This is a genomic window from Patescibacteria group bacterium (genome assembly GCA_040387855.1).
GTDB lineage: Bacteria > Patescibacteriota > Minisyncoccia > Phycocordibacterales > JAKAEA01 > JAZKCY01.
In genome coordinates this window covers 170,723-286,065 of record JAZKCY010000001.1, presented here as the reverse complement: position 1 = coordinate 286,065, position 115,343 = coordinate 170,723, and the positions used below count along the sequence as shown (strand labels likewise).

The 115,343-nt window shown below is 37.8% G+C and carries 125 protein-coding genes and 8 tRNA genes (2 of these 133 running past the window's edge); 22 read left to right on the top strand and 111 right to left on the bottom strand.

Features of this window, described 5'->3' with window-relative positions:
• Positions 1-352, bottom strand: the beginning of a protein-coding gene (locus tag V4519_01670; GenBank protein MES2436693.1) for a sortase. 428 nt of this gene lie to the left of the window's left edge; only the first 352 of its 780 coding nucleotides appear in the window; the start codon lies at positions 350-352; its stop codon lies off the left edge, out of view.
• A 147-nt stretch (positions 353-499) separates the two neighbouring features.
• Between V4519_01670 and V4519_01665 the strand changes: the two genes are divergently transcribed.
• Positions 500-1,981, top strand: a complete 1,482-nt coding sequence (locus V4519_01665; protein ID MES2436692.1) for a CARDB domain-containing protein — start codon at positions 500-502, stop codon at positions 1,979-1,981.
• Between the two features lie 66 nt (positions 1,982-2,047).
• Here the strand turns inward: V4519_01665 and V4519_01660 are convergent, their stop codons facing one another.
• Entirely contained in the window at positions 2,048-4,147 is a 2,100-nt protein-coding gene (locus tag V4519_01660) for a DNA topoisomerase subunit B (protein ID MES2436691.1), read from the bottom strand.
• Between the two features lie 852 nt (positions 4,148-4,999).
• Positions 5,000-5,560 carry an AAA family ATPase gene (locus V4519_01655; protein ID MES2436690.1) on the bottom strand — a complete coding sequence of 187 codons (561 nt, stop codon included), beginning with the start codon at positions 5,558-5,560 and terminating at the stop codon, positions 5,000-5,002.
• 200 nt (positions 5,561-5,760) lie between these two features.
• Here V4519_01655 and V4519_01650 point away from each other — a divergent pair, with 200 nt between their 5' ends.
• Entirely contained in the window at positions 5,761-5,994 is a 234-nt protein-coding gene (locus V4519_01650) for a hypothetical protein (protein ID MES2436689.1), read from the top strand.
• A 475-nt stretch (positions 5,995-6,469) separates the two neighbouring features.
• On the opposite strand, the gene V4519_01645 is transcribed toward V4519_01650, so the two are convergent.
• Both V4519_01645 and pheS read right to left on the bottom strand, forming a co-directional pair.
• Positions 6,470-8,416, bottom strand: a complete 1,947-nt coding sequence (locus V4519_01645; protein MES2436688.1) for a phenylalanine--tRNA ligase subunit beta — start codon at positions 8,414-8,416, stop codon at positions 6,470-6,472.
• Between the two features lie 3 nt (positions 8,417-8,419).
• Positions 8,420-9,115 carry a phenylalanine--tRNA ligase subunit alpha gene (gene pheS, locus V4519_01640; protein ID MES2436687.1) on the bottom strand — a complete coding sequence of 232 codons (696 nt, stop codon included), beginning with the start codon at positions 9,113-9,115 and terminating at the stop codon, positions 8,420-8,422.
• A 71-nt stretch (positions 9,116-9,186) separates the two neighbouring features.
• Here pheS and V4519_01635 point away from each other — a divergent pair, with 71 nt between their 5' ends.
• From V4519_01635 to V4519_01625, 3 genes are read left to right on the top strand one after another with little or no spacing between them, the layout of a single operon-like run.
• On the top strand, positions 9,187-10,422 hold the full coding sequence (locus V4519_01635; protein MES2436686.1) for a glycosyltransferase family 2 protein: 1,236 nt from the start codon (positions 9,187-9,189) through the stop codon (positions 10,420-10,422).
• Positions 10,422-11,129, top strand: coding sequence for a hypothetical protein (locus V4519_01630; GenBank protein ID MES2436685.1), 708 nt, complete (start codon positions 10,422-10,424; stop codon positions 11,127-11,129). The genes V4519_01635 and V4519_01630 overlap by 1 nt, the downstream gene beginning before the upstream one ends.
• 21 nt (positions 11,130-11,150) lie before the next feature.
• A complete protein-coding gene (locus V4519_01625) occupies positions 11,151-12,542 on the top strand; it encodes a glycosyltransferase family 39 protein (protein ID MES2436684.1) in 1,392 nt (463 codons plus the stop codon).
• A 13-nt stretch (positions 12,543-12,555) separates the two neighbouring features.
• On the opposite strand, the gene V4519_01620 is transcribed toward V4519_01625, so the two are convergent.
• The 14 genes from V4519_01620 to V4519_01555 all read right to left on the bottom strand — a co-directional run bounded on the left by V4519_01620 (position 12,556) and on the right by V4519_01555 (position 21,048).
• Positions 12,556-13,284: a hypothetical protein gene (locus V4519_01620; protein ID MES2436683.1), complete on the bottom strand. Its 729-nt coding sequence runs from the start codon at positions 13,282-13,284 to the stop codon at positions 12,556-12,558.
• A 13-nt stretch (positions 13,285-13,297) separates the two neighbouring features.
• Positions 13,298-13,373: transfer RNA gene (locus V4519_01615), tRNA-Thr, on the bottom strand.
• A gap of 23 nt (positions 13,374-13,396) precedes the next feature.
• On the bottom strand, positions 13,397-13,777 hold the full coding sequence (locus V4519_01610) for a hypothetical protein (protein MES2436682.1): 381 nt from the start codon (positions 13,775-13,777) through the stop codon (positions 13,397-13,399).
• 19 nt (positions 13,778-13,796) lie between these two features.
• Positions 13,797-14,306: an elongation factor Ts gene (tsf, locus tag V4519_01605; protein MES2436681.1), complete on the bottom strand. Its 510-nt coding sequence runs from the start codon at positions 14,304-14,306 to the stop codon at positions 13,797-13,799.
• 12 nt (positions 14,307-14,318) lie between these two features.
• Positions 14,319-15,035: a 30S ribosomal protein S2 gene (gene rpsB / locus V4519_01600; GenBank protein MES2436680.1), complete on the bottom strand. Its 717-nt coding sequence runs from the start codon at positions 15,033-15,035 to the stop codon at positions 14,319-14,321.
• A gap of 53 nt (positions 15,036-15,088) precedes the next feature.
• Positions 15,089-16,078, bottom strand: coding sequence for a PCRF domain-containing protein (locus V4519_01595; protein MES2436679.1), 990 nt, complete (start codon positions 16,076-16,078; stop codon positions 15,089-15,091).
• A 75-nt stretch (positions 16,079-16,153) separates the two neighbouring features.
• A complete protein-coding gene (gene rpmE, locus V4519_01590; protein MES2436678.1) occupies positions 16,154-16,384 on the bottom strand; it encodes a 50S ribosomal protein L31 in 231 nt (76 codons plus the stop codon).
• 41 nt (positions 16,385-16,425) lie between these two features.
• Entirely contained in the window at positions 16,426-17,814 is a 1,389-nt protein-coding gene (locus V4519_01585; protein MES2436677.1) for a lytic murein transglycosylase, read from the bottom strand.
• Between the two features lie 94 nt (positions 17,815-17,908).
• Complete coding sequence (locus tag V4519_01580) at positions 17,909-18,559, bottom strand: 50S ribosomal protein L25 (protein MES2436676.1); 651 nt, start codon at positions 18,557-18,559, stop codon at positions 17,909-17,911.
• Between the two features lie 57 nt (positions 18,560-18,616).
• Positions 18,617-19,399, bottom strand: a complete 783-nt coding sequence (locus V4519_01575; protein ID MES2436675.1) for a type II secretion system protein — start codon at positions 19,397-19,399, stop codon at positions 18,617-18,619.
• Complete coding sequence (locus V4519_01570; protein MES2436674.1) at positions 19,386-19,592, bottom strand: hypothetical protein; 207 nt, start codon at positions 19,590-19,592, stop codon at positions 19,386-19,388. Before V4519_01570 ends, V4519_01575 begins: the two co-directional genes overlap by 14 nt.
• Before the next feature lie 20 nt (positions 19,593-19,612).
• Positions 19,613-19,888 carry a hypothetical protein gene (locus V4519_01565; GenBank protein MES2436673.1) on the bottom strand — a complete coding sequence of 92 codons (276 nt, stop codon included), beginning with the start codon at positions 19,886-19,888 and terminating at the stop codon, positions 19,613-19,615.
• 28 nt (positions 19,889-19,916) lie between these two features.
• Positions 19,917-20,174: a hypothetical protein gene (locus V4519_01560; GenBank protein MES2436672.1), complete on the bottom strand. Its 258-nt coding sequence runs from the start codon at positions 20,172-20,174 to the stop codon at positions 19,917-19,919.
• Between the two features lie 4 nt (positions 20,175-20,178).
• Complete coding sequence (locus V4519_01555) at positions 20,179-21,048, bottom strand: class II fructose-bisphosphate aldolase (protein ID MES2436671.1); 870 nt, start codon at positions 21,046-21,048, stop codon at positions 20,179-20,181.
• Between the two features lie 69 nt (positions 21,049-21,117).
• Between V4519_01555 and V4519_01550 the strand changes: the two genes are divergently transcribed.
• On the top strand, positions 21,118-22,113 hold the full coding sequence (locus V4519_01550; GenBank protein MES2436670.1) for a carbohydrate kinase family protein: 996 nt from the start codon (positions 21,118-21,120) through the stop codon (positions 22,111-22,113).
• Between the two features lie 32 nt (positions 22,114-22,145).
• Here V4519_01550 and V4519_01545 read toward each other — a convergent pair whose 3' ends face one another.
• The 21 genes from V4519_01545 to V4519_01445 all read right to left on the bottom strand — a co-directional run bounded on the left by V4519_01545 (position 22,146) and on the right by V4519_01445 (position 39,585).
• On the bottom strand, positions 22,146-23,021 hold the full coding sequence (locus tag V4519_01545; GenBank protein MES2436669.1) for a hypothetical protein: 876 nt from the start codon (positions 23,019-23,021) through the stop codon (positions 22,146-22,148).
• A 3-nt stretch (positions 23,022-23,024) separates the two neighbouring features.
• Positions 23,025-24,020: a transketolase C-terminal domain-containing protein gene (locus tag V4519_01540; GenBank protein MES2436668.1), complete on the bottom strand. Its 996-nt coding sequence runs from the start codon at positions 24,018-24,020 to the stop codon at positions 23,025-23,027.
• Between the two features lie 126 nt (positions 24,021-24,146).
• On the bottom strand, positions 24,147-25,013 hold the full coding sequence (locus tag V4519_01535; GenBank protein MES2436667.1) for a transketolase: 867 nt from the start codon (positions 25,011-25,013) through the stop codon (positions 24,147-24,149).
• A 6-nt stretch (positions 25,014-25,019) separates the two neighbouring features.
• Complete coding sequence (locus V4519_01530) at positions 25,020-25,724, bottom strand: hypothetical protein (protein MES2436666.1); 705 nt, start codon at positions 25,722-25,724, stop codon at positions 25,020-25,022.
• 10 nt (positions 25,725-25,734) lie between these two features.
• Complete coding sequence (locus tag V4519_01525) at positions 25,735-26,193, bottom strand: RpiB/LacA/LacB family sugar-phosphate isomerase (protein MES2436665.1); 459 nt, start codon at positions 26,191-26,193, stop codon at positions 25,735-25,737.
• 14 nt (positions 26,194-26,207) lie between these two features.
• On the bottom strand, positions 26,208-26,561 hold the full coding sequence (locus V4519_01520; GenBank protein ID MES2436664.1) for a nucleoside triphosphate pyrophosphohydrolase: 354 nt from the start codon (positions 26,559-26,561) through the stop codon (positions 26,208-26,210).
• Between the two features lie 96 nt (positions 26,562-26,657).
• On the bottom strand, positions 26,658-27,689 hold the full coding sequence (gene gap, locus V4519_01515) for a type I glyceraldehyde-3-phosphate dehydrogenase (protein MES2436663.1): 1,032 nt from the start codon (positions 27,687-27,689) through the stop codon (positions 26,658-26,660).
• A gap of 59 nt (positions 27,690-27,748) precedes the next feature.
• Entirely contained in the window at positions 27,749-28,261 is a 513-nt protein-coding gene (locus tag V4519_01510; GenBank protein MES2436662.1) for a DUF192 domain-containing protein, read from the bottom strand.
• A 4-nt stretch (positions 28,262-28,265) separates the two neighbouring features.
• Positions 28,266-28,928, bottom strand: coding sequence for a deoxyribonuclease V (gene nfi, locus V4519_01505; GenBank protein MES2436661.1), 663 nt, complete (start codon positions 28,926-28,928; stop codon positions 28,266-28,268).
• 323 nt (positions 28,929-29,251) lie between these two features.
• Positions 29,252-29,530 (bottom strand): helix-hairpin-helix domain-containing protein, encoded by a 279-nt coding sequence (locus V4519_01500; GenBank protein ID MES2436660.1) that lies wholly within the window; start codon positions 29,528-29,530, stop codon positions 29,252-29,254.
• Positions 29,520-30,158 carry an MBL fold metallo-hydrolase gene (locus V4519_01495; protein ID MES2436659.1) on the bottom strand — a complete coding sequence of 213 codons (639 nt, stop codon included), beginning with the start codon at positions 30,156-30,158 and terminating at the stop codon, positions 29,520-29,522. The genes V4519_01500 and V4519_01495 overlap by 11 nt, the downstream gene beginning before the upstream one ends.
• A 487-nt stretch (positions 30,159-30,645) precedes the next feature.
• A tRNA-Ser gene (locus tag V4519_01490) sits at positions 30,646-30,733 on the bottom strand.
• A 41-nt stretch (positions 30,734-30,774) separates the two neighbouring features.
• Positions 30,775-31,683: a TPM domain-containing protein gene (locus V4519_01485; GenBank protein ID MES2436658.1), complete on the bottom strand. Its 909-nt coding sequence runs from the start codon at positions 31,681-31,683 to the stop codon at positions 30,775-30,777.
• A gap of 27 nt (positions 31,684-31,710) precedes the next feature.
• Positions 31,711-32,307, bottom strand: coding sequence for a LemA family protein (locus V4519_01480; GenBank protein MES2436657.1), 597 nt, complete (start codon positions 32,305-32,307; stop codon positions 31,711-31,713).
• A gap of 20 nt (positions 32,308-32,327) precedes the next feature.
• On the bottom strand, positions 32,328-33,215 hold the full coding sequence (locus V4519_01475; protein ID MES2436656.1) for a zinc metalloprotease HtpX: 888 nt from the start codon (positions 33,213-33,215) through the stop codon (positions 32,328-32,330).
• A gap of 11 nt (positions 33,216-33,226) precedes the next feature.
• Positions 33,227-35,206 carry a DUF2207 domain-containing protein gene (locus V4519_01470; protein MES2436655.1) on the bottom strand — a complete coding sequence of 660 codons (1,980 nt, stop codon included), beginning with the start codon at positions 35,204-35,206 and terminating at the stop codon, positions 33,227-33,229.
• Positions 35,207-35,211: 5 nt separating this feature from the next.
• Complete coding sequence (locus V4519_01465; protein MES2436654.1) at positions 35,212-35,766, bottom strand: LemA family protein; 555 nt, start codon at positions 35,764-35,766, stop codon at positions 35,212-35,214.
• A 45-nt stretch (positions 35,767-35,811) separates the two neighbouring features.
• Positions 35,812-36,897: a GerMN domain-containing protein gene (locus V4519_01460; protein ID MES2436653.1), complete on the bottom strand. Its 1,086-nt coding sequence runs from the start codon at positions 36,895-36,897 to the stop codon at positions 35,812-35,814.
• A 42-nt stretch (positions 36,898-36,939) separates the two neighbouring features.
• Positions 36,940-37,617, bottom strand: coding sequence for a hypothetical protein (locus V4519_01455; GenBank protein MES2436652.1), 678 nt, complete (start codon positions 37,615-37,617; stop codon positions 36,940-36,942).
• 21 nt (positions 37,618-37,638) lie between these two features.
• On the bottom strand, positions 37,639-39,273 hold the full coding sequence (gene groL, locus V4519_01450; GenBank protein ID MES2436651.1) for a chaperonin GroEL: 1,635 nt from the start codon (positions 39,271-39,273) through the stop codon (positions 37,639-37,641).
• Positions 39,274-39,285: 12 nt separating this feature from the next.
• Entirely contained in the window at positions 39,286-39,585 is a 300-nt protein-coding gene (locus V4519_01445; GenBank protein MES2436650.1) for a co-chaperone GroES, read from the bottom strand.
• A gap of 61 nt (positions 39,586-39,646) precedes the next feature.
• Here V4519_01445 and secG point away from each other — a divergent pair, with 61 nt between their 5' ends.
• The 4 genes from secG to V4519_01425 all read left to right on the top strand — a co-directional run bounded on the left by secG (position 39,647) and on the right by V4519_01425 (position 44,888).
• Positions 39,647-39,883 (top strand): preprotein translocase subunit SecG, encoded by a 237-nt coding sequence (gene secG, locus V4519_01440; GenBank protein ID MES2436649.1) that lies wholly within the window; start codon positions 39,647-39,649, stop codon positions 39,881-39,883.
• Between the two features lie 22 nt (positions 39,884-39,905).
• Positions 39,906-41,657 carry a peptide ABC transporter substrate-binding protein gene (locus V4519_01435; GenBank protein MES2436648.1) on the top strand — a complete coding sequence of 584 codons (1,752 nt, stop codon included), beginning with the start codon at positions 39,906-39,908 and terminating at the stop codon, positions 41,655-41,657.
• A gap of 36 nt (positions 41,658-41,693) precedes the next feature.
• Positions 41,694-43,631, top strand: a complete 1,938-nt coding sequence (locus tag V4519_01430) for a ribonuclease J (protein ID MES2436647.1) — start codon at positions 41,694-41,696, stop codon at positions 43,629-43,631.
• A 78-nt stretch (positions 43,632-43,709) separates the two neighbouring features.
• Positions 43,710-44,888 carry an MFS transporter gene (locus V4519_01425; GenBank protein ID MES2436646.1) on the top strand — a complete coding sequence of 393 codons (1,179 nt, stop codon included), beginning with the start codon at positions 43,710-43,712 and terminating at the stop codon, positions 44,886-44,888.
• A gap of 17 nt (positions 44,889-44,905) precedes the next feature.
• Here V4519_01425 and V4519_01420 read toward each other — a convergent pair whose 3' ends face one another.
• The 10 genes from V4519_01420 to V4519_01375 all read right to left on the bottom strand — a co-directional run bounded on the left by V4519_01420 (position 44,906) and on the right by V4519_01375 (position 53,867).
• Positions 44,906-45,133: a hypothetical protein gene (locus tag V4519_01420; GenBank protein MES2436645.1), complete on the bottom strand. Its 228-nt coding sequence runs from the start codon at positions 45,131-45,133 to the stop codon at positions 44,906-44,908.
• Positions 45,134-45,158: 25 nt separating this feature from the next.
• Entirely contained in the window at positions 45,159-45,911 is a 753-nt protein-coding gene (locus V4519_01415) for a class I SAM-dependent methyltransferase (GenBank protein ID MES2436644.1), read from the bottom strand.
• Between the two features lie 254 nt (positions 45,912-46,165).
• On the bottom strand, positions 46,166-46,618 hold the full coding sequence (locus V4519_01410) for a hypothetical protein (GenBank protein MES2436643.1): 453 nt from the start codon (positions 46,616-46,618) through the stop codon (positions 46,166-46,168).
• 20 nt (positions 46,619-46,638) lie between these two features.
• Positions 46,639-46,914: a hypothetical protein gene (locus tag V4519_01405; GenBank protein ID MES2436642.1), complete on the bottom strand. Its 276-nt coding sequence runs from the start codon at positions 46,912-46,914 to the stop codon at positions 46,639-46,641.
• 4 nt (positions 46,915-46,918) lie between these two features.
• Positions 46,919-47,488: a Gmad2 immunoglobulin-like domain-containing protein gene (locus V4519_01400; GenBank protein ID MES2436641.1), complete on the bottom strand. Its 570-nt coding sequence runs from the start codon at positions 47,486-47,488 to the stop codon at positions 46,919-46,921.
• Between the two features lie 43 nt (positions 47,489-47,531).
• Positions 47,532-48,038 (bottom strand): hypothetical protein, encoded by a 507-nt coding sequence (locus V4519_01395; protein MES2436640.1) that lies wholly within the window; start codon positions 48,036-48,038, stop codon positions 47,532-47,534.
• Positions 48,039-48,047: 9 nt separating this feature from the next.
• The gene (locus tag V4519_01390; protein MES2436639.1) at positions 48,048-48,896 is read right to left on the bottom strand and encodes a bifunctional 5,10-methylenetetrahydrofolate dehydrogenase/5,10-methenyltetrahydrofolate cyclohydrolase; all 849 of its coding nucleotides are present in this window, start codon (positions 48,894-48,896) and stop codon (positions 48,048-48,050) included.
• Between the two features lies 1 nt (position 48,897).
• Positions 48,898-49,773 carry an alpha-L-glutamate ligase gene (locus tag V4519_01385; GenBank protein ID MES2436638.1) on the bottom strand — a complete coding sequence of 292 codons (876 nt, stop codon included), beginning with the start codon at positions 49,771-49,773 and terminating at the stop codon, positions 48,898-48,900.
• A 339-nt stretch (positions 49,774-50,112) separates the two neighbouring features.
• Positions 50,113-51,159, bottom strand: a complete 1,047-nt coding sequence (locus tag V4519_01380; protein MES2436637.1) for a ribonucleotide-diphosphate reductase subunit beta — start codon at positions 51,157-51,159, stop codon at positions 50,113-50,115.
• Positions 51,160-51,182: 23 nt separating this feature from the next.
• Positions 51,183-53,867: a ribonucleoside-diphosphate reductase subunit alpha gene (locus tag V4519_01375; protein MES2436636.1), complete on the bottom strand. Its 2,685-nt coding sequence runs from the start codon at positions 53,865-53,867 to the stop codon at positions 51,183-51,185.
• A gap of 316 nt (positions 53,868-54,183) precedes the next feature.
• Here V4519_01375 and V4519_01370 point away from each other — a divergent pair, with 316 nt between their 5' ends.
• Positions 54,184-54,855, top strand: a complete 672-nt coding sequence (locus V4519_01370; protein MES2436635.1) for a response regulator transcription factor — start codon at positions 54,184-54,186, stop codon at positions 54,853-54,855.
• Here the strand turns inward: V4519_01370 and V4519_01365 are convergent, their stop codons facing one another.
• Positions 54,856-55,461: a class F sortase gene (locus V4519_01365; GenBank protein MES2436634.1), complete on the bottom strand. Its 606-nt coding sequence runs from the start codon at positions 55,459-55,461 to the stop codon at positions 54,856-54,858.
• A 60-nt stretch (positions 55,462-55,521) separates the two neighbouring features.
• Complete coding sequence (locus V4519_01360) at positions 55,522-55,818, bottom strand: hypothetical protein (protein MES2436633.1); 297 nt, start codon at positions 55,816-55,818, stop codon at positions 55,522-55,524.
• A gap of 90 nt (positions 55,819-55,908) precedes the next feature.
• On the opposite strand from V4519_01360, the gene V4519_01355 reads away from it, so the two are divergent.
• The gene (locus V4519_01355) at positions 55,909-56,805 is read left to right on the top strand and encodes a HAMP domain-containing sensor histidine kinase (GenBank protein ID MES2436632.1); all 897 of its coding nucleotides are present in this window, start codon (positions 55,909-55,911) and stop codon (positions 56,803-56,805) included.
• Here V4519_01355 and V4519_01350 read toward each other — a convergent pair.
• Entirely contained in the window at positions 56,768-56,962 is a 195-nt protein-coding gene (locus V4519_01350) for a hypothetical protein (GenBank protein MES2436631.1), read from the bottom strand. The two genes, V4519_01355 and V4519_01350, sit on opposite strands and share 38 nt — an antisense overlap.
• 55 nt (positions 56,963-57,017) lie before the next feature.
• Here V4519_01350 and V4519_01345 point away from each other — a divergent pair, with 55 nt between their 5' ends.
• Positions 57,018-57,722, top strand: coding sequence for a pseudouridine synthase (locus V4519_01345; protein MES2436630.1), 705 nt, complete (start codon positions 57,018-57,020; stop codon positions 57,720-57,722).
• Here the strand turns inward: V4519_01345 and V4519_01340 are convergent.
• From V4519_01340 to V4519_01330, 3 genes are read right to left on the bottom strand one after another with little or no spacing between them, the layout of a single operon-like run.
• Positions 57,702-57,956 (bottom strand): GIY-YIG nuclease family protein, encoded by a 255-nt coding sequence (locus V4519_01340; protein MES2436629.1) that lies wholly within the window; start codon positions 57,954-57,956, stop codon positions 57,702-57,704. The genes V4519_01345 and V4519_01340 overlap by 21 nt on opposite strands.
• Before the next feature lie 16 nt (positions 57,957-57,972).
• On the bottom strand, positions 57,973-58,308 hold the full coding sequence (locus tag V4519_01335) for a LapA family protein (GenBank protein MES2436628.1): 336 nt from the start codon (positions 58,306-58,308) through the stop codon (positions 57,973-57,975).
• A gap of 7 nt (positions 58,309-58,315) precedes the next feature.
• A complete protein-coding gene (locus V4519_01330; GenBank protein MES2436627.1) occupies positions 58,316-59,773 on the bottom strand; it encodes an ATP-binding cassette domain-containing protein in 1,458 nt (485 codons plus the stop codon).
• 137 nt (positions 59,774-59,910) lie between these two features.
• Between V4519_01330 and V4519_01325 the strand changes: the two genes are divergently transcribed.
• Positions 59,911-60,504: a hypothetical protein gene (locus V4519_01325; protein MES2436626.1), complete on the top strand. Its 594-nt coding sequence runs from the start codon at positions 59,911-59,913 to the stop codon at positions 60,502-60,504.
• A 31-nt stretch (positions 60,505-60,535) separates the two neighbouring features.
• Here the strand turns inward: V4519_01325 and V4519_01320 are convergent, their stop codons facing one another.
• Both V4519_01320 and V4519_01315 read right to left on the bottom strand, forming a co-directional pair.
• Positions 60,536-61,126 (bottom strand): DUF2585 family protein, encoded by a 591-nt coding sequence (locus tag V4519_01320; protein MES2436625.1) that lies wholly within the window; start codon positions 61,124-61,126, stop codon positions 60,536-60,538.
• Between the two features lie 3 nt (positions 61,127-61,129).
• A complete protein-coding gene (locus V4519_01315) occupies positions 61,130-61,615 on the bottom strand; it encodes a prepilin-type N-terminal cleavage/methylation domain-containing protein (protein MES2436624.1) in 486 nt (161 codons plus the stop codon).
• A gap of 51 nt (positions 61,616-61,666) precedes the next feature.
• Here V4519_01315 and V4519_01310 point away from each other — a divergent pair, with 51 nt between their 5' ends.
• Positions 61,667-62,104: a GtrA family protein gene (locus V4519_01310; GenBank protein MES2436623.1), complete on the top strand. Its 438-nt coding sequence runs from the start codon at positions 61,667-61,669 to the stop codon at positions 62,102-62,104.
• Positions 62,105-62,108: 4 nt separating this feature from the next.
• Here the strand turns inward: V4519_01310 and V4519_01305 are convergent, their stop codons facing one another.
• Genes V4519_01305 through V4519_01295 form a run of 3 tightly spaced genes read right to left on the bottom strand, consistent with a single transcriptional unit; the run spans position 62,109 to position 64,056 of the window.
• Positions 62,109-62,477 carry a hypothetical protein gene (locus V4519_01305; protein ID MES2436622.1) on the bottom strand — a complete coding sequence of 123 codons (369 nt, stop codon included), beginning with the start codon at positions 62,475-62,477 and terminating at the stop codon, positions 62,109-62,111.
• Positions 62,478-62,496: 19 nt separating this feature from the next.
• Entirely contained in the window at positions 62,497-63,513 is a 1,017-nt protein-coding gene (locus tag V4519_01300; protein ID MES2436621.1) for a DUF2157 domain-containing protein, read from the bottom strand.
• Positions 63,514-63,519: 6 nt separating this feature from the next.
• Positions 63,520-64,056, bottom strand: coding sequence for a hypothetical protein (locus V4519_01295; GenBank protein MES2436620.1), 537 nt, complete (start codon positions 64,054-64,056; stop codon positions 63,520-63,522).
• A gap of 166 nt (positions 64,057-64,222) precedes the next feature.
• Between V4519_01295 and V4519_01290 the strand changes: the two genes are divergently transcribed.
• Complete coding sequence (locus V4519_01290; protein MES2436619.1) at positions 64,223-64,954, top strand: hypothetical protein; 732 nt, start codon at positions 64,223-64,225, stop codon at positions 64,952-64,954.
• A 62-nt stretch (positions 64,955-65,016) separates the two neighbouring features.
• On the opposite strand, the gene V4519_01285 is transcribed toward V4519_01290, so the two are convergent.
• The 11 genes from V4519_01285 to V4519_01235 all read right to left on the bottom strand — a co-directional run bounded on the left by V4519_01285 (position 65,017) and on the right by V4519_01235 (position 74,083).
• Entirely contained in the window at positions 65,017-65,847 is an 831-nt protein-coding gene (locus tag V4519_01285) for a VanZ family protein (GenBank protein ID MES2436618.1), read from the bottom strand.
• A gap of 17 nt (positions 65,848-65,864) precedes the next feature.
• Positions 65,865-66,959, bottom strand: coding sequence for a hypothetical protein (locus tag V4519_01280; GenBank protein MES2436617.1), 1,095 nt, complete (start codon positions 66,957-66,959; stop codon positions 65,865-65,867).
• A gap of 118 nt (positions 66,960-67,077) precedes the next feature.
• Positions 67,078-67,148 (bottom strand) — tRNA-Gln (locus tag V4519_01275).
• Positions 67,149-67,203: 55 nt separating this feature from the next.
• Positions 67,204-68,868 carry a CTP synthase gene (locus V4519_01270; protein MES2436616.1) on the bottom strand — a complete coding sequence of 555 codons (1,665 nt, stop codon included), beginning with the start codon at positions 68,866-68,868 and terminating at the stop codon, positions 67,204-67,206.
• A 32-nt stretch (positions 68,869-68,900) separates the two neighbouring features.
• Entirely contained in the window at positions 68,901-69,827 is a 927-nt protein-coding gene (locus tag V4519_01265; GenBank protein MES2436615.1) for a permease-like cell division protein FtsX, read from the bottom strand.
• A gap of 12 nt (positions 69,828-69,839) precedes the next feature.
• Positions 69,840-70,520, bottom strand: a complete 681-nt coding sequence (gene ftsE, locus V4519_01260; GenBank protein ID MES2436614.1) for a cell division ATP-binding protein FtsE — start codon at positions 70,518-70,520, stop codon at positions 69,840-69,842.
• A gap of 58 nt (positions 70,521-70,578) precedes the next feature.
• Positions 70,579-71,454, bottom strand: a complete 876-nt coding sequence (locus V4519_01255) for a PCRF domain-containing protein (GenBank protein MES2436613.1) — start codon at positions 71,452-71,454, stop codon at positions 70,579-70,581.
• Positions 71,455-71,472: 18 nt separating this feature from the next.
• Positions 71,473-71,548: transfer RNA gene (locus V4519_01250), tRNA-Thr, on the bottom strand.
• Between the two features lie 28 nt (positions 71,549-71,576).
• Positions 71,577-72,476, bottom strand: a complete 900-nt coding sequence (locus tag V4519_01245; GenBank protein MES2436612.1) for a hypothetical protein — start codon at positions 72,474-72,476, stop codon at positions 71,577-71,579.
• A gap of 263 nt (positions 72,477-72,739) precedes the next feature.
• The gene (locus tag V4519_01240) at positions 72,740-73,687 is read right to left on the bottom strand and encodes a site-specific integrase (protein ID MES2436611.1); all 948 of its coding nucleotides are present in this window, start codon (positions 73,685-73,687) and stop codon (positions 72,740-72,742) included.
• A gap of 171 nt (positions 73,688-73,858) precedes the next feature.
• Entirely contained in the window at positions 73,859-74,083 is a 225-nt protein-coding gene (locus V4519_01235; protein ID MES2436610.1) for a helix-turn-helix transcriptional regulator, read from the bottom strand.
• Positions 74,084-74,183: 100 nt separating this feature from the next.
• Here V4519_01235 and V4519_01230 point away from each other — a divergent pair, with 100 nt between their 5' ends.
• Both V4519_01230 and V4519_01225 read left to right on the top strand, forming a co-directional pair.
• Complete coding sequence (locus tag V4519_01230; GenBank protein MES2436609.1) at positions 74,184-74,489, top strand: hypothetical protein; 306 nt, start codon at positions 74,184-74,186, stop codon at positions 74,487-74,489.
• Positions 74,490-75,152 carry a hypothetical protein gene (locus tag V4519_01225; GenBank protein MES2436608.1) on the top strand — a complete coding sequence of 221 codons (663 nt, stop codon included), beginning with the start codon at positions 74,490-74,492 and terminating at the stop codon, positions 75,150-75,152.
• Here V4519_01225 and V4519_01220 read toward each other — a convergent pair.
• The 12 genes from V4519_01220 to V4519_01165 form a co-directional block, all read right to left on the bottom strand.
• Positions 75,146-75,664, bottom strand: a complete 519-nt coding sequence (locus tag V4519_01220; protein MES2436607.1) for a hypothetical protein — start codon at positions 75,662-75,664, stop codon at positions 75,146-75,148. The two genes, V4519_01225 and V4519_01220, sit on opposite strands and share 7 nt — an antisense overlap.
• Before the next feature lie 120 nt (positions 75,665-75,784).
• Entirely contained in the window at positions 75,785-76,090 is a 306-nt protein-coding gene (locus V4519_01215; protein ID MES2436606.1) for a hypothetical protein, read from the bottom strand.
• A gap of 115 nt (positions 76,091-76,205) precedes the next feature.
• Positions 76,206-76,775 (bottom strand): hypothetical protein, encoded by a 570-nt coding sequence (locus V4519_01210; GenBank protein MES2436605.1) that lies wholly within the window; start codon positions 76,773-76,775, stop codon positions 76,206-76,208.
• Between the two features lie 3 nt (positions 76,776-76,778).
• Complete coding sequence (locus V4519_01205) at positions 76,779-77,225, bottom strand: hypothetical protein (protein ID MES2436604.1); 447 nt, start codon at positions 77,223-77,225, stop codon at positions 76,779-76,781.
• A 213-nt stretch (positions 77,226-77,438) separates the two neighbouring features.
• Positions 77,439-77,942: a hypothetical protein gene (locus V4519_01200; GenBank protein MES2436603.1), complete on the bottom strand. Its 504-nt coding sequence runs from the start codon at positions 77,940-77,942 to the stop codon at positions 77,439-77,441.
• The gene (locus tag V4519_01195; protein MES2436602.1) at positions 77,929-85,152 is read right to left on the bottom strand and encodes an RHS repeat-associated core domain-containing protein; all 7,224 of its coding nucleotides are present in this window, start codon (positions 85,150-85,152) and stop codon (positions 77,929-77,931) included. Before V4519_01195 ends, V4519_01200 begins: the two co-directional genes overlap by 14 nt.
• Positions 85,153-86,049: 897 nt before the next feature.
• Complete coding sequence (locus V4519_01190; protein MES2436601.1) at positions 86,050-86,745, bottom strand: hypothetical protein; 696 nt, start codon at positions 86,743-86,745, stop codon at positions 86,050-86,052.
• Positions 86,746-87,108, bottom strand: a complete 363-nt coding sequence (locus tag V4519_01185; GenBank protein MES2436600.1) for a hypothetical protein — start codon at positions 87,106-87,108, stop codon at positions 86,746-86,748. It lies immediately after the preceding gene.
• Between the two features lie 178 nt (positions 87,109-87,286).
• Positions 87,287-87,940 carry a Fic family protein gene (locus V4519_01180; protein MES2436599.1) on the bottom strand — a complete coding sequence of 218 codons (654 nt, stop codon included), beginning with the start codon at positions 87,938-87,940 and terminating at the stop codon, positions 87,287-87,289.
• Complete coding sequence (locus V4519_01175; protein MES2436598.1) at positions 87,924-88,163, bottom strand: hypothetical protein; 240 nt, start codon at positions 88,161-88,163, stop codon at positions 87,924-87,926. The genes V4519_01180 and V4519_01175 overlap by 17 nt, the downstream gene beginning before the upstream one ends.
• A gap of 194 nt (positions 88,164-88,357) precedes the next feature.
• On the bottom strand, positions 88,358-89,254 hold the full coding sequence (locus V4519_01170; protein MES2436597.1) for a tyrosine-type recombinase/integrase: 897 nt from the start codon (positions 89,252-89,254) through the stop codon (positions 88,358-88,360).
• A 533-nt stretch (positions 89,255-89,787) separates the two neighbouring features.
• A complete protein-coding gene (locus V4519_01165; protein MES2436596.1) occupies positions 89,788-90,378 on the bottom strand; it encodes a hypothetical protein in 591 nt (196 codons plus the stop codon).
• Positions 90,379-90,423: 45 nt separating this feature from the next.
• Here V4519_01165 and V4519_01160 point away from each other — a divergent pair, with 45 nt between their 5' ends.
• Both V4519_01160 and V4519_01155 read left to right on the top strand, forming a co-directional pair.
• Positions 90,424-91,026, top strand: a complete 603-nt coding sequence (locus V4519_01160; protein MES2436595.1) for a class I SAM-dependent methyltransferase — start codon at positions 90,424-90,426, stop codon at positions 91,024-91,026.
• A gap of 22 nt (positions 91,027-91,048) precedes the next feature.
• A complete protein-coding gene (locus tag V4519_01155) occupies positions 91,049-91,882 on the top strand; it encodes a DUF4105 domain-containing protein (GenBank protein MES2436594.1) in 834 nt (277 codons plus the stop codon).
• A gap of 11 nt (positions 91,883-91,893) precedes the next feature.
• On the opposite strand, the gene V4519_01150 is transcribed toward V4519_01155, so the two are convergent.
• The 24 genes from V4519_01150 to pilM all read right to left on the bottom strand — a co-directional run bounded on the left by V4519_01150 (position 91,894) and on the right by pilM (position 113,394).
• The gene (locus tag V4519_01150) at positions 91,894-92,955 is read right to left on the bottom strand and encodes a hypothetical protein (protein MES2436593.1); all 1,062 of its coding nucleotides are present in this window, start codon (positions 92,953-92,955) and stop codon (positions 91,894-91,896) included.
• A 6-nt stretch (positions 92,956-92,961) separates the two neighbouring features.
• The gene (locus tag V4519_01145) at positions 92,962-93,171 is read right to left on the bottom strand and encodes a hypothetical protein (protein ID MES2436592.1); all 210 of its coding nucleotides are present in this window, start codon (positions 93,169-93,171) and stop codon (positions 92,962-92,964) included.
• Positions 93,172-93,231: 60 nt separating this feature from the next.
• Positions 93,232-93,305, bottom strand: a tRNA-Asp gene (locus V4519_01140).
• Positions 93,306-93,704: 399 nt separating this feature from the next.
• Positions 93,705-93,777: transfer RNA gene (locus V4519_01135), tRNA-Met, on the bottom strand.
• A gap of 182 nt (positions 93,778-93,959) precedes the next feature.
• Entirely contained in the window at positions 93,960-94,670 is a 711-nt protein-coding gene (locus V4519_01130; protein ID MES2436591.1) for a hypothetical protein, read from the bottom strand.
• Positions 94,671-94,675: 5 nt separating this feature from the next.
• The gene (gatA, locus tag V4519_01125) at positions 94,676-96,109 is read right to left on the bottom strand and encodes an Asp-tRNA(Asn)/Glu-tRNA(Gln) amidotransferase subunit GatA (GenBank protein MES2436590.1); all 1,434 of its coding nucleotides are present in this window, start codon (positions 96,107-96,109) and stop codon (positions 94,676-94,678) included.
• A gap of 18 nt (positions 96,110-96,127) precedes the next feature.
• Positions 96,128-96,409: an Asp-tRNA(Asn)/Glu-tRNA(Gln) amidotransferase subunit GatC gene (gene gatC, locus V4519_01120; protein ID MES2436589.1), complete on the bottom strand. Its 282-nt coding sequence runs from the start codon at positions 96,407-96,409 to the stop codon at positions 96,128-96,130.
• A 15-nt stretch (positions 96,410-96,424) separates the two neighbouring features.
• Positions 96,425-98,431, bottom strand: a complete 2,007-nt coding sequence (gene ligA / locus V4519_01115; protein ID MES2436588.1) for an NAD-dependent DNA ligase LigA — start codon at positions 98,429-98,431, stop codon at positions 96,425-96,427.
• Positions 98,432-98,521: 90 nt separating this feature from the next.
• Complete coding sequence (locus V4519_01110; protein ID MES2436587.1) at positions 98,522-101,803, bottom strand: hypothetical protein; 3,282 nt, start codon at positions 101,801-101,803, stop codon at positions 98,522-98,524.
• Positions 101,804-101,888: 85 nt separating this feature from the next.
• Positions 101,889-102,398 carry a hypothetical protein gene (locus V4519_01105; protein MES2436586.1) on the bottom strand — a complete coding sequence of 170 codons (510 nt, stop codon included), beginning with the start codon at positions 102,396-102,398 and terminating at the stop codon, positions 101,889-101,891.
• Between the two features lie 2 nt (positions 102,399-102,400).
• Positions 102,401-102,949, bottom strand: coding sequence for a prepilin-type N-terminal cleavage/methylation domain-containing protein (locus V4519_01100; protein MES2436585.1), 549 nt, complete (start codon positions 102,947-102,949; stop codon positions 102,401-102,403).
• Positions 102,950-102,955: 6 nt separating this feature from the next.
• Positions 102,956-103,489: a type II secretion system protein gene (locus tag V4519_01095; GenBank protein MES2436584.1), complete on the bottom strand. Its 534-nt coding sequence runs from the start codon at positions 103,487-103,489 to the stop codon at positions 102,956-102,958.
• A 14-nt stretch (positions 103,490-103,503) separates the two neighbouring features.
• A complete protein-coding gene (locus tag V4519_01090) occupies positions 103,504-104,145 on the bottom strand; it encodes a prepilin-type N-terminal cleavage/methylation domain-containing protein (GenBank protein ID MES2436583.1) in 642 nt (213 codons plus the stop codon).
• Positions 104,135-104,965, bottom strand: a complete 831-nt coding sequence (locus V4519_01085) for a prepilin peptidase (GenBank protein MES2436582.1) — start codon at positions 104,963-104,965, stop codon at positions 104,135-104,137. Before V4519_01085 ends, V4519_01090 begins: the two co-directional genes overlap by 11 nt.
• Positions 104,965-105,408: a type II secretion system protein gene (locus tag V4519_01080; GenBank protein MES2436581.1), complete on the bottom strand. Its 444-nt coding sequence runs from the start codon at positions 105,406-105,408 to the stop codon at positions 104,965-104,967. Before V4519_01080 ends, V4519_01085 begins: the two co-directional genes overlap by 1 nt.
• A gap of 118 nt (positions 105,409-105,526) precedes the next feature.
• Positions 105,527-105,988 carry a type II secretion system protein gene (locus tag V4519_01075; protein ID MES2436580.1) on the bottom strand — a complete coding sequence of 154 codons (462 nt, stop codon included), beginning with the start codon at positions 105,986-105,988 and terminating at the stop codon, positions 105,527-105,529.
• Positions 105,989-106,171: 183 nt separating this feature from the next.
• The gene (locus V4519_01070; GenBank protein MES2436579.1) at positions 106,172-107,380 is read right to left on the bottom strand and encodes a type II secretion system F family protein; all 1,209 of its coding nucleotides are present in this window, start codon (positions 107,378-107,380) and stop codon (positions 106,172-106,174) included.
• Positions 107,381-107,404: 24 nt separating this feature from the next.
• On the bottom strand, positions 107,405-108,469 hold the full coding sequence (locus tag V4519_01065) for a PilT/PilU family type 4a pilus ATPase (protein ID MES2436578.1): 1,065 nt from the start codon (positions 108,467-108,469) through the stop codon (positions 107,405-107,407).
• A 13-nt stretch (positions 108,470-108,482) separates the two neighbouring features.
• Positions 108,483-108,875 (bottom strand): response regulator, encoded by a 393-nt coding sequence (locus V4519_01060; protein MES2436577.1) that lies wholly within the window; start codon positions 108,873-108,875, stop codon positions 108,483-108,485.
• Between the two features lie 30 nt (positions 108,876-108,905).
• The gene (locus V4519_01055; protein ID MES2436576.1) at positions 108,906-110,651 is read right to left on the bottom strand and encodes a GspE/PulE family protein; all 1,746 of its coding nucleotides are present in this window, start codon (positions 110,649-110,651) and stop codon (positions 108,906-108,908) included.
• Positions 110,652-110,669: 18 nt separating this feature from the next.
• Complete coding sequence (locus V4519_01050; GenBank protein MES2436575.1) at positions 110,670-111,023, bottom strand: hypothetical protein; 354 nt, start codon at positions 111,021-111,023, stop codon at positions 110,670-110,672.
• 4 nt (positions 111,024-111,027) lie between these two features.
• Positions 111,028-111,540: a type 4a pilus biogenesis protein PilO gene (gene pilO / locus V4519_01045; GenBank protein ID MES2436574.1), complete on the bottom strand. Its 513-nt coding sequence runs from the start codon at positions 111,538-111,540 to the stop codon at positions 111,028-111,030.
• Between the two features lies 1 nt (position 111,541).
• Positions 111,542-112,210 (bottom strand): hypothetical protein, encoded by a 669-nt coding sequence (locus V4519_01040; protein ID MES2436573.1) that lies wholly within the window; start codon positions 112,208-112,210, stop codon positions 111,542-111,544.
• Between the two features lie 68 nt (positions 112,211-112,278).
• Complete coding sequence (gene pilM, locus V4519_01035; protein MES2436572.1) at positions 112,279-113,394, bottom strand: type IV pilus assembly protein PilM; 1,116 nt, start codon at positions 113,392-113,394, stop codon at positions 112,279-112,281.
• 87 nt (positions 113,395-113,481) lie between these two features.
• Here pilM and V4519_01030 point away from each other — a divergent pair, with 87 nt between their 5' ends.
• Positions 113,482-114,117, top strand: a complete 636-nt coding sequence (locus V4519_01030; GenBank protein MES2436571.1) for a hypothetical protein — start codon at positions 113,482-113,484, stop codon at positions 114,115-114,117.
• A 5-nt stretch (positions 114,118-114,122) separates the two neighbouring features.
• On the opposite strand, the gene V4519_01025 is transcribed toward V4519_01030, so the two are convergent.
• The 3 genes from V4519_01025 to V4519_01015 all read right to left on the bottom strand — a co-directional run bounded on the left by V4519_01025 (position 114,123) and on the right by V4519_01015 (position 114,796).
• Positions 114,123-114,209: transfer RNA gene (locus V4519_01025), tRNA-Ser, on the bottom strand.
• 42 nt (positions 114,210-114,251) lie between these two features.
• Positions 114,252-114,701, bottom strand: a complete 450-nt coding sequence (locus V4519_01020; GenBank protein MES2436570.1) for an acyltransferase — start codon at positions 114,699-114,701, stop codon at positions 114,252-114,254.
• 6 nt (positions 114,702-114,707) lie between these two features.
• A tRNA-Ser gene (locus V4519_01015) sits at positions 114,708-114,796 on the bottom strand.
• A 463-nt stretch (positions 114,797-115,259) separates the two neighbouring features.
• Between V4519_01015 and V4519_01010 the strand changes: the two genes are divergently transcribed.
• Positions 115,260-115,343 carry the start of a trehalase family glycosidase gene (locus V4519_01010; protein MES2436569.1) on the top strand. It continues 1,416 nt past the right edge of the window, so 84 of the gene's 1,500 nt are visible here — the first part of the coding sequence; the start codon lies at positions 115,260-115,262; the stop codon falls past the right edge of the window.

Sequence of the window (115,343 nt, the reverse complement as noted above, 5' to 3'; positions counted from 1 at the left end):
CACCCTTTGGTGTAGCCACGGTAGTATTTGCAACAGGTTTAGCAGCTGTTGGCTTTGTCGTTGTAGTCTTTGCAGGAGTTACTGGAGTAGGCTTAGGTAGAGGTACAGAATCATCAAATTGAGGACGGTTTCGGAGTTGTACATATTGTCGTGGTGCCTCTTCTACGGCTTCAATTGGGGATTCTTCTGTAGTAGTAAGTACTCGCAATTCCTCAGGAACACCACCAAAGAGATAGAGTCCAATGAATGTTAAAAAAGAGATAACCAAAATGTAGGCTGCTAGACGCAGCTTAAAATGCCAAATTATGTCGAGGAATCCAATATTTTTTTGTGGTGGTAATACTTGACTCATAGAGAAATTTATATACTATAGATACCACAAGATTATCACATATTTGATCAAAAGTCAATAGCAACCCTAGTTTTAATTACACACTAGTATTTGACAAATGACTATATATATGATAATATACCAACACCATTCATTAATAAAAGGCTTATGGAAATGCAAACCCAAAATAACAAAACCCCGGAACAAAAGCGAGAACCAAGCACCGTACTAAAAATAGTCGTGCTAATTGGACTTATCGTCCTTCTCATTATTGGTATTTTATTACCAATCAAATTGGTACCAAACGCGGTATCATCATTTAAGAATACTCTTTCTTCCCTCTTTGGAACGAACCAGACTGTAGACTTAACTGCCGATCGAACTACAATCAACTCAGGTGAACCTTTCACTCTTTCATGGACTGGAAAACATCGAGATAATGGTTCATATGTATTAAGCTACCAGTGTAAAGATGGTGTACGAATTGAAACATCAATTAGTATTCCAAATGAAACTATTACATGTAATAGTCTCTACTATTTCTCAGTAAACGATAATCGAATTGATCTCACTGCATTTTCTGAGGTTCAGCGATATACTGACATATCTTTCACACTCGCATTTCTTGAAAACAACACTTCAGATGTAATTGATCTTGATAGTGTCCTAGTAACAGTTACAAATCCAAACATTGCAGACAGTCGAACAGGTGGAACACCTATTGATATGCCTTCAGGTGAACAACCAGTTACACCTCCAGCATCTACACCAGAACCAACCCCTGCTCCAGTAACTCCAAAGCCAACACCTACTCCAACACCTAAGCCTACTCCAACTAAACCAGCAGTTACTCCTGCATATATCCAATCAAATCCAAATGGAACTGCAGACTTAGCAATTACTATCAATGCAGTAGGATACCTCCATCCAACAACTTCAGCATTCGTTCCATCATATTCTGTAAGTGCTGGTATGCGACCTGCAGTAAAGTTTACTGTTAAGAACAATGGTGATAAGAATTCTGGAACATGGGCATTCACAGCAAATCTTCCAACTCCAAAGAACTCTGTATACAATGCATACGGTCAACAGAATCTTGGACCACAGGATCGAATTGAATATGTTCTTGGTTTTGAACCAATCAACAATGCTCAAAACAATACTGTAACTATTACAGTAGACCCTCAGAACCTTATTGCTGAAACAAATAACAACAATAACGTTGCAACTACAAACATCGTAAACAACGGTGGAACTGTAGGGGGCAATTATGGAACTCAGGCAGATCTAATTGTTCGAATCGTTAGTACTGGAATTGTAGATAAAAATACAAATCAGTTCTATGCAACAAACAATGTTGGATACAACGATCGAGCAGCTATCAAGTTTGAAATTGAAAACGTAGGTGGAACTGCTAGTGGACAATACCGATTCCAAGCATACCTACCAACAAACGATTCAAACTCACTCTATACTTCTGGATACCAGCCATCACTTAATCCTGGTCAGAAGACAATCTTCACTGTTGGTTTCGACAATATTCGCTCACAGGGTAATAACCCAGTAAGTGTGACTGTTGATTACAACAACGAAGTTGCTGAGACAAATAACAACAACAATACAACGTCAACTACTATCTACCGATACTAATTGAATTAAACTAAAACAAAACCCCGCATCTCTGCGGGGTTTTGTTTTGCTTGATATTTAGACTTATTAAATATCGATATTCGCTTTCTGCGCATTCGACTGGATGAAACTCTTTCGTGATGGCACATCTGTACCCATCAAGATATCGAAGACTTTATCAGCTTCAGTAGCATCTCCCACTTCTACTCGCTTAAGCACTCGTCGAGTTGGATCCATTGTTGTTTCCCACAACTCTTCGGCGTTCATTTCTCCAAGACCCTTGTATCGTTGTACATCAGGCTTTCCTTTCTTTTTCACTTCTCGTTCTTCATCGAGCTGTTCATCAGATACGGCTTCGGTAACAAAAACTTCTTCTGATGGAGTGTTGTGTTCTGTCTGGATAATTTCTTCTACTTCTCCCTTGTATCCAAACACATTTTTAATAATATGATCTCGTTCTTCGAGTGAGTATGCATACTCAATCTGCTTTCCTCGTTTAATCTTAAAGAGTGGTGGTTGTGCGATGTAGATATTGCCCGCATCAATAAGTGGTCGGAAGTATCGGAAGAAAAGGGTTAGCAACAATGTTCGAATGTGAGCACCGTCGACGTCCGCATCCGTTGCAATAATAATCTTGTGATAACGTAGTCGTGAAATATCGAAAGTATCACCAATCGCAGTTCCCAGCGCAATAACCAAGTATTTGATTTCGGCAAATGCCAAAATCTTATCGAGGCGAGCTCGTTCCACGTTGAGCACTTTTCCTTTCAACGGCAAGATAGCCTGAGTCTTTCGATCTCGTCCTTGTGTAGCTGTACCACCCGCTGAGTCTCCCTCCACAATGAAGAGTTCTGATTCTGTAGCATCTTTGCTTTGGCAATCCTTAAGTTTTCCTGGAAGACCAAATCCTTCAAGAGCTCCCTTTCGCAAAATAGAATCCTTTGCAGCCTTCGCAGCTTTTCGTGCTCGAAGAGCAAGAATAACTTTCTGAATGATAGCTCGTGCATCGTCTGGATTTTCTTCAAGGAAGAATTCAAATGCCTCACTAAACACAGATTCAACCATTCCTCGAGCTTCCACAGTTCCAAGCTTTGCTTTTGTTTGTCCTTCGAATTGAATTTCTCGAATCTTTACAGACACAACGGCAGTGAGACCTTCAAGTACGTCTTCACCTGTAAAGTTTTCTTCTGATTCTTTAATGAGATTATTCTTTCGGCCATAGGTATTAAGCATACGTGTAAGCGCAGTCTTAAATCCTGTAACATGAGTTCCTCCTTCTGAGTTGTAAATATTGTTTGCAAAAGGAAGGATACGTGAACTCATATCGTCAACATACTGGAGAGATACTTCTACTGTTTCATATTCAGTTGTGTTTTTTTCAATGTAGAAAATATTTTTATGTACTGGTTTGAAGAGTGTGTTTTGGAACTTCACCAATGACATAAGTCCTCCTTCAAAGTAGAACGACTGTGATGGCACTTCAAGAGCCAATTCACGGAGATATGCTACTTCCTCATCACGTATCTTACCTTCATAACCTCGTGCATCAATAACAGTAATTCTTAGGCCCTTAACCAAGTAAGCCTGTTGTCGAAGATGATTTACAACTCGCTGAAAATCAAATTTTACTTCTTGAAAAATAGTTTCGTCAGGTTGAAATTTTACGATAGTTCCGTTGAGCTTTGAAGCTCCAACCTTTTTTACTGGAGCGAGAATTTTCCCTTTAGCATATTCTTGAACATGCTCTCCACCATCGCGATGTACTCGTACTTGAGTGTGATTTGAAAGCGCGTTTACTACCGATGCTCCCACTCCGTGAAGACCTCCAGATACTTTGTATCCTTCACCTCCGAATTTACCTCCGGCATGAAGCACGGTCATAATAGTTTCAAGAGCAGATACTTTTGTTTTTGAATGTTTGTCTACGGGAATACCTCGGCCGTTGTCGACAACACGAATAAACTCACCAGGCAAAATGGCTACTTCAATATCATTACAATGACCGCCCATGGCTTCGTCACGAGAGTTATCGAAGATTTCCCAAATAAGATGGTGAAGACCATCGGGTCCAGTTGTACCAATGTACATACCCGGTCGCTTTCGCACCGGTTCCAGACCCTCGAGGACTTGAATATCTTCCGCGCCGTAACTCCCTTCTTTCTTTTTCTTCTCGTCTGATTTAGCCATTTTTGTAAATTTTTAGATACTCTATTATAGCAAATTTTAGAGCTTGCAACAAACCCAATTTTGACTACTATAATGTATGGAAAAGGAGTAACCGCATGTCAAAAAGAGATCCGTACACGATGGATAACGTCGAGCTTGTGCAGGAGCTTGTACGTGCTGCAGAGCGAACCGGAGCCACTTCCTTTGGTGAAGAGCCCGGGTTACGCGCAACTCGCAAGATGGTGAACTGGCTAAGCGGAGCCTTACACGCTCGGCTCCTTGGGTTGCAACCGCCATTCAAGGTGGATGATGTAGTCCGCCCGGTTGTAACACCCATTCCCCCCGAGATCGGCGATATCACTCTCACTGAAGAGCATGCCACATATGTTGTGCGGCAGGTGTGGTTCAATCCGAGAGGTCGGGATGATAGCACCGGGAGTGTAGGACAAGTGTGGTATGTTCAATTCAAAGTTGCCTACAATACCACACTTTACCTTGCAAAAAGTTTCGAAAAAACACCAGCCAAGTAGCACCCGCGAACGGCTTTTTTTATATAAATTTTGTAATAAAAAAATCCCCTGCTGACTACCCGACCAGTGGTTGGTCGGAAAGCCCCGCTAAGGGACTGACGAAAGGAAAGGGTTGCCCCACGTGTGTGGGATGAACACCAGCAATGTGTGCATCGAGGTTGCCCGTGATGTTCTGAGCACACCACGGGCAATGAGTACAACACGGAATGCAGTGGTCAGCGCGCGGCGGCCCGCCATTTGGGTCGTGACACGAACACGAGCACACAGACCATTCATCTCCAAATTCTGCCATGTGGACCTCGGGTTAGGACTGCCCCCAGTTCTCAGGTTAGTTTAAGAGGATTTACTTATTAGTCAAATTTTTAAGCACTTCCTCCACTTTCACTGAGAGTTCTTCAATAGTCCCATTATTTTCGAATACAAAATCTGCCTGTGAAATACAAGCTCGAATATTTTGTTTCCAGAGTTCCTTAGAATCCATCTCTTTATTTTCGTCTATCACAAACTGCTCAAATGAAATGTGATCAGTACTCAATCCCCGTTCTAGGATTCGTTCATACCGAAGTTTCAAATCTGCATCAACAGCAAACAAATAAAAATTGGGAATAGTCTTTCTAAGATAATCTATCTCCCCTAAATTTCTAATAGATTCAATAATTGCATTACCAGGATTTGTTGCTCGCTCTTTTGAAAGTTCAGAGATTATATAATCAGGAGAATGGATCTTTCGGAGATCATTTGCCACTACAGTAATATTTTCTCGAATAGGTTCGAGTCCTCTTTTTACAACTTCTCTTATTAAAAAATCCCGAGCGGGATAGTGTGTAAAACCTTGGGTCTTTAAATACTCGACAATCGTTCCCTTGCCTGCGCCAATAGTGCCCGTAAGACCAATAGTAATCATACGGGGTACATCATAGCATACCTATTTTATACGGCTAGCCTGGGCCGCCATATCCACCTTTTCCAACTTGACTTTTATGCTCAAAATGCTATAATACATGAAGCTGGTGCCAATGGATTGGTATCCAGGAACGGTTTCTGTTTCATCTCGAGGTTCTCATGATTCGTCACGCTCCCCGTCACCCGAAGATCCCGACGGCAATGTCCCAGTTCGGTTACCCCGACGAGCAAAAGCGGCTCGACCGGGCGATCGCCGACCACCGCCTGACGGTCGACATCCCAATCGACGAGATCGACCGCCGGATCGTCGACAGTGAGATCTGCCCCACGGTCCCGACGCCCGTCTGCGCCTACTACTCGCCAACGCACCACGCGAACAACGAGATGCGGCCGCGCATTCGAGTGCCGAAGATCGGCATGCTCACGCTCGCGTAGACTTACGCGACCGTTCACGTTCTTCGTTTCCCAGAAGCCCGACCGCACCACGCGAGTCGGGCTTCCTCACCTCTGGATTTCATTTACATATTTTGTTGATTATTTTTTTATAGTATGGAAGAATGCAGAAGGAACGGCTATTGGAATAGCCAGGACTTCTCTCGGAGACAATGATTGGCACAGAATTTCTTACCGGTCGGTAGGTCCAATCGGGTCAAAAAGGTCTTCGCATGCCGAAACCTTTCCCCGATGAGGTGGGAGCACGCTGCTCTCCCTTTGTACCAACCGTTCGAGCGTATCACGCGAAGTAAACGTTGCACGTGCACCACAAACATCCTGTGCAACAAGCACTGGAAAAACAGGGGGAAGATCAGGCCCAAGAAGAAACATCGGCGTCGACATCACTGACGCCAATCGAAAGCCCGGCTGCGTACCACACGCAGCCGGGCTAAACGTTTATTTTATTTTTAGATTTTTATCTCACCTGCCAACCTTCCCGCATATTCATATCATCAGTTATAGATTTCATAACCGCATTTATTTCTTCTTCAGTAAGTGTTCGCTCATATGATTGAAACACCATTCGAAATCCAAATGAAATTTTCTTAGAACCATCTTCTAATGTTTTTGTAAATTCATCAAAGAGTCTTATTTTTTCTGTAAGTACTATATCCCCTGCATATTTTTCAATAACAGATCGCACTGTTTCTTTAGATGTTCCCTCTGGAGTAAATACCGCAATATCTCGCACTGCAAATGGATATGCTGAGAATTTCTTATAAGTAGTTACTTCTTCACTTCGAATATATGGTTCGTATGCAGTAGGTTGCGGAAGTTGTTCTATAAGAGCATCGAAATCGAGCTCAAATACTGTATCAGTATCTGCAATCTTTAGATCAAGTGTAGTGCCTAATGCCTCTCCGATTTTCTGAAGAATATCTTTAATAGCCTGTCCTTCTTTTACTTTCATCTTCTTTGCATTTTTTACTCCCAATGCAAACTTGGTAGATTCAGCATCTTTAGCAAATGCCTTACCAATTTCAAATATCTTAATTTGATCAAGCCCAAGAAGATCTGCGTTTCTCACGTTTAATTCTAGTGACTGAGAAATACCAGTCACTAAATCTTTTCTTAAGTAATTTTTATCTGATGCTAATGGATTAAGAATCTCCACTTCCCCTTTATTTTGCAATGCATAGGTATAAACTTCAGAGAATCCTGCTTCAGTTAATATAGTTCTAATCTTATTTGAGTAATAAAAGAGTTTATTTACCGCTGGCTTAAAACTAGTTTCAGGAAGCTGGGTTGATGGCAGCTTTTTATATCCGTAAATTCGTCCAACTTCTTCCACAACATCTTGTGCAATTACAAGATCTCGTCGCCACAGTGGCGGCATAATTTCAAACACACCTTCTTTGTGAAGATAAGAAATCTGCAATCTCTGCAAGATAGTTGTAATTTCTGGTTCAGAGATATTAACTCCCAGCATCTTCACAATATAGTCAGTAGAAATCACTACTTTAGGCTGAGTAATAACTTTAGGATAATAATCCACAATCCCCTCTATTGTTGGCGCTGTTTTTGAAATATCCGTAATAAGCTGAACGACCTGAAGCAACCCATCCATAGTTAATTCTGGAGAAATATTATTTTCTGATCGCTTTGAAGCATCAGTTCTAATACCATATTTTGTAGAAGTTTTGCGTATATATGATGCATCAAAATTTGCAGACAGCACTACAATATTTTTTGTATTCGCATCTACTTCAGCCAATGTTCCTCCTTTAATACCAGCGATATCTAAAAGTGCATCGTTATTATATTCATCAGTAAATACAAGAGTATCTGCATCAAGCGTATATTCTTTGCCACCTAATGTGGTTATTTTGTCACCTGCGTTTGCCTTCTTAAGTCCAATCGCTGCTTTCCCATCTTTCTTTGTAAGCTTATCAAAATCAAATGCATGCAGTGGCTGACCTCGATCAAACATTACATAGTTTGTTGCATCAACAATATTGCTAATAGATCGCTGGCCAATAGCTGTGAGCCGTTCTTTGAGCCACTCAGGTGAAGTTTCTACGGTAATATTTTTAAGTACTACTTTTGAATCTCGAATACATCGCTCATCATAAATATTTACAATAAGTTCTTGTGAGTCTTTTATACTTTCTCTTTTTATAGCGAGTGGCTTTTCATGGACAGGAGTGTTTGTAATAGCAGCAATTTCATATGCTACACCTTTGTGTGAAAGCGCATAGTGAGCTCGGTCTGGAAGTACTTTCACATCAAGTATAGTGTCATTCCCTACTTCATCGATACTTTCTATTTCAAACACATGGAATGTGAGAAGATCACCCAATTCTGTTGGGCTAGGTAGCGGATCTTTGAAATATGTTTGAAGCCAATTATAAGAAATTTTCATATATTAAAACTGATTTACGAATCTGAGATCACCAGAATAAAAATCTCGAATATCATTTACTCCATACTTAAGAATGATAAGTCGATCGATTCCACCTCCGAATGCAAAGCCTTGCCATTCTTCTGGATTTAATCCTGCGGCTTTCACAACATTGGGATGCACAAGTCCTCCTCCCATTACTTCAAGCCACTTATCTTTATAGCGAATATCCACTTCTACTGAAGGTTCAGTAAATGGAAAAAAGCTTGGTCGAAATCGAAGTTCTACATCATTACCAAAATATCTTTTATAAAATGTTTCAAGAGTTCCTTTTAGTTCTGCAAGAGAAATATTCTTATCAATTGCTAATCCTTCTACTTGGAAAAACTGCGCTTCGTGCGTTGCATCAGTCGCTTCGTTTCGATATACCTTACCCGGAACTATAATTCGAAATGGAGGCTTGTTTGATTCCATATAGCGAATCTGTACTGGAGATGTATGTGTTCGCAACAGCATTTTTTCACCCTTTTCGTTTGGATCTTTAAGCCAAAAGGTATCCTGCATATCTCGAGCCGGATGATCTGGAGGGAAATTGAGTGCTTCAAAGTTGTAAAAATCTGTTTCTCGTTCAGGACCAAGGGCAACTTCAAATCCCATATCGGCAAATATGGTCTGAATCTCTTGCATTGCAATGGTTAATGGATGAATATGTCCTTTCATAAAGCCATTATATACGAAAGCTTTCCACTTGTAAAAAGGTCATGTGTATGATATAATACATACTTACTTATATGGGCATTTTTCAGACAGTTATCATCTACTTTTTTCTCTTTGTCGGTATCTATTTTGAGGTATTCATTCTTTTTACCTACCTCACTCACCGAAAGGAAATTAAAGCCGACGAAAAAGCATCATATGAACGAGAAGTATACCCTTCCGTAACTATTGTCGTACCTATTTGGAACGAAGAAAAGACAGTCTCAAAAACAGTGCAGTCTCTCCTTGCAATGAATTATCCTCAAGATAAACTCAAGATTTTTGTAGTTGATGATGGAAGTACAGATAGTAGTTGGGAAATTGTGCAGCAATATGCAGGTCATCCTCAGATAGAGCTTTATCACAAAGAAAACGGAGGAAAGCATACTGCCGTAAACTATGCTATTGATCGAAGTACAAGTGAATTTTTTGGCTGTCTTGATGCAGACTCAGAAGTTGATGCAGACACCTTAAAGAAAATGATCTGTAAATTTGATGATCCTGAAACAATGGCGGTTACTCCAGCTATGAAGATTTACAATCCAAAGACACTTATTCAAAGTGTGCAGAGTGTTGAATATGTCTTCGGTATTCTTGTAAAGAAAGTTATGGGTATTCTCGGTGGTATTCACGTAACACCCGGCCCGTTTACTATATTTAGAAAAGCTGCATTTGATAAAATTGGAAAGTTTAAGAAAGCTCACAATACTGAAGATATGGAAATCGCCTTTCGATTACAGGCGAATCATATGAAGATTGATAACATGCATACAGCATGGGTCTATACTACAGGTCCTACAACGGTCTATAAGCTCTACAAACAGCGTCTACGATGGACCTACGGCTTCTTAAAGAATGCCTGGGACTACAAGTTCCTATTCTTAAATAAAGAATACGGTAATGTTGGATTACTTACTATTCCTACTGCAGTTGTACTTATTGGAGGGGTTATCTTTACCGTGTTTCTATTAATGTACAGAATTGTCAATTTCTTGGTACAAAAGTTCCTACTTTGGAAGGCTGTTGGATTCTTAATGCCCCAATTTGAATTTAGTCTCTTTTATGTAAGTGCAAAATTAAATATATTTCTTACACTTTTTGTATTTATGCTTATGTTTACGTTGGTCTACAATGCCCAAAAGCTTACAAGCGAGCCCCTACGTCCAGGCCGTGTAGCACTCTACTTCGTAGTATTCCCACTCATCTCACCTTTCTGGGTTATCCGTTCAGTATTCAACGCAGTCTTTGGCCGTAAAACTCATTGGAGATAATGAAAAAAATAAATTTCAAGATTTATATTATTGCACTTTTTCTGACCATAACTGTTTTTGGAGTTGCTTTCGTTATTTCAGAGTATATCAACAAGCGCAAAACTAATGAGCTTAAAGCTATTGAAGACAAAATTTCTATTGATATTCTCTCGTTTGAGACACAGTTCGATATTATAGAAGAATCATCATGCAAAGAATTTGACCGTTCAACACTTCGTACCGAGCTTAGTAGTCTTTCATCAAAGCTAGATTTTCTCGAAGGTCAGCTTGGTGAAAATGATCCGGAAGTATTCCGATTAAAGAGATATTATTCACTTCTTCAGATTAGAGATTACCTTCTCACAAAAAGAATGAATGATGAGTGCGATTATGGCAAAGTATTTATTTTGTATTTCTACTCAAATAAGAACTGTGCTACATGCCAAACTCAAGAATATATCTTGCGTGCAATTCAAAATGAATATCCTCAGATAGAAATTTATACATTTGATTATGATATTGATCTTCCTGCGGTAAAGACACTTATTTCTCAACACAATGTTCCAAATGCATTACCCATAATAGATATCAATGGTAAAAACTATGCAGCCTTTGATAGTCTTGCAAGTATGGAAAGTGTTATTCAGCCTTTTCTAGAGCAAGCTACATCTACAACAATGACAGCAACATCAAGCACGGCTACATCGACTAGTAAGAAAAATCAGTAATTAACAGCTTTTGATATATCTATGATTATATTCGTTCTTTTTGTTTCTCTCATTGCTCGTGTATGGTATACCCTTCAAAATACTATTCTGTTTTGGGATACAGCCATGTACATCGGTATCGGAAAGTTTATGTATACCAAAGGTGCTATTGGAATTTTCGAGTCATTTAGACCTGTACTATTCCCTATAATCTTAGGAGGTGCATGGAAAATAGGATTAGATCCTGTGGTTGTAGGAAAAATTATTGCTATTGTTGCAAGCCTTGGACTTATCTATCTTTGTTACTTAATAGGAGAACGTGCACGAAAAAATGCCGGACTTTATGCAGCTATTCTTATTGGATTTTCTCCTGTTATTCTTGCCTTTAGCAATGCACCGCTCACTGATATTCCTTCAGCATGTCTCACCGTACTAGCAGCCTACCTATTTCTCAAGGGAAAAGATTTTAGTGCGGGGCTTGTTGTTGCACTCGCGTTCCTTATGAGGTTCCCGCAAGTACTTATCGGCGTAGTATTCGGTCTTGCACTTCTCATCCAGCTTGTTTCAAAGCGCATGAGTTTTCGAGATTTCACTGTTGCGTGCATGCGATTAGGTGTTGGATTTTTAGTGCTTACAATTCCATATTTTATTGCAAACATTCATCTCTATGGCAATGCCTTACATCCAATAATTACAGCAAATACAGTAGTAGCAAACTCAATGCATTATACTACCCAGCATTATCTGTATTATGCTAAAGGTTTATTTATGCAAAATCCATTTATTATTTTTGGATTTGCAGCCCTTCTTATTTTCTTTAAGAAATTTAAACACGAACAAGAGAAAGCTCGAGATCTCGTAATTGTTTCACTTCTTGCAGTAGCAGTTCTTGGAGGATATTTTAGCCATGCAATTCATCAAGAACTTCGCTATGGTATTTCATTTCTCCCGTACATCACTATTCTTGCAGGATACGGCATTGCCTTGCTCACAGCTCGTATAAACTATAAAAAAGCATATATTGCTATTGCTTTCATTCTTATGATTGGGCTTAGCAGCATTTCATACTATGCATATACCAATCTTGCACAAAAGTATGTATTAACTCCTGCTCAAGTTACGTATTTCTCATATTTTAAAGATAAAGGACGTCTTACCCTTCTTACATCTTCACCTCAGTTTGTTGCATTAAGTGATGCTATTGTGCCCGAAGTAATGGATACCTGGGAACATGCTATTCAGACCTATATGCTGAGACGTGGAGGATACGACTATATTGCCTTTAATGAGTGTGAGACTATTTGTAAAAACGAGGGTGAAGAATGCCAAGTTACGAAACAAGCAGTACTTGAACTGATCGACAAGCAAGAAGAAAATGTATTTAACGGAGATTCTCCATACTGCAAGCTCCGAATCTATAAAGTTCGAAAGTAATACTTGTTTAGATTTAGCGTTCTAACTTATACACTATTTCACACGCTCGATTCGGATTTTCTCCGCATCGAGTTTGTTTGTATGCTCGAATAGATTCTGATCCCTCAGGTACTTTCGTAAGTGGGATTTCAACTTTAGTAAATCTAATATCGAATGTGTTTTCAATATGTCGCTGGACTGATACTACTGAAGATAAATTAAACTGATTTATATAAGGAAAATCTTCATATACATAAAACTGTACATTCATATCTGGATAATTACTTGCAACATTTCTGAAAGCTTCTGATACAATTGCATGCTCTTTAGGCGTAATGTCATCAGTAAAATATGACGGCGCATACACAGATACTATTTTATCTTTATTACCACTAATCAAAGCTTGAATATCTTGAGATAGACTTATACTTATTTCTTCAGGAGTTCCATCTCGTTCTGAGTATTGCAGCTTTACTAGCTGTACTGAAGTGTTGGTACTATCTATTACTGGAGTTGTAGTCCCGGTATCAGTACCGTTAAAAACATCTACGACTATTACATTACTACCCTTCTGATCAATCAATCCTCCAAGGCCCACATATGCATCACCAGCGTGAGGAGAGAGAATAATTGCTACTGTTTTATCTTCATCAGAAAAAGGATTGGAAATCAAAAATGACACTCCAATAATTAGAACAATAAAAAGAGCTATACCTACTAAAGGTTTGAATCTAAGAAATCGCTTATAGTGCGAAAATATCATGATTCGAATTTGTTGGAGCCGACTCCCAGGATCGAACTGGGGACCTACTGTTTACAAAACAGTTGCTCTACCAACTGAGCTAAGTCGGCTTAACGACTATACTATCATACTTTTATTGCTTGCGAAATCGGTCTCGAAACGATTTGATGTCATGAAGGAAATGTGAAGCTTTTGTATTAGTTTCTACCTTATGACGGCCTCGTATGAGGCTTGTAAGGCGATGCGACTTGCGATCAAGCCATACATGTACTGCCACTACAATTCCCTTCAATCCTACTACGATACTGTGCAAAATAATGTACATCTGCTGTGCACTGAAGATATCCAACCATCGTGCAGCTTTCACCTTGCGTTGATTTAATATTACTTCAAGTTCTTGCCGAATGCCTGGCCAGAAAAACAACAAGCCAAATTGTAGCTGAACTAATTTGAGCGCTATGAACAGTACAATTGCGCTACCAGAAGTTATAAAAAGAATTAACCAAAATGACATAATGTGCTATTTCTCGTTCCTATTTTTCAAGGACAGAGAAACGTACGAAACGTGCTACTTCAATCTTCTCACCAAACTTCTGCATTGCTGAATCAATCAATCCATTAACAGTAATCTCTGGGTTCTTGATAAATGGCTGATCAAGAAGAACTTGTTCTTTTGCTTCAGCAGAATCTTTAAGTTCTTCCGGAATGTCAGAAGCTTTTAAATATACTGCGTTTGAAGCAGTCACATGCATTGCAATATCTCGAGCTGCTGTCTTGAATTCCTCATTCTTAGAAACAAAATCTGTTTCGCAAACAAGTTCTACAAGTGCACCAATAGCACCAGATGAGTGCACATATGACTGAATGACTCCTGAACCAAATTCTCGGTCAGCACGCTTTGCTGCCATTCCCTTACTCTTCTCTTGCAATACAGCAAGAGCTTTATCCATATCACCTTCTGCTTCTTCAAGTGCCTTTTTACATTGCATCATCGATACACCTGTTTTGTCTCGAAGCTCTTTAATTTGTGCAGCTGTTACCATTACTCTAGATAATTATGCCTTTCGGCCTTCTTTATATGCTTTTGTGATTTCACTCAAGAAGAAAGTAATACTTGAGATTGAAGAGTCATTTCCTGGTACTGGATATTCTACATCCTTAATGTTGCAATCAGTACCGCAAAGTGCGATTACTGGGATTCCTGCTTTCTGTGCTTCAGTAACAGCAATGTGTTCTCGCTTTGAATCAATAATGAAGAGTGCTTTTGGCATTTCCTTCATAGGAATAATGCCTGAGAAAAATCGGTTTAGATTATCAATTTCACGATCGATCAAAAGACGTTCTTTCTTTGTATACTTTGAAAGTTCTCCTTTCTCTCGCTGCATAGTAAGCATTTCAAGTCGCTCTACTCGCTTTCGAATCTGTGGAAAGTTTGTAAATGTTCCTCCAATCCATCGTCCAGCAACAAATGGCATAGAAATGTCATTTGCAGCCTTTTCTACTGCTGTCTGCGCTTCTTTCTTTCCTCCAACGAAAAGAATCATTCCGTTGTTCTTAGAAATTGATCGAACAAACTCCTGTGCTTTCGCAAGGTAATCCTTTGTCTTTTCAAGGTCGAAAATTTCAACCTTATTCTTTGCACCGAAAATAAGGGGCTTTGTTGATGGGTGTCGGCGTGATTTTGTAAGACCAAAATGCGCGCCTGCCTTAAACATTCGCTCAATTACTTCGTTCATAACCATATTTTTCTCTTCTGCCATAGTGATAGCCATATTAGCACAGCCTGTAGCCTTAGGCAAGGGCCCTAAGAACAAGCCATAATTTATTAATCTTCATCCTCGTCTGTCGCATTTGGATCGATAGGATTACTCATTGCATCGATGACATCATCGATTTCCCCAAGCATTACCTTCTCCAAATTGTGCCATGATTTTTTAAGTCGATGATCAGTCAAACGATCCTGCAACACATTGTATGTTCGAATCTTTTCAGATCGATCAGCAGTTCCAATTTGATCCTTTCGTTCTTTTGAAAACTTCTTTGCTTCTGCCGCATCCTGAAGTGCTTCAAGTTTTGCACTCAAGATTGCCATAGCTTTTTCTTTGTTTGCACTCTGACTTCGTTCTGCCGTTGATCGAACCCATTCACCTGTTGGCTTGTGAATCAATCGTACAGCTGTTTCCACTTTGTTCACGTTTTGTCCTCCTTTACCTCCGGCTCGTGAAGTTTCAATTTCAATATCAGTGGGATTAATAACAAACTTTGATTTCTTTCGAAGTGGCATAATAGCAACCGATGCTGTAGAAGTATGAACTCGTCCTGATTTTTCAGTATGAGGAATTCTTTGAACTCTATGTACTCCTGTTTCATATCTCAGTTTTCGATACACATCTTTACCGTGTATTTCAAAAGATGCTTCTTTGTACCCTCCCAAATCACTCTGGGATTCGTCTACTTTCTTCCATGTCCATCCTTTATTCTCAGCATATCGCTCATACATAGCTGCCAATTCTGCAGCAAAGAGTGCGGCTTCATCTCCTCCTGCTCCGGCACGAACTTCAAGAATAAGTTCATTTGGGAATTCCTCTTCTTCCTTCTCAGACTCTTCTATAGCTCTAAGTTGAGCAATCACCCCATCTTTCTGTGTCTTAAGATCTTCAAGCTCACCCTGAGCCAATTCTGCCATTGCAGGATCAGTCCCAGCCATAGCCAAAACATCAGCTTCGTCACGTACAAGCTTTGTATACATATCAGCTAAATAGCTTGTTTTATGGCTTTGCTTAAATGCCTCTAATTCTTCAGGTGTAAGACTCATATGATTATTATACACAAAATCTGCATCACCCATTTGAATAATTCGGGTAATGCAGATTTTGTTGGGTTTCTATAGTTATTCTGCTTTCTTCTTTGCAGGATTCTTCTTGGCCATTCGTGTTCGGAATTTATCAACCATTCCAGCTGCATCCAAGGTCTTTTCAGTTCCAGTATAGAAAGGATGGCAATTACTGCAGATTTCAACAATAATCTTATCTTTTGTTGAACCCATAGTAAAAACATTACCACATGAGGCACAACTAATGTCTGCTTTTATATTGTATTTTGGGTGGATTTCCGTCTTCATAGTGGCTAGTACTATATCAGAGTATCTAAAAACGCGCAAGATTAATTACCATTCAATGCATCAATCATGTTTACCTGAATGTCAGTAGCTTTAGACATTACCTGATTTCCGTAGAAAGCGTTTGCTGGAGCCTTACTATCACATGCCCGTCCTGAGTAGTATCTACATGCAGCATTTCGTTCTGATGAAGCAACCCCGGTATCTGCACCAAGATCTGCAAGATAGATAGCTGAAGCCATAAATGCATGCTTAGGTTCCCAAGGATCAGGATTTGGCACACCTACAGCCTGACCAATTCGAGCCTTAAACATCATCCATGTAGATGGAATAAATTGCGATGGTCCCATGGCTCCTCCGTATCCTGTACTAAAAGGACATGATACTCGTGTAGTAAATGGATCACGGCCTAATGAAGCTGTAATAGCTAGGAATGGCTGCACATCACGAGATGGCTTCATAACCCCGTCTTCAAATGCTCCTGATGAAATTCGCACCCCGTTTCCAGTAGCAGGATCATTCATGTAGCAAGATCCTACGTTTTTTCCAAGGTTACTTTCCTGAGTCAATATAGCGAGCAAAAATGCAGGACGCACTCCTGTTGCTTTTGAAGCTGCTGTGGCGTATTCCAAAGCTTGTCCGAATGGAATTGCTGATGTATCTCGCAATGAGAACAATGCAGCTCTAATAGAAGCAGCCTTTGACTCTTTGCTCTTAATAGTTGTTTGATAATTCTTCTGCTGTTCTTTACTCAAACTCAAAAGTCGTGCCTTTTCTTTTTCGTTTTTCTCAATTTTTGCTTTTTCTGCTTCAATAGAAATTTTTGCATCTATTTCTTGAAGCCGCTTTTGATCCAATGTTTTCTTTGCTTCTTCAGTTTGATTCTTTGATTCTTTAATATGGCCTAAAGCTGTTTGAATAGAAACTTTAATAGTATCAATGGCATCTACATCTGAGAAAAATTCTGAAATATCCTGATTACTAAGCACAACGTCAGCAATAGTATAAGAGTCCATCTGATTAGTTTTACGCACAAGTTGAGCCAAAGAAGATCGTGTATCATCTATCTTCCCTGTCAGTGTATTGATAGTTGTAGTCTTTTGATTAATATCTTTTCCAAGACCTTCAATTGCAAGATTTCGTGCTCGAATGTTGAGCTTTGCTTCATTAATCTTAGCCGTAAGAATAGCAAGATCTCGTGCAATAGAAGTTCCCTTTTTGTTTTCTTCAGCAAGAATAGCCTGCTGTTCGTTGATTTCTTTAAGGACTTGATCGAGCTCTGCTCTAAGCTGTGCTTCTCGAGCTGCTACGGCATCAGCTGTTTGAGCATGTAATGTATTGGTATTGTAGGCAATCCCTGCTCCTGAAGCCACGATAACGGCACACAAGGTAATAATAATACTAACTTTTTTAAGACGTTGAATTGTAAACATACTATATAAAATATACGGGCTAGAAAGGTTTCAGTAACAAAAACAAAACACGTGGCCAAAGTTTAATTGGACCACGTGTTTTATTATATCATTCTTATTCTTTGTCACCAGCGCCTTCTTCTTCGTCTGCCTTACCTTTCTCTACTGAGAGTTCAATCTTTGAAGGATCAAGGGCTACGACAACTTCTTCTTCTGTTTCATCTCGAGCTGCTGAGATAGCGGCTACTACTTCTTCAGGGTTTGTAATAAGTTCTACTCCTGCTGGAAGCTTGATGTCACTAGCGAGGATCTGACTATCCAAAGTTGTAAGTGATGAGATATCTACTTCAAGATCATGAGGGAGATCCTTAGGCATAGCCTCAACTTCAACTTCGTGAAGTACCTTTGTTAGACTTCCTGCACCACTCTTAACCATTTCTGAAATACCGATAAATTCGAGCTGAACGGTAACTTGGAGCTTTTTACCTTTTTCAATTACATAAAAATCTGCATGTCGCACTACTCCACTTACAGGGTGAAGATCGATCTCTTTGATAAGAGCTTCGTGTTCTTCTGTGCCATTCTTAAGGATAATAATTGAAGATTCTCCTGCTTCTTTCCAAACTTTCTTGAAGTCAGCTTGTTTAATAGAAATAGGGGTTGAATCTTCCTTAGGGCCGTAGAAAACAGCAGGCACGTTGTTTTCAGACCGTACTTTATGAAGCGTATCAGCGGGTTCTCGCTTTTGAAATTCTAAGGTAAGCATAGGCGTTATTCTACATACTATTCAAAATAAATCAATAGTCTGCAATACTTTTATAGCCTACGGGGCTATGATGCAATATTCAAATACATTATTCTGACAAAGAAGTGTGGGTGCAGGCGATACAGATGAGTACGCTAAAGGCACACAATACTCACTCTGAGGCCAACCCTCTCCCACATATGCAAGATTGTTTGTTACCGAGCCAGGAGAAGGATAATTTCCGGGATCACTTGCGATGTGGCTACACCATTCATTATTTGGAATATCATCACAATAAAGATAGTACACTCGTCCTGCATCTTCACTATTACTGTATGTCTCACATACCTCCCTCCCACTTTCCATATCTGTGCTGTATAACGTTGCTACAGCAATTCTAGTATGTATCCTACGAGTGTCTGTTTCTAGCTCAGTTCCAAAAACGGCACCAAGTGATGTTATTCCATAGTTATAATAAGCATACGGACTTCCCCCAGGACTATGCGGAATTGCACCCAGCACACCAGCATCTACTAAATCCTGCATGCTTCTGTTGTAAGCCTGTCCACTTGCAGTCTGAGGGTCTGTAGGATTATTGATATCTTCAATAGCAAGAAATGTCCCCCCTCCTCCAGAACAATAGCTCCCATCACAATTGTAATTTCCCGGCATTCCTTCTTCTTCAAGATTAAAAGAATTGAGCGCAGTTTTCACCTGATTAGCATCTGCAAGCTTGCGTGTATCACGAGCCTTTGCACGAGCAACATTAGTTGCAGTAAATACAACACTCGAAAGCAAAGAAATTATTGCAATTACGACAAGAAGCTCTATTAGAGTAAAACCTTTTTTATCTTTGTACATATGATGAAAAAGCTGATTGATCTATTGCCCCATACTTTTCTACGAATTCTTCATATTCTGAATGTGTATTAATGTTGAGAAGCAGAAATGCAGATATACAAAAACATACCACCACACACACTAACGAAATAATATCTTTTTTCCTAGATGTACTAACAGAATTCTTAGATGAATGATTCTTTTTAGTGTGCATAAATTTTTATACTATTACTCTCACTGCTTTTGTTGTGAAGAAAAGCCACTTTGATCTGATGTCCCGTATCTTTCTAGAAAATCATCTGAGCTGCCTTGATTATTAAACATAAAAAATAAATAAGCAGATACCACAAAACTGAATATTACAAAAACAAGTGAAAAGATATGTAACCTACGTGGAGTACTTAAACCTACTGCACCCAAAACGGGATGTGGATTTTGTGCTGATTGAAGAGGTAGTGCTTGGCGGGAAGCGGCTTGAGATACCTCCTCATCAAATTCAACCGAACTCATCCAAATATTTTACCACACAACAATCTAACTATCTATACTTTGAACGCACTTCAAGAGGTGCCCTATTTTCAATATAATAACTTCCCACTATAAATACCCCAACTGAAATCACAAATAGAGCAATGATTATTACAATCATTGCTCTATTTGCATTCTTTAGTGAAGAAAATATTCCTTTGCGAACCAACCAATTTACTACAGGAGAATAATTTGGTTTTACAACATTAAGATGCTTTGTCGAAGTATTATCATTTTCTGGCGATGAGATAAACTCGATTTCTTCCATTGTCTTATGCTATGTTGTTAAAAAGTTTCAATCTATCCTCTGCTACTTTCGACATTGCTTCAAGTGGGCCTTTCATATATTTATAGGGAGCAATTTCATCAGCATTATCTTTAAGACTCTGTTCCATACCCTTTCTGTATGCCACTCGTAGTTCTGTATTTATGTGAACAGTAGAAATACCAGCTTGAATTGCAGCCGTAAAATCAGCATCTGATGTTCCTGATCCCCCATGAAGCACTAAAGGCACTCCCGCCATAGTTCTAATTTCTTTAATTAATTCAATATCTAAATGTGGGTTTGGTACATTTTTAAGCATTCCGTGAATATTCCCAACAGCTGGAGCCAATAGATCAACACCCGTTGCTTTTACAAATTCCGTAGCATCTTCTGGTGTAGTAAATCCACTTCTATCTGTTGCTGCTCCTTCTGGAATTGCATCAAGCATTTTTGATGACTGCCCAATGTATCCAAGCTCTGCTTCAACTAAAATATTTGGATTTACACTCTTTGCATATTCAACGCATTGCTTTGTAATTCTGATATTTTCTTCTTTTGTTGCTTTAGCGTTATCAATAATTACAGCATCAAATCCCGCATCAACTACTTCTTTTACTCGCTCAAATGAATAGGTATGATCTGCGTTTAAGAAAATTGGGTACTGATGCTCATCTCTAATTGTCTTAATGACAGCAGCAATTTGCTTCACTCCAACGAAATCTCGCTCGCCTTCTGACACTCCAATAATTACAGGGACATTAAGTTTCTTTGCGGCATTAAATACTGCCCAGACTCCTTCTAAGTTTGAAATATTAAAATGACCAATAGCAATCTTCTTATCTTCAGCATCTTGAATATATTCGCGTAATGTTTTCATATATATATGTGTATAGTCTATCTGGAGATATATTGTACCACACCATCATAAGCGTGATATACTTTTCTCATGAATATGGACAACACATTCGATTTCCTCGCTATCGGCGATATCGTTACCGACGCTTTTATTAGAATTACGCAGGCAGAAATTCAAGACAGTATAGATCACACACGTAAAGAATTGTGTATTACGTTTGGTGATAAGGTTCCTTATGAATCAGTAACTATTTTAAAAGGTGTGGGAAATAGCGCCAATGCTGCAGTGTCTGCGGCCCGACTTGGATTACGCTCTGTGCTTATGGCTGATGTTGGAGGCGATATTCAAGGAAAGGAATGTATTGGTGAGCTCGATAAAAACGGGGTTTCAACAGATTACATGAGTATTCACGGTGATCTTACTACCAATTATCACTATGTACTTTGGTACGGTGTAGAACGTACGATTCTCGTGAAGCACGAATTATATCCATACAAGTTCCCAAATATTAAAGATGCTCCTCGATGGATTTATCTCAGCTCACTTGGTGAAAACTCTGCAGATTATCACAAACAGATCTCAGCATATCTCGCAGCACATCCAGAAACAAAGCTTGCATTCCAGCCAGGAACATTCCAAATGAAAATGGGAGTTGAAGCACTCAAAGATATCTATGCACGATCTGATGTATTCTTTTGCAACGTAGAAGAAGCACAAAGAATTCTTAAGGTCACAGACCGAGATGTAAAGAATCTCATGAAAGGCTTGATGGCTCTTGGTCCAAAGATAGTTGTAGTTACTGATGGAATCGAAGGAGCATATGCCTATGATGGAACTGATGCCTGGTTTATGCCTGTGTATCCTCATGAGCCATATGAACGAACAGGTGCAGGTGATGCATTCTCTTCAACAGTCACATCAGCTCTTGCCCTTGGAAAGACATTGGAAGAAGCCCTTGTATGGGGACCAATCAATTCTATGTCAGTAGTACAAAAAGTTGGTGCTCAAGAAGGATTACTTACAAAAGCTCAGCTCGAAGACTTTTTATCAAAAGCTCCGGCAGAATACAAAGTTTCAAAAATCTAAAAATAAAAAACCCTGAGATATCTCAGGATTTTTTATTTTACATACAACCAATCAGGTTTTTTCTTCAAAAACATAAATGCCATTTTTGATGTGAGCAACCGCGCAAGTGCATAAAATGCATCAAGTTCTTTTCGTCGATTCACTTCACTTCCATAGAAAATATAAATTTTATCGTCGACAAACTCAACACTGTAATGCTTTCCATAATCAATGAAGTCTGCCATAACATCAGGTGAAAATATTTCCAGAACTTCCTGGCTGTGTTCTTTATCTATATAAAGATTAAAATACTTTTGAAAATCCCCCTCTAATGCAAGATATGACTTTCCTGATTTTACCATTGGAAAACTCTTACTCACATATGCAAGCGACAGCAGTCCATCTACCATCACATTTACGGCATTTTCTAAATACCGAGATACAAGCACCATATGCGGCATAGGATGCTCAAAATCGAGTTCAAAAACTGTAGATGTGTAATAACATGTTTCTTTTCCCTCTCCTAGAGCATACGTAAAAGTGAATACCTGAAATTCATGATTTTCAAAATGTCCTCGAATAACATTTTTCATAGTATGACTATGACCTTGTTTAAATGCAGATCCTTCAAGTAGTGACGGTTCACCATATTCTGAATAGGTATAATTTTCTGACGCAGCATAGTGCTCAATAAATACTTCTTTACTATCCAAATAAAATAGATAATAGCCAGCGATAGCCAATGCTAATGGGACAAGGTAGAGAAACATCATTGACGTACCAAAGAACGTAACAACAAATACCCACCACACCATTGTCCCTCCAATAAAAATGAGCACCTCTGCAAGACGCTCATTAAAAGCATATTTCAAGACATCACCTATTTCAGAATCATGTACTGTATTTGAAAAAAAGTTACTGAATTGCATGAATTATTTACGCTTCATTACTTTTTTAACAGCAGCAATAATATCTTTTTGCCCCATTCCATAATGTTCGATAAGTTCTGCGGGAGTTCCTGACTGACCAAATTCATCTTTCACACCAACAAATTCTTGTGGTACCGGTTTATTTTTTGCTAAACATTCTGATACTGCTGATCCCATTCCTCCAGCAATTTGATGTTCTTCAACAGTTACAATTGCACATGTGTCTTGCGCTAATTTTATTATAGCTTTCTCATCAAGAGGCTTGATAGTTGCAAGATTAATTACGGTGACACCAATTTTTTCTTTCTCCAATTCCTTTGCTGCAAGTAATGCTTTATGTACCAAGGCACCTGTAGCAATAATTCCCACATCAGCTTTTCCTGCAGCTGGCTGCCACACGGTTTGTGCTTTACCTATTTCAAAAACTGTTTCTTCAGTAGTGATAACCGGAGTCTTATCTCGAGCCAATCGAATATATACAGGATCTTTAATTTTTGCAGCTGCAAGTGTTGCCTTTCGAGCTTCAATAAAATCACAGGGAGAAAGAACAATCATTCTTGGAATCACTCGCATTAATGCCAAGTCTTCAACTGCTTGATGTGTTCCTCCATCAGGTCCCACAGAAATCCCAGCATGTGATCCAGCAATTTTTACGGGCACATTATTGTAAGCAATAGTCGTTCTAATTTGCTCCCAGTTACGTCCTGGAGAAAACATGGCATATGAGGTGATAAAAGGAATCTTGCCCATTGCAGCCATTCCTGAGGCCACAGAGGCTAGGTTTTGTTCTGCTACTCCAATTTCTACAAATCGTGCAGGAAACTTTTCTTTAAAGAGATGCATCTGAGTCGATTCAGTAAGATCCGCACACAATCCCACTACCTGAGGATCCAATTCCCCCGCTTTCAATAACCCTTCACCAAATCCTTTTCGGATTGGAACTTGTTCTACATCACCATCAAATACTTTTGGATTTAATTTTGCTTGAGGATTGAGCATAACACTTAAAATTTTATAGGATTTCCAGTAAGAGAAGAGATCAAAACTATTATAATTAATCCAATCCAATCAGACCAGAACCAAATAAGACTAATTATGATTAATACTCCAATAATTAAATATTTTTTACTCATGTTCACTCTTAATTTGCCCTCCTAATGTTCGCAATTCTTTCAACGCCATATCTGCCTGTTCCTTATTTGGAGGTGTACCATGCCAATGGTAATCACGTTCAAATTCTTTGACACCCTTTCCTGGAATTGTGTGCGCGATAATAACTGAAGGCTTTTCAAAAATAGCCTGAGCCTGATTGAGCGCGCCAATAATTTCATCAAAATTATGCCCATCTATTTCCAACACATGCCAGTTAAACGCTTCCCACTTTTTACGAAGTGAATCAAGGGGCATAATATCTTCAGTGTAACCATCTATTTGGATATTATTTCGATCTACAATAGCAATGAGATTATGAAGTTTTTCTTTTCCAGCAAGCATAATAGCCTCCCAGTTTTGTCCTTCGTTTAATTCCCCATCTCCTAATAAACAATAGAAGAATTTTCGAGCAGAACGGCCAAAATCAATTCGATCGGCAATTGCCATACCCACAGCTTGAGAAAGGCCTGCTCCCAATGGACCAGAACTTGTTTCAAGCGCAGCAAGCCATTCTCGATGAGGATGACCTTGCAATCGTGAGCCAAATTTTCTGAGAGTATTTAATTCAGACTTTGGGAAATATCCAGCATGTGCCATTGTGGCATACAATACAGGACAAATATGACCATTTGAAAGAATCAAACGATCTCGTTCTGGCCATGTAGGAACTAACGGCTTGTGATTTAGTACTTTAAAATAAAGTGCAGTGAAAATATCTGCCATTCCAAGAGGTCCTGCAGTATGTCCTGATCCAGCCGCAAGGAGCATTTCTATAATTGACTGACGAATTTCATTTGCAATTGCCTCAAGGTCGCTTGTAGTGAATTGTTTTGTATCCATGAATCTTTAGAGAGAGTGTCGCAACGTGTGAATGACTCCAGCAGGATTACTACTTTCAAAAATTTTTGATCCTGAAACAAGTCGATGTGCACCTGCACTAGCAAGTTGGTGCGCATTTTCTTCTGTTACTCCACCATCAATAGATATTATAACTTCTGGATGAGCATTATGGAAATCTCTTATCCTATCTATCACTCGTTCATCAAGTGGTTCACCTTGTAAACCAATAGTTGCGATACCCATAAATTGTATACCATCAATATCTTCAAGATACGGCAAGATAGTATCAATAGGAGTATCAAGACCCAATGAAAGAACTAATTCAACATCTCTCTCTCGTGAATCAGGAGCATAGGCAAATCGTTCTCGAAAAAGATTTATAATGTCATCAAGTTTTTCTGTGCTCTCTATATGAACAATGATTCGTGAAGCTCCAGCAACAATCCAATCATCGATAACTGTTTCTGGATCTTTCACCATCAAATCGATTTCATAATTAACTTTTTCCCAATAAGGCAATCCATCAGATTCAGTGAGGAGTTTTTCAAATGATCCACGATCACTTGCGTAATATGGCCAGCTTCGAGACTTAACGAATTTGCCATCCATAATATCAAGCTGAATCATATCAACGTGTTGCACAACAAAACCAAGTCGTTCAAACATATCTCGTACATGATGTGGCATTATTGCCGGAATGACGTCTATCATAATTTTTTATCTATCTTTTAGAATCTATAACTTCTAGTTTTTGTAATCGCCGCACATGTCGTTCTTCACCAGTAAACTGATTTTCAATAAAGATATCAACTGCTCGTTCTGCTTCATGCTTACTAATGAATTTAGCTCCTAATGAAAGGACATTAGCATTATTATGCTCACGCAATAGTTTTACTATTTCTTCATGACCACCGTAGTAGACACCAGATCGTACTCCTTTAAATTTATTTGCGACTAGAGCTTCACCCTGTCCTGAGAGACCAATAACAATAGCTTTTGCATGTTGAGAGTCTTTTGAAACAGCTTCTGCAGCAAGTGAAATCCAATCTGGGTAATCGTCATCAGGGTTAAACGAGTATGGTCCTTTATCAACAACTTCAATACCGTTTTCTTCTAAATACTGAACAATATGAGTTTTAAGTTCGAAACCAGCGTGATCTGATGCAATATATATTTTCATGGTAGTACCCTCTATTATATATCATCATGTGGATCTGGTAAGGGTATTGTTGGATCCGGTTCAGTTTCATCAAGGATTACCCGTTTTGTAAATGTTCCATGTTCTATAGCTTTATTTTCGCGAACTGCATTGAGCTCTCTTACATCAAATTTCTTAAACTCACAAATAGCATCAATTACTTCAAGCACATCTGCAAGAGAATCCATGGTCTCAAGCTTTGCAAACTCATTGATTTCTTCTTGAAGCTTTTGCTTTAGTTTAAGCCAAAATTCTTCATCTGAGGCATAGTGCACAGATACTTTCTCACCTTGCTGTCGAGCAAGATTTGGAACATTATCGCGGACGAGCTTGTTGTAGTGGAGTGTCATATATCCTATGACGCGCATGCAGGCTCGAGCTTACTAAAAAACCCTCAACAAAAAACACCCTTTCGGGTGCTCTTTGAATTTACTAGTTTAGCAGGATTATTTCATTGCTCCACCAATCATTGCTACGTGGTCTACAAGGGTATATGTGTATCCCATTTCGTTGTCGTACCATGCCATTACTTTCACAAGGTTTCCATCAACAACTCGTGTGAACGCAAGATCTGCAATAGATGCATAGTGACTTCCTACAATATCAGATGACACAAGCTGTTCTTTTGTAACTGAAAAAGTTCGCTTCCATCGGTCGGTCTTTGAAGCATCTTCAAGAATCTTATTTACTTCTTCTGCAGTTGTATTTTTCTTTGCAATAAATGTAATGTCTACAATAGATCCTACAACTACAGGTACTCGTACTGAGATACCATCAAACTTTCCTTTAAGATCTGGAATAACTTGAGTTACGGCAACTGCGGCTCCTGTTGAAGATGGCACAATGTTTTGTGCTGCTGCTCGGCCTTCTCGGTAATCTTTTTTACTAATTCCGTCCACGATTGCCTGAGATGCTGTGTAAGCGTGGATGGTATTTAGCATTGCTTTCTCTATACCAATTGATTCGTGAAGAATAGCAATAAGTGGTGATCCTGCATTTGTTGTACATGATGCATTTGATGAAATATCAACTGAAGAAATACTATCTGCATTGATACCCATCAAGTGTGTTCCTCCCTTGATATCCCCTGTTGGCGCATCTTTTACTGGTGCTGAGATAACAACTTTCTTTGCACCTGCAGTAATATGTCCCTGAGCTTTTTCATAACTTGTGAAAAGTCCTGTTGATTCCACCACAACATCTATATTTAAATCTTTCCATGGAGCTGTAGCAGGATCCTTCACATTTAAGTACTTCACTTCCTTTCCGTTAATCACAAGAGTGTTTGGATCTTTTACTGAAACTTCAAAATCACTAATACCGTATGCTGAGTCATATTTAAGAAGATAGGCAATATTATTGATATCAGCCAAATCGTTGAGAGCTACGATTTCCATCTCCTCTCGCTTTGAGGCTACTTTGTAAAATGCTCGGCCAATTCGTCCGGCGCCATTGATTGCAACTCTGATTTTATTCATACCTAAATTTACTATAAAAATTTGTAATTACCTCACTTAGATCTCTCTATTATACACGTCTATTTGATAACACTAAATTGACTACCTACAATTATATTGTGCTCTTTAGAAAAACCGGCGTTAAGCTCAAGCACATATTTTGCAGGAGCAGATGGACTAAATGACTGAGGAAATGTTTCTGGACTTACAGAATCAGCAATTGTTATAACTTGAAGATTTTCATCAAGCCACAACATATCAATAGAAAACTTCATGTCTTTCATCCAAAATCCGTGTCTTTCAGGATGTTCAAAAACAAATAATAATCCAGTATCTTCAGGCAAAGATTCACGTCCAGACAATCCTTTTATTCGCTCAGGATCTGAATCAGCAATTTCAATAGGAATTCTAATATCATTTACTTGAAGAGCTGTACCTACAAATGAGGCGTCCGGCAAATTTATATTTGCAGTCAAAGTTTCAAGTTGTAGTTTTTTACTATTATTGTATGAAGTCAAAAAGAATAAACCTGCACAGAGCGCAATTCCCACCGCCATTATAGTTATGAAAATAATAGTTCTTTTTTTACTCATATAATTATTCTGTTATTTCTCCCGTTCTAAATTTGTTTACAAGATCATGAGCTAAACGTGTGGGTTCTGGCAATCGGTATTTCTTCACACATTCTTTTGTAATACTAAATACATTTTCAACATCCATTCTATGCCCCGGAGAAATAATGAGCGGTTTTGATCGTTCTTTACTTCTATAAGCTACACCTAGTATCTCATGTTTACTGTATCTGTCATGTATATATGACATACTTCCTACTACTTTACTGACTTCTTCAAAATCTCCATACAACGGCGACTTAGCACAACCGATTGTTGGAATATCTAAGAGCACTCCAATATGAGATGCAATCCCAATTCTTCGCGGATGAGCGATACCTTGCCCATCCACCATAAGTACATCTGGTTTTATAGTGAGTTTATTCCAGCATTCAATAAGTGCCGGTGCTTCTCTAAATGAAAGCAAGCCAGGAATATACGGAAATGTTGTTTCGCTTTGTACTACTGCATGAGTAACCGGTGTGAGCTCAGGAAATTTTAAAACAATTATTCCAGCATATATAGTTTTTGAAAACATATTGAGGGATACATCTGCTCCACCAATATAGGTAACTTCTCTATCAAATTTTTGAATCACAACTTTGTGTCGCAACTCTTGTTGAATTTTAATTGCTTCTTGTGGTGTCATTACTATTAAAAGACGATGAAGTAAGAAATTTCATACCACTTGACATGATATTTTATAGTTGTAGAGTTATTAATAGCCCAGTTCGAAAACATGGGCATGTCTCAAAGTTCTAGCGCACGGAGGATTTCATGGCGAAGAGCGATGACCAAGTCAAACTCCCGAAGGAAGACGACGAGCCCAAGCCAGGAAAAGCAGAAGACATGAGCCCCGCTGAGCGAGAGGAATATCTCAAGTTCCACGGGGCATGCCAGCTGCCCTAACGCTTGGCTCTGCGATTCTCTAGAGCAGGAACACTGCACACACCATTGCGCAAATGGTGTTTTTTATTTCACTTTATCTTTCCAATACCACCACTTCAATTTTTCAGGATCATGTTTTTTGTGAGAGGCATAATATACAGCGCATTTAAATGTATACAAAAGACATCTATCCAAATGCTTCCCTGCTTTTATACAAAGCCGTTCATACATAATGATGGGCTCTCTATCTTTAAGATCAGCAACAGAAACATATCCAAGATCATATAAATCTTCAGCAATACTTTTTCCAACTCCAGGGATAGTCTTGAGTTCTTTGAGAATTTCTTTTTTGTTAGAAATCATATTCTTTGCCAATTTCAAGTACCAAGAATTCAATTCCATTTGGAGGTAATACTCTGTTGGGCCAATTTGATGCTAGTTCTGGTCGAGTCATTACGGCATCATGTACAGCAAAAGCTTTTGTAGGCTTAAGTGCTAAAGCATAATCAATAGCTTCAGATATTTTCATCCATGGTCCCGCTACTGGAAGTGCAAGTATATCTATATGCCGCTTCGGATCTGTAAACGCATCTCCTGGATAAAACAACGTATCTGCAAAAAAGTAGCCTGTATTTGAAGTTTGAGGAATTGAAGAATGCATTTGTGCATGCTTTGTTCCATATGCTTCTATTTTAATATTTTTTTGGATTGTGCTCTGCCCTTCATCTACTATTTCATAATTCTTGATATTTTCTTTATCAAGTAGCCCTGCCATAAAACTTGTTGTAATAATTTTTACTTCCGGATTATTGGCAATGATCTTTTTTACAGAATCCACATGGTAGTGATCTTGATGATCATGAGTAATAACAACCACATCTATATCTTTAATTTCATTTTGTGTTGTTGAAAATATGCCTGGATCAGTAAGTATTCGTGTTCCTTCTATTTCAAGTAATAAACAGCAGTGGCCATATTTGGTTATTTTCATATCTATAGTTTATACGACGAATACTAGAACACAAAATTTCATTGCAGAGTTTTGCCAGTTATGCTTTTATTATAAAAGCAGCGCTCACATATACCTCGGAGGTCTCCGATGCTACGTTCTATGCTCGTGGCCATCGTGTTCATGATCAGCGCAGTCGGGTGTGGAGCGTCAAGCTCATCACCTCGAAGTGCACAGGTCGGAGCGCCCGGCTCAGCCCAGGTCTTCGACAGTGTGATCGAAGAAGATCTGGAGTCCACTCTGAGCTGGGGACGAGTGGCAAAGGTCAAAAGCAGTACAGTCACGCACACCCAGTCTGGACCGGTCAAGGTCCAAATCTTGCTTCAGCCCGGGTCAGAAACCCCAGAAGCAAACGACACTGTGGAATATGAGCTCCTTGCCGTAGAGAAAAGGTTCTCTCGGCGGCTAAAGGATCAATTCCTCAAGAAGAAGTAATTCCCCTTGCTACCGCTTGGAGGAATTTTTTATTTGGCGGAGACGGAGAGATTCGAACTCTCGAAGGTTTTACCCTTACTCGCTTTCCAAGCGAGCGCACTAGACCACTATGCGACGTCTCCTGAGGTCCTTTAGTTATAGCAAACCTCAAGAATAAATAAAATTACCAGCTACCACTAGAGCCTCCTCCTCCAGAACGACCACCGCCAAATCCTCCGAAGCCGCCCCCTCCGCTACTTCCACCACCAAATCCTCCGCCCCAACCACCTCCTGTCCACCATGGCGGCCGTGTATCGTAGTTTCTACTCTTTTGATACCCACGTGACACTATGAAATCAAGCAAAAGTCCTAGTATTACAAGTACCGGTATTACAGCGACAGCAAATCCTATTGCTAATAAAATTGCACCAACAATTCCTCCAAATATACCCCCAGCCCACCATGACCGTGAACGAGCCATGACACTCATGAGCCACATAAAAATAGAAATTGGAATAAACAGAAACGGAATAAATGATGAGAACGAACCAAAGTTTCTATTACCTCCTGCTTCCGGCAATGCAGAAAGATCTGCATTAATCGCTTCTGTCATTTTGGTAACTCCATTTGAAATCCCACTATAGTAATTCCCTTTTTGGAATTCTGGAGTAATAATATTTCTTATGATGCTACTTGATTCAGCATCAGTTAGTTCTGGTTCCAAGCCATAACCTACTTCTATTCGTAATTTTCTATCATCTCGAGAAATAAGTAATAGCACTCCATTATCTTGCTTTGTTTTTCCAATTCCCCATTCTTGAAACAGTTTTTCTGCATATGTCTCTATTGTTTCGTCAGTAAGAGCAGGAATTGTAACTACAGCAATCTCATGAGTAGTCTGCTGCGTATAGGTAGTTAAGCGCGCTTCAAGTTCTTGTCGTTGTTCTACTGTGAGAATCTGAGCAAAATCATTTACATGTCCAGTAGGAGCTCCAGGACTAACATACGCATGTGCAAAAAAAGGCATGCACAGAATCAAAGTAATAAGACACAAACTTCGAGCAATCTGTACCATGCATTTTTTTATATTCATACTAATAGAGACGTAGAACTTGCGAAATTAAAACTGAACTTTTGGAGCTGATTCTGCACCTTGATCTGCAGCAAAGGGAGTTCGTGCATCAAATCCAAATAATCCTGCCATAAGTGATCCTGGGAATCTTCGTACCGCTAAATTGTAATCTTGAACAGATGTATTGTATCGTCCTCGCTCAACACTAATTCTATTTTCTGTACCTTCAAGCTGGGCCATCAATGTTTGTACTGTTTCTGATGATCGAAGCTGAGGATAATTCTCTACAATAGCGAGCAATCGTCCAAGTCCTTGTTCAAGCTCTCCTGCTGCAGCAGCTTTAGCATCTGGTGTTGTCGCACCTGCATATCGTGTGCGAGCCTCTGCAATTGCAGTAAACACTTCTTGTTCTTGAGTCATCACAGCTTTTGCTGATTCAACAAGATTTGGAATCAAATCAAATCTTCGTTGATATTGAGTTTCCACTTGTGACCACTGCGTATCTACTTGAGTATTAAGTGTTACCAATTTGTTGTAGCTCGACATGAGCATAACACCTACAATGATAAGAATTACAACTATAATTCCAATAATTGCTGATATACCTATCGCGCCTTTATTTTTTATCTGATTTTTTATTAGCATATGTTTTATATATTTAGTAATTATTTCATTCCTCGCAAAATTCTAATTCGATCTTCTGCAGGTGGATGAGTTGCAAAAAGTCCTGCTGCACGTTTGCCTAGACCTCCAAATGGATTTGCAATAAACATATGCGCTGTCGCTTGAGTTGCATGATTCATAGGACGGTTGTAAGAGGAAATTTTTTCAAGAGCTGAAGCAAGTCCTTCTGGATATCGAGTGAGCAGTGCACCAGATGCATCGGCAAGGTATTCTCTTTTTCGTGAGATAGCTAGCTGAATGACAGTTACCGCTAATGGAGCTAAAATAGCTAATGCAATTCCAATAATAACAGAGATTGCATTACCTTTTGAGTCATCATCACGATTCATTCCTCCCCACATCGCACCGTGCAAAAACATGTCAGCTAGAATACTCACAAATCCCACAAGCACAACTACAATAGTTGAAATGAGAATATCTCTATTCCCAATATGTGAAAGCTCGTGAGCTATCACTCCTTCAAGTTCTGATTTATTAAGCATTTGCAAAAGCCCGGATGAAAATGCCACTGCTGCATGATTTTTATTTCTCCCTGTAGCAAAAGCATTGGGTGCTGCATCAGGAATTACATAAATCTTAGGTAAAGGTAATCCCGCAGTAATGCACAAATTTTCTACACTGTTATACAAATCAGGATGACTTTCATTTGTTACTTCTTGTGCTTTATACATTTTCAGCACAATTTTATCTGAATACCAATAACTAAAGATATTCATAAAAAAACTAAATCCAACTGCAATGTAGAGAATAATAGAATTATTGTATGCTTGAGCAAATCCAAATCCAATTCCAATGATCACTGCAAAAAACATGATCATGAGAAACCATGTCTTCCAGACGTTCTTACTTTGTTCGTGATAAATATTCATAATGTTCAGAATTAACTAGCACCTCCACCACCTCCTCCTCCGCCGCCACCTGAGCTTCCACCGCCACCTGATGCACCACCACCTGCACTTGAGAATGATGATGTGAGACTTGAAGAAAATGAAGATGAGAACGCTGAGGCTGAGAATGATGATGCCCCTACAGAGCTTGCGATACCAGTTGATCCAATATAGGCTGGGCCTACAAACCAAGACGGAGGTGTAATGTTGATACTTTCAAATGATCGAGCCCATTTCTTTTCAACCCCGAATATAATGGCATATGGTAGATATTTTTCAAATAGTTCTGGAGTAAGATTTTGCATTCTATATCGTTCTGCTGTTTCTAAGTACATTTTGAATCCCAACCATTTCTCTCGTAAGATTGCTCCCTCTTCTGATAACCGCGGATTAAATTTTATATACAAGAACAAGAAACCAAGAGATATGAAACATACTATTCCAGAAAAAATATAACTTCCTGGGATTCCTGTTGCAAAAGTTACCCCGGGAATATTTTCCATAAAGAATCCAACGACCCATGCAATGAGAAACAAAGATCCAAATGCATATCCTATATATTTAGAATGTGACAATGGCACTGAATAGGCACGAGTATCAAGATCTGTTTCTGCATACAAATCTGTTTTTAGATCTCTCATAGCTGAGGCCATCTCAGATTTAGTTGATTTACTAGCTCGTTTCATATCCTTTGTAGAAAAACGTGTTCCTAAAATGCCAATGAAACTCTTTTCATAATTCTCAAGGTGAGGATCACCTACAGGATCTTTCAGTCTTTCAATAATGTAATCTTTAGGAGCCAAATTTAATTTCCCACCCATAAATCTAAAAAAGATTATCAAGACAACAAATCCCCCAAAAATTAGTGCTCCAAGAAAGTCACCTTCAACTAGAGATGGGATAACAAATAGTGCTAAAAATAGCCCGAAAAAAGCTATGGGAATAACATACACCATTTTATTCCATACGCTTGAACTTTCTTCTGAAATTTTCACATAACCACGAACTGCCAAATCAACTATTGTTGCAGCCCATGCTTTATTGCTTATTCCCTCTTTTACGAGTGCTTCTGCCATTGCAGGACGCAAGTTTTGTGGAGGTTCATATTCTGGGATAATAGTGCCACGGCCCACATTATGTTTCTCAGTAAAGTACCAATGAAGGAGTCCAATAATAAGTGATCCAATAGCAACAAGAATTGCAATTACATATGGTAAATACTGGAACAAGAAATATTTCCAATACGAAGCCCTAGATACAATTCCTTTTGCCCAACCTGCGGCAATTGTTACAGGCTGACCAGGTTGGATATTCTCTGCAGTAAATTCAAACAACCGAGAATTCACAATACCAGAGCTACCCGTAATTCCACCACTTGCATACAGCTGAACATTCATTCCTTTAGTTCCAAAAGAATGATCGGGAAGCATTACAGAAATTTTACTCTGTGCTATAGGCACATCATACCTTTCAAATAAATTCCAATAGAACTCATCTTTCTCTTTAAGGAATGTAATTGCTCCGTGAAGCTTATATGACACTATCCACGTATGAGTAGTATCAGTAAGGTCGTAATACCAACGTATATAATAATTGCTGTTTTCTAGAGTGACTGTGTATTTCCCCCAGCTTGCTGGATCATTTTTATCTATTGGCTCTGTACTATATATAAGTGGTGTACCTGTCGTAGCATCTACGACTGAAATATCAGTAATGTCATCTATTTTATTAAGTGGGATTATTCGCTCTGCAGCATGATACGTTCCCTGAAATATATATGTTTGAGTTTCTCGTGCATCAACAGATGAATCTTTATTTATTGAATATGAATAATAGATGGATTCATATTTATAGCTTCGATCAGAAGTTTGGGCTTGAGCAATAGAATATGCACTTCCAAATACAACAAAAGCACAGAGCAGTATGATGCTACTCTTTAAAAATCGAGAGCATGTCCTCTGTGCTTGTGTCATGTTTTTTAGAATTTAACTTCTACTGGGTTTCGTGCTGCTGCTTCATCTGCACCAAGTTCAAAGAATTCCATTTTTCCAAAGCTGAATGTTTTTGCCACAATGTTTGAAGGAAATGATTCTGCCTTTGTGTTTAAGTCTCGCACATTACCGTTGTAGAATCGTCGAGCTGCTTGAATTTTATTTTCTGTGTCTGAAAGTTCTCGCTGAAGTTCGAGGAAGTTTTGATTGGCTTTCAAATCTGGATATGCTTCGGCAACTGCAAAGAGTGATTTTAATGCACCAGAGAGCATATTTTCTGCTTCCCCTTTTTCATTAATATTTTGCGCACCAATTGCTGCTGCTCGAGCCTTTGTTACATTTTCAAATGCTGAACTTTCATGCGTTGCATATCCCTTTACCGTATTTACAAGATTTGGGATAAGGTCATACCGTCGTTTGAGCTGCACATCAATGTCAGCCCATGCTTCTTTTGCACGATTAATAAGACTGACAAAACCGTTGTATGCAACGATAAACCATAGAACTATTACCGCTACAATGGCTAAAAGTATGTACATCATATATTTATTGTTATGTGGCTAGTATAGCACACATTATTGTCGAGTTTAAGCATCCCAATCTGTTACAACTTTCCCATTGATTGCATACACAACTTCAGTAATTGATGAGAACTGCTTTAGTGTTTTCTCAATTGATGTTTTTACACTCTCCTGCATGCATGCAGTTGAGTTTAAATAAGTCATACCGTCGGGTTTAAAGTTAACTGTTGCCTTTCCATTTTTTACCGTCACACCAATATAGTGATCACGAAGTGGTTTTGGATCTTGAGTCGAACCTTCAAGTGGTTTATCAAATGAAGATATAAGTCCTTGGGATTTTTCTGTTGCTGTTGGTCCCTTAAATAATTCTTTTAGTGCAGCATCAGCTGTTGCAACAGTCTTAGGTATTATTCTCGTAACTTTTCCAGTTGCAGCGCATGATACATTAAAATCAGGACTTGTAGTATTCACATAGAACAAACTAATTTCTAGTGTTGTATCTGCAGCTGTTGCAGATTTCAATGTTGCAAGCATTCCACGCAAATCTTTGTGCACAGGTTCATCATCTATAACATATGCAGGGTTTGTCCATTCAGGCACATTTCGATTTTGAGTTGAGAAAACTAGAATATCTTTGTCTCGTTTCAAATAATAATTAATCGTAATCAATCCTTCAAATCTACTTGTAACAATCCAATGGAATTGCTTTCCATTTATAGTTCGTGATGTAAATTCTTTAAATGATTCTGGATGATCTCCCTTTGGATCAAGAATCACATCATTAATAAGGGCTTTCTCATATGTTTGAGATGCAGTTGGAACTATTCTTTTTATAGCAATAGCAGTCTCACCTTTTTCAAGTGAAAGAAGTGGGATGTTTGAACTTCGTTCTGCTGTTGTATCTCGATACGTTGCTGGATACTGAAATGAGAATGCGTGAGTAGTATTGTTGTATGTTTTTACATTAGGAGTTGTAGTAGCAGTACCACCTGTTGTAGGTGTTGATGTACTTGAACTTCCTGTTGGTGTTGTTGAGCCTGTATTTGTTGCTACAGGTACAGAATTTGAGTTTTTATTTACAGAAATAATAACAGCGCCAGCAAAGACGATTATGGCTAATACTGAAAGGATGACAATGATTTTCTTATTCATATATACAGTATATACGAAAAATAAGGGCGAATGTAACAGATCCTAATAATCCCACCGAGCTGGAGTATACTGAAACACTTCTTCTATTCTATGTTTCCAAAGTTCCATTCTTTCTTGAAAATATTCTTGGTGATTTTTTGAATCCACTCTATTTTTAAATTTTTCGAGTGATGCATACTCATCACGTTTAAATTCATTCAGAAGCCCGGACAAAACAAAATCTTTTTGTTTATCTCCAAGCATAGAAAATCCTGCAACCATTGATGAGCGATAGGCATCAATCACATGCCCAGTTGTCATCTTACACATATTTACTAATTCAGAAGGAATGGGAGCGAATGATCTATTTTTAATAATAGTAAAATACTCACGTACTCTATTAGAATCAATCGGTTCTAAAAGCACATTTAAATCTCTTCCTGTTTTACCTTTAAACTGCGCTGCCCATTCATTCATATTTCTATACAATTCAAGATCATCAGATGTCTTAAGTATAGGCTCATCATACAAAATCCTTACATCCAGATCTGATTCTTCATTACTATATCCTTTCATCGTTGAACCAAACGGAGAGACCCCAATAAACCATGGGTACGGAGTAAGTCGTTCTTCAAGATCACGGACCTGCTCTATAATTTCACTGTTTTTATTCCCATCAATATCTCGAGGTGAATATAATTTTTCACCAAAATTATTCTCCTGTGGAGTTTCAAAAGCCATCGTGCATTAATTATACTATATTTAGTATCCCATACCCGGCATACCACCTGCAGCTTCTGGTTTGTCTTCTTTAGGTTCTTCAGTAATTGCGACTTCAGTTGTCAGCAAGATTGCTGCCGCAGATGACGCATGCTGGAGTGCAGATCGTGTCACTTTTACCGGATCTATAATTCCCGCTTTCAACATATCATCTACATATTCATCGGTGAGTGCATTATATCCAGAGTTACCTTTACCCGTGCGCACTTTATCAAGCACTACAGATCCATCGTCTTTTCCAGCATTCATTGCAATATGCTTTAGCGGAGCCTCAGCAGCCTTGAGAACAATTTCATATCCAAGTTCTGCATCTCGAGTGATATTTCCATGCTTTTGTGATCGCACTTTTTCTGCAGCTTTTACAAGGGCAACTCCTCCGCCTGGAACAATTCCTTCTTCAATCGCAGCTTTCGTTGCACTCACAGCATCTTCAATTTTCAACTTCAAATATTTCATTTCTGTTTCTGTCGCAGCTCCCACCCGGATCACAGCAACTCCACCGGTAAGCTTTGCGATTCGTTCATCAAGCTTCTCTACATCAAATTTATTCTCAGATGCACTTCGCTGAGCTTTTAATGCGCCCACTCGTTTATCAATATCAGATTTCTTTCCTTTACCTCCAACAATCACCGTTGAATCTTTTGTAGATACAACTTTTTGAGCACGGCCAAACATTGTGAGATCTGCATTTTCAAACGTAATACCAACATCATCAGAAATCACAGTCGCACCTACAAGAGATGCAATATCCTGGAGCATATCTTTCTTTCGATCTCCATAGCCAGGAGCTTTTACCGCAAGCACATTAAATCCTCCACGAAGTTTATTGAGTACAAATGTTGTAAGAGCTTCTCCATCCACGTCATCTGCAATAACAACCAATTCTTTCTTTCCACTCTGTACAAGCTTTTCTAACAGTGGCAGGACTTCTTTAATAACAGAAATCTTTTTATCAGTAACAAGGATATATGCATCATTAAATTCTGCTTCCATTCGTTCGGTATTGGTTACCATATATGGAGAAAGATATCCCTTATCAAATTGCAATCCTTCTACGACATCGGTTTCTATGCCAAAAGACTGTGATTCTTCTACGGTCACTACTCCATCTTTTCCAACTCGTTTAATAGTCTCGGCAATGCGACTTCCAATTTCTTCTGATTCAGCTGAGATAGTTGCTACTTGTTGTATTTCTTCATCTGTCTTTATCTGCTTCGACATATCTTTCAAAGCCTTCACAATATCTTGAGTAGCTTTTTCAATTCCAATGCGAATTGCCAAAGGACTCACTCCCATAGTTGTTTGCTTCATTCCTTCTGATACAAGTGCCTGCATGAGAACCACAGATGTTGTAGTTCCATCTCCCGCCACGTCATTTGTTTTGGTTGCAACTTCTTTTACAATTTCTGCTCCGAGATTTTCGAATTTATCTTTAAGTGTGATTTCTTTTGCAATAGAAACTCCATCATTGGTAATTGTAGGAGCTCCGTAGCCCTTATCCAATACTACGTTTCTGCCTTTAGGACCAATAGTTACTTTTACTGCATCTGCAACTTTGTCTACTCCAGCTTTCAATCGCTTTCGTGCATCTTCACTAAAAATAATTTGTTTTGCCATAAAATGTATAGATTATTTAATTACAGCTAAAATGTTTTCTAATTTAAAAATGTAATAGTCTTCTCCATCTATCTTTACTTCTTCATAGGCATATTTTGAAAACAACACTTTATCACCAATTTTTACATTCATAGGGATGAGTACACCGTTTTCATATCGTCCTTCTCCTACAGCAATGATTTCCCCTTCTCCAGATTGTTCTTTTCGTGCAGCATCAGGCAAGTAGATCCCAGACGCGGTCTTCCCTGACTCATTCTCTACGATTGGTCGCACAAGGACTCGATCACCGAGCGGTTGGATTTTCTTTTTCATACGAAAAATATAACATACATTACCCATTGCACAATTCCTAAGTCATGATATAGTATTGCCCATGAGCATCATCATCCCGATATTACCGTATCTCCAGATAATCCTTTCTGCGCTTTTAATTATCCTTGTCCTTCTACAACAGTCAGAAGCCGATCTAGGTAGCGCGTTTGGAGGTGGCGAAAACCTAAACGCCCCAGCCCACACACGACGAGGAATGGAGAGAGTTATCTTCATATCTACTATTGTCGTTGCAATCCTTTTTGCTGCATCATCGCTTATTGCGCTCATTGCTCGATAATAAAAGCTAACATCTACATATTGTGAACGATAAACCATTCGTGCCCTCAAGGCATTTCCGTTTACCATTTACGCGTCGTATTGAGAAAGTTGTTTCATCACTTTCTCTTACCGGAAAAATATTCTTAGGAAGTTTAATAGCACTCTTTTCAGTGTCATCTATTGCCATGCTTTTGCAAGTAAATAGTGCATACATGGTTGAGATACCTAGTCGTGGAGGAAGAATCACAGAAGGAGTTGTAGGTCTTCCTCGTTTTATTAATCCCCTTCTTTCTGTAACTGATGGAGATAAAGATTTATCTGCATTAGTATATTCCGGATTACTTAGAATAAATCCAACAGGAGAATTTGTTCCTGATCTTGCCGAAACATATTCTGTTTCTGCAGATGGAAAAGTCTATTCTTTTAAATTACGAAATACTGCAGTCTTTCATGATGGGACACCTGTAACTGCTGATGACGTACTTTTCACAATTTCAAAAGCACAGGATCCAGCAATCAAAAGCAATAAACGAGCAAACTGGGATGGGGTTGTCGTTGAAAAAATAAGTGACCTTGAAGTGAAGTTCACTTTAAAGCAGCCATTCGCAGCATTTATTGAAAATACAACTATGGGTATTTTGCCTCAACATTTGTGGCAAGGAGCAGAAGGAGAAAGCTTTATAGCAAGTGATCTCAATGTTGAACCTATTGGCTCTGGACCATATAAGATCGGATCGGTAGAACGAAACGACAATGGCGTACCTATGGCGTATGATCTTGAAGCTTTTGATCGGTATGTTCGTGGTACCCCATATATTAAAACTCTTGTTGTTAAATTTTATACATCAGAGAAAAGCATGATTGATGCATTTAAAGCTGGTGATGTAGATAATATAAACAGTATTTCTCCTGATGTCGCTGCAGATCTTAAAGTCGCAGGAAAGACTGTAACTACAGGATCACTTCCACGTGTATTTGCAGTGTTTTTTAATCAAGAAGCAAACAAAGCATTGGCCGAACTTGAAGTCCGACAGGCATTAAATATGAGTATTGATCGTGATGCTATTATCAATAGTACGCTTCACGGATTTGGCACAGCACTTGACAGCGCGGCTCCAAAAAGCTTTACTAGTGATATTGATTCCCCTCGTGACCCTCTCTATACATCAGCCTCTCTCAATGAAGCAATAACTCTTCTTGAAAAAAACGGCTGGACTCTTACTACTGAGGGCATCCGGGAAAAAAAGATCGGTAAAGATACTGTTCCTCTTTCATTCTCAATTTCAACATCAGACGCTCCTGAACTTAAGGACGTAGCTGAAAAAGTTAAAACTGAATGGCAAAAATTAGGAGCACAAGTTTCAGTCAAAGTCATTGAAGGTGGATATTTGAATCAAAATGTTATCAAGCCTAGAAAGTATGATGCATTGCTATTTGGACAGGTAGTAAACAGAGAGCTTGATTTGTATGCATTCTGGCATTCGAAAGAACGACAGGATCCAGGATTGAACGTTGCTATGTATCAAAATACAAAAGCAGATAAAGCACTTGAGATGATTCGCCAAATTCCCGATCGAGCAACACGGCTTGATGTATACAAAGGATTCGACGAAGAAATACGAAAAGATATACCGGCAGTATTCCTCTATTCTCCAAGCTTTATTTACGTCACTTCACCGAATATAAAAGGATTGCAGTTGAATCAAGTTTCATCACCGAGTGAACGATTTAGTACTATTCTTGATTGGTATATAGGTACCGACAAAGTCTGGGAAGTCTTTACATCAAAATAAGCAAAAATAACCAATTAGAAGAAATTAATAATACTTATGAATCCAGAAAACCCACAATCTCAGCCTCAAGCACAACCAGCACCAGCACAAAACCAAAGACCATATCAAAATAGAACCCGAACTTTCAGCGCAGACCGAAAGGCATTTGGAACTAATCCAACTAATTCTCCGGCACATAAACCACGAACTAATCGACGTGATCGACCACACCGAGATCATTCACCTCGAAGTATGCAAAAGCCTGATGCTCGACCATTTGCAAAGAAATCAGACTCAATTGCCATTCCCCCACTCGCACCAAATACTATTCGAGTTATTCCACTTGGAGGTGTAGAACAGATTGGTCAGAACTGTATGATGGTTGAATTCAATGATGACATCATTGTTATTGACCTTGGTTTCCAATTTCAAGAAGAAGACACACCAGGTATCGACTATATTCTTCCAAATACAAAATATATTGAAGATCGAAAAGATAAGATCCGCGCAGTGATCATCACTCACGGTCACCTTGATCACACAGGAGGAATTCCTTACATCATGCCTCGAATTGGTAATCCCCCAATTTACACACGAAACCTTACAGCGCTTATGATCAAAAAGCGACAGGAAGAATTTCCTCAGCTTGATCCTCTTGATATCCGAATTGTTGAAAAAGATTCACATGTTCAGATTGGGAAACTTACCGTTAAGTTTTTTGCAGTGACTCACACTATTCCAGATTCTATGGGAGTGATCATTGAAACTCCGTACGGAAATATTGTGAACCCAGGAGATCCAAAGCTTGATCACACTGATACAATTCCTACAGAAGCTGAAACCAATGAGTACGACAAGTTTAAAGACATGAATATTTTATTCATGATGAACGACTCTACCAACATTGAAAACCCTGGCTTCTCTACCCCAGAAAAACTAGTTCACAAAAACCTCGAAGAAATCATTCGAAATATTAAAGGACGATTGATCATTGGAACATTTGCATCTCAAATGGAACGAATGATTAAGATCATTGAAATCGCAGAAAAGCTAGGAAAGAAAGTTGTCATGGAAGGACGATCAATGAAGACAAACATTGAAATCGCTACCCTTGCCGGCATGCTCAAAGTAAAGAAAGGCACAATCATCAATGTTCAGGACATGGAATCATATCCACCTGATCGAATCATTATGCTTGCAACAGGTGCTCAAGGAGAAGAATTTGCAGCCCTTATGCGAATCAGTAACCGTTCACACAAGAATGTGAAGCTTTCAAATCGAGACACAGTTCTTCTTTCATCATCTATTATTCCTGGTAACGAAAAGGCCGTAGAAAAACTCAAAGACAATCTTGCTCGACAAGGTGCAAAAATTATTCACTACCGAACATCAGATGTGTATATTCACGGATCTGGTCACGGAAACAAGGGTGAACTTGAATGGATGTTTAAGAAAGTAAATCCAAAGTTCTTCATGCCCGTACACGGCAACCACTACCGATTGAAGCTCCATGCAGATCTTGCGGAATCTCTAGGAATGCCAGAAGAAAATATGATTGTGCCCGACAACGGAACAATTGTTGAAATCCGAGACGAAGGAACTAAGCTTGTTCGACTAAAGGAAAAAGCTCCATCAGGGATGGTTCTTGTAGACGGGTTCTCAGTTGGAGACATTCAGGAAGTGGTGATTCGAGATCGACAAATGCTGGCACAAGACGGAATGTTTGTCCTCATTGCATCTATTAACACTGCCACCGGAAAACTCAAGAAGAGTCCAGATATTATCTCTCGAGGATTCGTGTATCTTAGAGAATCACAAGATCTTCTCCAGCAGACTCGATACATCATCAAGAAAACAATTGAAGAAAGTATTGCAGGACAGCATCCAATCAACTTTGATTATGTAAAACAAGTTGTATCAGATAATGTCTCTAAGTATCTCTTCCAGCAAACAAATAAACGACCGATCGTAATCCCAGTATTACTCGGAGTCTAAATAAAACACCCTGTACCAAATGGTACAGGGTGTTTTATCAACAGTCTTAAATAAGCAGAGCCTGATATAATAAAGCACATGCCACGTTATGTTTCTTCGAGATTAAAATTTATTTATCTCGGCGCGCTTATATTAGCTCTCCACTACAGTTTCACTATCTATATAAACTCAAACTTCCTGAGTGAATATTTTAGTGAGCGTACTATTAGTTATCTCTATACATCCGGAGCTATTCTAACTCTTATTGCGTTTATAATTAGTACAAGTTTAATTAAACGATTTGGTAATTTCAGAGTAATCATAGCGGTTATATTTGCAGAAATCATTTCCCTTCTCGGCCTTTTTGCAACGCGAGATCCCGCACTCATTAAATTTTTCTTCATAATTCATCAGGCACTTCCACCCTTGCTACTCATGGGATTAGATGTGTTTCTAGAAGGGACTCTCCGCACACAAGCTTCGATTGGACGAATTAGATCAATGTATCTAACCTCGATGAACCTTGCCTTTGTTATCTCCCCCCTTATAGTAGGAAAGATTATTTCGGTAAGCTCGTATCAAGTAATCTATTTAATTTCTGCGCTTTTGTGTGCTCTTTTTCTTTTTATTACTGTAGAGAGCTTCCGTACTATTCGTACCCGCGAATTAAAAGAAGTAAACTTCCTAGAAAGTGTTCGTACGTTTTTAAAGCATAAAGATCTTTGCAGAATATTTATTATAAATTTTTTGCTTCAAAGCTTTTATGCTGTGATGGTTATTTATACACCACTCTATCTTCACAATGTGATTGGATTTGATTGGCAATCTATTGGTGCGATCTTTACCGTGATGCTTATTCCATTTGTTATTTTTGAAGCGCCGCTTGGCCGAATGTTTGATGCAATGCACACAGAAAAAGACACCCTCATCGTTGGATTTATAATTATGGCTCTTGCTACAGTTCTTATGTTTTCAGTAACATCAACAAGTATTGCCACCTGGATGCTGCTCCTCTTTTTCTCACGAATGGGTGCAAGCTTCGTAGAAGTCGCTAGTGACTACGCATTCTTCCTTCGAATTTCTGACCAAGATGTTGGGCTTATTAGTGTAAATAAAATGACTGGTCCTCTGGCTTACATAGTTATTCCATTAACTATCCAACTATTTATTACTACCCTTCCAATAAATTATCTGTTCTTGTTTACTGGAATTACGTTATCTATAGGAACTATATTTAGTTATAAACTGCGAAGCATAAAAGCAAAAAGAATCCTCTAGGGATTCTTTTTTGTTTCTTATGGATTTGGCGAGTCGAGATCTAAAAGATTTATTTTTGAACCTTCTGCCTCTTGATTTTCATCTGAAGATTTAAATTGATTTACTATGCTCTCGTGTTTATTGTTTTTACAATGGCATTCGTGTAATGCTACACCTTGCTGAGTGCAATCATCAATTTGGCATGTGCCAGGATTCTTAGATACATTTCCGCACTCACTGCATACATAATGTTTTTCGTGGTTCATAGAGTACGTATAGTATACCGTGTGATTATAATTTCGTACATTCAAGGAGCATAAACAATGGTATCTCTTTTCTAATTCGGTCTTCTTCCTGCTGTCGAGGTCCCTTTTGTGAAGCCTTATGTGAAATCCATTCTTCCAGTCGCGTAATAACAAATCCTGAAGCTCGTGCAGCTTTTACATAAAACTGAAGTGGTCGATGAAATGACACAGTCTTCTCATGTGGCTTTGCACCTGGATGCATGGCGATCTCTACAGATTTTTCTGAAAGATACTGATCAATCCGTCTAAACTGCTTATTATTTTTCTCATCCCATTCCCAGCTAGATGCGGTTGGAATTCTATATGCAGGATGATTGAGCACTATACACACTTTACCTCCCGGCTTTAATACCCGAAAACATTCTGTAAGTGTTTCTTTTGCTTCTTTAATATTTTGCAGTGCTAATACGATAGCAATAGAATCCACTGTTCCCGATTCTATCATTGGAAGCTTATGAGCTTGCGATACGGAAAATGAGATGTCTTTTGAAGCATGAGCTTTTGCAATTTCAATAAGTTCAGGTGAAATATCGACACCAATCACCTTTCCCCCTTGAGAACAGAAGACTTCTGAAAAGAAACCAGTACCACACGCTAGATCAAGTACCGTGTGAGTTGGTTTAACGTCCATAACACGTACTAGGTTGGGCAAAATGACCTGTGATTGATAGTTATCTGGATCTTTGAGTAAAGCAGCATACCAATCAGCAACGTTGCCCCATGAGGTGTTTTGTTTCATTAAGCTATATTGACAAATTATTTTATAAGTGTAAAGTATTGAGCAGATCGTTTGATCTTGATGCCCGCCTCCCGGGTGGTGCAGGTTTTTCCGAGAGGCCTGCATCACCTTAAAACACGAACCCTGTTGACGTTCGCGTTGCTAAGCACCCCGCAGCAACGCTTGAACTCCAGGGTTCTTTATTTGGTTGATTTTTAACTAAAACAAAAGCTCATGCATGATCTGCATGAGCTCTTATTATTTTTTAAGAAAACTTATTCCTGCTTTGGTTCTTTAACTACTTCTACATCTGTTACTTTCTTTTTTGCTTTTGGCTTAGCTTTTGCCTTTGCTCCTGCTGACGGCTTCTTTTTTGTGTTTCCCTCAACATGTTTTTTAATTGTCTTCCAATGTCGCTTGAGATCAGCAACTATAACCGAAAGCTCACCTGCATCTACATTCTTTAAGTTTTTATATTTTTCTGCAACAGTATCTACAATATCTGAATAAGATTCTTCACTCCAATCTTTCATCTTTTCCATACGGTCCATGACATCACCTTTCATTCGTAGGGACCAACTTTTAATTTGAGCTCGTCGTTTCTTTCCTGCATCTGTACCATATAAAAATATTGCTCCTGCTGCAGCAGCTGCGAGTGCTGCAAGACCAAGTCCAGCTGCCACTTTCTCCCCAACGGTACTTCCTTTGTGTGTTGTTTTCTTTTCCATAACGTTATTATTATTGGTTATTATTCATTCCGCTTTGATTTTTTTCGACGAAAAATCAATCCTATTATCTGACTTATCCCCCCAAAACTAAAAGCTTGCTGTTTTATAGTACCACGAATATGTTTGAGGTCTGCGATTATTTCAGCACTTTCATCCTTAACTTTGTGTGAAACTGCAGATATATCTCGTAGTATCTTTATGAGATATATAATAGCGATCACCAAGCCAAGACTAATCACAACAAGTGAAACTGTGGTGATAAAAAAGAATATATCTGCGTGAATAAGTGTCTCCATAAATTTATTTACTAAAGGTTATTGGAATTCTATGTTCTTCATCTCGAGCCAAATCTCCTGATGGATTATCTTTTTTAAGTATTAATGTTCCTGTGGCTGTTGTGGGATTGGTAAACACAAGTGATGCTTCAAATGGCACAAAATCTGTTGTCATCCATTCTCCCTTTGCTGTTGCTGGACCTTGAGCAATCAGTGTACCATTGGCATCTACAAGCTGAACTGGGAATGATGCTTCAAAAAACCATGTTCCTCGTGCTGATCCAGCAATTTTCAACGGGCTTTTTACAAGTTCCTCAGGTCGTGGAGTTGCCATACGTACATTTGAACTCTTAGTTGATGTTGCAATAGTAATAGTTGAAGTGCTTACGTTTTGGGTATACGTTTTACCATCGGGGGTTGAACAACGAGATGGATATGATTCCATTATTGGATATCCTGCTTTTGCACACTCCTCAAAATTTGCGACTGAAAGATACCTTTCTGGAGCTTTTCTTCCAATATCAAACATGAGAATAATACTCAACACAGCTATTACTATGAACAAAACAATAATTACTAAAATTCCATTCTTCATAATTTAAGACGTTAGCTCTTGAATAACTTACATTATACTACGCTTAGTACCACAATGCATGAGCTGCAAGAACAGTTAGTATGATTAAGATAATTTGTGAACCAATCCCAATTACTGGTCGATCTTTAAGCAGTGTTTTTGCATGGATAAAAAGATGAAACTTTTGGACAGGTTCCAAGATACGAAGACGAAGTTTCCAATAGACAAATTGGAGAGGATCAGGAGCAACAGCAAAGATTGCTCCAATAAGCGCTCCAATTAGTACTTGGACTGGCGCATTCATAAATACAAGGATAACAATAGCCATCCCCAGCACTGCATCAAAAAGAGTTTTTGAGAGATCAACATAAAAGCGCTTTCCCTTAGTTTGCATATTGTTATTTAGTGGATTCTTTGAATCTTCAGAAACTGTAGAAAGAGAATAATCCCAATGTGGAATCGCATCAAGCAAAAAATGACTAGCAAATGCCGCTACCGCAGCAAAAGCAGGATTACTGGAAGCTACTGCTCCCACCAAAGCTCCTGTTACTGCATGAGTAGTAAGTGTCATAAATATAAATTATTTTAATCTAGTATACGCATCTATTAGATTTTGGAAAAGTGAAGCTACTGTCATCGGCCCGACTCCCCCGGGTACGGGAGTAATTATATCTACCATTTTTTCAACCTCTTCAAATTTTACATCTCCAACCAATTTTTGCTTTCCATCACGTTCAATCTCATTTATACCAACATCAATAACAATCTGTCCTTGGCGCACATATTTTTGAGTTATAAATTCAGGATCACCAATAGCAACAATTATGATATCAGCATTTTGTGTGATTTTCTCTAATTCTTGGGTGTGCTTATGAGCAATAGTAACCGTTGCATCGCGATGCATACAAGCAAGTGCTGTGGGCTTTCCTACAAGTGAAGACCGTCCAATCATAACAACATTTTTTCCCTTGAGGTCTATTTTTGCAAAATCTAAGAGTGAGATGATTCCCCGAGCAGTTGCTGCAATATGCCCCCGTCCTGTCTCATCAAAAAGAGCTTTTATATTTGCAGCAGTAAGCCCGTCCACATCTTTCACTGCAACTATTTTTTCAAGCAAATCTTCTTTATTGAGATGCTGTGGGAACGGTAGTTGTAATAAAATCCCATGCACAGATATATCCTGATTGTAGAGTTCTATTGTCGATACAAGTTCTTCTTGGGTAACAGTTTCTGGAAAAACATTATGAATCACCTTAGCTCCAATAGCTTCCGCAAAAAGTTTTTTCTGGCGAATATAGACATTTGAATCAGGTCTGTCACCCACTTGAATAATTGCAAGTGTTGGCTTGGTAGCAAAATGAGCAACCTGCTCTTTCAAGTCATTGCGTATGATATCCCGCACCTCTTTTCCATTTAATATGTGTGCCATGTTATTTCAGGTAGCTTATTATTTTCTTATATACATCAACGAGTGCAGAATATCCATTATCTCTTACGAAATATTCAAAACCTGGTTTTGAGTTTAATTCTATCATGCAACAGTCTCCATCCTTATCTAAAACTATATCTAGACCCGCAAACATAACATCTAATCTACTAAATAACGGATCTATGAAGTTTTGTAGTTTGGTTACCAATACAGAGTCAGTTATATGCAAAGCTCGAGCATTTTCTTGATGAAATGGACTTATATTACCTACAAACTGAGCCTTACTAAAGTCCTTTTCATACACTAGTACAACTTTTTTATTAAATATAATTACTCTAAACTCACGTGCAATACTAATATATTCCTGAGCTAATGCAATATAGTCATACTGGAACGATTGTTTATTATAGATTATTGCAAGCGCTTTGAGCACATCTTGTTTATTATGGCACTTATATATATTTGCACCCCTCGACCCGGAGTTCATTTTTATAATTAGCGGATACGTGAATTCTTTTTCTATCTTTGAAGCTATAGCAGCATATGAATCATATTGCACATATTTTTGATACTGAGGATCACACAACGGATTTACAAATCCCAAGGTCTTTGGCATACGTACTATGGTACCAACAAGTTTGAATGTAAACTCCTTGTCTTTGCAAATTTTTGAGACTGATTCATCATTGAGTGGTGTTGATGCATTAGCAAAATACGAAGGCTTTTTTACATTGAGACCTACAAAATTGTGATTACTGTCATAAAACGAATAAGAAATATGTAATTCATTGCAAGCTTGTACAAGTGCTTGAATATTTGGAATTGATTGTGAAGTAGACATTGGATGAGTAGAAAAATAAATAACAAAAAACCGCATAGAGGCGGTTTCTGTACATTGCTGTATATGAAATCCCTCTCGCGTTAGACGTGAAAGATTGTAGCGGCAAATCCTGACCAGGTAGAGATTGTGTTTGAAATAAGCATGGGAGTTGGAAATTAGTAAGTACAGTATAGCAAAGTGAGATTACTCACTCAACTTCATCCACCAATCAAATGTCGCGTTCAAGAATAATGAAAGCGGGATATAGATCGGCATCAATAAAAAGAATAATACTTTTTTCACGATAACTAGTATTATATCATATTTATGCAAAAAAGCAATACTATAAAACCCCTTTACATAAGGGGTTTTATAGTGCTTCACACAGTTTTAATATTACTCAGCTATAGGAGTCGCCTGTACTTCTGGAGCTGGTATCGCTGCTTTCTCTTCTTTCTTTGAACTATGAGCTCGTGCATCCACTTCATAACTAGTATTTTGTGCTTCAAAGAAGTTCACAAGTTCAAATACATCAGTTGCTGTACTCATCCACTTTGCGGGATTAGTTGCGTTGTAATGCTTTGGAAGTCCAAGCTCTTCCAATCGTCGATCTGCAACATATTGTACATACTGGTTTACGTAATCAGCATTCAATCCAAGAATTCCATTTGGGAACAAATCTTTGTTGTATGTGGTTTCAAGATCCACTCCTTCGATAACAATATTTCTGATTTCTTCTGCAAATTCTTCAGTGAGAAGTTCCTGATTTTCTTCAAGAATATTATGAACAAGGTTCATACCGAATTTAAGGTGTAGTGATTCGTCTCGGATCACCCAGTTGATCATAGAACCAAAATTTCGAAGCTGATTTCGCTGTCGGAATGAGAGAGCAACCATGAATCCTGAGTAGAACCAAATACCTTCCATCACAATGTTTGTTGCAACGAGGTTTCGGATGAAATCTTTCTTCCCTTCTACTGTTTCAATATCAAGGTTTTCATCCATCATTCGCTTCATGTATTTGTTGATGAAGCCTTCTTTAGCAACCATTGATGGTACTTCAAGGTGAGTATTGAAAATCTTTTCTCGATCAAATGGAAATGTTTCAAGTACATATTCGAACGCCACACAGTGGTTTGCTTCTTCCCACATCTGCTTTGCAAGATACAAGTGACATTCAGGAGACTTCAAGTATGGATACACTCCAAGAGCAATAGATCGATTCACAATAAGCTCAGCAGGGTTGAAGAATGCCATCAAGAACTTCACAGCATGCTGTTCGTCTTCTGTCATTTTTTCCCAATCGTCGAGATCTTCTTTAAGTGCAATTTCGTGTGGGAACCAAGTGTTTCGAACTGCCTGATTGTATAAATCGTATGCCCATTTGTAATGAAATGGGTGGAGATTCATATCTTCTGGTGATGCTTTTCCAATGAGTGCCATAGATTTTATCTACTAATTAATAATTATGATTTCTTTTCATTACCATCCTTCTTTTCTGTCGACATTCCTGCCTTCAAATTTTCTAATGATACAAATCCTTTTGGCTTTGGTGCATCGTGTGTTGATGCTGCAGGTGCTGCTTTAGGTCGTTCTGTTTCAGTTTTTTCTACAGCAGGAGTTGCAGCTACCGCAACAGGGGTTGGTTGAGCTCCCAAACTCATCTGACCTGCAGCAACTTCGACTGAAACTGGTGAAGGGATATCAAACGTCTTCTGAAGTGGTGATGAGAATCCAGCAGGGGCTGATTCTTGAGTAACAGCTTTTGCTCGTAGTGCACCGAATCCAACTTTGCCCATAACTGCTGCCTTATTAACTGATGTAGTACTTTGCTCTGCAGTGTGTCGAGGCTTCATGTGCAAGTAGTATGTAGTCTTTACTCCCTTGTCCCAAGCAGTCTGATAGATTCGCATAGTTTCATCGATGTCTCGAGTTTCAAGATACATGTTTCGTGAAAGTGCCTGATCTACCCACTTTTGAGCTCGCGCTGCAACTTCAATGAATGCGTATGGTGATGTAGTGAACGAAGTCTTATAGATATCTTTAATGTGCTGAGGAATTCCATTGATGCCAGAAATATCTCCCTGATGAACAATAATTTCTCCTTTAACTTTATCCCAAATACCCATGTTTTTAAGATCCTTCACCAAGTTGTGGTTGATATCAACATACTTTCCTGAAATTTTATTTCGTGAAAAGATTTGAGCAAATCTTGGGTCAATACCTGGTGTAGTTCCTGCAACAAGACCAATGTTTGCATTTGGAGCAACGGCCATTAATGTTGCATTTCGCATTCCCTTCTTTACCTTTGCCCGGAGAATATCCCAATTTAATCCTTTATGTTTACTTTCTCGAGTCACGGTAAGCTTTCGTCCTCGGTCTGCTTCTACGCGTGCAATACTATCGATAGGCACCATTCCTTGTGACCATCCAGATCCCTGGAAGTTTGTATAACTCCCTCGTTCTGCTGCAAGATTTGCTGATTCGTCAATTGCCATATAGCTTACGAATTCAAAAATTCGATCAGCAAAATCCCAGGCATGTTCTGAATCATATGAAAGACCCAATTGCTCAATAGTATCTGAGAATCCCATCACGCCAAGACCAACAGCTCGGTTTTCTTTGTCAGACTTAACAGCTTCTTTAATAGGAAGTATGTTGATATCAATAAGGTTATCAAGCTGTCGGATTGCCATTCGAACTGAATCCTCAAGCTTCATCCAATTTATTTCTTTTCCATTAATATGTGCGGCAAGATTCAATGATGCAAGATTACATACCGCTACATTATCTCGATCCTGAGGCAAACAAATTTCAGTACACAAATTACTCATGTGAATAGTACCGGTGTTGTTGTTGAGCGCGCGAAGGTTGATAGTATCTTTCCAAGTGAGCCAAGGATGAGATGTAGTCTGAAGCATCACAAGAATCTGTCGGAATTGTTCACGTGCTGGCACCTTTTTATAGGTTCGCATTTTACCAGCATCTGCCATAGCAATATATTCTGCATAGCGTTTTGTAAATGCTGCGCCATAGAGTTCATTGAGATCTGCTGCATCTGCAGGGTCAAACATATACCAATCATCATTTCGCTCTACTCGCTTCATGAATTCGTCAGTCATGAATACTGAAGTGTTGGCAGTTCGCATTCGGAGATAATCGTCTCCTGCATTATGCTTCCAATCAAGAAATTCTGGAAAATCCAAATGCCAGTTTTCCATATAGAAACAAAGAGCACCTTTCTTCTTTCCACCTCGCTGAATAGCTCGAATAGCTGTATCAATAATTTTTGCAAATGGTGTTGGACCAGTTGAAACTCCTCCGAAGTTTGACTTCAATGGAGAACCCGCTGCTCGAAGCTTTGTAATAGATAATCCAATTCCCCCAGACCCTTTTGAAAGAAGCATCACATCAGATACTGATTTTGCGATGTGTTCCATATCATCGTGCATTTCAAGGAGAAAGCAGTTTGAGAGTGCAGGTCGAGTTGTTCCGGCTCCAAGATTTGTTGAGCCTCCAGCAAGATATTCATGCTTTGACATCTTGTTATAAAACTTCTTTGCCATTTCTGTAGGATTCTTCTCATTGTATGAGAGCCCCATAGCAATACGCATAAAAAGATACTGCGGAGTTTCCAAAGGCTGCTGTTTCATATCTTTCAATCCGTATCGATTTAAAAGACCGTCTACTCCAGCATACATAAAGATTTGATCTCGCTCTATTTTGAGGTAGTTTGCTAGTTCTTCAAGATCATACTTTTCCTCCATATTCTTGTGGAGTCGATTGGCAGCAATTCCTCGCTTGATATAAGCAACAAATCCATCACGATGTTTTTGCTTAAGTTCATCTGCATCATCCCAATTACATTCACCAATAACTTTTCGATAGACAGTTTTTAGAAGAAGTCGTGTCGCAACTTTATCGTATTCAATATCTTCTTTGATATTTTGAACAGCAGCGTTGATCGTCGCCTGATCAAGTTCTTCTGTTGTAATACCATCATAGAGCGTAAGACGTGTTTCGGTTGCAATCTGGGTTACCATTGCAACAGGATCGGTAAGACCGAAACATGCTCGTTCAATAGAACGGTTAATCTTATCTGCATTAAACGGAACTTTTGTACCGTCGTATGTGGTGATGGATATACTCATAAGCTATAGCGACTATCTTCTAATTAATAACTTTAAAAACGTATCTCATTTTACATTAGAAATCGAGTGCATAGATGAGCAAACAACCATTTTTCTTGAACATGTAACAAGCTTGGGGCCATGTAAACCCCCTGAGCCTCAAAAACAGCTAGGATTCGACTATTTTCTTAGTCTAGATTAGTTTTATCTTCTGTATTGTAATGATAATACTGATGAGTTCTGTGGATAACATGAATAAATTATGAAGGTCCATCCCCTATCTACGCTTTGTGATTTCTAAAGTTCTGTAATAATGACCTCATAATAACTCATCACTATGCGAATACTACTTATTGAAGACGATGTGAATATTCAGGAATTTTTAAAAGCAGCATTAGAATCTGAAGGTTATATAGTAGATGCCGTAAGTGATGGTGAGAAGGGATCATATGTAGCTCGTACAAATGAATACGATACGATCATCTTAGATTTGGCATTACCTAAAAAAGATGGACATACGGTATGTACTGAAATTAGAGCATCTGGCAAAACAACTCCGATTATAATGCTCACCGTCCTCAGTGATATTCAAGAAAAAGTGCGACTTCTCAATTCAGGAGCAGATGACTATCTTATAAAACCATTCTCATTTAAAGAATTGCTCGCGCGAATCCGAGCACTACTCCGTCGCCCCCTACATATAGAAGCAGATATATTGAAAGTTGCCGATCTCACTATCGATACGGCTCGACAAAAAGTATTACGTAACAGCAAAGAAATTTATCTCACGAGGAAAGAATTTTCTCTTTTGGAATATCTCATGCGACATCGAGGCAATGTTGTATCACGTGGCATGATAATGGAACATGTGTGGAATGCTGATAGTGATCCATTCTCAAATACAATCGAGGCTCACATTTTAAATATACGAAAGAAAGTTGATACACATAAAACATGCAAACTCATTCACACCTTGCCAGGTCGAGGCTACAAAATAGAATCAGTATAATTAACTAGCAACAAGTTCTGCAGATACTATTAATCGTTGCATATAGGTCTTCAACTCTTTATTCCATTCCCCTTCACAGGTAATAAGCTTTATTGATGGAGTTCCTGTAGTCTGAAATATAGAGGCTGTATCTTTTGTATCATGAGGAAAGTCTTGTATACCCGTTACCTTAAAGTGAATTTTCTTTCCTTCTTTATTTACTATATAGATATCATCTCCTGCTTTAAGAGTCTTGAGATGCTTAAACACACCAGCAAGTCCAACGCCATTATCTACATGCCCGTCAAAAACAGCTATCCCATTGTCACCTGGCATAGAACCATGACGATACCATCCTACATCCGTGTAATTTGAAGGTACAGACATTGTTCCTTTTTTAGTCATCCCTACATGTTGCACATGAGCATCTACATGTAGTACGGGAATTTGTAATCTATCAGGTGTGATCGCATCAGGTTGAGCTGGAGTAGCAGGAGTCACAGGTTCAATTACCACCACCTCTTCTTCACGTGGTGGAGCTATATATGCACGAGTTAAGGTATGAATGAATATCGTGCCACATGCAAGGGTTAAAATCGCTACAAGAATGTATGTTATATTCTTCATAGATATGATTATAACAAAACCTCCATGATGGAGGTTTGCTACACAAGATAGTGGTGCACATTACACAGTCTTTCGTCGAACAAGGTATGCTACTCCAGCTACAGCGGCTACTCCTGTTGCAAGAAGAAGGGCTGCATTGAGAGCTGCATTAGCACCTGTACCAGTATTTGGTAGTCCAGGAGCTGATGCATCAGTTGTTGTCATTGATGAATCGCTTCCAACTCCAGTTCCTGTAGTCCCCTGTGTTTGGGTTGTTGTTGTCGCGCCTGTTGTTGTATCAAGAGTTTGAGCTCCTGCTACGTTTGCTACAACGAGTGCGAGAGACAATATACTTAAAGCTGCTATTTTTTTCACCATAGTGTTTTTGTTTAAAATGTAATAATTACTGATGGAATGTAACCATCTGTGTTTAGAAACGAATGAGGTTTAGCTTTCTTACAGTCGACAATGTTTTACTCCATTGAAAACTTTATTGGTCTAATACTTTTCATTATTCTTGCAATCGCATGGGTGCTTAATCGTGCAGCATTAGGGTCATTTTTATCGGTCTCAACAACAGAAGGTGGATTACGTACTGAGCAACTAAGATTAGAGCAAAAAATAAAAGATCAAGAAAAAGAATTAGCTGTATTACATCAAGAAAAGTTAGCCCAGCTCTATAGATTTGCTGAGTTTGGTAAAATATCATCGGGTATTTTTCATGACCTTATAAATCCTTTAACTGCTATTTCACTCAATATTAATCAATTAGATCCAGCAAATCTTCAAATCATAGAAACCAAAAAGTACATACAGAGAGCTCTAGCAGCAAGTACACAAACGCAAAAGATTATTTGTGCGCTTCAGAATCAACTATCATTTCAAAATACAAATATACTATTTAGTCCTCAAAAAGAACTTGAGAATGTTCTCTTATTGCTTGGATACAAAGCCCGAAGAGCAGAAGTGCATCTTCAAACTAAAATTAAAAAAGTCTCTGAGCTATTTGGAAATCCTATCAGATTTCAACAAATTATCGCGAATCTTATCTCAAATGCAATAGATGCATATGATGGTAAAAACTCTTTTTCAAAAAAAGTGATTTATATTTCTTTAAGTTCCTATTACTCACATCTTAGAGTAACTATTAAAGATTTTGGTACTGGCATACCGCTCAGTTTAGTTTCGAAGATCTTTGATCCCTTTTTTACAACAAAAGCCCACTACAAAGGGATGGGCTTAGGTCTATCTTCTACTAAAACATTTATTGAGAAAGATTTTAATGGAAATATCTCTATTGAAAGTGTGGCAGGGATTGGAACAAAATTTATCGTTGAACTACCGTATCTTCCTTCCCCCAAATAATTACAGCGAGGACAATGGCGAATGCAATTCCAAAGAGAAATAGATGGAAATTATGCTGAAAAAAGCTGTGTTGTACTATAGGAGCAGCAACATGCTCCGTACTGTGATCTACCCCATTATGAGCTAACACTGTTGGCGTACTAAATATTGTATTCATGAGTATATAATACCCACACTATCTTTAATTCGTCAATGTGTTATACTGCGGGCCTATGGAAGAACCAACGTTCCCTATGCGAATCAATAAGTATCTAGCTTGGAAAGGTGTGGCTACACGCCGAGATGCAGATAAATTGATTTCCCAAAAGAAAATTCTCATTAATGGCCGTTTTGCCGTACTTGGAGATAAGGTTGATGAAGGCGATGAAGTGGAAGTAAGTTCACGACAAAAGCCAAAGTCATATGTTTATTTTGCTTACAATAAGCCAAAAGGCATTATTACGCACTCACCACAAAAAGGTGAAAAAGACATTAAGTCTGTAGTTCCCATGAAGGATGTATTCCCTATTGGACGTCTTGATAAAAACTCTTCAGGGCTTTTGATTCTTACAAATGATGGACGAATTACTGATCGACTATTGAATCCTGAGTATGTTCACGATAAAGAATACATAGTTAAAACAGTAAATAATTTACGCCCAAGCTTTAAAGAGTATATGGAAAAGGGAGTAGATATCGAAGGATATATAACCAAGAAATGTAAAGTAACAGTTACTGGGGATGACACATTCAAAATCACCCTTACAGAAGGAAAGAAACATCAGATCCGCCGAATGTGTTCAGCAATGCACAATGAAGTTATTGATCTAAAACGAACTCGAGTTATGAATATTTCTTTAGGCACACTAAAGCCTGGTGAATACAAAAAGATTGAAGGACCCCAGCTTGAGCAATTTTTAGCGAGCCTTGGATTGTAAGAGTCTTAGCTTCTCCTCGCGTTTCATTTTTTTGAGCTCATATTCCCGCTTTGAAGCTTCACTTCTGTTTTTAAACTCTTCAAAATACGAAAGCACGACAGGCCGTCGTGCTTTTGTATATTTTGCTCCTTTTGGTGATGTATTATGTTCTTGTACTCTTCGAGTAAGATCAGTAGTTATACCTACATATAGTGTTGTATCTGCACACTCTAGTATGTAAACATAATAGTTCATGAGTACGTATAGAGAACTATGCAACTGGTGTTGTTTCTGTAACTACAGTTCTTTCAATTACAGGTTGTTCCACAATTGGATTTACTAAATCTTTAAGTCTCAAAACTTCTTCTTCAAGTCTCTTGTTCTGTTTCTTAAGAGCTGAAAGTTTCATCTGAGTCTTTATAAATTCAGGAATAGAAACAAGAATACTTATAAGTACCCCTGCGACCATAGCAAGAACCAACACAAGAGCTAATGATCCTTCAAGATTCCATCCTAAAAATGCAATTGAAATAGTAGTGAGATTTTGCAATGCAAAAATTACTGCAACAGCACCAAGTAACAATCCTAGAACGAGAAAGAATAACATATGTTTTTTATTTTTCGAGATCTAATGTCTCATCAATTCTAATTTTTTCTACAAACTCAGGCACGTGACTTACCAGCACCATAGCTCCTTCATACTTATTTAGGGCTTCTGCAATTACAGGAATATGTCGGAAGTTGATATGGTTTGTTGGCTCATCGAGGATAAGCAACCCTGGCTTCTGTAACACTAGACGTGCAAACGCTACTAATCCTTTCTGTCCTTCAGATAAGCTACCAATTTTTGTACGCATCATTTCTCCATTAATAAGAAACCCTGCAGCTGTCGAACGCATATTTTCTTCTATCTGCTTATCCATTACAGCCATGAGAGCATCATATACAGTGTCATCAAAATTGAGCGTAGAAAAATCCTGTCTATAGTACCCCACTCTGATTCCATCAGTAATTGTTGCCCCTTTTGCAGTTCCATTTGCGAGAGATTCAAGTAATGTAGTCTTCCCAATTCCGTTTGGTCCTTTCAAAAGTAGATGCTGATTTCGTTTTAGAGAGATAGTTGCCTTTCTTGTTACAGGCTTATGAGTCTTAGGATTCATAGTCATCAACGAAGTGATATTCAAAATCTCACCAACAAAATCTGGCTGAGACTGAATAATAAAAGGTCGAATAGTTCGATCTTCTTTTCGAATATCTACAATTTCATCTTCAAGCTCCTCTGCCTTTTCTCGCATTCGCTTTGCAACGAGACGCATCTGACCTCCTTTATTTGCAAAGAAGTTAGCCTTATCTTTATTATCTTGAATTTCTTTTGCTAACTGTGCATTCTTTCGATTTTCTTTTTCGATTCGAGCAGAAATATTTTTCACTACATCTAGGTAGTTACCATCATACTGCTCAATCTTTTTAGTAAATACATCAAGATACAACACTCCATGGGTGAATGAGTTCAAAAAGTCAGCATCGTGAGAAATAACTAATACAGTCTTTTTATATTCAATCAAGAATTTAGTAAGATGTTCGATCCCTGCTTTATCCAAGTTGTTGGTAGGCTCATCAAGCAATAGAATATCTGGATCCTGAATCAATGCTGAGGCAAGCAAAAGTCGCGCTTGTTGTCCTCCAGAAAACGCTCGAATGATTTTATCTTTAGGTGCATGAAGATTAACCACATCAAGAACTTTATCTATACGTGGGTCAATATCATAAATTTTAGTATCAAAACACTTCTCAAAAAACTCTCGAACCGTGAGATCAAGCTGATCACGAGGAATAACCTGTCGTGATGTTGCTATAGTTAATTTATTATTAATGTGGATATCACCTGATTCCTTTTTATTACTTCCATTAATAAGTCCAAAAAGAGTACTCTTACCTGCACCGTTTTGACCCATAATAGTTACCTTTGTTCCTTTGCGCACTGAAAAACTAACCTCATCTAAAATAGGTTTGTTGTGGCCATATTCGAATGAAACTTCATCGAATCTTATTATTACTTCTCCGCTTGACATAGTTTTATAAGATTACCTTATTTTTCGATAAATGGGAAGCTATTTGAGTAATTCTTACTATTGCCATAAATACAAATACGTGGTATTGTGTGCACTGGCGTCAATAACCAGTCTCTGCCTTTTCGGAGTACGTGACCATGTCCTTTTCAATCCCGGTTCTCATGATCGGTCTCGGCCTGGTGCTGTTGCAAGCGGTCTGCGCTTACTTGGACGGATTCCTGACCCAAGCACAGATGCGCCGGCGCGGCATTATGAACGGTTACTCCTTTATGGAGCATGGCGGCATGTGGGCAGATGTGTTCGTGATTACGCCCCTGGTGGCGTTCATCATGGGCAACTACAAACTGCCCTTCTACACCGGCCCGGGCATCATCACTATGATGTTCCTGATGTTTGGGGCAATAGGACTCGGCATGTTGTTTAGCAGGCAAGCGCTTGAGCATCCGGAGGCTCATACTCACGACGGACAAACCACCGCTGCGGGATGGGTTCACGGCCTCTATGCGGTGTTTGGACTGTCGGTGTGCGTCCTGTTCTACTTATTTCCGGTAGTGCCTCAGATAAGCACACGGGACCTGCTGATCGTCTCGAGCATCCTCACCCTGTTCTTCCCGCTCGGGATGATGAAGTTCAGCAAACAGTGGAAGCCCGACCGCAACTTCTGGATCTTCCTATCGATCGAAGTCGTTGCCCTCTGGTCAGTCACCCTTGTCCGCATGAAGTGGACGTAACATAGCATTCATCTCGCGATGGTGCTTTTTTTTACCCGCCCATTTGCCAAGTACGAATGGCATCTAATGGAGAAATAAGCATAATAATATTTAATGTAAGATTATCTCGAATCATATACCCCACCCACACCTCCATAAATATAATGAGTGCAATAGATACCCAAACTGGGAATTTGCGTGCTAGGAAAAATCCAACAAACATATACAAAATATCAGCAATCGAATTTAAAATACTATCACCGTTGTAATCAAGTGAGACTGTTGATTCACGATATCGATCAATAATAAAACTAGAATTTTCTAGGATTTCCCATCCAGCCTCAACACCTGTTGCAAGCAATAAACAAAACCATACAGGCCACTTGCCCCTACTAATTAATCTAAAGAATCCATAAAATACAAATCCGTGAATGATGTGTGAAAATGTATACCAATCAGAAATATGTTGAGAGCTTCCTGAAGTATCTCCCCACGTTTGCCAAAACAATGTATAGCCACATGCGCACAGCGCATTGCGTCCCATCATATATTCAATAACCCCAGCCAAAACTACGACTCCTAGTGTTAAAACTACATAGCCCCATGTTGGGATTCGGTTATACCATTTTGTTGAAGGATTCATATATTAATTTGATACTTGAAAATATTTTGTTGACCCATTCCATCCTTCCTCACTTGCTTCAAGCACGCCTGTTCCACCACCTGGAGTTGGTGCTGTAACGCTCGTAAGTGTCACACGCTCATTATCATTTTCAAGATTTGCAAACACAGCGCATTTCCCTTCAGCATCTACTATATATTTATATAAACTTTCTGTCTCAGATCCCTGTGGATCTCGAGGGATCTGATTTACATACTGTGCAAGCTGCGCATTTTGGGCAACGAGCTCTGGAACTAAATCTGTGAGGTCATATGTCCCTGCCCCAGCTTCTGGAACATAACAAGTTGAAGAGATTGCCAATCTTCCAATCTGTGCAATTTCATATTTTCTTTTCGCATCACGTGCTTTACCACGAGCTGTGTTTACTGCGGTTAAAATAATAGCTGCCAAAATTCCAATAATTGCGATAACAACCAACAGCTCAATAAGTGAGAATCCTTTCTTTTTCATACCTCTAGTGTACACCCAAGCTAAATTCTATAAAAGGGTTATAATACATTCGTGATTACGTTAACTCATTATTTTAATTGGATTACCTCGCTTGGTGGGCATGCGAGTAGAAGCGTAACTCAGTTTATCCGATATACCCTTTCAAGCAGTTCTACTTTTGCTTTTGATCTTTTCCTATTATGGATATTTACTGATATTCTCAAGATTCATTATATAGTAGCAATTATTATTTCATTCATGATCGCAATTACTGTAAATTATATGTTAAGTAGAACCTGGGCGTTTAAAGGCACGCACAGATCTATTGGGAAAGGATACATCTACTTCTTACTTATTGCTCTTAGTAGCCTATTGCTTATCATAGGGCTCATGATCATCTGTGTTGACGTACTCCATATGAGTTTCATCACATCAAGAATAACAGTAGGTGCCCTTGTGGGTATTTGGAATTTCCTAATGAACAAATATGTAAATCTAAAAGTACACTAGTGCTTTATAATTCTTGTTCAATTTTGTTTGCTTCTAGTCGTTCTTTTCGTAAATCCACTCGTATTAAAGCAAACAAACTCATGTACACATTTGCTATCCAAACTAAACTAAATCCTGCAAGTACATATCCTCTCCAATCAGTAAATAACAATGTATAGTTTGTAAAATACAGTACTGCAATAGTTACATAATGACTAAAGCAATATTCACAGGTAAATAAATAGAAGAATTTACGAGTGATTATGCTCTTACTTTTTCTACTTCGGCGTTCACAAAACTCACGAGCCTCTCGAAAAACCTCTTCATGAGTAACTGTCCATGCAATGCAGGCAATTGGAATAGCTAAAATAAAAAGCGTTAGGATTTCAGACATAAGTATTTAATTACTTTTACTAGTATTTTTTAGCTAAGTATTTTCGATTTACGTAATAGGTCATATAGCCTACTCCAATCACAGCAAATCCACAGATAATAAGTGCCAATGGCCATCCTACAGAATCAAGGAAGTATTTTGAAGTTAGTTTTATAATATGCCCCACAAGGAAAGCCGCGGCAATCACGAGCATTGCTCTATTTTTTACAAACACACTTAGATAAAATGTTGCAAAGATAAGTACTATATAAGGAAGGTCCCACATTCCACCAAGACTAATTCCCCCACCTAAAATTGCGAGCGTACCTGCTCCATAAAAAAGATGTGTAATAGATGCTCGTTGAGTTACTTTTTCTACAGATCCAACTTTTTTTGATGAGTATCCATATGCTACTGCACAGTACGAAATACCGAGGAGCATTGTTGCCCAAATAATAATATCGTTATCAAAGAGTTGATTATCAAGTATTTTTAGTAAGAAAGCATAGTATGCCCATGTAGCATACCCTGCAATGACAACAGTAAGAATATTTTTTCGAGCAACAAATTGTGCAACACTATAGATACAAACAAAAACCAACGCAATCACTACTTGTGCAGAGATATCTACAAATACATTCATTTCATCAAGTAAGATGAAAGTTCCAAAGGGAGCCAAAACAGCTGATAACATAAACATTACTTGAGAGAGGGTATCATGCACAGACTTACTTAGTGTGAGACCAGCAAGATATGTTACAAGTGCAATTCCAAGAGTAGATCCCACACGGCCTATGAATCCAATATCATCCCAATTTTGACCAAGAAGAATAATAACTCCAATCAACACAATGATTGCTCCAATAATATAGAAAACATTAATAAGGTTTCTTGAGGAGTGTTCAGGTGACACGACTGTGTTTGGAGTAGTACCAGTAGCAAGTACAGATTGTACCTGTGGAGTATCAATTCCAGCTAATGCAGCAAGGTCATCACGAGAAATATTTCCCTGTGCGACCTGATTTTGAATAAATGAAATGATCTGTTGCTTGTCCATATATTTTTATTTTATCCAGCCTAATAAGGTAAAATTATTTTCATAGTAATAACCAGCACTATCTAATCCAATAAGCTTCTTTCCCCCTTTACCCTTTGAAATGAAATATCCACTATTATTGCCATTACTACCAAACAGTTCAAAGACTCCATTATGATTGTATCTATATGCCACAATGTATCCATCTGGAGATGATGGACCCACATCAATTTTTAGTGATTGTGCCTCGGTAAAGCTAATTTCTTTGTTTGTAGAATCTTTAACATTGTAACGATACAATTTTGGTGCATCGATTATAACTCTTGTGTCATTTTCATTCAGCTTTGGTAATTCAACTGGGCGTTGAACAAGTCCTCCATTTTCGATTGCATACGTATTTTTATAGACAGTATTGTAATTGTAATTATTTCGGTCAGCCATTGTATATAAAAAATCATGCTGAGGTTTAATAAAAACATTTGGTAGATATACGACTACTGCAATTAATAATATAAATACAAATGGTAATGCCAGACCTACAATAAGTGGTAAATTTTTTTTCATGATAGTTTGCTCTAGTGTAACAAAATTGTAGCACAAGCATATTTATATACCAGCTACATAGTAATAACTCACACTAACTCAGCAAAGTAAGTATCTTACAACCGAGTCGTCATAGACAACTTACAACACAGTACTGGCAAGTAATATTCATTTAACTTTATAACTTATGAAAAAAAATATAGCATTTAAACTTTCTCAACTGACGCTCCTACTAGTCTTAGCGTTTCTATTCCAAGACGTGACGCATGCACAAACAGCTAGCTCAACTGAATCAGCAAGCACAACACAAGAGACTGCAATTATTGACCTAGATGTCACAGCAACAACAACATCTGCAACATCAACAGATATGATGACAGTTGGAACAACGACACAAGAGGTGGCAACAACAACCATGATCCATGTGCCAGACAATGGTTTGGTGTGGCTCGTTAATGGTTTGGTTCCATGTACTGATCCAATGCTCTGTGTTGGATCATGGGATGGTACAGAATGGATGAGGAATGGTGTTCAGTTCCTTATGAAGTGGAACGGCACTGAGTGGAACTTCTGGTCACATACATCAACTCAAGCAACCTCAACGTCAACAACAACTCCAGGTACATCTACAACAACACCTGAATATCACAATTCAATGTATCCAAGCATGAAGCTTATGCCAATGAGTCATACAGTAATGACAGGTCAAAGTATTGATTTTAGTGGAACCAATTTCCCTCATGAAGAAGATATTTGGATTTATAGAGATGGAGTACGAGTAGGACAAGCACACGCTGATGGTGGCGGAAATTTCACAACTGGATCAATGAGTATGCCTTCAACTCCTGGTATGTATACCTACACTTTTGTGGGAGCAACTACAGGTGTAAATATGTCATCAATAGTTACAGTGCAATAAAAATAGTTATATAGATTATTTTAAAAACAGGACTCTCAAAAAGAGCTTCTGTTTTTTATTATTTAGTTACAAACATATACAGAATCTGCCGCAAAGCCACCATCATTATTCACATCTCCAACAAGAGTTACTCTTACACCTATTTTCAAATCTGAAATAGAACCATCCCCTGAAGATATTTTTATTTTAGTCTTATCTGTAAGATACACAATTTGCTTCTTGCCGTTTTTTAATTCAAGAGTAAATGTAGTATCTCCAACACTAATAATCTTACCGTTGCCTCCAGTACCATTACAAAGGTCACGTTGATTTGTAGTACTTTCCTCACTACTTCTCACACCAGGTTCAAAACCTAATTGCAATTTTTGATAACCATAGAACACAACTGCACCAGCAATTCCCAAAATCAATACAGCTATAATGATTCTATTTTTGGGATTCAAGAAACGCATGATCTTTGCAAGTACACAATATATCCAATACCCAATCATGAAACCAAAAGCATTGAGAATAACATCATCGATATCAAATATTCCCACCTGCAAGAGCACTTGTAGTACTTCGATTATGAGGCCAGAAGCAGCAGCAATTAAAAAAGATTTTTTCCACGTTATATTCTTATAGATTAACGGAATAAGAAATCCCAACGGCACAAGTAATATAATATTTCCGACTAGATTTATACCAGCAATAACCAATCCCCTATGACCAAACAAATATGGCAGAATGGTTTTAAACGGAATAAAGTTGGCAGGATTGTCTGTAGTAGTTCCACCAAAATTTAATTTAACCATGCCAACTTTAATAAGTGGGACATCTTTAAGTACCATTACTTTGATCAAGATCAAACTATATGCAATAAAAAGAAATAGTGCGGTTAATCGTTTATACATATCTCACTATAGTAGACCTATTGAAATTGAATGTAAATTGGTCGCGGAGTTAGTTTCAACAACTGCTCAGGAGTGAGTATTCCAGTACTTGGTGGTAAGAGATCATGTTTATAAAACAATTTAAATCCAGTGAATTGCACAGGTTCATCAACGACAATGTCTCGATATGTTCTTAGTTTTTGTGCCTGAGGTCCCCAACCATCCATATCCATAACTATCTGCACTTCTGGCAGTAACTTAATATTTTCAGATCCAGTAACCATGCGAGTAGTAAAGCGATGAATAACAAGTACCTTTGGTGGAAGATTATTTTCTTTAACAATTTTCGCTAAGAAATTTGTAGCATAATTAATATCATCAGAATTAAATGTTCCAATAACAGATCCCGGCTTCGCACCTGTTTTCATAGAAAATTCCGGATCAATACCTAAATGTACATTTGGCAACTTCAAATATTGCTCAAGTGGTGCAAGCTCTGCTTGAAGATTACTTAATCCCACCTGAACATCGAGGAAAACTATGCCGTCTACTTCTTTTGCTAAATCAATAGCTTTTTGGATGTGCTCATCTGGCATGCGAAGACGATACATTCCATCTTTTCCAGGTGAACCTTGTGCTGTGGTTACAATATAATGAATTGCAGGAATTGCTGGAGTGCTGGGATCAGCTGCGTTCCATTTAGCTACTTCAGCTTTAAGCATCTTAAGCATTTGATCAGGCGGATATTCTCCAAGCACGCCCATCTTTGTAGAATAAAAATTTCCGTAGTACGCAAGTATGCGATTGAATGGCAACAATGCCCCCTCTTTTGGATATGCACCAGCAACTGGCCATGGCTTGTTAGGGATACGTACTGACACTGTATCTGAACTCACTGGCAAAGGAGGGGTCGATGTTGCTTCAGTAGAACTCGCGCTTATTTTTGGTGCAGGATTATTTGCTAAAGCAATCATCTTTTCATTGTAGAGAGCTTTATCAAGTGTTGGAATAACGATACTAGTCTTTTCAGAAGTTGTTGCGGCTACACCGGCAACATATTCATGACTAGATAGAGTACCTGAAATAAAATAGAGAAAGCTTATTCCAGCAGTGATACCAAAAACAATAACCACTATTTGTGGAATATATTTGTTCTGTTTTTTATTATCTTTCTTTTTCCGTTTGATAGCCTATTTAGTATAGCATTGGATGTTGATTTCAGAATCCACATATCAAACTCAAAAGTCTTTGCTGCGGGACTAGGACTCGAACCTAGATACTCTGCTCCAGAGGCAAATGTCCTACCATTAGACGATCCCGCAATACCTTCTGTGAAACAAAAGGGTTTCTCTAAAATACCTCAAAATGGGGATATAATCAAGCTAGTTTCACAGAGGGCTTTTTGTTCTTCAATGATGCTTTTACAAATTCAGAGAATAACGGATGAGGTGCTAAAGGACGGGCTTTAAACTCTGGATGAAACTGAGTACCTAGAAAAAACGGATGAATATCTTGAGGGAGTTCTGCAATTTCCATAAGTGTGCCATCTGGGGAAGTGCCTGAGAAAACAAGACCAGCTTGTTCTATTTGTTCCACAAATTTTGGATTTACTTCATAACGATGTCGATGACGTTCCAAAACACTTTCTATCCCATACGCTTTTCGAGCAATTGTTCCTTTCTTCAAATGCGCTTCGTATTGTCCAAGCCTCATAGTGGCACCAAAGTTTCCGGCTTCTAAATGCTTTTTCTGGTGCTCCATAATATCGATTATTGGATACTGCGTTTTCTTATTTATTTCAGTAGTGTGTGCACCTTTAAGTCCTACAACATTACGTGCATATTCAATAGTCATGAGCTGCATACCATAGCACAGTCCAAGGTATGGGATTTTATTTTCTCGTGCATACGTAATTGCTTTAATGACTCCTTCAATTCCTGATTCACCAAAACCTCCAGGCACTATTACCCCATCATAATTTGAAAGCTCAGATACATCCCTATCGCCAGTTTCATAATGCTTTGAATTTATCCATGTGAGATTTGGTTTTGCTCCTTGATGGTACGCAGAAAACTTTATGGCTTCTATGACAGATACATAGGCATCTGAAAGTACAAAGTCGCCAGTATCAAAATATTTTCCAACTATTGCTATGTTTAATTCTTTGCTGCCATTTTTAGTTTTAGCAACAAATTTTTTCCAATCACTGAGCCCATCATCTTTATTTTTTGCTCGAAGATTTAAATCTTTCAAAATAATGTCGCCGATTCTATCTTTCTCAAAGTTAACGGGTACATCATAAATACTTTTAATGTCAGGAGCAGAAATCACATGATCTTCCTGCACACTACATGAAAATGCAATTTTTTCTTTTCGCTTATGATCAAGCGGATGTGATCCTCGCGCAATAATAATATCTGGTTGTACTCCATATGAGTTGAGTTGTCGCACAGCATTTTGTGTAGGTCGAGTCTTCATTTCACCCAACGTACTTGGAATTGGAAGATACGAAACAATCACAAAAATAACATCCTGGGGATGTTTTACTTTAAGAATTCGAGCTGCCTCGATAAACATTACGTTTTGATAGTCACCAATAGTTCCTCCAATTTCAATAATAGAGATATCTGATGCATGGTGATCGGCTGACTTTTTCCAACGACGGATGATTTCTTCAGTGGTGTATGGGAGTGGATCGACGCATTTTCCATTGTATCCAAGATTTCGTTCTTTCTGAATGATATGGAGATAAATCATTCCTGAGGTCATATAATCTTCAGGAATCAAATCGACATTCAAGAAGCGTTCGTAGTTACCCATGTCCTGATCTGTTTCTAGCCCTGAGTCGAGTACAAAGGTCTCTCCGTGCTCAGTAGGATTCATTGTACCTGCATCTACGTTAAGATAAGGGTCAATCTTTATGGGATTGACCTTGAAACCTTTTGCTTGAAGTATTTGACCGATTGAAGAGGTGGCGATACCCTTGCCCACTCCAGACATTACACCTCCCACAACAAAAATGTATTTATGATTTTTTTTCATGCTGACGTATGGTTATCTTTTGTGATTATCTATTAGACTCTTAAATATCTTCGTACGGCCAAATAACTTGATACTGCCCCAATAACAATTCCAGCTACCAACAACATCACAAACACTTGACCAAAGTTTGTAACATAATAGTTGTACACATTTATTCCTGTGAAGAAGTTTTCTGTTGCTCTACCTAAATAGTATGTTGCTGGAAAAAAGATTGCTCCAGCAATAATTGCTGAGAACATTCCGTACATAATACCAATGATAACAAATGGACCTCGTACATATTTTGAACTAGCACCCACCAATCGCATAACAGCAATTTCTTCTCGAGAAATATAGATAGCCAATCGAATAGTGTTGAAGGTAATCATAATAGACATGACCACAAGCAAGATCATAATAAAGAATCCTAATCGTTGACCTGATTCAATAATCTTAGTAAGTGTATCAATAGCTACTTTATTTTCATTGTAGTTAACATCATCAACTATTGGAGTACCATCTAGTGCAGACACACTACTCTTTTCTAAAAAAGTAACGATTCCAGAATACTGAGATGGTTCTCTTGCCTTCACATTCAAAACTGCGCCCAATGGGTTATCCTTAAGTTCTTCAAGCGCCTGAAGTGTAAACTGATCGTTTTCATGCTTCTTTTTGAAGTTTGCCAACTCCTGCTCTCGTGAAGAGTAATTTACTTGTGCAACTTCAGGAAGAGTTTTAAGAGAATCCTGAATTGCCAAGATATCGCTTTCTTTTGCTGTAGTTACAAAGTACACGTTGATATCAACTTTATCTTTAATTTGGATAAGTGCAGAATTTAATAGAGCACTCATAAATACAATAGAGCCAAGCACAAAAAGCGTAATAGTCATTACGAGTACTGAAGCAAGAGAAACAAACCCATTTCTCCAGAAATTAACAAACCCAGCTCTTATTACACGTTTAGTATTTGTCCACAACATTATAAATTTGAATTATAGGATATATCGTCCTTCTTTATCATCACGAGTAATTCTTCCATTTTCTATGGTTATCACACGGCGGTTTAATGCATCAATAACACCTTTATTGTGCGTAGTCAGAATTACGGTAGTACCTAAATCATTGATCTTCTTTAAAATCTGGACAATCTCATAGGTATTAATTGGATCAAGATTTCCTGTTGGCTCATCAGCGATAATTATATCAGGATGATTTACAATTGCTCGTGCAATTGCAACTCGCTGCTTTTCCCCTCCAGAAAGCTGGCCAGGGAAATTCCACATTTTTTTACCAAGATCAACGAGTTCGAGAACATGTGGTACATCTGAAGCAATTTCTTCGTCGCTCTTACCTGCTACTTCCATAGCAAAAGCAATATTTTCATATGCTGTTTTATTTGGAAGCAAGCGAAAATCCTGAAACACAGCTCCAATCTTTCGACGAAAATGGTTGATCTGATTTTTACTGAGTGTATGAATGTCGGTTGACTGAAAATACACCTTCCCATCAGAAGGTCGTTCTTCAGCTAATAACATTTTAAGCAAGGTAGTTTTTCCTGCTCCTGAGTGTCCCACTATTGAGACGAATTCATTGGGTTCGATGGTAAAACTGATATCTTCAAGTGCTATTGAATCGTCAGTATATACTTTTGAAACATTGTCGAAGTAAATCATAATGCTCTATCTATTGTAGTATCTTGAGCTACAAATGCAACCTCTATAATCTTATTGTTTAGAGCGCTCGTTCGGCATCAATAAACTCATCAAGCGCACCATTCAATACTTTGTCGGCATCATGGACGGTCACATCAGTACGATGATCCTTTACCATTTTGTATGGATGAAGAACATATGAACGGATCTGACTACCCCATTCAATGTCTGTTGTTGAGCTAATTGAAAGTCCAGCTGCTTTTTTCTTTTCATCATCTTCTTGTTTCTTGTAGAGCTTCCCCTTAAGCAAGGCAAATGCTTTTTCTTTATTCTGAGCTTGAGATCGTTCTGATGTTACATGCACAGAAATATTTGTAGGAATATGCACAATACGTACCGCTGTCTCTCGTTTGTTTACATTTTGTCCTCCTGGGCCACCGGCTTTTGAAAGTTCTATTCTGATTTGATCAGGTGGAATTTCGGTTTCTGCTACTTTCTCAAATTTTGGAATCACCTCAACAAGTGAAAAAGACGTATGTCGCATTTGTTTTGCATTAAATGGAGAAATTCGGACGAGTCTGTGAACTCCCGATTCGTTCTTTAATGTGCCATAGGCATTTTTACCTTGGACTTCAAAACTAATATTTCGGAACCCGCCATGATCGTTTCGATTTTCATGAACTATAGATGCCTGCCATCCTTGATTATCTATATACTTTCGATACATATCAAAAAGCATAGAAGAAAAATCTTCTGCATCATCCCCTCCTGCCCCAGCAAGAATATTTATGACTGCGTTGCCTCGATCATATTTACCAACACCTTCTTTTTGTTCTTTTAAATCTTGAAGTTCACGAATAGCTGCTTGTGCTTTATCTTTGTCAGCCCAAAAATCAGCTTCAGACATGGCATTTTCAATCTCTAGTATGCGTGCATCAATAGCTTCTTTGTCCATATCCATAGTATATCAAACTGGAGCCACCTCCGAGAATCGAACTCGGGACCTCTGCTTTACGAAAGCATTGCTCTACCAACTGAGCTAAGGTGGCGTACTCTCCTCTTATCGAGGAGAAGCCATTATAGAGGAGTTACCGTAAAGAAAAAATATCCAAAAGCGATAACTAATGCAATAGTAATTAGTGCTCCGACGATTGTTAAGATAGTAATTCGCTTTCTGATTAGGATAGCTTCTTCAGGATTTACCACAGGGCCTTCTTTAATCTTCATAAATTCATAGAGATACCAGAAGTACATAAGACCAATTGGGGTAAGTACAAATGTCTGAACAATATTATTTATTATAGTAGATGTAATTGGAGTGGTTTGATCATCAATCATTTTAAGATATTCTGCAGATCCATACATTGAAATCCCAACGATAGATTCTATTATTGCAATAACGATTGTAATTATGATTGCGAAAAGAACGAATCCTAGAAATCGCCAAATAACGAGTTTGAAGTTATTTTTTACATAAAACCAACTTCGTGTAAGTGCAGATAACCCACGGTCATTATCAATAATAAGAGCAAAGCCTGCAAAGCTTACTAATAGAGTAAGCAATATTCCTGGAACAATAAGAAGCACCAAACCAGGCACAATAGCTAATGCAATAAGAATTGAAACCCACGCATAAGGAATTGCTAATCGGACAGCATTAGAATACAGCTCTCGTAGTGTGAGCACTTCGGTTTCCTTCTTTGAGATTAGGGTCATCAACACTATAGTTGAGATAAATGAAACGATACTAGTCACGAGAACAATTGCGATAATAATCAAATATTGAGTTGTTAGACTGCCATATTGATCAAGTTGGAAAACTGCCTCATCAATCATTTTTGAAGCGATAACAAGTGGCAATGACTGAGCAATAAACATAATCCCGAGTACAGGGAATATATATGAGTATCGTACTTTAACTTCTGCCCAGGCTTTTTTAATAAGTGACCATGATCCTGGTAAAATATTTGGTTCCATATATTTAATAGTTCGTTAAAATTAATTACGGGAGCCGTTGACCGGGATTGAACCGGTGACCTCGTCATTACCAATAAATAGGTAGAGGTCTAAACCATTACAAGGCTATATTTTTAGAGCTAGAATTTCGATTTAGTTCATTAAATCTATACTGTTGTGAGGACCTGTTTATTACAGGTTTTAACTCAAAATAAAAATCTCCTGAGAGACTCACTGCAACCAATATTTGATAATAATAGCTGACTTCCATCATAGTGACAGATTTAGTGAAAATTATCAACATTACTGTATAACCTATTAATCTCGTCTCTAAGATCCTTAGTTTTCACTGATCTCAAATATGATAACGTCATCTTATAATCTTTATGCCCCATCAACGTTTGAATGTTGAATACGCTTACATTATTTTTAGCTAGGTTACAGGCAAAGGTATGTCGAAATTTATGGAGATGAAATTTTACACCAGATAATTTAACCAGCCTTTTTACCCAATGTTTCAATCCATCGCTACTTAATCCTCGATCTCTATTTGTAGAGATGATTAAATATTGAGTTTTATACTCTTTTTTGCAACGTTCTTTTAAGTAATCCTTTAAATGCATTCCTAGAGTTGGATGTAATGGGACAGAATGCGTTTTTTTAGATTTCGATGTCTCACCTTTAATGACTAACATTGAATTTTCAAAATCAACATCATTAACTTGAAGTGAGATAAGCTCATTTCTTCTCAAACCACAGAACATAAGTAGACTTAGTATTGCTATGTCTCGCTTATGGATTAGTGAATTTATTGAGTGTAACGCCACAGCAGCAAATATTTTATCAATACTATCTTGCTCTAATGCTCTACTATCTTCGTATACTGGATTAGGAAACTTCATCCCAATAAATGGATTGGTTTCTATATGTTGCATATTTACAAGCCATGTGAAAAACACATTTAATCTATTCTGATAGGTTTTAATTGTTGAGTCCTTTACACCAATTTTAATAGTATCTTTTCCAACCTTTCTCCCTCTTGTTTCAAGTCTTTTGAAGTAGAGAGTTAGCATCTCACGAGTAAGCAACTTAACATTGACCACTTCTGGCATAACTTTTATAAAAGTTTTAAATGCCTCAGAGTAAGTACGAATAGTTTCTGGACGAAGCCGTTTAATATACCTACAGTCCTCAATAAATTTTTTAAATAATTCCGAAATATTTTCTTTCATATTTTTTCCACAAAAAAAGCCCAGCGATAAACTTTCTTGTTACATGTTTTTATGTAACCTGGAAAGCCATCTCACTGAGCTTTTTTCTATTTAGTTATATTTATATAGTATCAACAACCTGTTTCATGTCAAAGAACATGTGTTGATACTATGTGTATAATTCCATTCTCTCTAAAACTTAAACAAGTCTTCAATATTAACATTAAGAGTTTTTGCAATCTTTTCAATATTGATTAAAGATACATTTCGTTCACCTCTTTCCACTCCTCCAATATAGGTTCGATCTAGTCCAGCTTTATTAGCAAAAGTCATCTGTGAAGATATTCCTTTTCGTAACCGTATATCTCTCACGCGTTCTCCAAACTTTTTTAAGATAGCGCTGTTTTTAGGGATCATAATACCTTAAGGGTATTGTGATGATGACTTTAAGGCGACGGACTATAAGTATCATTATAATTGTGGTAGAGTAGGAGTATAGATACTTATAGTCATCAACATGCCTCCTGACTTACAAAAGATCATAAATGAGCTTACGGGACCAAGGATTCACTTTGGGACTTCACTTGATACCCTTGTAGAGAAAGGTGTACACATAAAACATCCAGGGATTTCATTCAGAAAAATGAGTCACATGGATTTAGAAGAATTCATTTTAGCAAATAATATCAAGAAGTTTGAAATGGCATTCTGGGCTGAGTATACCAATGCAAGAAGTGCTTTCTGGGGGGGCTTCTGGTTAAGCACTCTCATTTTTGTAATACTTATAATACTTGTAGCTGGTTATGCGTTTGGAATTAAATAAATGTTCAACCTTTTTAAAAAAGTCATCAAAGATGAGTCCTTACTAGAACAAAAAGCTGATCTACTTAAATTTCCTGAACAGTTTTCTAAAATATGTCTAGAAGGAGAAGTTTGTGACGAAGTTAAAGGAGCTAATGGTTCATTTGGATTAATGGCATCCAATCCTATACCTGTTAATGGACCTATTGGTGAAATTAAATATATTGGTAGACTTAGAACGAAAAATAATTCAGCGTTACTATTTCATAGGATTGGATCAGTAACTATAGGTGCAATAGCAAATCCTATTGATGTATTTGAAACTGTATCCTTTGATGGCAAAAGCTGGGATATCCTCTACTTCCATCCATATCACCCGAGACGATCAGTTAAAATTCCAAAAGGATACAGCTTTAGTCCATTTCACGATATTCATAGTCGCTTACCAGTAGGTTTTGGTACAACTAAACTTGATGCAGTCTTTCCATTTGGATTGGGTAAGTTTATTAAACAAGACTATGATATTTTTGGAGACGGTGTGTTCGGTAATAAGCTAGCAGAAAATTACGAAAACCTGATTTCACAGGGTCAGGACCTCAAGCGCCCATTAGAGCATATAAAAAAATTAGAACTAGTGTCTAAACAACTAAATAATACTTCTTACTTTCAAATAAAGACTTATTGAATCTTATTCTTCATTGCCCTATTTGCTCTTCTTTCTTCTACCTTTTCAAAAAGACTTATAAGTGACAATCCTTTAGCATTAGCCCCATGTGTATGATCTGTCTCATATAAACCATGCAATTTAATTGATTTTTCGAGAGCCTTATCTTGTGATGTAGCATCTGGCTGAATGAAATATACTTCTATTTCATTTTTTTGATCCCCTACTTCTCGTAAATTTAAAATGGTCAATCCTGCCTTTTCAAACATTTTCTTAACGGTATCTAAACCAAGGATTGAAGGAAATGTCCGACTTACTATTTCTCCCCTTTCAAACAACTCACTAACTTTCTCAAGAATTCGTTGCTCTGGAATATAATTTTGAAGCATCTGCTGAAAACCTTTACTCTTAACCAGTGATTGTGGATTATGAGCGTGACTCCTGGAATAACCAGCTTCTTTCATAGCTTTACTAACATTTCCCTGATTTTCAATGGTTTTATTAAAAGCCAATTTTTGACGCAATGTTGCCATAACTTTATTCTAGCAAACTAATAGAAAAGAGTATGTTTACAAATTAGATTTTTCTACAATTTGCCATTTATTTTTATGCACAACCTCCCTTAAATTAATGGGTCAACACCTAGACAGCATTTAATCACCTACAAAAACCAAATGTTCCTGCATATCTATATCCTTAGCGAATTTTACTAAGCTTTCTATTTCCTCTTTATCCTTTTCATCAGTAAGTGAATCTTTAAACGATTGAAGTTCTTCAATGAGATCCTTTGTCTGTTGTGAATTAAAATAAGTATCCTCGTAAGATGCGATCCCTTTTAATAATGGATAAATTCGAGTATCTATTTTACTTATTATATTAATCATTTTTTCAGGAAAAGACACATTGCCTTTCCATATTATTTTATTTCCACCGTCCTCTAATTGTTTTTTAATATACATATCAGTTAATTATTATTATTAAGGATTTGGTCTACCTGAATGTGAGGTAGTAATTAGGGTCAAGTCAAATTTTTCGCTTATTAATGCAATAAAAAATTTAAATATATAGTTAAGGTTATTTTTCACTTTCTCTAATCCACGAATCCTCAATACTTTTTCGTTTTGCGTGCCATCCCACAGGTAGATTACCCAATTCAGACAAAGTATTATCATTTTCAATTAAGTACCTCAAAGGGATAAAAATTGCGTTTTTATCCTCAGTTTTTTCAGATGGCAAAAACTGCCAATCGCCATCTAATTCATGTATTGCAAATAAAACAGGTTTTATACCCGAAGCTATTTCTGGAGTAGTAAACACTCTGGCATTTATTGCTTCTTTAAATTCCCAGTTTGTAATTTTTTTATCATCCCAGATCTGAATGATATCCAGAGGATGAAATATTACTATATCTCCTGCTTTTAACAATCCACTCATTTTTTCACCTACAGGATCATTATCTAAAACCCCAGTCCATTCTGAAATATCTTGCTGTTGTATTATTTTTACCCACATTCTTTCTACTCCTTCTTCTTCATGTCTAATCATAATTTTGACAAGATTGCCTGGTTTAAGTTCAACTAAACTTTCTTTTGAAGGCAAGAAAAAGTTTCCTGTTAATGGGGGTCTTTCAACTTTGTATTTCATGAATTATTTCATCTCATTAACTGAAGAGTATACATCAAGAGTTAAGCCAATTCCTAAATCACAGAATTTTCTAAGTAATTCAAAATGAAATATTCCAGCAGAATTTGAATCAACGTAAAACCCAACGGTTATTTCTAAAACTCCATCCTCGTCAACAAATTCTTTGAATTCTCTTTTCAAAACTGAAAGCTTCTCTAAGACTTCTTCAAGACTATTTTCCAAACGAATTTCTGAACTTTTTAATAAAGAATTATTTAGAGCAAAATAACAGTATGATTCTTTGTATGTTCCTTCCAGATCTTCTCCCGATTGGGTCTTTCGTTTATCTCCTGCAGTCCAAATTCGTCGAGGATAAAATCCAGAAACTTCACTAATTCTATTATATAACTCACTTAATTTCTTCTTTGGATGTACAAGACTGAAACTTAAATTATATTCGTATGGATGCATAATATGTTTTATTAATGAAATTAAAATACATATTTTCTTAGGTCAGTAAATGATCCAGACTGATCACTAATTCTCATAGCTCCGTATGGATAATAATCTGAAAGTTCTTCAATACTTCCTGAAACATTTGATACAATACTTGATCCAGATAGATGATCACTATGTAGTGGGTAAAGGACTGCTGCGACATATAACCTTCACCGTGGCCACAACTTAATCAATTTTATCAAAATAGCTACCTCTTTTACCTCTTCTAACTAATGAATTAGATTCTAGGTCAGACTGAACCTTTTCGTGAAGTTTTATAACTTTTGGTTCGATACCATTCGTGACAACTTCAATCACATCAGCTCCTGTCTTAATCAAGTAATGCATCATATCTTCTTTTTTATACAGAGTATCACTTTCTTCATGAACCCAATCTATAAATTTTGATGCTTTAATGAAAAAGAGTGACCACTTACGGTCTTCAAACTCACCTTCTTCCCAAAGCTTGAGTCGATACGATTCATCAGTATTACGATATGTATAATAATTTGGAAAAAGTATACTATACATAGCCGAAGCCTCATTAGTACCCTTAACTATAATTCGCAAGCCTTCGTAGTCATCGTGAAGTGCTTCTATCCATAGTTCGGATTCGATTCCCTGAATTGGTTCCCATTTACTATATTTTTCTGGCATTAGAATATTTGATTTATTTTTATTTATTTCCATATCTTATTTTTTCTACTCCACCACCCTCTTTCTGAATCTCAATTGTAGGTCGACCATCACTACTTTGTGGTCTTACATTTATTTTGTCACCATTTGGTAAATTTCCAGTAATTGTACCATTTGGTCGATGTTGCACATTCTCTGGATTTCTTGCCCAAAAATCTCTCTGTGCATCGTTAAAATTACCAGGTTTTTGTGTAATTGTTGTTTTTGATAAGTTTATTGAATTAAACCAATTACCAAAATCAGCTGTTGTACCAGTTCCCAAAAGAGGATTTGAATTTGCGGTTGGAAGACTTGTTGGTGATAAAGAACTAGAAAACGAAGGAGTACTTTGGTTTTGACTTAATGGTGTCCAAGGTGTAGTAACAACAGCATAAACGAGAACAGCAGTTATACCCCCTCCCACTAACACAGGTCCAGCACTGACGATTGCACCCGCAATTGAACCCCCAGCAAGAATAGCATCGGCCATTGCAAGTGATTGCGCAAGACTAGCTGATCCTGAAAATCGAAAAACTGCATTAAGAGGAGCCGATACTGTCTGATTACCATCAGGATCATAGTATTTTAATGGATTGTTTCTCGCGTAACTGTAACTATTTAGTTGCTGAGGATCAGAAAGGAAGTCATTTTCATTTCCCATATTAAGAAATATAGAATCCTGAGAAATAAACCTTCCACTATTACTATCATAATACCTAGCTTGCATATAGTTATACGCTGTATCACCGTCAAACTCACTACCTGCATACTTCCTCTGCTCATTAAACGCTCCAGTCCTTTCATCTAAGCGAACATTACCGTAAGGATAGTAATCCGTCAATTGTTCTAAGATACCAGATGAATTCGTAATAACATTTGATCCAGAAAGATGATCAGTATGAGTATAATGAACCGTTGTACTTGCATTTGAGCCTTCAAGTGTAGCGATCATCTGACCTCTATCATCAAAGATGTGCTTTGTAGTGGTTGCACCTGTTGTATTGTAGAACTTATTTGGATAAGAGGTTGTAGTTGATGCTACTGAATATTTAATTCGACTATTAGCATGATCGTACGCATAGGTCACGGTACTCGTAGCGACAGATTGTGTTAATCGATTTCGATAATCCCATAAGTTAGTGATTCCTGGAGCCGAAGTAAGATTTCCATTGTTATCATATGCATAGGTATCAGATCCAATCGCAGTCACCGCATGAGGATTTGCATAGCCTGTTGAACTACCAGTATATGCATATGTACCAGCTGCGCCTGTCTTAGTAAGTATGTTTCCAAGAATATTGTAAGTGTAGTTTTCTGTATAACTTGTGTTTGAAGATGTTGCAGCTGCAGTTTGTGATCCAACACTCCAGAATGTTGAAGGAGCATTCATGTTGTTGTATCGAGTAGTGATGTAATTATCACTTCGAGCAACATTGTGAATTCGGATTTCATCTAGGTTTCCATCAAGTCGTTCTCCACCAGCATAGTCTGCACCAAAACGTAGAGCATCATTTGAATTGTAAGTAGTGCCATCAGTATCGGCGGTATATGTTGTAGCATTTGAAGCATTGGTTCGCACAGATACTTCACTTGAGGTATCTGAAGGATTTTGTCGTAGGGTTACATAATGCCATGCATTTGCTGATACTGATCCTGCATAGGTACCAGCATATCCTGTACTTCCTGAACTATTATTCCAATTACCATCAGTTCTATTTTCAGGATTTGAAAACATAACAGCATATGATCTCCATGGTGATGATCCATGCTTCTTTGTAACTAGGACTTCATTCTCACCCTTTACACTTGGAAGTGTATCCATGTATGCCCAGGCTTCAATAGTTGTCGCAGCACCTTCAAAGTCTGAACTGTCTGGGACATCGATAGTGTCATTTGTACCATCAAAGACTGCTGCACTTCCAAGTTTTCCAGTTGTAGTTCCGTTTGCATTTGCTGAATAATTTGAATACATAGTTCCATGATGAACATTTGAGGTTGAGTCTACAATTGCTCCTGTAGAGGCTGAATTTTGCTCTAAATGCCATACTCCCTTTGTATTTGAGTCATACACATTGTTTGCTCCGTAGGTAGCATTTGAGGCATAACAACTTGCACTTGGGTTTCCGTAGTAAAGATAGAAGATTGTACTTGAAGAAGTTGAGAGACTATTCCCTGTTGAGAAATGCAGCTGACCAGTTGTTGATGCAGATACTAAATCTATTGCTAGCTCAGTAGTACCATCTGCTTTTGTCATTCGAATATCACAACTATCTGATTTTGCATTTGCAAAGAAACCTGATGGTAATGATGAGAGTGGTACATATACGTCCTTAATGTCTTCAAGAACTTTAGAAGAACTTGCAGTTATTGGAACTCGGTATCCCCATGATGAGTTGTACCAACTACCTCCACTGGTGCTTGAAGCAGTTACAGTTGCTGATGATAAGCGATTAAGATCGTCATAAGTATAAACTGCTGTCTTTGCTCCATTTGTTGCTGAAGTATCTGTAATGCCAGTGATATTTCCTACGGCATCATAGGTGTAAGCAATATTCTGAAGATTGGTACTTGATGCATTTGTAGTTACTTTACTTCTTAATCTGTAGAGTTCATTTGCATCATAAGTGTTTGTAGTTTGCACTCCATTTTGATATGCAATAGCAGTAACCTGACCTAATGGTGAGTAGTCATAATTTGTCACCACATTAGTAAATCCTCCATCAGTACTTTCTTTTCGTGAGACTGTTTCTAGAAGACCGCCAGTATTATACGTGTATGCAACTTGTGAACTATCAGGATATACAATGTTTGTTACATTACCCTGTCGATCATATTGAGTCTGAGTAATATAATTAACTGCATTTAAAGTTTTTGTTTCTTTACTCTGTAATCCTTCAGTGTTGTATTCATATTGAGTAATAGCATCAGTTGTTGTAGCACTACATAATCTTCCCACTCCATAAACACAAGAATCATATCCGTAGCTTATTTCAGTTCCTACTGCACCTGTATAATTTTCAGTTAGTGGTCTATTGAGATCATCATAGGTATAATTCACAGTCTGATTATTTGCATCTATTTTTTGAGTTAGGTTTCCAGCATCATCATATGCATAGGTTGTACTTCCAAATGTTGTATCAGCTGATGCATGAAGGTCTTGTGCTGTTAATCTTCTTCCAAGTCCATCGTAGGTAAAGTTACGCACATTTGCTAGTCCATCAGTGATCTTTGTAAGTTTACCCAAACCGTTATATTGATATTCAGTTGCATATCCTGTCACTCCATCAATTTCATCAACCTTTATGAGGTTATTATATGCATCGCGATAATAGTTCTTTGCTTTATATCGAGGATCTTCAACATGAACCACCCAAGGTGTGTATGTATTTGTAGTTGTACCAACAATGTTGGCAACTGTTTTCACTCGCTGTAATGGGTCATACGTATACCGTGTATAAAGTGCTGTTGTTGCCGTTGGGGTTGTACTTGCAGAACCAGTTGAGAAATATGGGAGTGATTGTGAAGCCTTAAGACCAAGAGAATTATAAATAGTATCACTGACTGAATAATTAGTTCCCTCTGCAGATTTTCGTTCTTGAATCAATCTACCTAATCCATCATAGTAATTATAGGAATTTGTAGTGCTTGATGCAGAAAGATAATTTACCTTATGAACACTTGTTTGTAATGCTGTGTCTGTATACGCATATGTTGCTTTTGTAACTAGAGTTGAAGGAGTTGTAAGATCAGGTTGCTTTTCTTCTGTAACTCTTCCGAATCCATCATAAGTAGTTTGATTTACCAAACCGTTAGAGTCAGTTACCTGTTTTACTTTACCAACTAGGTAATTGTATACATATGATGTGGATTGACTTAATGCGTTTGTACTTGTTGCTGGATACATATTATATATATCGTATACATAGTTTGTTGCCTTACTTCGGGGATCAAGTTCTTGTGTTACAAGACCATAAGCATTGAATGTCCGCGTGGTAGATGCATATGAGCTACTTACTTTCCACTTTTCAATTTTTGTCTTATTACCTTTTGTCACACTTCCCAAAGAGAGGGTATCATAGTAATGACGAACCTCAGCAACTTTAACTGAACTCTGATCTACCATGATCTCAGTAGCAGGAATAATTATAGGAGAGCTGGTAGCATAGGTTATTGTTGTTGTAAATAAATCTGCACCAGTATCCGAGAGGGTACCATCATCACTACCCGTGACCTCTCCGAGTTGAATTTTTTGAGTTAGTGTTCCAGCGGCATCATTATATATATACTGCTCTGCCTTGTCTTTATGATTTACTGTTCCATCATATGCAGAATTAATCGTTTGGGTAAGCTTCACAAAGTTTGCTCCATTAGAAAGAGCAGACTTATCCCACTTATTAATTATTTTCTGATAGAGATTATTGGCATTATCATATTTTTCAATTCGATAAGCTTTACCAATTTTTGAAGCATCATCTTGATACTCACCATGACTTGAATCAGTCGTACTCCCCTGGTGAAAATAAGATTTTGTTAGATTCCCAACAGCATCAGTTTCAGTTGTTGATGCAAAACCTGCAAACTTCTTATCAAATGCATTATTGAAATAGAAGAGTCCTCCATTATATGCATATGTAGTTGTACCCACTATTCCAAAGGCATTGTTAGTAGCAATTGTTTCAACAGTTCGAACATTAAGTGGGAGATTCGGATTTGATGAGGTTGCATTATTGTATTGAGCAGACATTTTGTATGACATTGATGTCATACCACCCTGTGGCTCTTGAACTTTTATAAGCAAATCTGGAGTTGTTGAAGCACTTAAGTATGCGTATCTTAGACTAGGATACACATCACCTCTTCCTTGCAAAACGTCTGTTCTTCCATCACCATTTATATCAACAAATCTCGTTGCACGATCATTTCTATCATTTCCCGATGCATAAATTGTTGATGTTGCAGGGGTCCATGAATTAAGCAAACTAAAACCTTTTCCCGTATTTAGATAAGCAGTAGAGGTCGCAGTAGCATCGTTAGTTGTACTTTTATAAAAATCCACAAGACTATCACCATTGATATCCATAAATCGTACCCCCTCATCCATGTAATTAACCAGACTATAAGTGTTAGGTGTGGCAGGATCTCTCGTAACAAAACATAAAGCAGGATGCCATGTTGGATCATCAACAAAACCAGTACCAGAATTTATATATGCTTTCTTACGGTAAACTGATCCATTAGAAAGGCAGCTCGATTCTACAATATCATTAAGACCATCAGAGTTAATATCCACAATTCTAACTCCAAGATCTTGGTAGGGATTACCACGATTTTGATTCCAGCTATCAACAAAATCTACAGGCAGAGTCCAACTTGTTGATGTAGCGAAACCTGTTCCAGTATTAATAAATACATTTTTAACTGTTGTTGTACCTCCTGAACCATTTGAATAAGTGCGGCCTTCAAGAATATCTGGTAAATCATCACCATTAACATCAGCCATTCGCACACCTAGATCTCTAGTATGTTGTTGTGTTGCGTTGTATACAAAATAAACTGGTATAACCCAATCGGTACTCGTTGCAAAACCAGATCCAGTATTTATATATACCTTTTTTACAGGTTCAATCCAAGGGGAACCAAAACAACCACAACCATGAGTACCATCACTTGACTGAATAAGATCTGGTAATTTATCCCCATTTATATCTTCAAATACCACACCTGTGTCAATTCGATAACCATCCTGAGCCTGTATCATAAAATCCACGGGAGAATACCAAGAGGGTGTATCAGTGTACCCATTCCCGTTATTTATATAGGCGTGATATTCAACTGTCCAAGAACCACCGTATCGAGCACCAAATGCTTGAAGAATATCAGTTAATCCGTCGCCGTTTATATCAACAATCTTCAAGCCATAATCAGTTACCCCAGTGTTCATGAAATAGGGATCAGTAAAAGCTTCATTAAGTGATATAGGAGGTTGAAAAGCAGAACTTTGTGAATAAGATAATGTTGAAGTTGAATACGTAAATGTGGTTGCAGGAAGTGTAGTTGTAGCTGTAAGTAAATCATCCCGTGAAGATTGTGTCACTGAGGTTAATATGGATCGAACAGTATTATCGCCTGTACTATATGCTAGTGTATATTTCCTTACCCAATCACCGTTAAATTTTGTTTGAATTTCATTAATTCTATCTTTTGTAACAACACTGAACGCTGATTGTGTTGAAGTTGAGACATCAGCTCGAGACTCTCGACTGAAAGCAACTTCAAATGGCCCGTCTGTTGTATTATTTCCTGAATAAATAATTGATGAAGGATATATTTGTCCAGAATCTTTAGAATACTGATACTTAATATAATTACCATTTGTATCTCTAAAATCTTCAAGCATCCACTTATAAACTTGTGTAGAGCTAGCAACATTATCCTGTCTTGCAGCTGTTGTTGAACCAAACGTATATTGATTTCCCGATTTATCAGTAACCGTCCATATATTATTTTGAAAAGTGTAATTCAAAAAATCTCCATTATCAATTTTGGAGATATAGGTTGTTGCCGAAGTTGATGCCAATTCTCCTGTAAGAGAAGAATTAAAATCGGTGCCTGTATATAACTTATCTGTTCCTCTCTTTCCGACTCTTTCGATATATGGAATGTTAACTGACCAACCATAGCCAAACACATTTGCAAGATCGGGACTACTTGAATATTGCAATTCCAAATTTGGAGTTGTAGCCTGTGTCCTTCCTGGAGGCACTTCTATTGGGTATGAATAATTAAGTGCACCAGCCAAATTTCTGGATATTTGATTTTTAATAACATTTGCTGAAGGATCACGAAATCGATCTACACCTGTCTCTGTATCTGACAATAGTGAGTCTGGTTGTAACTCATCATCAGGAAGTGCAATTATATTTTGGTCCTCTTCTGCTTCTAAAGACTGTGGTGAATCTTCAGCTGACTCTGTTAATGCAGCCTCCTGATTATTATTGTTATATTCTATCGCATTTTGAATTTCAGATGTATCAAGAGGAATAGTATTTGTATCAACTGCTGGTGAGTTTGTTGGAGTTTCAACAGGAGCCTGACTAGGAGCTTCATCAACACTTTGAGCAAATGTTAATAATGGACTACTAAAAACTAATGAGAGGATAAGTAACCCAACAATTACGTTTGTTAAGTTTCTTCCCTGTCGCTCCCGTGAAAATGATTGGTTCACTTAATTTATTAGATGAGTAAGTAATACCTAAAGTATAGCTAGGTGTTATAGCTGAGTATACTTTCCTATCAACATTTTCTAATTTTGCAAAATCTGATTATATCTTGATTAAAGTAGAAATAATTTTAATACTAAAACTTATAAAAGTAATACAGGGTATAACTCATCTATTTGAAAAAGATTATTTGTGAGACAATTTAAATGTCAGCAAATCCGACACTAATTAGAACTAAAATTATATGTTTACTGAGGAGCAAAAAAACCTTCTTGGATTATCAGATAAAGAGAACGCTGTTTTACAGTCGATTAACTCTTCAAATAAAAGTTTATCCTCCCTGAGCTTAGACACTTGTATTCCTCGACCAACTGTTTATCTACTCATCAATAAGCTATACAAAAGAGGTCTTGTAAAGTGTCGTAAGCAGGGTTCTCGATTCTATTATCAAACGATCACCACAGAAACCCTAGCTTGTGCTTTTCGCTCAATTGCAGATAGTTTAGAACCGAAAGTCTTACAGGAATTAAATATTTCTTCTGTTACTACCGAATCAAGACTACTTGAACACCATCAAAAGATACCTAGGAAATGGTTTTCTATATTTAGAAAGGTAAAATAGGTTGAGTTAAAATCTTACGATTTTATTGTGTCTTCGTTATATTAGGTAGATTTGATAAAACCCAGGAATTACATATGCAAATAGATTCATTGCTGAAATGTCTACAACGGATACTGTTTGTATATTAGCTTGGGGATAGAACTAGTAAGCCATATCTCTTTAAAGCCAGATTGCTCTAGTTTTGATTTAATTCCCTTCTAACATCTAAAGCATATGGTTCTGCTTAACTACTAGAGTAATGCTTATAAGTGTTCCCAAACTTAACTCCATAAATTTTCATCTATACTGTAGGCGCAGATATACCAGAATTTGGATCTTCAGGGTAGAAACGATTCTTTTGACTAATCTGAAATTGCTCAGCTTTTTGCTTTAGCTTATCGATATCTGATTTGGACATCTCTTCAAATTGTTTAGTCGCAGAAAATGTTGCAATTCTAGTAGGACCTCCGACACCTCTATCCTGAGAAGATGTCTCTTGTATACACAAAACCGACATCTCTGCCCCTGCATCAATTTTTATATCTGATTCATAAAGACGATTAAGTAAATAATCTGCAATATAAGGAACCCCTATACATTCAAATCCTGTAACACCTTTTCTCGGCACAAAATTGTCTCCACTTTGGAGAGTGTACATCTCAGGCTTACCATCAGTGGTATAACCAATTAATAACAAAGAAAGTGAAGGTCTTTTATCTGGCAATAAATGTTCGAAAAAGTCATTGAAGGTGTTTTTACCTTTTATTCTAACTTGTTCAGCCAAATCTGAAATCCCTGTTCCATGATTTAAACCAGCTCTTATTTGATCAAGAAAGTACATTGCCAAACCACCATCACCAGCAATACCAATTGCACTATGATCTCCAAGTTTAAAAATCTTTTGAACAGTATCATTACTAGTGATAGTAGAACTTGCTCTGCTATCAGAGGCGATTACAACTCCATCTTTGGCTTTTAATCCTATAACTAATGTCATCTAATTTAGATTGGCTTTTACATCTAAGGAGCTTTCTGGTTCTTTTGAGTTATATTCTGGAGCATATTGTCTATATAACTGCTTCTCTATAGCCTTTCTTATTTCTACGCCTTTAACTGGAGCATATCTAAAAGAGAATTCCCCATTATGTTCTAAAAAATTAGTTTTCTTTTCAGCAATCAATTTTTTAAGTTCCTTTTTTAAATCTGTAGAACTGCCAATAAAAACAACATAGAATCTATCGTCACCCTCTTTTTTTGATATACGAAAAGCACCTTCAATATCTTGAGGTAGTTTATCTACTTGATCCTCAGTCAATGATATTAATTTGGACCATTGTAAAATTAAGTCTGTATTCCCCATATTTTGATTTTACCTTTAATTTTTTCCAATCGCTACTGTACTTATATTTGTATGTAGAATAGTAGAGATTGTAACACACATCCATATTTCTAACACTATTTTAAAACCAACATAACTACAAGCTTAGACGTCGAGATAAGCTTGAATCTTACGTCGACCCAAAATAAGGTATCATGAATTATTGACCTGCTTGCTTTCTTCTTTTCATGTCTCTTTCTTTTTGCAATGTAGCCAGGGCACCTTTTAGTATCAGATCTTTTAACGGTTTATAATCAGTATACATATCAATTTGACATAATGCATTTAAATATTTTGCTTTGTCATCAGATTCAATTTTCACATCTGTTGGAGGAAAATTGTATCTTCTGAGAATAATATTAGTCATAAGACGTGCAGTCCTTCCATTCCCTTCTGAAAAGGGATGTATTGCTACTAAGCTATGCTGAACCCATGCTGCAAGGTCAAAAACACTATCTACCCACTTTTTATAGTGTTTAGGATTATTTGGCTTAGGGCACCTTAAAGGAACTATGTAAATTTTGTGTTTTAAATCTTTCTCAAACTGATACATTTTCTCTCTAACCATAGATCCAGGTGGAGGCTCTACACATTCAAGGGGAAGTATATCCTCCCCAGTTACTCTTAGTTTTCCAGCTGCTTCTGGTATAGCATGCTCTAAAATACATCGATTGAGACTTAAAATTACTTCGAGATTAATTTCTTGATCCCCTTGACCTATATCATTTGACAAAGTAATTGCTTTCCAAAAGCCAGATGCTTCTCTGTTTTCCAAATCGGTCTTTCCTGTTGCTCTTTCAAACTCTTTTTGCATGAATTGCTTGATTCAATCGTTTTTCATCAAGATGGGTACCTTCTATTTTGCTTGAATAATAAAGATGACCGATTGATACATCTTGATCAAATTGAACTTTTTCTAAGTTAGAAAAGGCAGGTAATTTCTTTATATCTTGTTGTGTTTGAATAAACTCATTAAGCAAATCAGCATTTTGAGATGATCTAGTACCTGTCAATATTTTTTGAATGAATTTTTTCATAAAATTACAACTAAAGTAAAAAGCCCACCAATTATATCTTGGCTAAATATTTACTACACTTGAATTAGAGAGCTGATCCATATAATCATTTATAGTATACAGAATGCCCGACTTAAAAACAAGTTCTTTTAATTCATTACTAAAGACGGAAACGATAACACATTTTTACATAATAATAAAATTGCTCAATGATTTCATAAATTATTCAAGGGATGTTTCCTTATTTGGATTCTCAAATGCTCAGCACTTGCAGCGAGATAGATGGTTGTAGTCTTGATGTCACTATGGCCCATCATCTTGGATAAACTATAAATATCACAACCTCCTTCTAGCATAAGAGTAGCAAACGTATGTCTAAGCTTATGAATAGTAAACTTTATATCTGAAGCTATACAGATTTTGTTTACCAATCTCCTTAATCCAATGTTTGTAAACCCGATATTACGGTTAAGGGATGCAAAGAAATGTGGACATGTTTTATTCAGCCTTTTTCGTTCACTCATATATACCTTAAGAGTCTGGGCCAATGTATACGTCATTGGTACCACCCTATCTTTGTTTCCCTTACCTTGGCGGATAAAGATAGTAAGATTTTCTATATCTACATCAGAGAGTTTCAATTCTAATAATTCTTTTTTACGTAGTCCTGCAAAAATAAATGTAGAAAATATTGCGTGGTTACGATACTTAAGATACCTATAATCGTAGGGATAATTATAGACAACCTCAAGTAATTTTAATGTATCTTGTTTTGTCAGTTTGGGCGGTAATCTCTTTTCAACTTTAGGGACCTCCATATTTTCTGTTGGATTTATTTTTATATATCCACCTTGAATACACCATCTGAAAAATACATTTAGAGAAATATGAAAAACAATGTGGGTATTTGTCCGCCATTGTCTTTGAGTCCTGCCATATAAGAAGAGTTCCTGAATACTCTTTTCACTAACTTGCTCAATATTTGTAATCTGGGAAAATCTACAATAGAAGTTAATAATCTGCCTATACCTTTTTACTGTTTCTGGTGAATATCCTCTAATATAAATAGAATAATCATAAAACTTTTGAGCCAAAATCTTTATATCTTTCATAAATAAAAACACTACATATCTTATGCAGTGTTTTTATTTTTAGTGGAGCCGTTGGACGGGATTGAACCGTCGACCTCGTCATTCATTAATACCTTAATTTCGCCCCAGAAGGCTTATAGAAGGATTAGACTGTATCTTGCGCATACCTTTTCGGTTTAGCGCCCCTTGTCAGTCGTTCGGGCGATTTCTCGCCACGGTCTTGTCCATATAAATGGATATTAACCGTAATTCGGGCTTCATCATTTCGTTTCCAAAATGAAGGGCAATTTTTGTTTACCAATGACGTGCTCTACCAACTGAGCTACAACGGCATGTATTTTAACGAACTTAACCGATGACCTGTTTTCTACAAGAGGTGGTCTCCCTCAACCTAACTTTCAAAATTTACCCTTTATACTCAACGTGTATGAGTTTATCATGGTAGACCTATTTCTTACCAATGACGTGCTCTACCAACTGAGCTACAACGGCATATACAGAACAGTTGTTACATACTAGAAGATTTTAGTACTTTTTGCAAAGTATGAACAAAGCTACACTTTATTTACATCATTCATTTTTCGAGTAATAAATTTACCTATCTTTTGCTGAAAATAGACAAAAATAATAAGACTAATAAGCAGCCCTATTTCTAAGTAACCAATATATCGTGTGACTTTATCAAATGAAGCACTAAATATATATGACAGTCCCCCAGCTATTCCAATCCATACGATTGTAGCAACAATATCTATTTTAATTAATTTTTTAAGATCTAAATTGAGTGCTCCTGCTCGTGCCCACAATGCATGATGGATACCATATGCAAACTTTGAAATCCCCATGAGTTTTGCTGGATGAAATTCTAGGAAATGATCAAACGGGCCAGCCAATCGTTCTATCCAAATCTTTATAGGGCGTGGAAGTCGATTAAATTGCTTACCTAAATAAAACCAACCAATGTCTCCAATAATAGTCATTGAAAATACAACCAAAAGTGTTGGAATGAAATCTAAAATTCCTTGATAGAGTAAAAATGCTGCTGCAAATAGGAAAGGCTCGCCATCTATAGCCATTCCCAAACCTATAATTGCATACCCGAGCGGTGGCCAGGCTTCTACATACTGAAGTATTATTGAGTGCATAGTAACTCATCTATTATACCACAAAAAGTGTGTTAGTATAGTCTCATGCATTTATCACCTACCGATCAAAAAAGAATCTCTGATTTTTATGTAGATGCTCTAAAAGAGTATGGCGCCAACGATGCCCGCAGTGTTCAATGGATGGATTCACACACACAAAATATCCGCTTCGAAGTATTTGCACAAAGCATTGATCTACGAAATAAAAAGATACTAGATGTAGGCTGTGGACTTGGCGATCTTTATTTATTTTTAAAAAATAAAACTATTCCTGTTGAATATACAGGCATAGATATCATTCCTGAGTTTATAGAAGAAGCTAAGATAAAATATCCAGGGGCTACATTTTTAACTCAAGACATTTTTGATGTGACAGAAAAATATGATGTTGTTCTCGCATCTGGATCCCTTAATTTTAAAGTTGAACACAATGATACGTATTATAAAGACATGATCAAAAGAATGTACGAACTCTCATCTGAGGCTCTCATATTCAATATGCTTAATAGTGCCACCCATCGCAATGATGCTACGTATGCGGCATATTCTCCTCATGAGATTTCAGATTTTTGTAAAACGCTCTCTGACAATGTTCATATTATGGTAGATTACCTTCCCCACGACTTTACCGTATGCATGTATAAATAATGTATACTATTTATACTCATCTATGTTAAAAACACTACGCTCAATTGTTTTGTACTCTGCTCTCATTAGTATAAGCAGCATTATCCTTGTGTCTGCTATTGTAAACTGGTCCACGGAACCTTCAAACGATCGCAATTGGAATGCTGATCAAGCTGTGCTTCCCTATGCAGAAATACGCGAGAATCTTATCTCAGTTCATAATATTAGAAACTTTACCTATGCATCTACTACAAGCTATACACCAAATTATTATGATAAAACTTTTGATCTAAATAAACTTAAAAAAGTCTATTATATAGTAGAACCATTTTCTGGATTTGTTGGCTCAGCCCATACGTTCTTAAGCTTTGAATTTGAGAACGATCAATTTTTGGCGGTATCTGTAGAAATCAGAAAAGAGCAAGGTGAAAAATTTTCTGCATTCAAAGGCCTCTTTAATAGTTATGAACTCATGTACGTTTTAGCTGATGAACGTGATGCAGTAAAACTACGATCCAATTATAGAAAAGATCAGGTTTATGTGTATCCAGTAAAAACGACACAAGCAAAGGCTCAAGATTTATTTATGAGTATTATTACTAGAGTTAATACATTGAAAGACAAACCTGAGTTTTACAATAGTATTACAAGTAATTGCACGACCAATATTGTTGAACATGTAAATGCAATTACTCCCAACAAAGTTCCCTTTAGCTTTGCATTTGTTATGCCCGGATTTTCGGATAAGTTGGCTTACAAATTAGGGTTGCTTGATACAGACCTACCAATAGAACAAGCACGCGAAAAATATTTAATTAATGAACGTGCATTAAAATTTGCAGACGATCCTGAGTTCTCAAAGCGAATTAGAGAGTAATACAAGTAAACTTACGCAACTAATTTCAAAATATCTTCAAGACGTGCCCATGCAGTACATATAGAAGTGTCCCCGGCTCCATAATAAATTCTCACAATTCCATCCTGCACTATAATTCCAGGACAAAAAGTAACCTGAGGCATAATATTTTCATCACGTGCTTTTTTATAAAATGATTTGAGCTCATTATCATCCATGGTACTCATTGCATCCACTCCGCCGGGGATTACATCAATAAGAGCATCTCCAACTTCATAGTCTTCTTGAGGTCCAAAAATAGATTCATCTGATCTATACAAAATATTTCGAGGATTGTCTTTATCCAAAATCATGAATCCAAGCTGATAACGAAATGCTTCATCAATACCGTGATACAAAACTAGCCATCCCTTTTCTGTGAGGATTGGCTGAGGACCAGTCTCTATAAATGTGTTATCAAAATACTTAGTACCTTTACGTGGAGTAATAAATGGCTTTTCATCTGAGTGAAAGGTAATGCCATCTTGTGATGTTGCAAGCCACATATAATATTCACCAAAGAGCATTACATACTCATCGTTAATTTTCTGAGGAAAATAGGTGCCTGACTTTGACCAATACTCACCTCTCTTTGTTACTGTTTTTTCAACAGGCTTTCCATGTTCCCATTTCACCATCTTTGCTCCATGTGCAAAAAAATTAAATCCCGGTAAGGCTTCGCCTTGTCGCTGCCATGGTCCATATGGATTAGTAGCAATCGCAGTATGTAATTGCACATGTTTTCCATCATAGGCCGCATACGCCATGTAGTAGGTACTATCTATTTCTACAACACGTGGATCTTCAAGTCCCCTCTTTTCAAATGAATTCTCACGCTCAAGTATGAGATTAGAATCCCATGTAAAATGCTCACCATCTGTTGAAGTTGCATGAGCAATTCGAGAATGCCAATCTTCTTCTTTTTTTACAACTCGTGGATAGAGATGGATAATTCCCTGCTCATCAAGGACAGCACCTGGATTATACACTTTCCACCATTCACTAGTAGGAGGAAGTATCGGATTTAGTGATGAGCGATTGAAAATGTTTTTCATCGGGTATTAATCAAAGAAATATGAATGGAGCGAAAATATATAAAAACTAAATGTTGATACAAACATTAAAAATAATCCGACAGCAATAATGAATGGCCCAGATGGAGCTTCATCTTTATTATAAAGACTACCAGTAATACAAAACATACAAAGACTCATAAGATAACCAGGCATTGCTGAAAACAAAAACTTATTTCTTGTTACCTTTTGATACATTTGATAATTATACAACAAATCCCCAGCTCATGCTGGGGATTTCTAATTTACTATTCTTTGCGCGGCCTACCGGACTCGAACCGGCAACCTCTCACGTGACAGGCGAGTGCTCTAACCAGTTGAGCTAAGGCCGCATATCCAAAATGGATGTGGGTAAAATGTAGCAGATTTTTAGGAATTCAGCAAATCTAGGCGGAAATTTTGATATAAAAAAAGGCGATCATCCACAACGTGGCGATGCCTCTGTACTTCCTCTTACGGGCGAAGTTCTTCTACCGGTGACGAGTCCACGTGGTGACGGGCTGCCCCTTGTTGTCGCGGCTGCGCGGCCCACGGCGCTTCTTCTTGCCGTGCGAGTTGGCCTTGCGGGGGTAGGAGCTTTCCTTCCGAGAGTGAGTCCCGTACTGCATGAAGCAGTCCTTCAGTGAGATGTGATGCGAGAACGCGGTAGACTCCAATGTCAAACCGCTCCACGATGAATGCTACCTGATGAGCCTGATTAGGTCAAGTGTACGCTTAATGCAAACTTAATGTGTCAGAGGTGGGGATCGAACCCACGACCCCAGGCTTATGAGTCCTGTGCTCTACCAACTGAGCTACTCTGACGTGAAATTTAGATTACCATGCTATGCCCGAATATTCAATATGTAAAACTAAGCAAACAAAAATACCCTTTCGGGTATCTTTGTTAATCTTGTTGCGGTTCTCGGAGTTGAACCGAGTTTTGGAGGTTATGAGCCTCCCGTGGTACCGTTCCACCAAACCGCGTTTAAAATATATATGAGAAATTAGATAAAGTCAAATTCACGAAATACATCTTCATAGAGACCAATGATTCTTTGAGCATCACGTTGGGTTAGAATAAAATCAGATCCTTCATGAGCTATAGCGTTTCGAATTTTGTGAGCTTCCCATGCTTGATCAATAGTCTTAAAGTCACCTCGTACAGCCTTTTTAAGCTTATCTCCAATAGTATCCCCTACGTATCCCAAATGATCCAATAAATCATCAAGCATTATATCTGCTTCAAGAATCGCCAATCTCCAATCACTAGAATTGTCTGATGAAATATGGGCGACTATACGTTCCCATTTTTGATTTTTCTTTTCTGAAATTTCATCCATAGGTACGGGTGTAGGATAAAGAGCAGCATACCACTTGTCTTCTACCTTTCTCCATTTAATAAATGAGTAAACTATTCCAATTACAAATATAAATGAAAGGAGGTTTACGAAAATAATATATGAAGCAGTAAGTCTTCGAATGAAAAGTATTACATAATCAGGTATTAAATTGAGAAAATAATTTAATACACCATCAACACTAAATCCACCTCGTGTAGCAAAGAAGCCTCCCACTGCTGTAGAGACTCCCATAAAAAGAATAACCAGAATTAAAATTCCTGTAGCATCAGTTGCAGCATCTGCTTTTGGAGCAGGCTTCTCCTCCTTTGGAGGTGCATCTTTTTTATCTTTAAAATCTTTTTTTTCTTCAGCCATGTAGCTTATGAGCGAAGACCTTCAAACAACTTCCCAAGTGCGAAGAGGGTCGGCTCTTCTGCATATGGTGCAGTAAACTGAATACCGACTGGTAGCTGCTTTCCTTCTCTCTCTACAAATCCGGCAGGTACTGACATAGCTGGAAGCGATGTGATATTTGCTGATACGGTAAAGATATCAGCAAGATACATGGCAAGAGGATTTTCAGATTTTTCTCCGATCTTAAATGCAGGCATTGGTGATGTAGGAACAAGCACTGCATCTACACTACTAAATACTTTTTCAAAATCTTGCTTGAGTAATTCTCGCACTTTCATTGCTTTATTATAATATGCATCATAATAACCTGATGAAAGCACATACGTACCAAGCATAATTCGCCGTCGAACTTCTTTACCGAATCCTTCTTGTCGAGTAAGTAAGTAATCCTCCAAAAGATCTTTCCCATCTTTATGAAGTCCATACTTCACTCCATCAAATCGCGCGAGGTTTGAAGAAACCTCTGCTGGTACAATTATATAATAAACACCGAGTGCATAGCGAATGTTTGGGAGTGAGATATCAACAATTTCACATCCATGTTTTTTGAGTAAATCTATAGATTCATTAAAGTTTTGAAGTACATCAGCATCAACTCCCTCTTTTAAGAACTCATAAGGAATTCCAATCTTATATTTTTTATCTTTTGTTTCACTTAATTCAGTAGATGTTGGAGTATCGATACTTGTTGCATCCATTATATCTTTACCTTTAATTGCATTAAAAACAATTTCTGCATCTTCTACAGTTTTTGTGAGTGGACCAATTTGGTCAAATGAAGATGTCATTGCCATAAGACCATGTCGAGATACTGCACCGTATGTTGGTTTTAATCCAACGAGATTTGTATAACTTGCTGGTTGTCGGATTGATCCACCAGTATCTGATCCAAGTGACACCAAACACATATCGGCAGCTACAGCAGCTGCAGCACCTCCAGAAGAGCCTCCAGGCACTCGAGCTGTGTCGTAAGGGTTCTTTACAACTCCAAACGCAGAGTTCTCTGTTGAGCCACCCATGGCAAATTCATCCATGTTTGTGCGACCAATAAATACAGCACCTTCTTCTTTTAATTTTGTGATTACAGTTGCATCATAGGTACCAGTATAATTCTCGAGCATCTTTGATGCTGAACTAACTTTCTTGCCTTTGATTAAAATATTATCTTTGATAGATATAGGAATTCCAGTAAGAAGTGTTGCCTTCCCTGCTTTTATCTTTGCATCTGCAGCTTCTGCTTGGGTAAGTACATCCGAGTATACTTCAAGAAATGCATTAAGTTCTTTATTTTTCTTTTCTATTTCTGAAAGGTAGGCTTGTGCTAATTCAACTGCAGTAAAATCGCCTTTCACAAGTGCTTCGTGTGCTTTTCTAATTGTCAGGTCTTTAAGATTGATCATAGAGGTAGTATTCAGAAATTAGCCGAGAATCTTTTTTACTTTTAGGTAATCACCTTCACGCTTTGGTGCTTCATTTAAAATAGCTTCAGTATGAATACCTGATTCATGAGGATTTGTATCTTCCCGCAAAACATTTTTTGTTTTTTCTTGTGATTTAGGAGCATCACCCGAAATTTCTTGAATCTGATTTACATAATCTAAGATTCCACCCATATCAGCAGCTAATTTTTCTTCTTCTTCTGGGGCTACCTTAATGCGTGCTAAGGCTGCAAGTTTGCGTAGTTGTTCAACTGAAATCATATATTTATAGTAGCATTACTTGAGTAATTTCTGAAATTCTTCTTCGGTCACTATGGTTATACCAAGTTCCTGTGCTTTATCAAGTTTTGATCCAGCGCTTTCTCCTGCCACAACATAATCTGTATTTTTAGAGACCGATCCAGCAACATCACCTCCCTGTTCTCGAATAAGCCTTTTAGCATCATCTCGTCCCAAGGTTTGTAAAGTTCCTGTGAGCACAAACGTTTTACCAGCAAATTTTCCTTTACCATTTTCAGGAATTGCTTCTTTTTCTATATCAACATGGGTAAGCAGTTTCTTGAGTAATTCTTTGTGAGCTTTGTCTTTAAACCATTCAACAATAGCTTCAGCAACAATGTCACCAATCCCCTCAACTGATTTCAACTCTTCAAGTCCTGCTTCTTTAAGTACATCTATAGTTTTAAAATGCGCAGCTAAGAGATATCCTGTTTCTTCTCCCACATGTGGAATAGAAAGTGAAATAATAAATCTCCCAAACGATACGTGTCGAGCTTTCTCAACAGAAGCTAATAAATTATCTACTGATTTTTCACCAAATCTTTCTAATTCTAAAAGATCACCTTTCTTCAAAGTAAAAATATCAGCGGCAGATGAGATTAATGTGTTATCTAATAATACATCTATGATCTTTGGACCTAGTCCATCAATATCAAAAGCAATCTTTGAGGTAAAGTGGTAGAGTTTTCTGCGTTGCTGGGCAACAGAATTTTTATCAACGCATCGCCAAGCAGCTTGGCCTGGAATACGTTCTATTCTGCCATCACCTCCACATTCAGGCACTATATCTGGGAATACAAATGGTTTTTGTTTTCCAGTTCGAAGCTCTGTTAGCACTTTTACAATATCGGGAATTACATCACCTGCTTTTTGAATAACCACACTATCTCCCACACGCACATCAAGTCGTTTTATTTCATCTTCATTATGAAGTGTAGCTCTTGAAACAGTTGATCCAGCCACAAGCACCGGCTTCAAATGCGCAACAGGCGTAAGTACTCCTGTGCGTCCTATTTGAAGCTGAATGTCTTCTACAATCGTTGTGGCTTGTTCTGCAGCAAATTTAAAGGCAATACCAAAACGTGGAGCTTTTCCGGTGTAGCCTAACAGTTCTTGATATTCACGTTCATCAACTTTAAGCACTACACCATCGAGTTGATAATCAAGTTCATCTCGGCGCTTTGCCCATTCTTTCCAATACTCAATAACATCTTCAATATCTTTGCAGTGCTTATAATGAGGATTCACTTTAAATCCCAATTCTTTTAGATATTCTAATTCTTTATATTGAGATTCAGGTACGTTCTCTGATGCTTGAGATATATCGTACATAAATACATCAAGCTTTCTTGAAGCAGCCATTTTAGGATCAAGCTGACGAATAGAACCTGCAGCAACATTACGTGGATTTGCAAATTCTGGTTCACCCTCTTCTCTTCGTATTTTATTTAATGCAGTAAGCTGTTTTTTCCCCATCCACACCTCACCTTCGACAATTACATTTACAGGTCGATTAAGCGTAAGGGGCACAGACTCTATAGTGCGTACATTCATAGTTACATCTTCACCAATTTTTCCATTACCTCGAGTTGCAGCAGTTTTTAGTATTCCTTTTTCGTATTCTAATACTACTTTCAATCCATCGATTTTTAATTCAGATGTATATGTGGGCTTTTTATCTCCAAGTCCTTTTCTAATTCGTGCATCAAACGCATAAATGTCCTCTTCAGTAAATGCATCATTAAATGACCATTGAGTTACTTTATGAGGAACTTTCTTAAATTCTGGCAGTGGTTCTCCTGCTACACGCTGGGTTGGAGAATCTGGTGTAATTAGTTCAGGGTACTCTGTTTCAAGCTTAACAAGCTCATCTTTGAGTGAATCAAGCGCTTCAGGCGTAATGTCTTCTTTATTAAGTACATGATATTCATAGCGATATTTATTGATCGCTTCTCGTAATTTTTGTACTCGCTCTTTAATCTCTTTAGTTACGGACTTTGACATAGTGCTAGCATAGCAAAAAGAGAGCTATATATAAAGCAAAAGCAGTCTTTTCAGACTGCTTTGCTTTTACTTTATAGAATCTAGAATTTTTTAAAATTCAATGAATGTTGGCTTATTACCCACTGACACAGGAATAGTACACTGTGTTTGTGGAGATTTTGTACCGTCTCCTAATGTTGCTGTTACATATGCGTACTTAATGCCTTTTGTGGTGTATGTTACATCAATAGATGATCCCGAGGTACCTTCTTCTAGTTCAGGTGTTCCTGTCCAGGTGTATTCTGTTGGACTAAGGTTTCCAGGATTTGCTGTCCATGTAACAGTATCACCAACTCGCACTCCAGATGAAGGGTTAGGTGTACATGAGAGTGTTGAAGTTGCCAAAGTTACTACGGCTGTATCACTTTCAACTCCTCCCTGACCAGTACAGGTTAATCTAAATTCTGTTGCACTATAAATATTGCTTACTGTCGCAGTGTGTGTTCCATTAGTTGCTGTCTTATTACCAATCCATGTGCTATTTACAGGATTTGCTGATGCTGTACATGATGCAGCATTTGAAACTGTCCAAGATAAGGTTGTACTTCCTCCAGGGTTTACTGCATCAGGATTTGCAGTAAGAACTACAGTGGGTGGAGGTGTTGTTGTAGGATTTCCACCAGTAGTATCCACAATAACTGTTACGTCATCAGTTACTGTCTGGCCATTTGTCGTTGAGTCTCCAATACAACTAATTGTAAACGTTGTATTTGCTGTAAGCGGACTTGAAGTCTTTGTATATGAACCAGTTGAAGCACTTTCAGTACCCGATGTCCATCCACTGTTTGCAGGACTTGCAGTAGCAGTACATGAAGCAGCGTATACTGGACTGTATGTTAATGCCACTGTTTCTCCAGAAGTAACGGTAGTTTTACTTGCAATCAAAGTAACGTTTGGAGTATTTACTACCGGTGTAACTGATTTTTTATTCACAGTAACTAAAGCTGTTTTTTCTGCACTACCTCCAGGTCCAGTACATATAATTTTGAATGTAGTGGTTTTTGTAAGTGTAGGAACAACTTTACTATGCAATCCTGGTGTAGCGCTTGGGTTTGTATTTGAGTTCCAAGCTGTGGTTGCTGATGCATCTGGTGATGCTGAAGTAATAGAAGCTTCACAAGCTGTTGCGTTTGTTGAAGACCATGAAAGGTTTGTATTTTGTCCTTCAAGGATAGTTGTTGGATTTGCGGTAAATGTTACCACAGGCGATGGCGTGGGCTCAGTTTTAACGTTAACTGTTATAGTATCACTAGCACTACCACCTGGTCCCGTACAACTAATTGTGTAGGTTTTCTTTGTTGTAAGATTACCTGTCGTTTGTGTGCCTGACTTTGCTTTTGTTCCTGTCCATCCATTACTTGCAGTACATGTTGTAGCATTTGTTGATGACCACTTAAGTGTTGATGCAGTGTTGTAATCTACTGGATTTGGAGTAGCTGTGAGATTTACTGTTGGTTCAACAACTGGATTTCCAACAGTGATATCCATATAACCTTCTGTATACCCTCGAATACCTGTCTGACCGTTTGGGTTATCAGGCTGATGTTGGTTACCAATACGTGTATAGTTATCAATTCGGAAAGTTAGACGGTATACTCCTGGCTTTGATGGTGCAGTAAACTTGCTGTTTAAGTGAGTTGAAAAATCTTTTGAAGTCAGTGGGTAATCGTGATCAAAGTTCCAATCTGCAACGCCATTATACTTGAAGTACCATTGTTCTTTAGTTTGTCCCTGGAATGTAGCTGTGATTTTCACATGGGCAGGAGTATTGGCGCATGAAAGAAGTTTTACAGTACCAGCAAACTGAAACTGTTCACCTGGATCAATCTGATTCGCTGGTGTGTTAATGTTTGTTATTTGAGGACGAAAATTTCCTGGTTCACAGTGTGGTTGAGGTCCTGTATAGACTGTGGTCGCTTTATCGATAATACAGTTGATTGATTCACTTTTTGTAATAGTGAATGCAGCTGCATCTACCTCATGAGCATTTGCAAAGAAGAATCCCGTACCTATAAGAAGTGCCGCTAGAACATATACTGTTTTTTTAGCTCGTGATCGCATAAAAAGAATAACTGCTAATATAACCCCTAATCCAATAATCGTAAGCACTGCAGCAACTACCGCTGATGATGTACCTGATGAACTTCCATCTGATGACGCAGGCAATTTACTCATCTCATCATAATTAGCACTGAGAGAAGCTTTGTAGGTAGCCAATACATCGCTTCCTTTTACAACAGTTACTTCTGCTCGCATAGCTCGTGCATCTCGAGTTGCTGTAAGTGCTACGTCTTTCTCAGTTCCTGCAGAAAAATCATGTTCTGATGAATTCTCAGCAACAAGCTTATTGTGCTCATCATAGATCTTAACACCGAGGGTTGCATTCCCTGCCCCCACAGCTCGTGCAGTAAGTAAGTCATAAGGAGCACCTGCATAACTTACCTTGAGAGTAACAACATCATTTTTCTTAATATCTGATTTATCTGCAGATACCGTATCAATAGTTACTTGATTACCGGCTACAATGTATTGGAAATCTAGTGATGTCATTCGATTCGCTCCATCTTTATCAGGAAATTGAACCTGTCCCAAATAAACTCCTGCTTTATTATCAAACCGTGGAAGATCGAAAATCACTTCTCCTTTGGCTTTTGCAGCAATAATCATTCCTTCCTTTTTTAATACTGTAACTGGCTTAGTTGTAATTGATCGAGTATAAAATGATGCAGTAGGCATAATTGTTATTGACTCTGTTGTGTTGTTTACAAATCGAACTCGAACAAATGCACTTGTTGATGTTGCATATACAGTAGGTCCTATATCAGGCTGGAAAAACTTTCCATCTACAGATACAGTTGAACCAACAAAAGACAACACGGTACTACCTCCTGAGATTTCAATTTCTGTATCATTCCACCCAAGTGGAATACCAGAATCTAGATACGCTCGGGCTCGTAGGGCAATAGTTTCTTTTTGATTAAATGCTTTTGGCAATACGTAACTATAGGTAATTAATTTGTGCTGTTCATCAGCTTTCAAATATATTGGACCAAATGTCTTACTATCATATTCCTCTAATGGAAGCCCCGTTTCATCAAAAGCTCCAACTAAAGAAATTTTATATACAATATTTGGAACATCTTTAGGATACGCATTACTGATCACAAAACTCCCAGTGATAGTATCTCCTGCCTTAAGATCAGATTGATCTATAGAAAGATTTTGAATACTTACTTGTGGAAGCTGTGCTTCTTGGGCAGATACAGTACCGATTACACTTGAAAAAACAAATGTATAGATAAGGACAATAATAATAAAACCACGTGTATGCATAACTTTGAATAAGATTGGTAAAAAGTGTTGTACCTACTATTGTACAACACTTGAGACCGCTCTATGAGTATCGAGCAGTGGATAACTAATAGGTTATAGCTATCGCTCGTTCTACTTTTCTAGCTGAAACTGGAGCATTACAATCCAAATTGTGCCCCCGTGAAGCAATTTGTGTCTCACCAGTCTGGAGATTTTTTGTAACGGTCACATCAGCACAGTATGAATATACTGAATCAATAGAGCTCAGATTAGTATTCTTTAATGCTATTTTAAAATTACTAATAAATAATTCGGGTTCAGTACCAGCAATCCGGTTTACTACTATAGATTGATTTCCACAGCTAATCGATGTTGATCCATTATAAGAAAGAAACTTACTCTCACCTGGATTGTCCGGATTTTTTATATCCCAGAAACGAGCGCATTCTCCTCCAGTATCGGCAGCATAAAATGCAGCTTGTGATTGTTTGCTGAAATATGAAAGGACAATCTGTTTTTGAGAAAGGCTTGAGATAGAAACACCCACACCAAGAACAAGTCCTACGACGAGAAGGGCAAAAAATATTGTAAATCCTTTATTGTGTACGTTTTTCATAATTAATTCCCCCCCCAATTATTTAAGTGTTCAACAACAACTAACGGTATTTGCGAGAAAACCCCTCGCTCCCCAGATATGGTTACTACGATTGCTACTTCTGATACAGTACCTCCAGCATCTCCCGACGGTCGAAGTTCAACAGTTCGAATATAATTTGAATCGGTTGTCCCACTAGAATTATAACTATAGTATCCAGTTGAAGTATCATCGACAAATCTAAGTTTACATCTGTCTGATCCTCCAGTTTCAGAACATGGGGTAATACTATTATTAACAGTATCAACACGACAGGTTGTTCCCATACAATGACTGAGACCTGTAAACCATGCACGTCCTGCTACATAGTTTGAATCACGAATATTTCGAACATATTCAATTGCTTCACCAGCTAAATAATTTGCAATAACTTGTTCTTTAGAAAATTGATTTGTGGCTAAACTTCGTTGAACAAGGCCAGATACAGCGCCAATCACAAGGGCAAGCATGAGCACTGAAATTAATGCCTCAACGATAGTAAATCCTTTTTGTGATTGAAATGATGGTTTCATAAAAGACTAAAGATCCAATAAGCGCTGCGATACCAGCGACTGCAAATAAAAATATTTAATTGAACCAGCTCGTACTCCCGAATGTCCCTTAAGCCTGATAAGTACTTTAGGCTGTTCATTACTTGTATCTACATTAAAACTCAAGTTATCCACGATGATTTCACCTGTGTCCGGCGTAACATCGTTTTCACTTACTTCTATCCCCTCATCATCATATACATATCTAATGATCTTTTGTTCAGAAAAAAGATACTTTACTGTTCCAACACCACTTGATGGAATAAAAGTAATTCCCGCAGTACCATCACTTTGAGAATACCCTGTACCAACTCGAATTGCTTTTGTCATTCCTTCAATAGCAATGCTTAAGTTTGAGAATATAAGACTCTGAGATTGTGAAACTCTATTTGCATTTACAATACTAACAACGGCAGCAACACCCATTACCATAGCCACACTGAAGATTCCAATAGCAATAATCATCTCTACGAGAGTGAATCCTTTTGCTTTTGTGTGATTTTTTGAAATATAAGGCTTCATATATGTGTATATGGTTATTCAGATCTTACTGAAATTTGTCCTGATGCATCTATATATAAATAACGCTCTTCCCCTTCTGGAGATCTAAAGTTAATTTCTGCAGCATCATAATTCACCTGAGTATCATCTTCGGCGTTCGTGAGGTTGGCATTCACTCTAATTATTGCATCGGGATTTGGACGTGCAAAAACAATATCCATTTTACCACCTGATGCAATACATGTGCGCACGTTATCTACTATTCCACAGACATCGTCAATTATAAATCCAGTTGGGAGCGTATGAACAGCTACTTGAGTATCAGCACTACAACTTGGATCAACTGAAGAACAATACCCATTATCACGAATCGTTGTTCCTCCAATAGGTTTATCAGCAAATATTAAATATGAGTTATTTGCTAACTCAAGATTAAAATGAATTCCGTATCCTACATTAAAATCATTACTGCCTGGAACAACCTCTTGCACACCAATACCACTCGCTTGCACCTGCCGAATATCAAGAGCAGTATCATACATAAGATTTACAAATGCTTGTCGTTTACCAAAGTTTTTATAGTCAACAAGAGAAATTGATGTAAAGATTGTAAGAATAGCAATTACAACCATCATTTCCACGAGCGTAAAACCTTTTTGTAGTTGCTTATACTTCATTAATTATATACATAAATCCTTCCAAGCCTGGTAGTGAAAGACTGAAAAATAACACGATTAGAAATCCGAGAATGAGAAACGGTGCAAAAGGGATTTCAGACTTCATTGTAAGCTGTTCTGTATTTCTAGGCAATCGGATACGCTGTATAAGAATATACATAATACTTAATGGTGCTCCAATCCAAAACGAAAATATGATTGCTGATATGCCTCCAATGATTCCAAGCATCCAACCAATACCCAGTGCCAATTTTGCATCGCCCAAACCAATCCATCGCCCGCCAGATATTAGCCATAGAAATGCAAATGGAAATGCAGCAATTGGTCCTGCAGCTAGTGCCCAAATAGATGGCATATGGAAACCAGTAAATGGATCAATAGATGCATATACAAGTGCACACACTGCAAAAACGAATGCTAATCCATCTGGAATTATCTTATGGCGCATATCATACACAAAGATAACTACTAGTACAGAAATAACTATAAGCTCGAGGAGCATAGCTATCACAGAAAACTGATACGTCATTATATAAGCTGCATATCGTATATATATGTATAAAAACAGAAGGCCAGTTACTAATTCAACGAGCGGATACTGAATAGCTACTGAACTTTTGCATTTTGAACACTTACCCCGAAGAAAGATATAACTAAAAACGGGAACTAATTCATACCAACGCAATGTTTTCCCACATGAGAAACACTGAGACCTTCCCCCTATTCCCATTCCAGTATTATATCGATAAATAACAACGTTTAAGAAGCTACCAATTATAGTTCCTAAAAGAAAAAAGAAAATGCCAAATACAACATTCATTATGGACAAGAAATAGTTGCACCAGCTGTCCATGATGCCATACTTGAAGTTGTTGCTGACTTACCTGTGTAATCTACACAATAACTAATTTCATTGTTTGAAGGTAGTGCGGCTTTAACTGCCCAACCTGTATTTGTTGCACTACATGAGGGATTTGATCCTTCAGGAAAATTTGATGCTGCTACAAGGCTACTAAAGCCTGTACCGGTATCACTAAACATTCCGCTCATACAATCCGATGCAGATCCATACGCGCTATATGTTTCGTTGTATTTTTTTGCAGCATCAATCATTTTAACTAATTGCGCTTTTACTTTTTCATCATTATCTTTACTTTTTGCAGTACCAATTGATGCAAGAAGAACTGCAGCGAGAATTCCGATAACAGCAATAACAACCAGGAGTTCAACCAAAGTAAAGCCTTTTTTAAAATGTGTTTTCACCTTGTGTACAAATACTTAATAATGTATTCATTGTAACATAAAAAAAATAAATATTTACACAACAAAAAACCCCTCCACAAGGGATGGGGCTTTTTGAATAATTATTTAAACTAAATAATTATGATGCTGGACATACCACTGCTGCATCTGCGAGGAAACTTGTTCGTGTTCCTGCGGCACCAGTACTATCTACACAGTATGATGTTCCTGTGTTAAGAGGTACTTGCGCTGCCCATCCTCCTGCTGCGTCGTGACATGTTGCTACTGTAGCTGAAGGTACAGTTGAGTCAGTTAGAGTAACAGTTGTTCCTGACTTTGCATTACCTGCCGCTGTAACACTGTCTCCAATTACATTGGTTCCAGTTGCAGCACATACTCCTTCGTATGTTGCTGAAGTCTGACTGTCATAAAACAATTCAGCTTCTGCTCGTGCGTTAGCTAGGTTTGCTTTTACTGAAGCATCTGCTGCTTTTGTTCGCGCAGTGTTCAATGAGGCAAGAACCACAGCTGATAGAATACCGATGATTGCAATCACAACCAAAAGTTCAATCAATGTAAAACCTTTTTTAATATTCTTCATTTTTACTATTATTAATTAATTATACAAATCGACCTTACCGCGATGCGGATAAGTCGTAATGACTAATAGTAGTATTATATAGCGGACTCAACATAACTACGAGAGAAGTATGTGGATAAGTATTTTTCTTTTTTCTAAAAAAAATAATTTTGTAAGAAATTTTACAAAATTATTTTTTAAAAACTAGAATGAGTTTGCAAGATTGTATATCGGAACGAGTACGGATGCGAGAAGAATTCCAACTCCGAGACCAAGTGTCACAATCATCACTGGTTCAATAAGATCAACGAGTGTATCAACTGCTGTCATCACTTCACGTTGGTAAAACTTCGCAAGAGTTTTCAAAATATTTCCAAGTTCTCCAGTTTCCTCCCCCACCTTTACCATTTGAATAACAATTCCTGGAATTTCGTGATACGGCACTAGTGAGTCAGACAATGACTTTCCTCCCTTTACAGAATTTAAAGAATCTAAAATTATTCTTTTATAAGTTTCATTTCCAACTACAGACGCGGTGATCTCAAGAGACTTGATCATAGGAATTCCTGAGGTCAACATTGTATTCATGTTGTCGGTAATTCGTGAAAGGGCCAGTTTACGATATAGGTTTCCAATATACGGAATAGTGATTTTAAATTTATCCAATCCATCTTTACCTTGTGGAGTACGAATGTATCTAACAAAAAAGAATATTCCAATTGCAAGAGCAATGAGGAAATAAATTCCGAAGTTTACAAAAAAGTTTGAGATTCCGAGCACAACCTGAGTATAAATAGGAAGCTCTTGTCCTGATTCAACGAGAATTACACTAATTTTCGGAATAACCACAGTAAACATAAGCCCCATCACGGCAAAGAATGTAAATATAACGAATGCAGGATAGATCAATGCATTACGCGCTTTTGATGTAACTTCAAAACTTCTTTCCAAACTATCAGCAAGATACAAAAAGATTTCATTGAGACGACCTGATTCTTCTCCTGATCTCACCATGTTTACATAGAAGTCAGAAAATATCTTTGGATGCTTTTGCATTGCCTTAGATAGTGAACTACCCCCCTGAATATCATCTGCAATCTCAGTAAGACTTTTTCTAAGAATTGCATTTTCAACTTCAGAAGCGATAAGTCGAAAAACTCGAAGTGCAGAAACCTGCGCGTCAAAGAGAATGGCAAGCTGTCGAGAGAGAATAACAATCTCTTTATTGCTTACATGCTTGAAGATAACAACTCCACGTTGCAAAAATGATCCTGCTTCATCAGCAGATTTAATTTGTGAAATAACTAATCCACGTCGCTGAAGTGAACTAATAGCAATATCAATATTAACAGCTTCGATTGATCCATCGCGTTCTACTCCTGTTGTATCTAGTGCTTTATAATTAAATAACATTGCAAGAAAAAATAAAAAGAACTATTAAATCAATTTCTCAAGAACTTTAGTGTTGAGAGAATATCGATATGCATTCTCAATTGTAATCTCCCCTGCTCGTACGAGTTCTGCTAATGAACGATTGAGATCAATCATACCCTGCTGAGAACCTGTTTCAATTACAGTATTAATTTCATGAGTTCTGCCTTCACGGATAAGATTGGCAACTGCAGTATTGTTGATCAACAATTCGTATGCGGGAATAAGTCCTCCTGCAATTCGTGGAATAAGTCGCTGAGAAAAGATTCCTGCGAGTGATCCAGCAAGCTGAACTCGAATCTGATCCTGTTGATTTGCAGGAAAACTATCAATGATACGTTCAATGGTTTGTGCTGCATTGTTTGTGTGAAGCGTTGAGAAAACCATGTGACCTGTTTCCGCTGCCGTTACGGCTGTTGAAATGGTTTCTGGTCCTCGCATTTCACCAATAAGAACAACATTGATATCCTGTCGAAACATAGAGAGTAATGCAGTACTAAAATCTTTAGTATCAATTCGAACTTCTCGTTGATCTATAATTGCTCGCTTAGGAGTATAGAGATACTCAATTGGATCTTCAATAGTAAGTATGTGTTCCATTCGCTCTTGATTGATCATTTCAATCATAGCTGCAAGTGTTGTTGATTTTCCTTGTCCAACAGGACCCACACAAAGAAAGAAACCTTGAGACTTTTTAGTAAATGATTCAAGAATTGGTGGGAGATTGAGTTCTTCAAGCGTGCGAATATTGTGCGGAATAAGTCGAAGTGCAACTGCAGGCAACCCTTGTCGCATAAATGCATTACCTCGAAATCGTGATTCCATATGACTCCATGAAAAATCAACCTCATGATCACCCATGAAGAGCTTCTTATTTTCTGGTGAAATCATTAAATCTAAGATTCCAAAGATATCAGCTTTATTGAGCGGCTTAATATTTGAAATAGGCACAAGTTGACCTGACACACGAATAACGGGGCTTCGTCCTTCAGAAATATGAAGATCTGATGCACCTTCCTTTACGACTATCCCAATAATTTCATCTACGAATGTTTTGTAATCGCTATTCATATAATATATATCTTTATGCCTTATGATTTTTATATATCTCTTGTACGTTGCTGATAACTTCAGATGGAATTGTAGTTGCTTTTACTATATATCCACTCACTCCCAAACTCTTTGCTTTTTCAATGTCTGACGTATCACTTTGATTAGTAAGCATAATAATCGTTGTGGATTCAGCCAACTTTTGCTTCCGTATTTCGCTCAATAACTCGAGGCCATCCATTGCTGGCATAATAATATCGAGAAGGATAATATCAGGATGGTACCCATCTTGAAGTTTCTTCAAAGCTTCTTGAGAACTAAGCGCAGATGAAACATCAAATCCGCTTTTTCCAAACTTAAGCGCATACATATTAATAAGATAACTGTCATCATCAATCAGGAGAATTTTTGGTTGCTGAGTATCCATAGAGTAAGTATATCACGCTTATAAATTGCCTTAAAGCTTATTCACCTCTTCAAAGGGGATTTCTCCTTTAAAAGCCTTAAGCATGGCATCCTCACGCATTGTCATTACGCCTTTCTTTCGTAGTACCTTCATAAGATCAAGTTCTGTTGCACTGCTCAAAATAACTTTTTCTACTTCTTTATCAATTTCAAACATTTCAAATACAGCAGCTCGTCCTCGTGTTCCATTTGGACATTCCGGAGTTGGATCAATTTCACGAACAGAAGTTGGAATTGGTACTTCTTTTTTAAACTCATCGGGAAGATCTTCAAATTGTTTATCTATCATCATTCTTAGACTTCCTTCTACTGGTACCTCTTTACCACCTTTAGGACAAAGGGTTGCAGCAAGTCGTTGAGCAATAGCGAGGACCAACGTAGGAGCAATAAGAAATGGGTCAACACCCATGTCGATAAGTCGAGGGATAATACCTACAGCACTATTAGTGTGGATTGTAGAAAGCACCAAGTGACCAGTAAGTGCGGCTTGGATTGCCAACTGTGCTGTTTCTTTATCTCGGATCTCTCCCACCATGATTACGTTTGGATCTTGACGAAGTGTTGTACGCAATCCGTTTGCGAAAGTATACCCAATCTCAGGACGCACTTGTGACTGACTAATTCCATCTATGTTGTACTCAATCGGATCTTCTAGAGACAACACATTTTTTTGTTCTTTATCAACAAGGTTCAACATAGAATAGAGTGTCGTGGTTTTACCAGAACCAGTAGGACCAGAAATCAAAATAAGGCCATACGGCTTCTTAAGAGCATTCTTCATAAGTGCAAGATGACGTGGAGTAAGACCCATTTCATCAAAATTCTTTACACCTTTTTGTTGATCCAAGATTCGCATCACGATCTTTTCTCCATAATAGGTTGGAAATGTTGAAACTCGGAAGTCAATCTTTCGGCCTTCAATTTTTGCAGAAAAACGACCGTCTTGAGGTTTTCGTTTTTCATCGAGACGCATATTTGAAAGAATTTTAATACGTGCAGTGAGCGCAGAGTGTACTTTTGTTGGCAACACAAGACTTGTATTTAAAACACCGTCGACACGAAATCGCACACGAATAGTTTCGTGCATATGCTCAATGTGAATGTCGGATGCGTTTCCTTCAGTAGCATAACGTAAAATTGTTGCCACGATTTTTGTAACTGGAGCATCTTCAACAATTTTTGCTTCAATCTTTGGTGCCTTTGAAACGTCAATTTTATCTGCCTCACTTTCTTCTTCATCCTTCCCTGCTGCAGCCTGAATGTCAGTCTTTAACTCAGAATCAAGATCAGTAAGAGCTTTTGTCACTTCTGCTGACATGCCTTTATATTGAGCAATAACTTTTTCAAAATCTTCTTGTGTGATCAAAAAGACTTTGTAGGGCATATTTATTCGTGAAGAAATAAAATTCAATGCATCACGAGCTTCGATATTGTCTGGATCAACTACTCCAACTTCAAGCATTCCATCTTTTACTGCAAGTGGAACAAATTTGTAATGATTAGCAGATTCTTCAGGAATATATTCAAGAACACTCATTTTTACATCTTCCTGAATCATCTTTCGGGCAGGGATTTCGAGAATTGCACTTCGAGCCTTCAATATATCATCATCAGAAAAACCATGTCTTTTTAAAACAGTATCAAAAGTAGCTCCAGTACTATCCATTTCATGCTGAAGTATATCCGCATCTTCAGAGGATAGAATGTGTTTATCTACAAGTAATTGAAGCAATGACATACGTACAGCAATGGGTTATTATCGCCCACTTGTTGCTGGCTTTGTAGTAGTTTGTGATGTTGCACTTAGCGGTGCAAATGGATTATTTCGTCCAGCAGGCTGAGGAACTAGAGTTACAGTAAAATCTTGAAGCGATGTAAACGCAACATCATTAAACACTCCAGCATCAAGGCGAATTGAATCAATACGATCAAGTATTGCAAGAAGACTCTTATCAATAACATTTGAACTTGTTGATGTAGAGGTAGCTGTTGTAGTGTTATCAGCGGCATCAACTTCCTGTAAAGAAAACTTGTATACACCAAATACAGCAACAACAAAGAGTGCAAACAATGTCATCTTTCCTATGCTCCATGTGTGCTGTGTATTCATAGTTTTATTTTAACCAATAATTTTTAATAGTAATATTGTAATCATACAGGCCAGTTTCTGTTGCCTTGAAATTGATATCTGTTACATCAGTTAGTCTCAGATTTTTCTGAAGGTCCTCTAAAAATAGAAGGAAATTGTCATAGCTCATTGTTGTTGAAAACGATAAAGAGACAGATCCATAGGGCTTATTCTCACCTTTATCATCCCCTGGTTTTATACTCTTAACTGAAGCACCATACTTATTAACCATAGAATTAATATCAACAATAAGCTTTATGCTATCAATTCGATCGGGTAACAATTTTTGGAGACGGGCAACATTATTGTCATCAAAAGCATTATATTTTCGAGCCAAATCATCGCGTTTCAATCCCACCTGTTTTGCACGAGCGACAGCAGCCTCATACTGTTTTGTAGTATCTCGAAGAACGTTTAACTTTTCATATCCAGGCTTAACATATAAATAGAGCACAGCTCCGGCGATCAAAAGACAAATAATTGGTGTTAAGGCTTTCATATTATTGCTGTGGTGATGATGAAGCAGTGCTTGTACCTACTGATGTTGAAACATCTTCTACGGATGCTGCGGCCAAATCTTTAGCAAATTCTCGATATAATATTTCTTTTGATTCAACTGTTCCGGTAAAATCAAACATCACATTCCCAGACTTATCTAAGTTCAAATTTGTAAACTGAGGGCTCTTAAGCACTTTATTGTTTGCAGGTTTTGCAAATTCAGCTGCCTGGAGGGCAACAGATGAAAAGTTTTGTGCCTCACCTGCCATAGATACCACTACTTTTCCTGATTTAATTTCATATTTAAAACTACTAAATCGAACATTCTTTAATGTAGATGTCTCAAGAAAGTTGAAAAATACTGAGATCGCAAAGTGCTTGTTAAGTAATTCTTTGGCAGATTCAAGACGGACATCCATTCGAGAAAGTTCTGATACAAGTGCAGGCTCAAATTTCGCTAATTCTTTTTTAAGTTCTAACTTTAATTTTTCAGTATTACTTTCTGTATATTTTGTATAACCAAAAAGTGCTCCTGCTATTATTAGCACGGTGATTACTATAACTATAGAAATAACGGAGAAGAGATTTGTTGTGCGTCGAGGGGCTGCGCCTGGTGTAACAGGAGCAAGATTCTTCTTAGGAATAAATGATGTTTCGAATTTACCTTCCATTTGTTTTGTTATTGTAACACAGACGAGACCGCTTCTTGCAATAAGTTTTCCACTGTTTGCAAAATGAGTTATGAAAGTTCTTGAAGTTTTCGAAGAGCAACACCGAGAGCAACAGCAAATTCTGGACCAGTATGTTTTAATACTTCTTCCAAGAATGCCGGAGCTTCTGTTTTACCGAAAGGATCGCCTAATACAACAGAAGTTTGAAAATTTGATTCTGCTCGCTTTAATACGTTTTGCAATCGTGCTCCCCCGCCCACCATCACAACTTTAGAAATATCTTTATTAAATTTCTTTTGATATGACAATAATACGCGCTGAGCTTCTGAAAAAATATAATCAAGCGTCAGATTAACAACATCATCAACAGCTTTCTTTTTATCTGAATCAACGCGACTTAGATCTCGCTTTATGATTTCAGCTTCTTGAACAGGTATGTTTAAGGTCCTTGCGAGGCCTAGAGTAATATCCTGAGCTCCTCTACTAATTACATGTGAAGCTCGAATAATTCCACGTTCTACTATATATACTTTTGTTGTAGCCGCTCCTAGATCAACAATCATTTGAGTTGTTGTATCTTGATCAAGTACAGATCTAATTGTGCTAAAAATCTCAATTTCAAAAAAGCTTGTTTGAAGAGCTGAAGCTGTAACAATAGACTGATACCTTGCCAAGGTTTCATTATGAATTGCCACAATAAGCACATCTATCTTTTCTGTAGGCTGATTTGGACTATGTGGAGCTTCTTCGTTGAATTTTAATTCTTTATCGACTTGTCGTGGCACCAAAATCCAATCGAGCATTACTTCTGTGATAGGCACAGGAATATACTTTCGAGCTTCAATAGGAACCATTTGTGCCAATTGTTGATCTGATACAGCAGGCATTTCAATAAGTGAAATAAGACTTGCGCCGAATGGGATCGCAATACCGCTTGATTTTGAGGTCATTTTTGATTCGCGAATCACATCATTAAGTGCTTCACTTATCTTTTCTGGAGGAAGGTTTGTGGCACGTCCAATTTCCACATTACCATACGGCCCTAATGCAAGTTCACCATAGGTATCAAGAACCGCTTTGCCACCCTTTCGTGAAAGCTGCACAATTTTTATAGATGAAGAACCAATATCAATACCAATGACACTTGTTTCCTTTTTACCGAATAAGCTTGAAAAAAAAGACATAGTTAGAATGATTCTCTTAGAGATTTAGTATAGCACAGATAACGTTTCTTTAGATTTAATTTATGTGGTCTTTTCCACACTAGTATTATGCCTGTCCTAAAACTGTTCCATTATATTCTCAACTTGATCTTCCCTCAACCACAGCAGGAAGTATTAGACTGGAATACCTGCCAAAAGCCAGACATTCAATGTTCTTCTTATATATCCAGCCTGTTTATCTATAAAGATCCACAGGTCCAAAAAGCAATCTGGGATCTTAAATATAGAGGTAACAAACAAAGCGCTTATGTGTTTGGAGAGCTTATATATAGTACACTCTTGGAAAAACTCAGTGAGGAACATATTTTCACAGCATTAGAGAATCCAATTCTTATTCCCCTGCCGTTATCAAAGCAACGCAAAAAAGAACGTGGTTGGAATCAAAGTGCGTTACTCTGCAAAGCTATTATTCATTTCGACCTTGCTCATACACTAACCTATCAAGATAAAGTTTTGATAAAGGTCCGTCATACTAATCCTCAAACTAAATTGTCAAAAAAAGAACGCTTAGAAAACTTAAAAGACTGCTTTTGTATAAATTCTAACTATAAAGACTCTATTATAGGGAGAGATATTGTGCTTATTGATGATGTTACTACTACAGGTAGTACTATTTCTGAGGCTCGAAATGTATTACTAAAATGTGGAGTACGCAGTGTATTTGCCTATACAATAGCTCATTAATTATGCGGAGAGAGCGAGATTCGAACTCGCGGGCCCAATTAAGGGCCGACAGTTTAGTAAACTGTTGATTTAAACCACTCATCCATCTCTCCTGAGACTTCTATTCTACATGGATTTCCTTATTTTGGAAGTATTTAGAGTTCTTTTCTAGTCCTGATAAGACGTGCTGGATTTCCTGCCCATACTTCCCCCGGTCCCACATTTTTAGTAACTACCGCATAAGCACCAATAATTGCATGATGACCAATGGTATTAACTTGAGGTAAGATCACTGCATTCTCTCCAATAAATACATTATCTTCTATTACTAATGGCATTGGAATTTCTTTTGTAGTAGTTGCAATCAAATTTGGAGCATAGCCATCTTTTAATCCCTCATGCATATGAGTAAAGATTTTTACATTATGAGTGATAATGCAATATTTACCGACAGTTAGATCTCCACTACCATCAAGGCTTACATTTTTTCCCCATTTTATGCTTGGATCAAGAGTTATTTTCCCTCGTAGCTTACTGCGATATACAATAGCAGGTGATTTAACTTCAGAACTAAAGAGTTCTTTAATTTTTTGTAAAATACCCATAAAATGCGGAGACGGAGGGATTCGAACCCTCGAGGAGCTTTGACACCCCTGCCTCTTTAGCAAAGAGGTACGTTAGACCACTCTGACACGTCTCCAAACGCTTTGGCGTACAAGAAATCTAACACAAAACTTGATTTTAGCCCATATCCACGTAGGATATCTCTGGACCAACCTCGTACTGGAGATCTATGCGTTTAGCGTTCAATCTGATTCCCCTCGTTCTTGCTTGTGGGTGTACAACAAACCCCATCGGACAAGATGCACCAGCCCTGCAGCCAAGTGCCGAGGCAGGCACAAGCATCATCCTCGAGAACCGCACTCGCACGCAGCAAAATGTACGTGTCGGCACAACAGAGTATGAGCTCGCGCCTCTTCAAAACGTGCGAGCAACACTCCGATCAATTCCACCGGAGTACGTGGGTACCGATGAGACAGTAACCGTTCGACTCGTGGATGAAGGGCTTCCCCTTCCTCACTACGTTATCGATCGCCACAAACCCGCGCTGGATCCATGATCCTGTGCGGATTTTTTATATATAGTAAGATGTATATAACTCTATGAAAATCACCCGAGATGAATTACAACCAATGCTCGATTATATAAAGCAGTCATGGACCGGCGCACTTTTTCGATCAAACCTT

What these genes read in the sequence shown, in the direction of transcription:
- V4519_01665 (MES2436692.1), top strand. Translation starts at nt 500, where the DNA reads ATGGAAATGCAAACCCAAAATAACAAAACCCCGGAACAAAAGCGAGAA.
- V4519_01660 (MES2436691.1), bottom strand. Translation starts at nt 4,147, where the DNA reads ATGGCTAAATCAGACGAGAAGAAAAAGAAAGAAGGGAGTTACGGCGCG.
- V4519_01655 (MES2436690.1), bottom strand. Translation starts at nt 5,560, where the DNA reads ATGATTACTATTGGTCTTACGGGCACTATTGGCGCAGGCAAGGGAACG.
- V4519_01650 (MES2436689.1), top strand. Translation starts at nt 5,761, where the DNA reads ATGTCCCAGTTCGGTTACCCCGACGAGCAAAAGCGGCTCGACCGGGCG.
- V4519_01645 (MES2436688.1), bottom strand. Translation starts at nt 8,416, where the DNA reads ATGAAAATTTCTTATAATTGGCTTCAAACATATTTCAAAGATCCGCTA.
- pheS (MES2436687.1), bottom strand. Translation starts at nt 9,115, where the DNA reads ATGAAAGGACATATTCATCCATTAACCATTGCAATGCAAGAGATTCAG.
- V4519_01635 (MES2436686.1), top strand. Translation starts at nt 9,187, where the DNA reads ATGGGCATTTTTCAGACAGTTATCATCTACTTTTTTCTCTTTGTCGGT.
- V4519_01630 (MES2436685.1), top strand. Translation starts at nt 10,422, where the DNA reads ATGAAAAAAATAAATTTCAAGATTTATATTATTGCACTTTTTCTGACC.
- V4519_01625 (MES2436684.1), top strand. Translation starts at nt 11,151, where the DNA reads ATGATTATATTCGTTCTTTTTGTTTCTCTCATTGCTCGTGTATGGTAT.
- V4519_01620 (MES2436683.1), bottom strand. Translation starts at nt 13,284, where the DNA reads ATGATATTTTCGCACTATAAGCGATTTCTTAGATTCAAACCTTTAGTA.
- V4519_01610 (MES2436682.1), bottom strand. Translation starts at nt 13,777, where the DNA reads ATGTCATTTTGGTTAATTCTTTTTATAACTTCTGGTAGCGCAATTGTA.
- tsf (MES2436681.1), bottom strand. Translation starts at nt 14,306, where the DNA reads ATGGTAACAGCTGCACAAATTAAAGAGCTTCGAGACAAAACAGGTGTA.
- rpsB (MES2436680.1), bottom strand. Translation starts at nt 15,035, where the DNA reads ATGGCTATCACTATGGCAGAAGAGAAAAATATGGTTATGAACGAAGTA.
- V4519_01595 (MES2436679.1), bottom strand. Translation starts at nt 16,078, where the DNA reads ATGAGTCTTACACCTGAAGAATTAGAGGCATTTAAGCAAAGCCATAAA.
- rpmE (MES2436678.1), bottom strand. Translation starts at nt 16,384, where the DNA reads ATGAAGACGGAAATCCACCCAAAATACAATATAAAAGCAGACATTAGT.
- V4519_01585 (MES2436677.1), bottom strand. Translation starts at nt 17,814, where the DNA reads ATGTTTACAATTCAACGTCTTAAAAAAGTTAGTATTATTATTACCTTG.
- V4519_01580 (MES2436676.1), bottom strand. Translation starts at nt 18,559, where the DNA reads ATGCTTACCTTAGAATTTCAAAAGCGAGAACCCGCTGATACGCTTCAT.
- V4519_01575 (MES2436675.1), bottom strand. Translation starts at nt 19,399, where the DNA reads ATGTACAAAGATAAAAAAGGTTTTACTCTAATAGAGCTTCTTGTCGTA.
- V4519_01570 (MES2436674.1), bottom strand. Translation starts at nt 19,592, where the DNA reads ATGCACACTAAAAAGAATCATTCATCTAAGAATTCTGTTAGTACATCT.
- V4519_01565 (MES2436673.1), bottom strand. Translation starts at nt 19,888, where the DNA reads ATGAGTTCGGTTGAATTTGATGAGGAGGTATCTCAAGCCGCTTCCCGC.
- V4519_01560 (MES2436672.1), bottom strand. Translation starts at nt 20,174, where the DNA reads ATGGAAGAAATCGAGTTTATCTCATCGCCAGAAAATGATAATACTTCG.
- V4519_01555 (MES2436671.1), bottom strand. Translation starts at nt 21,048, where the DNA reads ATGAAAACATTACGCGAATATATTCAAGATGCTGAAGATAAGAAGATT.
- V4519_01550 (MES2436670.1), top strand. Translation starts at nt 21,118, where the DNA reads ATGAATATGGACAACACATTCGATTTCCTCGCTATCGGCGATATCGTT.
- V4519_01545 (MES2436669.1), bottom strand. Translation starts at nt 23,021, where the DNA reads ATGCAATTCAGTAACTTTTTTTCAAATACAGTACATGATTCTGAAATA.
- V4519_01540 (MES2436668.1), bottom strand. Translation starts at nt 24,020, where the DNA reads ATGCTCAATCCTCAAGCAAAATTAAATCCAAAAGTATTTGATGGTGAT.
- V4519_01535 (MES2436667.1), bottom strand. Translation starts at nt 25,013, where the DNA reads ATGGATACAAAACAATTCACTACAAGCGACCTTGAGGCAATTGCAAAT.
- V4519_01530 (MES2436666.1), bottom strand. Translation starts at nt 25,724, where the DNA reads ATGATAGACGTCATTCCGGCAATAATGCCACATCATGTACGAGATATG.
- V4519_01525 (MES2436665.1), bottom strand. Translation starts at nt 26,193, where the DNA reads ATGAAAATATATATTGCATCAGATCACGCTGGTTTCGAACTTAAAACT.
- V4519_01520 (MES2436664.1), bottom strand. Translation starts at nt 26,561, where the DNA reads ATGACACTCCACTACAACAAGCTCGTCCGCGATAATGTTCCAAATCTT.
- gap (MES2436663.1), bottom strand. Translation starts at nt 27,689, where the DNA reads ATGAATAAAATCAGAGTTGCAATCAATGGCGCCGGACGAATTGGCCGA.
- V4519_01510 (MES2436662.1), bottom strand. Translation starts at nt 28,261, where the DNA reads ATGAGTAAAAAAAGAACTATTATTTTCATAACTATAATGGCGGTGGGA.
- nfi (MES2436661.1), bottom strand. Translation starts at nt 28,928, where the DNA reads ATGACACCACAAGAAGCAATTAAAATTCAACAAGAGTTGCGACACAAA.
- V4519_01500 (MES2436660.1), bottom strand. Translation starts at nt 29,530, where the DNA reads ATGATTTCTAACAAAAAAGAAATTCTCAAAGAACTCAAGACTATCCCT.
- V4519_01495 (MES2436659.1), bottom strand. Translation starts at nt 30,158, where the DNA reads ATGAAAATAACCAAATATGGCCACTGCTGTTTATTACTTGAAATAGAA.
- V4519_01485 (MES2436658.1), bottom strand. Translation starts at nt 31,683, where the DNA reads ATGAATATAAAAAAATGCATGGTACAGATTGCTCGAAGTTTGTGTCTT.
- V4519_01480 (MES2436657.1), bottom strand. Translation starts at nt 32,307, where the DNA reads ATGCTAATAAAAAATCAGATAAAAAATAAAGGCGCGATAGGTATATCA.
- V4519_01475 (MES2436656.1), bottom strand. Translation starts at nt 33,215, where the DNA reads ATGAATATTTATCACGAACAAAGTAAGAACGTCTGGAAGACATGGTTT.
- V4519_01470 (MES2436655.1), bottom strand. Translation starts at nt 35,206, where the DNA reads ATGACACAAGCACAGAGGACATGCTCTCGATTTTTAAAGAGTAGCATC.
- V4519_01465 (MES2436654.1), bottom strand. Translation starts at nt 35,766, where the DNA reads ATGATGTACATACTTTTAGCCATTGTAGCGGTAATAGTTCTATGGTTT.
- V4519_01460 (MES2436653.1), bottom strand. Translation starts at nt 36,897, where the DNA reads ATGAATAAGAAAATCATTGTCATCCTTTCAGTATTAGCCATAATCGTC.
- V4519_01455 (MES2436652.1), bottom strand. Translation starts at nt 37,617, where the DNA reads ATGGCTTTTGAAACTCCACAGGAGAATAATTTTGGTGAAAAATTATAT.
- groL (MES2436651.1), bottom strand. Translation starts at nt 39,273, where the DNA reads ATGGCAAAACAAATTATTTTTAGTGAAGATGCACGAAAGCGATTGAAA.
- V4519_01445 (MES2436650.1), bottom strand. Translation starts at nt 39,585, where the DNA reads ATGAAAAAGAAAATCCAACCGCTCGGTGATCGAGTCCTTGTGCGACCA.
- secG (MES2436649.1), top strand. Translation starts at nt 39,647, where the DNA reads ATGAGCATCATCATCCCGATATTACCGTATCTCCAGATAATCCTTTCT.
- V4519_01430 (MES2436647.1), top strand. Translation starts at nt 41,694, where the DNA reads ATGAATCCAGAAAACCCACAATCTCAGCCTCAAGCACAACCAGCACCA.
- V4519_01425 (MES2436646.1), top strand. Translation starts at nt 43,710, where the DNA reads ATGCCACGTTATGTTTCTTCGAGATTAAAATTTATTTATCTCGGCGCG.
- V4519_01420 (MES2436645.1), bottom strand. Translation starts at nt 45,133, where the DNA reads ATGAACCACGAAAAACATTATGTATGCAGTGAGTGCGGAAATGTATCT.
- V4519_01415 (MES2436644.1), bottom strand. Translation starts at nt 45,911, where the DNA reads ATGAAACAAAACACCTCATGGGGCAACGTTGCTGATTGGTATGCTGCT.
- V4519_01410 (MES2436643.1), bottom strand. Translation starts at nt 46,618, where the DNA reads ATGGAAAAGAAAACAACACACAAAGGAAGTACCGTTGGGGAGAAAGTG.
- V4519_01405 (MES2436642.1), bottom strand. Translation starts at nt 46,914, where the DNA reads ATGGAGACACTTATTCACGCAGATATATTCTTTTTTATCACCACAGTT.
- V4519_01400 (MES2436641.1), bottom strand. Translation starts at nt 47,488, where the DNA reads ATGAAGAATGGAATTTTAGTAATTATTGTTTTGTTCATAGTAATAGCT.
- V4519_01395 (MES2436640.1), bottom strand. Translation starts at nt 48,038, where the DNA reads ATGACACTTACTACTCATGCAGTAACAGGAGCTTTGGTGGGAGCAGTA.
- V4519_01390 (MES2436639.1), bottom strand. Translation starts at nt 48,896, where the DNA reads ATGGCACACATATTAAATGGAAAAGAGGTGCGGGATATCATACGCAAT.
- V4519_01385 (MES2436638.1), bottom strand. Translation starts at nt 49,773, where the DNA reads ATGCGGTTTTTTGTTATTTATTTTTCTACTCATCCAATGTCTACTTCA.
- V4519_01380 (MES2436637.1), bottom strand. Translation starts at nt 51,159, where the DNA reads ATGGCACTCATTGGAAAAGCATCACCAGAAGATATGAATCTCCACCCA.
- V4519_01375 (MES2436636.1), bottom strand. Translation starts at nt 53,867, where the DNA reads ATGAGTATATCCATCACCACATACGACGGTACAAAAGTTCCGTTTAAT.
- V4519_01370 (MES2436635.1), top strand. Translation starts at nt 54,184, where the DNA reads ATGCGAATACTACTTATTGAAGACGATGTGAATATTCAGGAATTTTTA.
- V4519_01365 (MES2436634.1), bottom strand. Translation starts at nt 55,461, where the DNA reads ATGAAGAATATAACATACATTCTTGTAGCGATTTTAACCCTTGCATGT.
- V4519_01360 (MES2436633.1), bottom strand. Translation starts at nt 55,818, where the DNA reads ATGGTGAAAAAAATAGCAGCTTTAAGTATATTGTCTCTCGCACTCGTT.
- V4519_01355 (MES2436632.1), top strand. Translation starts at nt 55,909, where the DNA reads ATGTTTTACTCCATTGAAAACTTTATTGGTCTAATACTTTTCATTATT.
- V4519_01350 (MES2436631.1), bottom strand. Translation starts at nt 56,962, where the DNA reads ATGAATACAATATTTAGTACGCCAACAGTGTTAGCTCATAATGGGGTA.
- V4519_01345 (MES2436630.1), top strand. Translation starts at nt 57,018, where the DNA reads ATGGAAGAACCAACGTTCCCTATGCGAATCAATAAGTATCTAGCTTGG.
- V4519_01340 (MES2436629.1), bottom strand. Translation starts at nt 57,956, where the DNA reads ATGAACTATTATGTTTACATACTAGAGTGTGCAGATACAACACTATAT.
- V4519_01335 (MES2436628.1), bottom strand. Translation starts at nt 58,308, where the DNA reads ATGTTATTCTTTCTCGTTCTAGGATTGTTACTTGGTGCTGTTGCAGTA.
- V4519_01330 (MES2436627.1), bottom strand. Translation starts at nt 59,773, where the DNA reads ATGTCAAGCGGAGAAGTAATAATAAGATTCGATGAAGTTTCATTCGAA.
- V4519_01325 (MES2436626.1), top strand. Translation starts at nt 59,911, where the DNA reads ATGTCCTTTTCAATCCCGGTTCTCATGATCGGTCTCGGCCTGGTGCTG.
- V4519_01320 (MES2436625.1), bottom strand. Translation starts at nt 61,126, where the DNA reads ATGAATCCTTCAACAAAATGGTATAACCGAATCCCAACATGGGGCTAT.
- V4519_01315 (MES2436624.1), bottom strand. Translation starts at nt 61,615, where the DNA reads ATGAAAAAGAAAGGATTCTCACTTATTGAGCTGTTGGTTGTTATCGCA.
- V4519_01305 (MES2436622.1), bottom strand. Translation starts at nt 62,477, where the DNA reads ATGTCTGAAATCCTAACGCTTTTTATTTTAGCTATTCCAATTGCCTGC.
- V4519_01300 (MES2436621.1), bottom strand. Translation starts at nt 63,513, where the DNA reads ATGGACAAGCAACAGATCATTTCATTTATTCAAAATCAGGTCGCACAG.
- V4519_01295 (MES2436620.1), bottom strand. Translation starts at nt 64,056, where the DNA reads ATGAAAAAAAATTTACCACTTATTGTAGGTCTGGCATTACCATTTGTA.
- V4519_01290 (MES2436619.1), top strand. Translation starts at nt 64,223, where the DNA reads ATGAAAAAAAATATAGCATTTAAACTTTCTCAACTGACGCTCCTACTA.
- V4519_01285 (MES2436618.1), bottom strand. Translation starts at nt 65,847, where the DNA reads ATGTATAAACGATTAACCGCACTATTTCTTTTTATTGCATATAGTTTG.
- V4519_01270 (MES2436616.1), bottom strand. Translation starts at nt 68,868, where the DNA reads ATGAAAAAAAATCATAAATACATTTTTGTTGTGGGAGGTGTAATGTCT.
- V4519_01265 (MES2436615.1), bottom strand. Translation starts at nt 69,827, where the DNA reads ATGTTGTGGACAAATACTAAACGTGTAATAAGAGCTGGGTTTGTTAAT.
- ftsE (MES2436614.1), bottom strand. Translation starts at nt 70,520, where the DNA reads ATGATTTACTTCGACAATGTTTCAAAAGTATATACTGACGATTCAATA.
- V4519_01255 (MES2436613.1), bottom strand. Translation starts at nt 71,454, where the DNA reads ATGGACAAAGAAGCTATTGATGCACGCATACTAGAGATTGAAAATGCC.
- V4519_01245 (MES2436612.1), bottom strand. Translation starts at nt 72,476, where the DNA reads ATGGAACCAAATATTTTACCAGGATCATGGTCACTTATTAAAAAAGCC.
- V4519_01240 (MES2436611.1), bottom strand. Translation starts at nt 73,687, where the DNA reads ATGAAAGAAAATATTTCGGAATTATTTAAAAAATTTATTGAGGACTGT.
- V4519_01235 (MES2436610.1), bottom strand. Translation starts at nt 74,083, where the DNA reads ATGATCCCTAAAAACAGCGCTATCTTAAAAAAGTTTGGAGAACGCGTG.
- V4519_01230 (MES2436609.1), top strand. Translation starts at nt 74,184, where the DNA reads ATGCCTCCTGACTTACAAAAGATCATAAATGAGCTTACGGGACCAAGG.
- V4519_01225 (MES2436608.1), top strand. Translation starts at nt 74,490, where the DNA reads ATGTTCAACCTTTTTAAAAAAGTCATCAAAGATGAGTCCTTACTAGAA.
- V4519_01220 (MES2436607.1), bottom strand. Translation starts at nt 75,664, where the DNA reads ATGGCAACATTGCGTCAAAAATTGGCTTTTAATAAAACCATTGAAAAT.
- V4519_01215 (MES2436606.1), bottom strand. Translation starts at nt 76,090, where the DNA reads ATGTATATTAAAAAACAATTAGAGGACGGTGGAAATAAAATAATATGG.
- V4519_01210 (MES2436605.1), bottom strand. Translation starts at nt 76,775, where the DNA reads ATGAAATACAAAGTTGAAAGACCCCCATTAACAGGAAACTTTTTCTTG.
- V4519_01205 (MES2436604.1), bottom strand. Translation starts at nt 77,225, where the DNA reads ATGCATCCATACGAATATAATTTAAGTTTCAGTCTTGTACATCCAAAG.
- V4519_01200 (MES2436603.1), bottom strand. Translation starts at nt 77,942, where the DNA reads ATGGAAATAAATAAAAATAAATCAAATATTCTAATGCCAGAAAAATAT.
- V4519_01190 (MES2436601.1), bottom strand. Translation starts at nt 86,745, where the DNA reads ATGACATTAGTTATAGGATTAAAAGCCAAAGATGGAGTTGTAATCGCC.
- V4519_01185 (MES2436600.1), bottom strand. Translation starts at nt 87,108, where the DNA reads ATGGGGAATACAGACTTAATTTTACAATGGTCCAAATTAATATCATTG.
- V4519_01180 (MES2436599.1), bottom strand. Translation starts at nt 87,940, where the DNA reads ATGCAAAAAGAGTTTGAAAGAGCAACAGGAAAGACCGATTTGGAAAAC.
- V4519_01175 (MES2436598.1), bottom strand. Translation starts at nt 88,163, where the DNA reads ATGAAAAAATTCATTCAAAAAATATTGACAGGTACTAGATCATCTCAA.
- V4519_01170 (MES2436597.1), bottom strand. Translation starts at nt 89,254, where the DNA reads ATGAAAGATATAAAGATTTTGGCTCAAAAGTTTTATGATTATTCTATT.
- V4519_01165 (MES2436596.1), bottom strand. Translation starts at nt 90,378, where the DNA reads ATGCACTCAATAATACTTCAGTATGTAGAAGCCTGGCCACCGCTCGGG.
- V4519_01160 (MES2436595.1), top strand. Translation starts at nt 90,424, where the DNA reads ATGCATTTATCACCTACCGATCAAAAAAGAATCTCTGATTTTTATGTA.
- V4519_01155 (MES2436594.1), top strand. Translation starts at nt 91,049, where the DNA reads ATGTTAAAAACACTACGCTCAATTGTTTTGTACTCTGCTCTCATTAGT.
- V4519_01150 (MES2436593.1), bottom strand. Translation starts at nt 92,955, where the DNA reads ATGAAAAACATTTTCAATCGCTCATCACTAAATCCGATACTTCCTCCT.
- V4519_01145 (MES2436592.1), bottom strand. Translation starts at nt 93,171, where the DNA reads ATGTATCAAAAGGTAACAAGAAATAAGTTTTTGTTTTCAGCAATGCCT.
- V4519_01130 (MES2436591.1), bottom strand. Translation starts at nt 94,670, where the DNA reads ATGGCTGAAGAAAAAAAAGATTTTAAAGATAAAAAAGATGCACCTCCA.
- gatA (MES2436590.1), bottom strand. Translation starts at nt 96,109, where the DNA reads ATGATCAATCTTAAAGACCTGACAATTAGAAAAGCACACGAAGCACTT.
- gatC (MES2436589.1), bottom strand. Translation starts at nt 96,409, where the DNA reads ATGATTTCAGTTGAACAACTACGCAAACTTGCAGCCTTAGCACGCATT.
- ligA (MES2436588.1), bottom strand. Translation starts at nt 98,431, where the DNA reads ATGTCAAAGTCCGTAACTAAAGAGATTAAAGAGCGAGTACAAAAATTA.
- V4519_01110 (MES2436587.1), bottom strand. Translation starts at nt 101,803, where the DNA reads ATGCATACACGTGGTTTTATTATTATTGTCCTTATCTATACATTTGTT.
- V4519_01105 (MES2436586.1), bottom strand. Translation starts at nt 102,398, where the DNA reads ATGAAAAACGTACACAATAAAGGATTTACAATATTTTTTGCCCTTCTC.
- V4519_01100 (MES2436585.1), bottom strand. Translation starts at nt 102,949, where the DNA reads ATGAAACCATCATTTCAATCACAAAAAGGATTTACTATCGTTGAGGCA.
- V4519_01095 (MES2436584.1), bottom strand. Translation starts at nt 103,489, where the DNA reads ATGAAGCCTTATATTTCAAAAAATCACACAAAAGCAAAAGGATTCACT.
- V4519_01090 (MES2436583.1), bottom strand. Translation starts at nt 104,145, where the DNA reads ATGAAGTATAAGCAACTACAAAAAGGTTTTACGCTCGTGGAAATGATG.
- V4519_01085 (MES2436582.1), bottom strand. Translation starts at nt 104,965, where the DNA reads ATGAATGTTGTATTTGGCATTTTCTTTTTTCTTTTAGGAACTATAATT.
- V4519_01075 (MES2436580.1), bottom strand. Translation starts at nt 105,988, where the DNA reads ATGAAGAATATTAAAAAAGGTTTTACATTGATTGAACTTTTGGTTGTG.
- V4519_01070 (MES2436579.1), bottom strand. Translation starts at nt 107,380, where the DNA reads ATGTTATTTAATTATAAAGCACTAGATACAACAGGAGTAGAACGCGAT.
- V4519_01065 (MES2436578.1), bottom strand. Translation starts at nt 108,469, where the DNA reads ATGAATAGCGATTACAAAACATTCGTAGATGAAATTATTGGGATAGTC.
- V4519_01060 (MES2436577.1), bottom strand. Translation starts at nt 108,875, where the DNA reads ATGGATACTCAGCAACCAAAAATTCTCCTGATTGATGATGACAGTTAT.
- V4519_01055 (MES2436576.1), bottom strand. Translation starts at nt 110,651, where the DNA reads ATGTCATTGCTTCAATTACTTGTAGATAAACACATTCTATCCTCTGAA.
- V4519_01050 (MES2436575.1), bottom strand. Translation starts at nt 111,023, where the DNA reads ATGAATACACAGCACACATGGAGCATAGGAAAGATGACATTGTTTGCA.
- pilO (MES2436574.1), bottom strand. Translation starts at nt 111,540, where the DNA reads ATGAAAGCCTTAACACCAATTATTTGTCTTTTGATCGCCGGAGCTGTG.
- V4519_01040 (MES2436573.1), bottom strand. Translation starts at nt 112,210, where the DNA reads ATGGAAGGTAAATTCGAAACATCATTTATTCCTAAGAAGAATCTTGCT.
- pilM (MES2436572.1), bottom strand. Translation starts at nt 113,394, where the DNA reads ATGTCTTTTTTTTCAAGCTTATTCGGTAAAAAGGAAACAAGTGTCATT.
- V4519_01030 (MES2436571.1), top strand. Translation starts at nt 113,482, where the DNA reads ATGCCTGTCCTAAAACTGTTCCATTATATTCTCAACTTGATCTTCCCT.
- V4519_01020 (MES2436570.1), bottom strand. Translation starts at nt 114,701, where the DNA reads ATGGGTATTTTACAAAAAATTAAAGAACTCTTTAGTTCTGAAGTTAAA.